The sequence below is a fragment of the Streptomyces sp. NBC_00287 genome, assembly GCF_036173105.1.
GTDB lineage: Bacteria > Actinomycetota > Actinomycetes > Streptomycetales > Streptomycetaceae > Streptomyces.
In genome coordinates, this window is the sequence record NZ_CP108053.1 from 8162340 (window position 1) to 8277682 (window position 115343).

General features: G+C 70.4%; 99 protein-coding genes, 1 tRNA gene and 4 pseudogenes (2 of these 104 cut by a window edge). 65 read left to right on the plus strand and 39 right to left on the minus strand.

Annotated elements, in window-relative coordinates; translation table 11 throughout:
• From OHT76_RS37005 to OHT76_RS37020, 6 genes and pseudogenes are all read left to right on the plus strand, one after another.
• Nucleotides 1-151, plus strand: the 3' portion of a protein-coding gene (locus OHT76_RS37005) for a hypothetical protein (protein ID WP_328875234.1). The gene continues 125 nt to the left of window position 1, outside the view; 151 of the gene's 276 nt are visible here — the last part of the coding sequence; the start codon falls outside the window, past its left edge; its stop codon occupies nt 149-151.
• Between the two features lie 16 nt (nt 152-167).
• Nucleotides 168-1118, plus strand: a complete 951-nt coding sequence (locus tag OHT76_RS37010) for an AEC family transporter (RefSeq protein WP_328875235.1) — start codon at nt 168-170, stop codon at nt 1116-1118.
• A gap of 35 nt (nt 1119-1153) precedes the next feature.
• Nucleotides 1154-1267 (plus strand): annotated as a pseudogene (locus tag OHT76_RS44210) (TauD/TfdA family dioxygenase); the annotation flags it as partial.
• 193 nt (nt 1268-1460) lie between these two features.
• A complete protein-coding gene (locus OHT76_RS44215) occupies nt 1461-1820 on the plus strand; it encodes a TauD/TfdA dioxygenase family protein (RefSeq protein WP_443049881.1) in 360 nt (119 codons plus the stop codon).
• Nucleotides 1702-2049, plus strand: coding sequence for an Ldh family oxidoreductase (locus OHT76_RS44220; protein ID WP_443049945.1), 348 nt, complete (start codon nt 1702-1704; stop codon nt 2047-2049). The genes OHT76_RS44215 and OHT76_RS44220 overlap by 119 nt, the downstream gene beginning before the upstream one ends.
• Before the next feature lie 120 nt (nt 2050-2169).
• Nucleotides 2170-2243: transfer RNA gene (locus tag OHT76_RS37020), tRNA-Pro, on the plus strand.
• Between the two features lie 106 nt (nt 2244-2349).
• Here OHT76_RS37020 and OHT76_RS37025 read toward each other — a convergent pair.
• The 4 genes from OHT76_RS37025 to OHT76_RS37040 all read right to left on the minus strand — a co-directional run bounded on the left by OHT76_RS37025 (nt 2350) and on the right by OHT76_RS37040 (nt 7717).
• Complete coding sequence (locus OHT76_RS37025; protein ID WP_328875236.1) at nt 2350-3312, minus strand: ABC transporter substrate-binding protein; 963 nt, start codon at nt 3310-3312, stop codon at nt 2350-2352.
• Nucleotides 3309-4172 carry a formylglycine-generating enzyme family protein gene (locus tag OHT76_RS37030; protein ID WP_328875237.1) on the minus strand — a complete coding sequence of 288 codons (864 nt, stop codon included), beginning with the start codon at nt 4170-4172 and terminating at the stop codon, nt 3309-3311. The genes OHT76_RS37025 and OHT76_RS37030 overlap by 4 nt, the downstream gene beginning before the upstream one ends.
• Before the next feature lie 80 nt (nt 4173-4252).
• Entirely contained in the window at nt 4253-6613 is a 2361-nt protein-coding gene (locus OHT76_RS37035; RefSeq protein ID WP_328875238.1) for an arylsulfatase, read from the minus strand.
• A 222-nt stretch (nt 6614-6835) separates the two neighbouring features.
• Nucleotides 6836-7717: a LysR family transcriptional regulator gene (locus OHT76_RS37040; RefSeq protein WP_328875239.1), complete on the minus strand. Its 882-nt coding sequence runs from the start codon at nt 7715-7717 to the stop codon at nt 6836-6838.
• A gap of 203 nt (nt 7718-7920) precedes the next feature.
• Here OHT76_RS37040 and OHT76_RS37045 point away from each other — a divergent pair, with 203 nt between their 5' ends.
• The 5 genes from OHT76_RS37045 to OHT76_RS37065 all read left to right on the plus strand — a co-directional run bounded on the left by OHT76_RS37045 (nt 7921) and on the right by OHT76_RS37065 (nt 12566).
• Nucleotides 7921-9006 (plus strand): S-(hydroxymethyl)mycothiol dehydrogenase, encoded by a 1086-nt coding sequence (locus OHT76_RS37045; protein WP_328875240.1) that lies wholly within the window; start codon nt 7921-7923, stop codon nt 9004-9006.
• Nucleotides 9006-9635 (plus strand): MBL fold metallo-hydrolase, encoded by a 630-nt coding sequence (locus tag OHT76_RS37050; RefSeq protein ID WP_328875241.1) that lies wholly within the window; start codon nt 9006-9008, stop codon nt 9633-9635. The genes OHT76_RS37045 and OHT76_RS37050 overlap by 1 nt, the downstream gene beginning before the upstream one ends.
• 179 nt (nt 9636-9814) lie before the next feature.
• Nucleotides 9815-10177 (plus strand): bifunctional 3-phenylpropionate/cinnamic acid dioxygenase ferredoxin subunit, encoded by a 363-nt coding sequence (locus tag OHT76_RS37055; RefSeq protein ID WP_328875242.1) that lies wholly within the window; start codon nt 9815-9817, stop codon nt 10175-10177.
• Complete coding sequence (locus OHT76_RS37060; protein ID WP_328875243.1) at nt 10174-11340, plus strand: NAD(P)/FAD-dependent oxidoreductase; 1167 nt, start codon at nt 10174-10176, stop codon at nt 11338-11340. The genes OHT76_RS37055 and OHT76_RS37060 overlap by 4 nt, the downstream gene beginning before the upstream one ends.
• 95 nt (nt 11341-11435) lie before the next feature.
• Complete coding sequence (locus OHT76_RS37065) at nt 11436-12566, plus strand: aromatic ring-hydroxylating oxygenase subunit alpha (protein ID WP_328875244.1); 1131 nt, start codon at nt 11436-11438, stop codon at nt 12564-12566.
• A 10-nt stretch (nt 12567-12576) separates the two neighbouring features.
• Here OHT76_RS37065 and OHT76_RS37070 read toward each other — a convergent pair whose 3' ends face one another.
• On the minus strand, nt 12577-13323 hold the full coding sequence (locus tag OHT76_RS37070) for an IclR family transcriptional regulator (protein WP_328876716.1): 747 nt from the start codon (nt 13321-13323) through the stop codon (nt 12577-12579).
• Nucleotides 13324-13525: 202 nt separating this feature from the next.
• Between OHT76_RS37070 and betA the strand changes: the two genes are divergently transcribed.
• Together betA and OHT76_RS37080 are read left to right on the plus strand one after the other, a co-directional pair.
• Nucleotides 13526-15202, plus strand: coding sequence for a choline dehydrogenase (betA, locus tag OHT76_RS37075; RefSeq protein ID WP_328875245.1), 1677 nt, complete (start codon nt 13526-13528; stop codon nt 15200-15202).
• 3 nt (nt 15203-15205) lie between these two features.
• On the plus strand, nt 15206-16051 hold the full coding sequence (locus OHT76_RS37080; protein ID WP_328875246.1) for a 5,10-methylenetetrahydrofolate reductase: 846 nt from the start codon (nt 15206-15208) through the stop codon (nt 16049-16051).
• A gap of 64 nt (nt 16052-16115) precedes the next feature.
• On the opposite strand, the gene purU is transcribed toward OHT76_RS37080, so the two are convergent.
• Nucleotides 16116-16988 (minus strand): formyltetrahydrofolate deformylase, encoded by an 873-nt coding sequence (purU, locus tag OHT76_RS37085; protein WP_328875247.1) that lies wholly within the window; start codon nt 16986-16988, stop codon nt 16116-16118.
• 217 nt (nt 16989-17205) lie between these two features.
• Between purU and OHT76_RS37090 the strand changes: the two genes are divergently transcribed.
• The 6 genes from OHT76_RS37090 (at nt 17206) to OHT76_RS37115 (ending at nt 26349) form a co-directional block, all read left to right on the plus strand.
• Nucleotides 17206-18675 carry an aldehyde dehydrogenase family protein gene (locus OHT76_RS37090; RefSeq protein WP_328875248.1) on the plus strand — a complete coding sequence of 490 codons (1470 nt, stop codon included), beginning with the start codon at nt 17206-17208 and terminating at the stop codon, nt 18673-18675.
• A 20-nt stretch (nt 18676-18695) separates the two neighbouring features.
• Nucleotides 18696-19784 (plus strand): quaternary amine ABC transporter ATP-binding protein, encoded by a 1089-nt coding sequence (locus tag OHT76_RS37095; RefSeq protein WP_328875249.1) that lies wholly within the window; start codon nt 18696-18698, stop codon nt 19782-19784.
• Nucleotides 19784-21787 (plus strand): ABC transporter permease, encoded by a 2004-nt coding sequence (locus OHT76_RS37100; protein WP_328875250.1) that lies wholly within the window; start codon nt 19784-19786, stop codon nt 21785-21787. Before OHT76_RS37095 ends, OHT76_RS37100 begins: the two co-directional genes overlap by 1 nt.
• A gap of 13 nt (nt 21788-21800) precedes the next feature.
• The gene (locus OHT76_RS37105) at nt 21801-22787 is read left to right on the plus strand and encodes an ABC transporter substrate-binding protein (protein WP_328875251.1); all 987 of its coding nucleotides are present in this window, start codon (nt 21801-21803) and stop codon (nt 22785-22787) included.
• Nucleotides 22788-23024: 237 nt separating this feature from the next.
• Entirely contained in the window at nt 23025-25463 is a 2439-nt protein-coding gene (locus OHT76_RS37110) for a GcvT family protein (RefSeq protein WP_328875252.1), read from the plus strand.
• Nucleotides 25464-25479: 16 nt separating this feature from the next.
• On the plus strand, nt 25480-26349 hold the full coding sequence (locus OHT76_RS37115) for a bifunctional methylenetetrahydrofolate dehydrogenase/methenyltetrahydrofolate cyclohydrolase (protein ID WP_328875253.1): 870 nt from the start codon (nt 25480-25482) through the stop codon (nt 26347-26349).
• On the opposite strand, the gene OHT76_RS37120 is transcribed toward OHT76_RS37115, so the two are convergent.
• Genes OHT76_RS37120 through OHT76_RS37130 form a run of 3 tightly spaced genes read right to left on the minus strand, consistent with a single transcriptional unit; the run spans nt 26346 to nt 29073 of the window.
• Nucleotides 26346-26915, minus strand: coding sequence for a hypothetical protein (locus OHT76_RS37120; RefSeq protein ID WP_328875254.1), 570 nt, complete (start codon nt 26913-26915; stop codon nt 26346-26348). The genes OHT76_RS37115 and OHT76_RS37120 overlap by 4 nt on opposite strands.
• Nucleotides 26912-28345, minus strand: coding sequence for a sensor histidine kinase (locus OHT76_RS37125; protein ID WP_328876717.1), 1434 nt, complete (start codon nt 28343-28345; stop codon nt 26912-26914). Before OHT76_RS37125 ends, OHT76_RS37120 begins: the two co-directional genes overlap by 4 nt.
• A 35-nt stretch (nt 28346-28380) precedes the next feature.
• Nucleotides 28381-29073: a response regulator transcription factor gene (locus OHT76_RS37130; protein WP_328875255.1), complete on the minus strand. Its 693-nt coding sequence runs from the start codon at nt 29071-29073 to the stop codon at nt 28381-28383.
• A gap of 139 nt (nt 29074-29212) precedes the next feature.
• Here OHT76_RS37130 and OHT76_RS37135 point away from each other — a divergent pair, with 139 nt between their 5' ends.
• Nucleotides 29213-30025: a DUF3152 domain-containing protein gene (locus OHT76_RS37135; RefSeq protein ID WP_328875256.1), complete on the plus strand. Its 813-nt coding sequence runs from the start codon at nt 29213-29215 to the stop codon at nt 30023-30025.
• Here the strand turns inward: OHT76_RS37135 and OHT76_RS37140 are convergent, their stop codons facing one another.
• The 4 genes from OHT76_RS37140 to absR1 form a co-directional block, all read right to left on the minus strand.
• A complete protein-coding gene (locus OHT76_RS37140; RefSeq protein ID WP_328875257.1) occupies nt 30026-30787 on the minus strand; it encodes an NPP1 family protein in 762 nt (253 codons plus the stop codon).
• Nucleotides 30788-30800: 13 nt separating this feature from the next.
• Entirely contained in the window at nt 30801-31916 is a 1116-nt protein-coding gene (locus OHT76_RS37145) for a glycoside hydrolase family 19 protein (protein ID WP_328875258.1), read from the minus strand.
• A gap of 17 nt (nt 31917-31933) precedes the next feature.
• Entirely contained in the window at nt 31934-34117 is a 2184-nt protein-coding gene (locus OHT76_RS37150) for an RICIN domain-containing protein (RefSeq protein WP_328875259.1), read from the minus strand.
• A gap of 203 nt (nt 34118-34320) precedes the next feature.
• Nucleotides 34321-35406 carry a beta-glucuronidase AbsR1 gene (absR1, locus tag OHT76_RS37155; protein WP_328875260.1) on the minus strand — a complete coding sequence of 362 codons (1086 nt, stop codon included), beginning with the start codon at nt 35404-35406 and terminating at the stop codon, nt 34321-34323.
• Between the two features lie 97 nt (nt 35407-35503).
• On the opposite strand from absR1, the gene OHT76_RS37160 reads away from it, so the two are divergent.
• On the plus strand, nt 35504-37273 hold the full coding sequence (locus OHT76_RS37160; protein ID WP_328875261.1) for a LuxR family transcriptional regulator AbsR2: 1770 nt from the start codon (nt 35504-35506) through the stop codon (nt 37271-37273).
• A gap of 25 nt (nt 37274-37298) precedes the next feature.
• Here the strand turns inward: OHT76_RS37160 and OHT76_RS37165 are convergent, their stop codons facing one another.
• The gene (locus OHT76_RS37165) at nt 37299-39905 is read right to left on the minus strand and encodes a CHAT domain-containing protein (RefSeq protein WP_328875262.1); all 2607 of its coding nucleotides are present in this window, start codon (nt 39903-39905) and stop codon (nt 37299-37301) included.
• Between the two features lie 109 nt (nt 39906-40014).
• On the opposite strand from OHT76_RS37165, the gene OHT76_RS37170 reads away from it, so the two are divergent.
• From OHT76_RS37170 to OHT76_RS37180, 3 genes are read left to right on the plus strand one after another with little or no spacing between them, the layout of a single operon-like run.
• Complete coding sequence (locus OHT76_RS37170; protein ID WP_328875263.1) at nt 40015-41454, plus strand: S8/S53 family peptidase; 1440 nt, start codon at nt 40015-40017, stop codon at nt 41452-41454.
• Between the two features lie 59 nt (nt 41455-41513).
• Nucleotides 41514-42089, plus strand: a complete 576-nt coding sequence (locus OHT76_RS37175; protein WP_328875264.1) for an RNA polymerase sigma factor — start codon at nt 41514-41516, stop codon at nt 42087-42089.
• Between the two features lie 11 nt (nt 42090-42100).
• Nucleotides 42101-42568 (plus strand): hypothetical protein, encoded by a 468-nt coding sequence (locus OHT76_RS37180; protein WP_328876718.1) that lies wholly within the window; start codon nt 42101-42103, stop codon nt 42566-42568.
• A 7-nt stretch (nt 42569-42575) separates the two neighbouring features.
• Here OHT76_RS37180 and OHT76_RS37185 read toward each other — a convergent pair.
• The 7 genes and pseudogenes from OHT76_RS37185 to OHT76_RS37215 all read right to left on the minus strand — a co-directional run.
• Nucleotides 42576-42845 (minus strand): annotated as a pseudogene (locus tag OHT76_RS37185) (hypothetical protein); the annotation flags it as partial.
• Entirely contained in the window at nt 42793-42936 is a 144-nt protein-coding gene (locus OHT76_RS37190; protein ID WP_328875265.1) for a hypothetical protein, read from the minus strand. The pseudogene OHT76_RS37185 and the gene OHT76_RS37190, both read right to left, overlap by 53 nt.
• 55 nt (nt 42937-42991) lie before the next feature.
• Nucleotides 42992-43774 carry an N-formylglutamate amidohydrolase gene (locus tag OHT76_RS37195; RefSeq protein WP_328875266.1) on the minus strand — a complete coding sequence of 261 codons (783 nt, stop codon included), beginning with the start codon at nt 43772-43774 and terminating at the stop codon, nt 42992-42994.
• 9 nt (nt 43775-43783) lie between these two features.
• On the minus strand, nt 43784-44344 hold the full coding sequence (locus OHT76_RS37200; protein WP_443049882.1) for a DinB family protein: 561 nt from the start codon (nt 44342-44344) through the stop codon (nt 43784-43786).
• Between the two features lie 66 nt (nt 44345-44410).
• Nucleotides 44411-45052: a DUF6193 family natural product biosynthesis protein gene (locus tag OHT76_RS37205; protein ID WP_328875268.1), complete on the minus strand. Its 642-nt coding sequence runs from the start codon at nt 45050-45052 to the stop codon at nt 44411-44413.
• A 116-nt stretch (nt 45053-45168) separates the two neighbouring features.
• Nucleotides 45169-45519, minus strand: coding sequence for a twin-arginine translocation signal domain-containing protein (locus tag OHT76_RS37210; RefSeq protein ID WP_328875269.1), 351 nt, complete (start codon nt 45517-45519; stop codon nt 45169-45171).
• Between the two features lie 155 nt (nt 45520-45674).
• On the minus strand, nt 45675-47894 hold the full coding sequence (locus OHT76_RS37215; RefSeq protein ID WP_328875270.1) for an NADP-dependent isocitrate dehydrogenase: 2220 nt from the start codon (nt 47892-47894) through the stop codon (nt 45675-45677).
• A 239-nt stretch (nt 47895-48133) separates the two neighbouring features.
• Here OHT76_RS37215 and OHT76_RS37220 point away from each other — a divergent pair, with 239 nt between their 5' ends.
• Nucleotides 48134-49669 (plus strand): M1 family metallopeptidase, encoded by a 1536-nt coding sequence (locus tag OHT76_RS37220; protein WP_328875271.1) that lies wholly within the window; start codon nt 48134-48136, stop codon nt 49667-49669.
• 4 nt (nt 49670-49673) lie between these two features.
• Here the strand turns inward: OHT76_RS37220 and OHT76_RS37225 are convergent, their stop codons facing one another.
• Together OHT76_RS37225 and OHT76_RS37230 are read right to left on the minus strand one after the other, a co-directional pair.
• Nucleotides 49674-50771: a mechanosensitive ion channel family protein gene (locus OHT76_RS37225; RefSeq protein WP_328875272.1), complete on the minus strand. Its 1098-nt coding sequence runs from the start codon at nt 50769-50771 to the stop codon at nt 49674-49676.
• Nucleotides 50772-51025: 254 nt separating this feature from the next.
• Nucleotides 51026-51790: a crotonase/enoyl-CoA hydratase family protein gene (locus OHT76_RS37230; protein ID WP_328875273.1), complete on the minus strand. Its 765-nt coding sequence runs from the start codon at nt 51788-51790 to the stop codon at nt 51026-51028.
• A gap of 43 nt (nt 51791-51833) precedes the next feature.
• Between OHT76_RS37230 and OHT76_RS37235 the strand changes: the two genes are divergently transcribed.
• Nucleotides 51834-52544, plus strand: coding sequence for an SDR family oxidoreductase (locus tag OHT76_RS37235; RefSeq protein ID WP_328875274.1), 711 nt, complete (start codon nt 51834-51836; stop codon nt 52542-52544).
• Nucleotides 52545-52547: 3 nt separating this feature from the next.
• Here OHT76_RS37235 and OHT76_RS37240 read toward each other — a convergent pair whose 3' ends face one another.
• Nucleotides 52548-53522, minus strand: a complete 975-nt coding sequence (locus OHT76_RS37240; RefSeq protein ID WP_328875275.1) for a lysylphosphatidylglycerol synthase transmembrane domain-containing protein — start codon at nt 53520-53522, stop codon at nt 52548-52550.
• A gap of 135 nt (nt 53523-53657) precedes the next feature.
• On the opposite strand from OHT76_RS37240, the gene OHT76_RS37245 reads away from it, so the two are divergent.
• Nucleotides 53658-55544 carry an ABC transporter ATP-binding protein gene (locus OHT76_RS37245; protein WP_328875276.1) on the plus strand — a complete coding sequence of 629 codons (1887 nt, stop codon included), beginning with the start codon at nt 53658-53660 and terminating at the stop codon, nt 55542-55544.
• Nucleotides 55545-55751: 207 nt separating this feature from the next.
• Complete coding sequence (locus tag OHT76_RS37250; RefSeq protein WP_328875277.1) at nt 55752-59636, plus strand: glycoside hydrolase family 2 TIM barrel-domain containing protein; 3885 nt, start codon at nt 55752-55754, stop codon at nt 59634-59636.
• Here OHT76_RS37250 and OHT76_RS37255 read toward each other — a convergent pair whose 3' ends face one another.
• Complete coding sequence (locus OHT76_RS37255) at nt 59637-60974, minus strand: diacylglycerol/lipid kinase family protein (protein ID WP_328875278.1); 1338 nt, start codon at nt 60972-60974, stop codon at nt 59637-59639.
• A gap of 126 nt (nt 60975-61100) precedes the next feature.
• Between OHT76_RS37255 and OHT76_RS37260 the strand changes: the two genes are divergently transcribed.
• Nucleotides 61101-61331 carry a hypothetical protein gene (locus tag OHT76_RS37260; protein WP_328875279.1) on the plus strand — a complete coding sequence of 77 codons (231 nt, stop codon included), beginning with the start codon at nt 61101-61103 and terminating at the stop codon, nt 61329-61331.
• Nucleotides 61332-61334: 3 nt separating this feature from the next.
• Here the strand turns inward: OHT76_RS37260 and OHT76_RS37265 are convergent, their stop codons facing one another.
• Nucleotides 61335-61787: a hypothetical protein gene (locus OHT76_RS37265; protein WP_328876719.1), complete on the minus strand. Its 453-nt coding sequence runs from the start codon at nt 61785-61787 to the stop codon at nt 61335-61337.
• 372 nt (nt 61788-62159) lie between these two features.
• On the opposite strand from OHT76_RS37265, the gene panD reads away from it, so the two are divergent.
• The 3 genes from panD to OHT76_RS37280 are packed head-to-tail and all read left to right on the plus strand — an operon-like array spanning nt 62160 to nt 63614.
• Entirely contained in the window at nt 62160-62579 is a 420-nt protein-coding gene (gene panD, locus OHT76_RS37270) for an aspartate 1-decarboxylase (protein ID WP_269663018.1), read from the plus strand.
• A gap of 25 nt (nt 62580-62604) precedes the next feature.
• Nucleotides 62605-62949 (plus strand): GNAT family N-acetyltransferase, encoded by a 345-nt coding sequence (locus tag OHT76_RS37275; protein WP_328875280.1) that lies wholly within the window; start codon nt 62605-62607, stop codon nt 62947-62949.
• Nucleotides 62949-63614, plus strand: a complete 666-nt coding sequence (locus OHT76_RS37280) for an aspartate/glutamate racemase family protein (RefSeq protein ID WP_328875281.1) — start codon at nt 62949-62951, stop codon at nt 63612-63614. The genes OHT76_RS37275 and OHT76_RS37280 overlap by 1 nt, the downstream gene beginning before the upstream one ends.
• Nucleotides 63615-63868: 254 nt before the next feature.
• Here the strand turns inward: OHT76_RS37280 and gndA are convergent, their stop codons facing one another.
• Nucleotides 63869-65308 carry an NADP-dependent phosphogluconate dehydrogenase gene (gene gndA / locus OHT76_RS37285; RefSeq protein WP_328875282.1) on the minus strand — a complete coding sequence of 480 codons (1440 nt, stop codon included), beginning with the start codon at nt 65306-65308 and terminating at the stop codon, nt 63869-63871.
• 279 nt (nt 65309-65587) lie between these two features.
• On the opposite strand from gndA, the gene OHT76_RS37290 reads away from it, so the two are divergent.
• Nucleotides 65588-66739, plus strand: coding sequence for a transglycosylase family protein (locus OHT76_RS37290; RefSeq protein ID WP_328875283.1), 1152 nt, complete (start codon nt 65588-65590; stop codon nt 66737-66739).
• On the opposite strand, the gene OHT76_RS37295 is transcribed toward OHT76_RS37290, so the two are convergent.
• The gene (locus OHT76_RS37295) at nt 66729-67763 is read right to left on the minus strand and encodes a DMT family transporter (RefSeq protein ID WP_328875284.1); all 1035 of its coding nucleotides are present in this window, start codon (nt 67761-67763) and stop codon (nt 66729-66731) included. The two genes, OHT76_RS37290 and OHT76_RS37295, sit on opposite strands and share 11 nt — an antisense overlap.
• A 198-nt stretch (nt 67764-67961) precedes the next feature.
• Between OHT76_RS37295 and OHT76_RS37300 the strand changes: the two genes are divergently transcribed.
• The 7 genes and pseudogenes from OHT76_RS37300 to OHT76_RS37330 form a co-directional block, all read left to right on the plus strand.
• Nucleotides 67962-68699 carry a (2Fe-2S)-binding protein gene (locus tag OHT76_RS37300; RefSeq protein WP_328875285.1) on the plus strand — a complete coding sequence of 246 codons (738 nt, stop codon included), beginning with the start codon at nt 67962-67964 and terminating at the stop codon, nt 68697-68699.
• 34 nt (nt 68700-68733) lie between these two features.
• Nucleotides 68734-69885: a glycogen synthase gene (gene glgA, locus OHT76_RS37305; protein ID WP_328875286.1), complete on the plus strand. Its 1152-nt coding sequence runs from the start codon at nt 68734-68736 to the stop codon at nt 69883-69885.
• Nucleotides 69886-69936: 51 nt separating this feature from the next.
• On the plus strand, nt 69937-71157 hold the full coding sequence (glgC, locus tag OHT76_RS37310; RefSeq protein WP_328875287.1) for a glucose-1-phosphate adenylyltransferase: 1221 nt from the start codon (nt 69937-69939) through the stop codon (nt 71155-71157).
• 171 nt (nt 71158-71328) lie between these two features.
• Nucleotides 71329-72660, plus strand: a complete 1332-nt coding sequence (locus OHT76_RS37315; RefSeq protein WP_328875288.1) for a wax ester/triacylglycerol synthase family O-acyltransferase — start codon at nt 71329-71331, stop codon at nt 72658-72660.
• 105 nt (nt 72661-72765) lie between these two features.
• Nucleotides 72766-74259, plus strand: a complete 1494-nt coding sequence (locus OHT76_RS37320; protein ID WP_328875289.1) for an SDR family NAD(P)-dependent oxidoreductase — start codon at nt 72766-72768, stop codon at nt 74257-74259.
• Nucleotides 74260-74399: 140 nt separating this feature from the next.
• The gene (locus tag OHT76_RS37325) at nt 74400-74639 is read left to right on the plus strand and encodes a hypothetical protein (protein WP_328875290.1); all 240 of its coding nucleotides are present in this window, start codon (nt 74400-74402) and stop codon (nt 74637-74639) included.
• A 45-nt stretch (nt 74640-74684) separates the two neighbouring features.
• Nucleotides 74685-74897: pseudogene (locus OHT76_RS37330) on the plus strand (RNA-guided endonuclease TnpB family protein); the annotation flags it as partial.
• Between the two features lie 18 nt (nt 74898-74915).
• Here the strand turns inward: OHT76_RS37330 and OHT76_RS37335 are convergent.
• Nucleotides 74916-75725 (minus strand): SDR family oxidoreductase, encoded by an 810-nt coding sequence (locus OHT76_RS37335; RefSeq protein WP_328875291.1) that lies wholly within the window; start codon nt 75723-75725, stop codon nt 74916-74918.
• Nucleotides 75726-75750: 25 nt separating this feature from the next.
• Nucleotides 75751-76200: a hypothetical protein gene (locus OHT76_RS37340; RefSeq protein ID WP_328875292.1), complete on the minus strand. Its 450-nt coding sequence runs from the start codon at nt 76198-76200 to the stop codon at nt 75751-75753.
• Nucleotides 76201-76663: 463 nt separating this feature from the next.
• Between OHT76_RS37340 and OHT76_RS37345 the strand changes: the two genes are divergently transcribed.
• The gene (locus tag OHT76_RS37345) at nt 76664-76837 is read left to right on the plus strand and encodes a hypothetical protein (protein ID WP_315883613.1); all 174 of its coding nucleotides are present in this window, start codon (nt 76664-76666) and stop codon (nt 76835-76837) included.
• A gap of 55 nt (nt 76838-76892) precedes the next feature.
• Nucleotides 76893-77375 carry a GNAT family N-acetyltransferase gene (locus OHT76_RS37350; protein WP_328875293.1) on the plus strand — a complete coding sequence of 161 codons (483 nt, stop codon included), beginning with the start codon at nt 76893-76895 and terminating at the stop codon, nt 77373-77375.
• Between the two features lie 10 nt (nt 77376-77385).
• On the opposite strand, the gene sigJ is transcribed toward OHT76_RS37350, so the two are convergent.
• On the minus strand, nt 77386-78324 hold the full coding sequence (sigJ, locus tag OHT76_RS37355; protein WP_328875294.1) for an RNA polymerase sigma factor SigJ: 939 nt from the start codon (nt 78322-78324) through the stop codon (nt 77386-77388).
• A gap of 147 nt (nt 78325-78471) precedes the next feature.
• Here sigJ and OHT76_RS37360 point away from each other — a divergent pair, with 147 nt between their 5' ends.
• Nucleotides 78472-79527, plus strand: coding sequence for an LUD domain-containing protein (locus OHT76_RS37360; protein ID WP_328875295.1), 1056 nt, complete (start codon nt 78472-78474; stop codon nt 79525-79527).
• An 18-nt stretch (nt 79528-79545) separates the two neighbouring features.
• Here the strand turns inward: OHT76_RS37360 and OHT76_RS37365 are convergent, their stop codons facing one another.
• From OHT76_RS37365 to OHT76_RS37375, 3 genes are all read right to left on the minus strand, one after another.
• The gene (locus OHT76_RS37365) at nt 79546-80892 is read right to left on the minus strand and encodes an amidase (RefSeq protein WP_328875296.1); all 1347 of its coding nucleotides are present in this window, start codon (nt 80890-80892) and stop codon (nt 79546-79548) included.
• 83 nt (nt 80893-80975) lie between these two features.
• Nucleotides 80976-81995, minus strand: a complete 1020-nt coding sequence (locus tag OHT76_RS37370) for an alpha/beta hydrolase family protein (RefSeq protein WP_328875297.1) — start codon at nt 81993-81995, stop codon at nt 80976-80978.
• 75 nt (nt 81996-82070) lie between these two features.
• Nucleotides 82071-83081, minus strand: a complete 1011-nt coding sequence (locus OHT76_RS37375; RefSeq protein ID WP_328876720.1) for a LacI family DNA-binding transcriptional regulator — start codon at nt 83079-83081, stop codon at nt 82071-82073.
• A 243-nt stretch (nt 83082-83324) separates the two neighbouring features.
• Between OHT76_RS37375 and OHT76_RS37380 the strand changes: the two genes are divergently transcribed.
• From OHT76_RS37380 to OHT76_RS37405, 6 genes are read left to right on the plus strand one after another with little or no spacing between them, the layout of a single operon-like run.
• Nucleotides 83325-84617 carry an ABC transporter substrate-binding protein gene (locus tag OHT76_RS37380; RefSeq protein WP_328875298.1) on the plus strand — a complete coding sequence of 431 codons (1293 nt, stop codon included), beginning with the start codon at nt 83325-83327 and terminating at the stop codon, nt 84615-84617.
• Nucleotides 84614-85507: a carbohydrate ABC transporter permease gene (locus tag OHT76_RS37385; RefSeq protein WP_328875299.1), complete on the plus strand. Its 894-nt coding sequence runs from the start codon at nt 84614-84616 to the stop codon at nt 85505-85507. The genes OHT76_RS37380 and OHT76_RS37385 overlap by 4 nt, the downstream gene beginning before the upstream one ends.
• Nucleotides 85504-86400, plus strand: a complete 897-nt coding sequence (locus OHT76_RS37390; RefSeq protein WP_328875300.1) for a carbohydrate ABC transporter permease — start codon at nt 85504-85506, stop codon at nt 86398-86400. The genes OHT76_RS37385 and OHT76_RS37390 overlap by 4 nt, the downstream gene beginning before the upstream one ends.
• Before the next feature lie 51 nt (nt 86401-86451).
• Nucleotides 86452-87711, plus strand: a complete 1260-nt coding sequence (locus OHT76_RS37395; RefSeq protein WP_328875301.1) for a glycoside hydrolase 5 family protein — start codon at nt 86452-86454, stop codon at nt 87709-87711.
• A complete protein-coding gene (locus tag OHT76_RS37400; protein WP_328875302.1) occupies nt 87708-89720 on the plus strand; it encodes an endo-beta-N-acetylglucosaminidase in 2013 nt (670 codons plus the stop codon). The genes OHT76_RS37395 and OHT76_RS37400 overlap by 4 nt, the downstream gene beginning before the upstream one ends.
• Nucleotides 89721-89768: 48 nt before the next feature.
• Nucleotides 89769-92780: an alpha-mannosidase gene (locus OHT76_RS37405; protein WP_328875303.1), complete on the plus strand. Its 3012-nt coding sequence runs from the start codon at nt 89769-89771 to the stop codon at nt 92778-92780.
• Between the two features lie 12 nt (nt 92781-92792).
• Here the strand turns inward: OHT76_RS37405 and OHT76_RS37410 are convergent, their stop codons facing one another.
• Nucleotides 92793-93188: a RidA family protein gene (locus OHT76_RS37410; RefSeq protein WP_328875304.1), complete on the minus strand. Its 396-nt coding sequence runs from the start codon at nt 93186-93188 to the stop codon at nt 92793-92795.
• Nucleotides 93189-93324: 136 nt separating this feature from the next.
• Here OHT76_RS37410 and OHT76_RS37415 point away from each other — a divergent pair, with 136 nt between their 5' ends.
• Nucleotides 93325-94299 carry a helix-turn-helix transcriptional regulator gene (locus OHT76_RS37415; RefSeq protein ID WP_328875305.1) on the plus strand — a complete coding sequence of 325 codons (975 nt, stop codon included), beginning with the start codon at nt 93325-93327 and terminating at the stop codon, nt 94297-94299.
• Between the two features lie 30 nt (nt 94300-94329).
• Here the strand turns inward: OHT76_RS37415 and OHT76_RS37420 are convergent, their stop codons facing one another.
• Nucleotides 94330-95340, minus strand: a complete 1011-nt coding sequence (locus OHT76_RS37420; protein WP_328875306.1) for an NADP-dependent oxidoreductase — start codon at nt 95338-95340, stop codon at nt 94330-94332.
• 110 nt (nt 95341-95450) lie between these two features.
• On the opposite strand from OHT76_RS37420, the gene OHT76_RS37425 reads away from it, so the two are divergent.
• Nucleotides 95451-95993 carry a TetR/AcrR family transcriptional regulator gene (locus tag OHT76_RS37425; RefSeq protein ID WP_328875307.1) on the plus strand — a complete coding sequence of 181 codons (543 nt, stop codon included), beginning with the start codon at nt 95451-95453 and terminating at the stop codon, nt 95991-95993.
• 7 nt (nt 95994-96000) lie between these two features.
• On the opposite strand, the gene OHT76_RS37430 is transcribed toward OHT76_RS37425, so the two are convergent.
• Nucleotides 96001-96705, minus strand: coding sequence for a FadR/GntR family transcriptional regulator (locus OHT76_RS37430; RefSeq protein WP_328875308.1), 705 nt, complete (start codon nt 96703-96705; stop codon nt 96001-96003).
• A 198-nt stretch (nt 96706-96903) separates the two neighbouring features.
• On the opposite strand from OHT76_RS37430, the gene OHT76_RS37435 reads away from it, so the two are divergent.
• The 11 genes from OHT76_RS37435 to OHT76_RS37485 all read left to right on the plus strand — a co-directional run bounded on the left by OHT76_RS37435 (nt 96904) and on the right by OHT76_RS37485 (nt 108398).
• Complete coding sequence (locus tag OHT76_RS37435) at nt 96904-97968, plus strand: sugar ABC transporter substrate-binding protein (RefSeq protein ID WP_328875309.1); 1065 nt, start codon at nt 96904-96906, stop codon at nt 97966-97968.
• Nucleotides 97965-99455 (plus strand): sugar ABC transporter ATP-binding protein, encoded by a 1491-nt coding sequence (locus tag OHT76_RS37440; protein ID WP_328875310.1) that lies wholly within the window; start codon nt 97965-97967, stop codon nt 99453-99455. Before OHT76_RS37435 ends, OHT76_RS37440 begins: the two co-directional genes overlap by 4 nt.
• Nucleotides 99448-100473, plus strand: coding sequence for an ABC transporter permease (locus OHT76_RS37445; protein WP_328875311.1), 1026 nt, complete (start codon nt 99448-99450; stop codon nt 100471-100473). The genes OHT76_RS37440 and OHT76_RS37445 overlap by 8 nt, the downstream gene beginning before the upstream one ends.
• A 31-nt stretch (nt 100474-100504) precedes the next feature.
• Nucleotides 100505-101848 (plus strand): L-fuconate dehydratase, encoded by a 1344-nt coding sequence (locus tag OHT76_RS37450; RefSeq protein ID WP_328875312.1) that lies wholly within the window; start codon nt 100505-100507, stop codon nt 101846-101848.
• Nucleotides 101845-102600: an SDR family NAD(P)-dependent oxidoreductase gene (locus OHT76_RS37455; protein ID WP_328875313.1), complete on the plus strand. Its 756-nt coding sequence runs from the start codon at nt 101845-101847 to the stop codon at nt 102598-102600. Before OHT76_RS37450 ends, OHT76_RS37455 begins: the two co-directional genes overlap by 4 nt.
• A 5-nt stretch (nt 102601-102605) precedes the next feature.
• Nucleotides 102606-103553 (plus strand): aldo/keto reductase, encoded by a 948-nt coding sequence (locus tag OHT76_RS37460; protein WP_328876721.1) that lies wholly within the window; start codon nt 102606-102608, stop codon nt 103551-103553.
• Nucleotides 103550-103864, plus strand: coding sequence for an L-rhamnose mutarotase (locus tag OHT76_RS37465; protein WP_328875314.1), 315 nt, complete (start codon nt 103550-103552; stop codon nt 103862-103864). Before OHT76_RS37460 ends, OHT76_RS37465 begins: the two co-directional genes overlap by 4 nt.
• Nucleotides 103861-104682 carry an amidohydrolase family protein gene (locus OHT76_RS37470; protein WP_328875315.1) on the plus strand — a complete coding sequence of 274 codons (822 nt, stop codon included), beginning with the start codon at nt 103861-103863 and terminating at the stop codon, nt 104680-104682. The genes OHT76_RS37465 and OHT76_RS37470 overlap by 4 nt, the downstream gene beginning before the upstream one ends.
• 194 nt (nt 104683-104876) lie before the next feature.
• Nucleotides 104877-106139, plus strand: coding sequence for a cytochrome P450 (locus OHT76_RS37475; RefSeq protein WP_328875316.1), 1263 nt, complete (start codon nt 104877-104879; stop codon nt 106137-106139).
• Complete coding sequence (locus tag OHT76_RS37480; RefSeq protein WP_328875317.1) at nt 106132-107427, plus strand: NAD(P)/FAD-dependent oxidoreductase; 1296 nt, start codon at nt 106132-106134, stop codon at nt 107425-107427. Before OHT76_RS37475 ends, OHT76_RS37480 begins: the two co-directional genes overlap by 8 nt.
• Nucleotides 107424-108398 (plus strand): terpene synthase family protein, encoded by a 975-nt coding sequence (locus OHT76_RS37485; RefSeq protein WP_328875318.1) that lies wholly within the window; start codon nt 107424-107426, stop codon nt 108396-108398. The genes OHT76_RS37480 and OHT76_RS37485 overlap by 4 nt, the downstream gene beginning before the upstream one ends.
• Here OHT76_RS37485 and OHT76_RS37490 read toward each other — a convergent pair.
• The gene (locus tag OHT76_RS37490) at nt 108368-109810 is read right to left on the minus strand and encodes a lipase maturation factor family protein (RefSeq protein ID WP_328875319.1); all 1443 of its coding nucleotides are present in this window, start codon (nt 109808-109810) and stop codon (nt 108368-108370) included. The genes OHT76_RS37485 and OHT76_RS37490 overlap by 31 nt on opposite strands.
• A 156-nt stretch (nt 109811-109966) precedes the next feature.
• On the opposite strand from OHT76_RS37490, the gene OHT76_RS37495 reads away from it, so the two are divergent.
• The 3 genes from OHT76_RS37495 (at nt 109967) to OHT76_RS37505 (ending at nt 114334) form a co-directional block, all read left to right on the plus strand.
• Complete coding sequence (locus tag OHT76_RS37495) at nt 109967-111208, plus strand: DUF6777 domain-containing protein (RefSeq protein ID WP_328875320.1); 1242 nt, start codon at nt 109967-109969, stop codon at nt 111206-111208.
• Between the two features lie 148 nt (nt 111209-111356).
• Nucleotides 111357-113444, plus strand: coding sequence for a SpoIIE family protein phosphatase (locus OHT76_RS37500; protein ID WP_328875321.1), 2088 nt, complete (start codon nt 111357-111359; stop codon nt 113442-113444).
• 26 nt (nt 113445-113470) lie between these two features.
• Entirely contained in the window at nt 113471-114334 is an 864-nt protein-coding gene (locus tag OHT76_RS37505) for an Fpg/Nei family DNA glycosylase (RefSeq protein WP_328875322.1), read from the plus strand.
• Between the two features lie 13 nt (nt 114335-114347).
• Here the strand turns inward: OHT76_RS37505 and OHT76_RS37510 are convergent.
• Nucleotides 114348-115343: pseudogene (locus OHT76_RS37510) on the minus strand (PP2C family protein-serine/threonine phosphatase) (it continues 187 nt past the right edge of the window).

Here is a 115343-nt window from a genome sequence, read left to right on the forward strand (position 1 = left end):
CGACGCCCTGCTCCTCGACGACCGCGGCAATCTGCCGGTCAGCCGCATCGATGATCATTACTACGACCTCGGCGGCAACGACCTGCTGCGCGGGATCATCACCGGATACCGGCAACTGATCGAGGCAGCAGGCTCCACCAGGGAGCCGTAAGAGCAGAGGCGCGTGCATGGGAGCGGTAGAGGCTCTGGAGAAGCTGGCACCGGTGGTGCTTGCCTTCGGCTGCGGGGTCGTCCTCGCGAGGCGGAAGGTCGTACCGGCCGAGAGCTCGAAGGTCTTCGCGGACTACGCCTTCCTCTTCGCCGTGCCCTGCTTCCTGTTCGGGAACATCTACCGCAGCGATCTCGGGGCGCTGTTCGACTGGCGGGCCATCACCGGCTACGCGACCGCGGCCGGCGCCGCGGCCGTACTCACCGGAGTGGTGGCCCGGGCCAGGGGCGTACGCGATCCCCGCGGGGTGGCGCTGCGCATCATGGCCGCCGTCCAGGTGAACACGGCCTATTTCGCCGTGCCGGTATTCATCATGCTGTTCGGGGACGCGGCACCGATCTTCCCGGTGCTGCTGTTCCAGGTCTGCATCCTGTCCCTGGTCATCATCTCGATCATGGAGTTGGGGCGCACGGACCGCGTCGGCAGCCCGGCGCGGCGGCTCGGATCGGCCGTCACCGCCTCGCTGTTGACCCCTGTGGTCATCGCCTGCAACGCCGGGATCCTGCTCAACCTGATGCCCGTGACGGTGCCGGGGGTGGTGCTCGACAGCTTCGCGTTCGTCGGCGACAGCGCCTCGCCCGTGGCGCTGTTCGCCCTCGGACTGCACCTCGGCGGCAGCGGCCTGAAGGTGCGCGGCACCACCTTGGAGGAGATATGGATCATCGCCTTCAAATGCGTCGCCTTCCCGCTGATCACCTACGTGGTGTGTCACCACCTCTTCGGCGTCGGGGGCGAGTGGCTCGGCTACCTCGTCCTCATAGCGGCCATGCCCGCGCCGCAGAACCTGTTCATCTTCGCCCAGCGCTACGACGTCGGCGTCGACTTGTCCGCCGCCCTCGTCATCAAGAGCTCGGTCGTCGCACTGCTCCTGCTCCCGCTGTGGACGCAGTGGGCGGGGCGGACGGCCTGAGCGCCGTATGGCCATCACCCGTGAAAGGCACCACGGTGGCCGAGATCCGCCAGGCCGTACTGACGCATCGCGTCGTGTTCTTCCGGGGCCAAGACCTCACCCACGCCCAGCACATCGCCTTCGGCCGCCGCTTCGGCGCGCTGACCCGGCGCCCCGGCAAGAAGCACGGTATCCACCCCGAAGGCCACCCGGAGATCCTCACCGTCGACCCCAAGCGCGACATCGAGCGCTGCGGCGCCGACTTCGAGCAGCACTACCGCCGCAAGTGGCTCTCCCCGCTCGCGGGTTGGCCGCGAGATCCTCAAGATCTACTGCGAGGACCCGCAGGTCGCCGTCCACCCGGTGGTACGCGTCCACCCCGAGACCGGCGAGAAGGCGCTCTTCATCAGCCCGGGCTCGACCACCCGCATCACCGGGTTCACCGAGCTGGAGAGTCGCCATCTGCTGGACCTGCTCTTCCAGCACATGACCAGCACGGAGAACACGGTCCGCTTCCGCTGGGAGCCCGGCTCCATCGCCCTTCTGGGACAACCGCACCACCTGCCATCTCGCCCCCACCGACCCGGAACAGGCGGTCATGCCGTTGCCGCTGGGCGGTGCGAAGGGCTCGGGCATGTCGCTCGCCTTCGAGCTGCTCACCAGCGTGCTCGTCGGGGCGCCGAACTTCTCCGCCTTCCACTCGGACGACCCACAGGGCCGTAAGCACCGCCAGAACGCCCTGCTCATCGCCGTGGACCCGGCGGCCTTCGGGGATCCGGGCGCCTTCACGGCGGCGGTGGACGACACCTTGGCCACGCTCAAGGGGCCCGGCGAGCGCAGCGCCGCCGTGGCCGCCGAGCGGGCCGAACAGGGGATCCCGGTCACGCCGAAGGTGTGGCGCGAACTGACGGAGGCGGCCGGCAGGTTCGGCATCACACCGCCGCCCGCCTGAGAAGACGGTCGCCGGCCGACCCGGGGGACGGCCGGCAACTCCTCCGGGCAGACCGGAGCATCCGGCCGCATACGGTAAGGTTTACCTGCATGTTCTCGCGGGCCACCGCGAGAAGGGCACCGGGACGTGGCGCAGCTTGGTAGCGCACTTGACTGGGGGTCAAGGGGTCGCAGGTTCAAATCCTGTCGTCCCGACTTGCGGAACAGCAGGTCAGAAGTGGCAGGTCAGAGGTCGTAGCGGTAGCCCGCTACGACCTCTGACCTTTTTTGCTCAGGGGCCTGGCCAGGCCGGCGCGACTGCCTATCCGAGCCAGGCCTTGACCTTGTCGGGGTTCGCGTCCACCCACTTCTTCGCCGCCGCCTCCGGCGTCATCTTGTCCAGCGCTATGGATTTCGCCACCGTATTCTGGTCATCGTTGGTCCACTTGAAGTTCTTCACCAGGTCGTAGGCCGGGCTGCCCGACTCGGCGAACTTCGCGCTGACGATCTTGTCGAGGTCGAACACGGGATAGTCGCAGGCGACCTTCGCCGGATCGGCGTCACAGCCCTTCGTGTACCTGGGCAGCTCGACGTGGACCAGCGGCACCTCCGAGAAGAACCACTGCGGCTCGTAGAAGTAGCCGATCACCCATTTCTTGTTCTGCTCGGCGTCCCGGAAGGCCTGGATGAGCGCGGTCTCGCTGCCCGCGTACACCACCTTGAAGTCCAGCTTCAGGTTCTTGACCAGGGCCTCGTCGTTGGTCTGGTACGACGGGTCGCCGTCGAGGAGCTGGCCCTTGCCGCCCGACTCGGAGGTCTTGAAGTTGGCCGCGTACTTGTTGAGGTTCTTCCAGTCGGTGATGTCCGGGTACTTCTTCACGATCCACGGCGGGAGGTACCAGCCGATGATGCCCTTGTTGCCGGTCGAGCCGAGATCGACGGCGGTCTTCTGCTGGGTGATGTACTTCTTTTTCAGGTCCTCGTGGCCCCAGTTCTCCAGGATGGCGTCGACCTCGCCCGTCTCGAACCCCTGCCAGCCGATCTCCGCCTTCAGGTCCTTCTTCTCCACCGTGCAGCCGAGTTCGTGTTCGGCGACATACGCGACGACCGCCGCGTCCGCCTCGTAGCCCACCCACGGGTTGACCGCGAGGTTGAACGTGCCGCACTTGCCCGAGCTGTCGGAAGCCGAGGAGCTGTCATCGCCCACCTTCGTCCCGCCGCACGCGGTGAGGGTGAGGCCGAGGACGGCCAGGCCGGCTGTGCCGGTTCTCCATGGTCTTGTCATGGTGTTGTGCTCCTTACGCGTCCGCGCGTTGCGCTGAGGGCTGAGGGCTGAGTGAGGGTGTCGAAGTCCAGGGCGCACCGGAACCCGACATTGCCGGTTGCCGAGTCCGGGAACAGGCCTTGCCTCGCGGCGACCCGGTACCGGCGGCAGTAGGAGGCATGGCACAGGTAGGAGCCACCCTTGGCGACGCGCCGCTGTTCCTGGCGCGTGAGGGAGAACTGGTCCTCGCACCATTCCCAGACGTTGCCGGTGGCGTTGTACAGGCCGAAGCCGCCCGGCTCGTAGGCGTCGACCGGGCAGGTGCCGTACCAGCCGTCGGCCGTCGGGTGCCGGTTCGGGAAGTCGCCCTGCCAGACGTTCATCCGGGGGCGGCCGCCCGGTTCGAGCTCGTCGCCCCAGGGGAACACCTTGCCGTGCAGTCCCCCTCGGGCGGCGCGTTCCCATTCCGCCTCGGTGGGCAGGCGCTTGCCGGCCCATGCGCAGTAGGCGCGGGCGTCGTCCCAGTCGACGTGGACGACGGGATGGTCCGGTCGGTTCTCCCAGGTGGAGTGCGGTCCGTCGGGACGGCGCCAGTTGGCCCGCTCGACCTGGCGCCACCAGGGGGCGCCCACCACGCCCCGGGTCGGCGGGAAGTCGTCCGGGAGCAGGCCGGCGAAGACGAACGACCAGCCGATCCGCTCGGCGGAGGAGCGGTACCCGGTCGCGGCGGCGAAGCGCGCGAACTGTGCGTTGGACACCGTGCAGGCGTCCATCCAGAAGGCATCCACGTGCACGGTCCGCACCGGACCTTCCCCGTCGGCCGGGTAGGCGAGCGCGTCCTGGCTTCCCATGAGGAACTCGCCGGCAGGCACGGCCACCATGCCCTCGGTGGTCGAAGGGCGGACCAAGGTGCTCGGGGTCGGTGGCCGGTCCCCGCGGCCGCCGGACGGCGCACAGCAGCTCACTGGGCCCCCATGACGCGCCGGTGCAGCCCACCCTCGAAGTCCGACGGGTCGCCGGCCGCCGGGTCCAGGTCGATGCGCACGGTGTGCACGGTGCCCGTGAACTCGTTGTCGAGGACGGGATAATCGTCGGTCACTGGCGTACTGAGGTCCACTCCTACGTCGAGCGTCTCGTCGAACGAGAAGTAGTACGGGATGGTCCGCTCGACGCGTCCGGTCGCCCGCCGTTCGCCGTCCACCAGGAGCACGGTGGTCCCGCCCCTGCCGAGTCCGCCGCCGTCGTAGCCGAACTCGAGCCGTACCTCGTGCCGTCCCGGTGTCAGTGGTTCGTCGGCGCGCACGGTGTACAGGCTCATCCCGAAGTAGTTGTAGGCGTAGGCCGGTCTGCCCTCGGTGACGTACAGGCTCCAGCCGCCGAACCGGCCGCCCTGCGCGATGAGTACGCCCTCGGCGGTCGTGTCCGGCACGTCGATGTCCGCGGTGATGCTGTGCGAGCGGTTCTTGACGTTGGGGGTGGTCTCCTCCGTGAACCGCCGCATTCCGCCGCGGTAGGTCACGGACGTGCGGTCGCCGAGGAGGTCGATCCGCCCGGCCACGGCGGGGTTCTCCCGTTCGGTGACCCGGTCGTCCAGCGGGAAGACCTGGTACTTGGCCGCTTCGATCAGGAACAGATCCTGCAACTGGCGCAACTTCTCGGGGTGTTCGCGGGCGAGGTCGTGCGCCTGGCTCCAGTCCTTGTTCAGGTCGTAGAGCTCCCAGACGTCGTCGGAGAACCGACGGCTGCGGTCCGGCACCATCTCCCAGGGGATGCCGTGCCGGGTGACCGCCATCCAGCCCTGGTGGTAGATGCCCCGATTGCCGCACATCTCGAAGTACTGGGTGTGATGGAACTCGGGCGCCCGCGGATCGGCCAGCGTGCGCCACATGCTCGTCCCCTCCAGGGGCTGCTGGGGCACCCCGTCGACGCTGAACGGTGCCGGGACCCCCGCACAGTCCAGAATCGTCGGCAGTACGTCGATCACGTGCGAGAACTGGTGGCGCAGGCCGCCGCCTTCGGGGACTCCTCGGGGCCAGTGCAGGATCATGCCGTCCCGGGTGCCGCCGAAGTGCGAGGCCACCTGCTTGGTCCACTGGTAGGGGGTGTTGAGCGCCAGCGCCCAGCCCGCGGGGGCGATCGGATAGCTGTGGGGCCCGCCGATCTCGTCGAGGTGGTCGATCATCTCGTCGGGGTCGTCCACGATGCCGTGCCCGAGCCGGTGCTCGACGATCGTGCCCTCGATGCCGCCCTCGCCGGAGGCGCCGTTGTCGCCGAGGATGTAGAGGACGAGGGTGTTGTCCAGCTCGCCGAGCTCCTCCAGCGCGTCGAGGAATCTGCCGACCTGCACGTCGGCGTGTTCGGTGAACCCGGCGAACGTCTCCATGAACCGGACCGCCAACCGGCGCTGGTTGTCGGAGAGTTCGTCCCAGTGGGGAACGCCCTCCGCCCAGCTCGCGAGTTCCGCGTCCTGGGGCACGACCCCGAGTTCCTTCTGCCGTTGCAGGGTCAGCTCGCGTTGGCGGTCCCAGCCGTGGTCGAAGTGTCCGCGGTACTTCTCCTGCCACTCCGGGGCGACATGCAGGGGCGCGTGCGCGGCACCGAGGGCGAGGTAGGTGAGGAAGGGGCGGCCCGGGGTCAGTGTGCGCTGGGTGCGGACCCAGTCGATGGCGTGGTCGACGAGGTCCTCGGAGAGGTGGTAGCCGTCCTCGGGCCGGCGGTCCGGCTCGACGGGGGTGGTGCCCTGGTACAGCAGCGGGTACCAGTGGTTCATCTCGGCGCCCATGAACCCGTAGAAGGTGTCGAAGCCCTCCCCGGTCGGCCAGCGGTCGAAGGGCCCGACCGCGCTGATCTCCCGCGGCGGGGTCTGATGCCATTTGCCGAAGGCGGCCGTGCTGTAGCCGTTGCCCTGGAGGATCTGGGCCATGGTGGCCGCGCTGCGCGGCCGGAATCCGTTGTAGCCGGGGGCCGCCGTGGTCATCTCGGTGGTGCCGCCCATGCCGACCGAGTGGTGGTTGCGGCCGGTCAGCAGGGCCTGCCGGGTCGGCGAGCACAGGGCCGTCACATGGAAGCGGGTGTAGCGCAGCCCGTTTCCGGCGAGGCGCTCCGCGGCGGGCATCTCGCAGGGCCCGCCGAACGCGCTGGACGTACCGAAGCCGAGGTCGTCGACCAGCACGATCACCACGTTCGGGGCGCCCGGGGGAGGGGGAACCGGTCCGATCGGGGTGAAGGGGGTCTCCTGGTCGTGGACGTCCATCGCGGTGGTGAGCGGCCGGCGGCTGTCCGGGCGCGGGAGTATGTGCCGTCCGGCATCGAACTCAGTCATGTATTTCTCCGATGCGATGCCCGGCGGGGAAATGTCACACGCTCTTCGCGTGGCCGAATTACCGGCGTAATGAAACGCACTCGGGGGCGGTCCGGGAATCCCGCCGACTTTCGTGCAGCAAAAATGGCAGTCACCGCCGACAGCGGTCAATAAGCCGCCTTGAATCCTCTTGAACCGGTTTTGAATGGGGGCGGTAGAAAACTTCTATACCGGCAGCGGGGTTCAGGCCTCGGCGGGTGCGGCCGCCAGGTCCACGAAGGCCTGGGCGGCGGGGGACAGCGGGCCCGACCGCCAGACCAGCCGGCCGTGGCGCAACAGCCGTGGCCGGTTGGACAGCATCCGGGCCCCGCGCAGCGCGGCGTCCCGGGCCATGGAGCCGGGCAGGAGTGAGGCGCCCACGCCCGAGAGGATCAGCGGCACGATCATCGCGCGGTGCGCGGTCTCCACCACGATCCTCGGGGGGACGCCCAGCGCGGTGCACACGTCGTCCACCGCCGCCCGGGTCTCGGTGCCCGGCGGTGTCACGATCAGGTCCAGCGCGGCCAGTTCGCGCGAGGTGATGGTGGCGCCCGGCGGATGCGGGTGGTCCGGGGGCAGCACGACGTGCATCTCCTGCTCGGGCAGGTCCATCCCGCGCAGGTCCGCCGTGGGCACCGAGGCGTCCACCAGGCCGAGTTCGCACTGACCGGCAGCGACCATGTGCGCCACGGCGGGGCCTTGCTCCGGGTCGACCACGCGTACGGAGACCTTCGGATGCACGCGATGGAAGTGCCCCAGCATGCCGGCGAGCGGATCGACCGACAGGGTCGTCTGGGAGACGATGTCGAGCCGGCCGCCGCTGAGCCCGAGGACTTCACGGACCAGGGAACCGGCCGTGGTCAGATCGCGCAGCACCTGCCGTGCCGGCTGGACCAGTGCCTCGCCCGCCGCGGTGAGTGCGACGCCGTGCGGGAGGCGATGAAAGAGTTTTCCGCCGAATTCGCGCTCCAGGGTGCGGATCGCATGGGAAAGCGAGGGCTGGGCAACATGGAGTGCAATGGCCGCGGCTGTGAATCCGCCGTGCTCGACCACGGCGATGAAGTATTCCAGCTGGCGTCGTTCCATCGGGTCTCCGTAAATTCCAGGCAACGCTATCACCGGTCGGCGGGCCGCCGTGTGGCCCGGGTTTCCTCCGGCTGCTTCCGGCCGACCGCGTCCGGGAGCCTTGACCCCCAGGTGACCCTCCCCGATGCTGTGTTGCGACACGCGAGATGCGTGCCGCAATGAGCAACATCTGACTCAGGTCTCGTACCAGCCGAGGAGTGGCCATGACGCATCAGGTCCGTGCTGTCGTCGCGCGGGGCAAGGGTGCCCCCGTCAGCCTGGAGACGATCATCGTGCCCGACCCCGGTCCGGGGGAGGCGCTGGTGAAGATCGAGGCCTGCGGGGTCTGTCACACCGATCTGCACTATCGCGAGGGTGGTATCAACGACGACTTCCCCTTCCTGTTGGGCCATGAGGCCGCGGGTGTCGTGGAGTCGGTGGGGGAGGGCGTCACCGATGTCGTGCCCGGTGACTTCGTCATCCTGAACTGGCGTGCCGTGTGCGGACAGTGCCGCGCCTGTCTGCGCGGACGCCCGTGGTACTGCTTCAGCACGCACAACGCCAAGCAGAAGATGACCCTGCTCGACGGCACCGAGCTGTCTCCGGCGCTGGGTATCGGCGCCTTCGCGGAGAAGACGCTGGTCGCGGCCGGACAGTGCACCAAGGTCGACCGGGCCGCGTCGGCGGCCGCCGCCGGACTGCTCGGCTGCGGGGTGATGGCGGGCATCGGCGCCGCGATCAACACCGGCAACGTCGGCCGCGGCGACAGCGTGGCGGTCATCGGCTGCGGCGGCGTCGGGGACGCGGCGGTCGTCGGGGCGAACCTGGCGGGCGCGGCGAAGATCATCGCCGTCGACATCGACGACCGGAAACTGGCGACCGCCAAGAAGCTGGGGGCGACCCACACCGTCAACTCCAAGGAAGCGGACGCCGTCGAGGCGATCCGCGAGCTGACCGGCGGCTTCGGCGCCGATGTCGTCATCGAGGCGGTGGGCCGCCCGGAGACGTACCAGCAGGCCTTCTACGCCCGCGATCTCGCCGGCACGGTCGTCCTGGTCGGTGTCCCCACCCCGGAGATGAAGCTCGAACTGCCCCTGCTGGACGTCTTCGGCCGTGGCGGGTCGCTGAAGTCCTCCTGGTACGGCGACTGCCTGCCCTCTCGTGACTTCCCGATGCTCATCGACCTCTATCTCCAGGGCCGCCTCGACCTGGACGCCTTCGTCACCGAGACCATCGCGCTCGACGAGGTGGAGAACGCCTTCGAGCGGATGCACGGCGGCGACGTCCTGCGCTCGGTGGTGGTGCTGTGATGGCCGCCCGCATCGAACGCCTCGTCACCTCTGGGCAGTTCACTCTCGACGGCGGCACGTGGGACGTCGACAACAACGTGTGGATCGTCGGCGACGACCGTGAGGTGATCGTCGTCGACGCCGCCCACGATGCCGACGCCATCGCCGAGGCGGTAGGTGACCGTCGGCTCAAAGCCGTCGTGTGCACCCATGCCCACAACGATCACATCGACGCCGCCCCCGAGCTCGCGGCGCGCACCGGTGCCCCGATCCTGCTCCACGCCGACGACCTGCCGCTGTGGAAGCAGACCCACCCCGACCGGACCCCCGACGGCGAACTCACCGACGGTCAGGTCCTCACCGTGGCGGGCGTCGAACTGACCGTGCTGCACACCCCTGGCCACGCGCCCGGTGCGGTCTGTCTGTATACAGCGGCCCTCACCGCCCTCTTCAGCGGCGACACGCTCTTCTCGGGCGGGCCGGGGGCGACGGGGCGGTCGTACAGCCATTTCCCGACCATCATCGACTCGATCCGGGGCCGGCTGCTCGGCCTGCCCGGCGACACCGTCGTATACACCGGACACGGAGAGACGACCACCGTCTCCGCCGAGGCCCCGCAGCTCCAGGAGTGGATCGACCGGGGTTTCTGACCGTCCGGCAGGCGTTCGGCAGCTTCGCCTGCTGTTTTACATTGCGCACACTGTTGCGTAACAAGCAACTATCGTCGACGGGGTCCCTCGGCTCCTGAACTTCTTGACAAGGGTTCGGGGCGACCTCAGACTGATGTTGCGCTTACCGCAATCCGTTTCGCTATACGCACCGAGGTGTCATGATGATTCCCGCGTGCCGTCTCGCGGATCTTCCGCGAGGTGAGGCCTACCGGCTCGACATGGATCCGCCGGTCTCGGTGTTCCACACCGACGACGGCGAGGTCTTCGCCATCGACGACACCTGCACCCACCAGGACGCCTCGCTCGCCGACGGCTGGCTGGAGGGCTGCGAGGTGGAATGCCCGCTGCATGCCTCGAAGTTCGACCTGAGGACCGGCGCCGTCGACGCCCCGCCCGCCAAGCTCCCGGTCCGGACGCACGAGGTCCTGGTCGAGGACGGCATGATCTACGTCAGGGTGTCCACGGACGCCCCCAACCTGCCGCCCTGCATCGCGTCCCGGCTCGCCGCGGGTCCCGCGTGAAGGCCGTGGCTGTGGTGGGCGCCTCGCTGGCCGGTCTGTCAGCGGCGCGCTCGCTGCGCAAGCAGGGCTACGACGGGCGGCTGGTGGTCATCGGTGACGAGACCCACCGCCCGTACGACCGGCCGCCGCTGTCCAAGGAGTTCCTGGCCGGCACCCTCGGCGAAGCTGACCTCGCGTTGGAGGCGGACGACGAGGACCTGCGGGCGGAGTGGCTGCTCGGCACCCGCGCCGACGGACTCGACCGTACCCGGCGCGCCGTCCGGCTCGCCGACGGACGGGAGGTCCGCGCCGACGGCATCGTCATCGCGACCGGCGCCGCCGCACGCACCCTGCCCGGCAGCGAGGGGCTCGCGGGAGTGCACGCCCTGCGCACCCTGGACGACGCCCGCGCCCTGCGCGACGAACTGGCCCTGGGCGGACGGCTGGTGGTGATCGGCGGCGGTTTCATCGGCGCCGAGGTCGCCTCCACCGCGTACGCCCTCGGCCTCGACGTGACGGTCGTCGAGGTGGCCCCGACACCGCTCGCCGGACCCCTCGGCGAGACCATGGGCGGCATCGTCTCCGCCCTTCACACGGACCACGGTGTACGGCTGTTGTGCGGCGTGGGAGTCAAGGGGCTGAGCGGAGGGACCCGCGTCGACGCCGTCCTGCTGGAGGACGGCCGCAGCATCCCCGCCGACATCGTCGTCGTGGGTGTGGGGGCACGCCCGTGCGTCGAGTGGCTGGAAGATTCCGGCGTCGAACTCGACAACGGCGTCAAGTGCGGCGCCGACGGCCGCACCAGCCTGGCCGGGGTGGTCGCGGTCGGGGACTGTGCCAACTGGTACGACCCCCGCCTGGGCGCTCACCGCCGCGTCGAGCACTGGACCGGAGCGCGGGAACGCCCCGACGCGGCCGTCGCCACGCTGCTGGCGGGGGGTGCGCTGGAACCCGGTGTGCCCAGGCCGCCGTACTTCTGGTCGGACCAGTACGGCGTGAAGATCCAGTTCGCCGGTCACGCGGGTGTCTCCGACAGTGTGACGGTCGAGGAAGGTGCTGTTGGCGACCGTAATGTCCTGGCCGTCTATCGGCGTGCCGGGGAGCCGGTCGCCGTTCTTGGGATGAACCAGCCTCGGCTTTTTGTCCGCTGGCGCAAGCAGTTGGCTGTGCCGGGATCGCGGTGATTCACCCGCGGGCCGGTGGGGGCTTGTCGCGCAGTTCCCCGCGACCCGATACCGAGTTGACCGATCCCTACCACGACGTTCCCGAGGAGTGCACCGTGACCTCGACCAGCCTGCCGGACAGCCTGATCGCCACTCTCCCCGGCTCCTCCTATACGGATCCGGCGATCTTCACCCAGGAGCAGGAGCGCATATTCGAGACCATGTGGTTCTGCGTCGCCCGCGCCGGTGAACTGGCGAAGCCCGGCGCCTTCCGCACGGTCGACGTGGGCCGCGAGAGCATCCTCGTCACCCGCGCGCGGGACAACTCGATCCGCGCCTACTTCAACGTGTGTCGGCACAGGGGTGCCAAGCTCTGCACCGAGGAGACCGGCGAGGTCAAGCGGGCCTTCCAATGCCCGTATCACGCCTGGACGTACGGCCTGGACGGCAAGCTCGTCGCCGCGCCCAACCTCACCAAGATGCCCGACATCGGCCGCACCGAGTACGGCCTGGTGAGCGTGGCCGTCCGTGAGTGGCTCGGCTATGTCTGGGTCTGCCTCGCCGAGAGCCCGCCCGACTTCGACGAGGACGTCATCGGTGACGTCGTCGCCCGCCTCGGCGACGTCGAGTCGATCGAGCACTACGACATCGAGAACCTCTCCGTCGGCAAGCGGATCGTCTACGACGTGCAGGCGAACTGGAAGCTCATCATCGAGAACTTCATGGAGTGCTACCACTGCGCGACCATCCACCCCGAACTGACGGAGGTGCTGCCGGAGTTCGCGGACGGTTACGCCGCCCAGTACTACGTGGGTCACGGCGCCGAGTTCGGCGAGGACGTTCAGGGCTTCACCGTGGACGGCTCCGAGGGTCTGGACCGCATTCCCGGGGTCGCCGACGACCAGGACCGCCGCTACTACGCGATCACCGTCAGGCCCCAGGTCTTCATCAACCTCGTCCCCGACCATGTGATCTTCCATCGGATGTACCCGGTGGCCGTCGACCGCACGATCGTCGAGTGCGACTGGCTCTACCTCCCGCACGTCGTCGAGAGCGGCAAGGACGTCAGCCGGTCCGTGGAACTCTTCGACCGGGTCAACCGCCAGGACTTCGACGCCTGCGAGCGCACGCAGCCCGGAATGAGCTCCCGCATGTACGCCAAGGGCGGTGTGCTGGTGCCCAGCGAGCACCACATCGGCGCCTTCCACGACTGGGTGAACGAACGCCTGGGCACCGGCGGACAGTGACCGGGGCCGGTCAGCCCAGGTGGCCCATCCGGTGGCTGATCTCCTCCGCGCCCTTGAGCAGTACCGGGGAGAGTTCGTGCAGGCGCTCCTCGGTGAAGCGGTACGAGGGTCCGGAGGCGCTGAGCGCCGCGATGACCTGGCCGTCCCGGTCGCGGACCGGCGCGGCCATGGCGTGCAGGCCGATCTCCAGCTCCTCCAGGGCCAAGGCGTAGCCACGCTCGCGGGCCTCCGCGAGGTTCTTCTCGAGCTTCGTCTTCGCGGTGATGGTGCGCGGGGTGACCTTGTTCAGGCCGGCCCCGGCGAGCAGTTCGGCGCGTTCCTTGGCAGGCAGGTGGGCCAGCAGGATCTTGCCGCTGGAGGTGGCGTGCAGCGGGGTCAGCTGGCCGACCCAGTTGTACGCGCTGACGGCTCCCGGGCCGCGCACCTCGTAGAGGTTGACGGCGTAGTGCTCCTGCATCACGGCGATGTTGACGGTCTCGCCGATCTCCTCGGCGAGCTGTTCACAGACCGGACGGCCCTGCTGGGTGATGTCGATGCGTCCCGTGACCGCACCGGCCAGGCGTACGATGCCGAACCCGAGGCGGTACTTTCCGCGCTCGCCCGCCTGCTCCACCAGGCCACGCACCTCCAGGGCGCCGAGCAGGCGGAACGCGGTCGACTTGTGAACATCGATCTCGGCGGCCACCTCGCTGACCCCTGCCTCGCCGCGCTGGGCCAGGATCTCCAGGACGCTGATGGCGCGGTCGACCGACTGCACTCCGCCGGACTGCGAATTTGACGTTTCGGTGTCTTGGCTGTGGTTGCTCACAACGAAACTATACGCGCAGTAAACAACACCATCGCAAGTAACAGGGGCGAAACCCGGGGCTCGTAAGTTGCGTGGCTCGCAACCTGGTGCGTATAGCGATACTGGTACTAGCATGCCTCGCGTATCTACGGCGCGAGCGAGACGAGGCATCATGGCTCCCCTGCAATACGACTTCGTCATCGTCGGCGGCGGATCGGCCGGCAGCGCACTGGCGAACAGGCTCTCCGCGGACCCGGCGAACCGGGTACTGGTTCTGGAGGCCGGCCGCTCCGACTACCCGTGGGACGTCTTCATCCAGATGCCCGCGGCGCTGACCTATCCGATCGGCAGCCGCTTCTACGACTGGAAGTACGAGTCCGAGCCCGAGCCCCACATGGGCGGCCGGCGTGTGTACCACGCGCGCGGCAAGGTGCTGGGCGGCTCCAGCAGCATCAACGGCATGATCTTCCAGCGCGGCAACCCCATGGACTACGAGCGCTGGGCGGCCGACCCCGGGATGGAGACCTGGGACTACGCGCACTGTCTGCCGTACTTCCGGCGGATGGAGAACTGTCTGGCGGCCGATCCGGACGACGAGTTCCGAGGCCATGACGGGCCCCTCGTCCTGGAACGCGGCCCGGCGACCAATCCGTTGTTCGGCGCCTTCCTCAAGGCCACCGAAGAAGCGGGCTACGCCCCCACGGACGACGTCAACGGCTACCGGCAGGAAGGCTTCGCCAAGTTCGACCGCAACGTCCACCGCGGACGCCGGCTGTCGGCCTCCAAGGCGTACCTCAAGCCGGTCAAGAAGCGCCCCAACCTCACGATCAAGACGCGTGCTCTGGTCACCCGCGTCCTCTTCGAGGGCAAGAAGGCCGTCGGTGTCGAGTATCAGCGCGGCAGGGGTGCCCTCCAGCAGGTCCGTGCCAGGGAAGTCATTCTGTGCGGCGGCGCGATCAACTCCCCGCAGCTGCTCCAGCTCTCCGGCGTCGGCAACGCGGAGGAACTGAGCGCCCTCGGCATCGACGTCGTCCACGACCTCCCGGGCGTCGGCGAGAACATGCAGGACCACCTGGAGGTGTACGTCCAGTACGCCTGCAAGCAGCCGGTTTCCATGCAGCCGTACATGGCGAAGTGGCGTGCCCCCTTCATCGGGCTCCAGTGGCTCTTCCGCAAGGGCCCGGCCGCCACGAACCACTTCGAGGCCGGCGGCTTCGCGCGCAGCAACGAGGATGTCGACTACCCCAACCTGATGTTCCACTTCCTGCCCATCGCGGTCCGCTACGACGGCTCCTCGCCGGCCGGCGGCCACGGCTACCAGGTGCACGTGGGTCCCATGTACTCCGACGCGATCGGCTCGGTGAAAATCAAGAGCAAGGACCCGCGCGAGCACCCGGCGCTGCGCTTCAACTACCTCTCCACCGAACAGGACCGGCGTGAGTGGGTCGAGGCGATCCGCGTCGCCCGCAAGCTGCTCAGTCAGCCCGCGATGGCCCCGTACAACGACGGGGAGGTCTCGCCCGGGCCGAAGGTGGACTCGGACGAGGAGATCCTCGACTGGGTCGCCAAGGAGGGCGAGACCGCCCTGCACCCGTCCTGCACCTGCAAGATGGGCCCCTCCGCCGACGAGATGGCTGTCGTCGACCCGGAGAGCATGCGCGTGCACGGCGTCGAGGGCCTGCGTGTCGTCGACGCGTCGGTGATGCCGTACGTCACCAACGGCAACATCTACGCCCCGGTGATGATGATCGCCGAGAAGGCCGCCGACCTGATCCTCGGCAAGGAGCCGCTGCCTGCCTCCAAGGCCGCCTACTACCGCCTCCGCGACGCCGAGAAGCGGGCCGAGTAGACCTTGGGCGGCTCGGGGCTCCGGACGCTGCTGGACAGCGTCCGCTACGAGGTGCTGCCCGCCAAGGCGACCGAGGAGAAGGTCCTCGCCCATGTGCCGCGCGACGTCGTCGTCACCGTGACGGCGTCGCCGGTCAAGGGCCTGGAACCGACCCTCGGCCTCACCGTGCGGCTCGCGGCACACGGTTACCGCGTCGTCCCGCATGTGCCCGCGCGGCTGCTGCGGGACGACGCGCACCTGAAGGACGTCGTCGACCGGCTCGGCGAGGCGGGCGTGGACGACGTGTTCGTACCGGCGGGCGACGCCGACCCGCCGGCCGGGCCCTACGACGGGGCGCTGCCGGTGCTACGGCGGCTCAGCGAGCTGGGTAGCCCCTTCGCCCACGTCGGCGTCACCGGCTACCCGGAGAGCCACCCCCTCATCGACGACGACCTCACCATCCAGGCGATGTGGGACAAGCGCGAGCACGCCACGTACATCGTGAGCAACCTCTGCTTCGACCCGCGCGTGCTGGGGGAGTGGCTCGCCCGGATACGGCGGCGGGACGTCACCCTGCCCGTCCACCTGGGCGTGGCGGGGCCCGTGCAGCGGGCGAAGCTGCTGGCGATGGCGACGAAGATCGGCGTGGGGGAGTCGACGCGCTTCCTGACGAAGCACGCGTCGTGGTTCTTGCGGTTCGCGGCGCCGGGTGGTTACTCGCCCGACCGGCTGCTGGCGCGCACCCAGGAGGCCCTCACTGCGCCTTCGGCGGGGGTGGCGGGACTGCACCTGTTCACGTTCAACCAGATCGCCGAGACCGAGCGATGGCGCAGAGCTGTACTGGAGCGGCTTGACCCCCCTTCGGCCTGAACGGCCTCGTCCTCAAACGCCGGAAGGGCTGAGTTGCCCGTCCGGCGTCCGTATACAGAAGTGCTCAGCGGAAGACCACCGTGCGGTGGCCGTCGACCATCACGCGACCCTCGCTGTGCCACTTCACCGCGTGCGCGAGCACCTGTGCCTCGACGTCCCGTCCGACCGTGACCAGTTCGCCCGGGTCGAGTGAGTGGTCCACCCTGACCACGTCCTGCTCGATGATCTGCCCCTCGTCGAGATCGGAGGTGACGTAGTGCGCCGTCGCGCCGACGAGCTTCACCCCGCGGTCGTAGGCCTGCTCGTAAGGGCGCGCGCCCTTGAAGCTGGGGAGGAAGGAGTGGTGGATGTTGATGGCCCGGCCTTCGAACTGCTTGCACAGGTCGTCGGAGAGGATCTGCATGTAGCGGGCCAGCACGACCAGGTCGATGTCCAGCTCGCCCACCAGCTCCAGCAGCCGCGCCTCGGCCTCGCCCTTGGTGTCCTTGGTGACCGGGATGTGGTGGAAGGGGATGCCGTAGGTCTCCGCGAGCCCCTCGAAGTCGCGGTGGTTGGAGACGATCGCCGGGATCTCGATGTTGAGGGAGCCCGTGCGCCGGCGGAAGAGCAGGTCGTTGAGGCAGTGGCCGAACTTGGACACCATGATGAGCGTCCGGGTCGGCGTCGAGGCGTCCCACAGGGTCCAGGAGAACCGGTAGGCCTCCGCCACTGGACCGAATCGGTAACGCAGAGTTTCCAGATCGGCGTTTGGGTCGGAAACGTCGAAGTGGACCCTCATGAAGAAGCGGCCCTGGAGTCGATCATCGAATTGCCGGCTTTCGAGGATGTTGCCGGAGTTCCGGACGAGGAAGCCGCTCACCGCGTGGACGAGTCCCACGCTGTCGGGACAGGAGAGGGTGAGGACGTACTCACGGCCAGGCTGAGGACGAGGGGACATGACGGCCTCCGTCGGTGCGTATTGCACAACAAGGTGAGCGATACGCAACATGGTCGGCTCGTCGCCGCTTGCGGTCAAGGGCGACCAGGCAAGTGCCCACAAGGTGAAATCGTCATCCGCGAACCTCTTGACGTATGTCTGCACATTCGCCAGGGTGTTCCACCACAAGCAATTGAATGCATGATGCGCAACGCATTTCAGCTGAAGGGCTTGGCGCGTGGCACACCTGTATGTGGACGGTTCATGGCGGGATCCGGTGGCCGGAGGCCTCCGCGAGATCCGCTGCCCCGCTGACGGCACGCTCTCGGCGACCGTTGCGGAAGGGACGCGTCCGGACGCCGAGGCGGCGATCGCCGCGGCCCGCCGCGCCTTCGACGAGGGGCCCTGGCCGCGCACCCCCGAGCGCGAGCGTGGCGCGCTGCTGCTGCGGACCGCCGACATCATGGAGCGCGACGGCAAGGAGTTCGCCCGCGCCGAGTCGCTGGACACCGGCAAGCGGCTGGTGGAGAGCGAGTACGACATCGCCGACGTCGTCTCCTGCTTCCGTTACTACGGGGGGCTCGGCGGCACCGACGCCGGCCGGGTGATCGACACCGGACGCGACGACGCCGTCAGCCGCGTCGTCTACGAGCCGGTCGGTGTGTGCGGGCTGATCACCCCTTGGAACTACCCGCTGCTCCAGGCGAGTTGGAAGGTCGCCCCGGCCCTCCTCGCCGGCAACACGATCGTCCTCAAGCCCAGCGAGCTCACCCCCTCCACCTCGATCCTGCTGATGAGGGCACTGGAGGAGGCCGGGCTCCCGGCAGGCGCCGCCAACCTCGTCCTGGGCACCGGGCCCGAGGTGGGCGCACCGCTCTCCGAGGACCCCGCCGTCGACCTGGTCTCCTTCACCGGCGGCTTGGAGACCGGCAAACGGATCATGGCCACGGCCGCGGCGAGCGTGAAGAAGGTGGCGCTGGAGCTCGGCGGCAAGAATCCCAACGTGGTCTTCGCCGACGCCGACTTCGAGACGGCCGTGGACTTCGCGCTCACGGCCGTCTTCCTGCACTCGGGGCAGGTCTGCTCGGCCGGCGCCCGGCTGATCGTCGAGGACTCGCTGCACGACCGCTTCGTCGACGAGGTCGTCCGCCGGGCCCGGCAGATCCGCCTCGGCGGTCCCTTCGACGCCGAGGCCGAGACCGGGGCGCTGATCTCCGCCCAGCACCTGGCGAAGGTCGAGGCGTACGTCGCCGCGGGGATCGCCGAGGGCGCCGTCCTGCGCTGCGGCGGCGCACGGCCCGACGATCCGGCCCTGGCGAGCGGCCACTACTACCCGCCCACCGTCCTCGACGAGTGCCGGCAGGACATGCGCGTGGTGCACGAGGAGTCCTTCGGACCCGTGCTCACCGTGGAGCGCTTCACCGACGAGGACGACGCCGTACGCATCGCCAACGACACCGAGTACGGACTGGCCGGAGCCGTCTGGACCCAGGACGCGGGCAAGGCCCAGCGGGTCGCCCGGCGGCTGCGCCACGGCACGGTGTGGATCAACGACTACCACCCCTATGTGCCGCAAGCGGAATGGGGTGGCTTCGGACACTCGGGCGTGGGCCGGGAGTTGGGACCGACCGGCCTGAACGAGTACCGAGAGCCCAAGCACATCTGGCAGAACATCCAACCCCGGCCGCAGCTCTGGTTCCGCGGCTGAACGCCGAAGAGAGGTCGATCGTGACCCCCACACAGACCGAGGTGCCGCAGCGGCGCGGTACGCCCCAGGAGTCGGACGGGACTCCCGTCATATCCGTGCGCAATCTGTGGAAGGTGTTCGGGCCGAAGGCAGACCGGGTACCGGCCTCCGAGGAGCTGCGCGGGCTCACCCGACGCGAGCTCATGGACCGCGCCGGATGCACCGCCGCCGTACGCGACGTCAGCTTCGAGGTCGCGCCCGGCGAGGTCTTCGTCGTCATGGGCCTGTCCGGCTCCGGCAAGTCCACACTGGTGCGATGTCTGACCCGGCTGATCGAACCCACCACCGGTGAGATCGTCTTCGAGGGCGAGGACATCCGTGACGCGGACGCGAGGCGACTGCGCGAACTGCGCCGCCGTAAATTCTCCATGGTCTTCCAGCACTTCGGGCTGCTGCCCCACCGCCGCGTCGTCGACAACGTGGGCTTCGGTCTTGAGATCCGCGGCATGAGCAGGGCCGAACGCACCAAGCGGGCCCTGGAGGTCGTCGAGCTGGTCGGCCTCTCCGGCTACGAGAACTCCTACCCCGACCAGCTGTCCGGCGGCATGCAGCAACGCGTCGGCCTGGCACGGGCGTTGGCGGGCGACCCCGACGTCCTCTTCTTCGACGAGCCGTTCTCCGCACTCGACCCGATGATCCGCCGTGACATGCAGAACGAGGTCATCCGGCTGCACCACGAGGTCGGCAAGACGATGGTGTTCATCACCCACGACCTCTCCGAGGCGCTCAAGCTGGGCGACCGCATCCTGATCATGCGCGACGGCAAGATGGTCCAGTGCGGCACCGGCGACGAACTCGTCGGCGCCCCCGCCGACGACTACGTACGCGACTTCGTCAAGGACGTCCCGCGCGGCGACGTCCTCACCCTGCGCTGGATCATGCGCCCGGTGGAGGACGGCGACGCCCTGGACGGTCCCGAGCTGGGCCCGGACGTCGTGGTGAAGGAGGCCACCCGGGCCGTACTGGCGGCGGACAAGCCGGTCAAGGTCGTCGAGGACGGCAAACTGCTCGGCATCGTCGGTGACGAGGAGATCCTCGCGGTGGTCGCCGGGCAGGAAGGCGGCGCGTGATGACCGTCGCCGTGGAGAAACCGGAAAAGACACAACAGACGGAGAAGCCCGCGCCACCCGTCACCCGGGTCCGCCAGGTCAGCCGGCGCACGATGGTGGTCGCGATCCTGGTCGCCTGGCTGGTGCTGTTCGCCCTGCTGCGCGGCAAGCAGACCCTGGCGCTCGCCGCGGCCGACCTGACCGACCTGCACCGGTGGTTCAACGACCTCAACGACTCGATCGGCGCGAACCGCAACTCCAACCCGCTCTTCCTCTACTTCTTCAACGAGATCCGGCTGGTCATCGACAACCTGGTGACCTTCGTCCAGGAGCTGATCTCCCAGCCCTCCGGCACCCGCCCCGTCCCGCAGATCGGCTGGCTCGGCGTCGTCGGCATCACCGGCTATGTCTCCTGGGCCGTGGGCAACTGGAGAGTGGCGCTGCTGGCGGTGGCCGGCTTCACCTTCCTCGGGCTTCAGGGCCTGTGGCAGGAGAGCATGGACACCCTGGCGCTCACCCTTTCCGCCGTCTTCGTCGCGCTGCTGTTCGCGATCCCGCTGGGCGTGTGGGCGGGGCTCTCCGACCGGTTCAACCGGATCGTGACGCCCTTCCTGGACTTCATGCAGACGATGCCGACCTTCGTCTACCTGGCCCCGATGACCCTGTTCTTCCTCATCGGCCCCGCCTCCGCCACCATCGCCACCGTCATCTACGCGGCCCCGCCGGCCATCCGCATCACCGCGCACGCCATCCGCTCGGTGCCGGAGACCACCGTCGAGGCGGCCGACTCGCTGGGCGCCACCCAGCGGCAGGCGCTGCTCAAGGTGCTGCTGCCGATGTCCAAACGGACCGTGGTGATGGGCGTCAACCAGTCGATCATGGCCGCCCTGGCCATGGTGACCATCACCGCCCTGATCGACGCGCCCGGCCTCGGCAAGACCGTCCTCCAGGCACTCCAGTCGCTCGACGTCGGTACGGCCTTCAACGCCGGCCTCGCCATCGTCGTCATGGCGATCGTCCTGGACCGGGTCACCACCGCGGCGAGCACCCGCGAGGAGGCCGCCCGGAAGTCGTCCGGCCGGTTCCTCGCCTGGCGGCGGCCACTGCTGGGAGCGGGCGCCGCGGTCACGGCCGTACTCGTCTACATGTCGCACACCTACCTGTGGGCGGCCGAGTTCCCCGGCGAGGGCACGGCCGGAAGCAAGATCGCGAGCGCGGCGGACACCGCGACCACCTGGGCGCAGGACAACCTGTCCGGCCTCACCAACGCCTTCCGTGATGCGATCACCAACGGCCTGCTCAACCCGTTCCAGTCGCTGCTCACCGACTCCCCGTGGTGGCTCGTCGGCGCCGCCCTGATCGGACTCGGCGTGGTGCTCGGCGGCCCGCGCGCCGCGATCACCACCGTCGTGTGCGTGGGACTGCTCGTCGGCACCGGGGTGTGGTCGGACGCCATGACGACGCTCGCGTCCACCGCCGTCGCGACCGTCCTCGTGATGCTGCTCGGCATCGTCTTCGGGGTGTGGATGGGGCGCAGCCCGCTGGTGGACCGGCTGATGCGGCCCACCCTGGACGCGGCGCAGGTCATGCCGCCGTTCGTCTATCTCGTGCCGTTCCTGGCGCTGTTCGGCGCGACCCGCTTCACGGCGATCGTCGCCGCGATCGTGTACGCGGCTCCCGTAGCCATGAAGATCATCGCGGACGGGGTTCGGAACGTGCCCGCCACCACCGTGGAGGCGGCCACCTCAGCCGGGTGCAACACCTGGCAGATCATCACCAAGGTCCAGCTGCCGATGGCACGCGGCGCCCTGACTCTCGCGACCAACCAGGGCCTCATCTATGTGCTGTCGATGGTTGTGGTGGGCGGCCTGGTGGGGGCAGGCGCTCTCGGCTACGACGTCGTGGCCGGCTTCTCGCAGGGACAGCTGTACGGGAAGGGGCTTGCCGCGGGGCTGGCCATCGTCCTTCTCGGAGTCATGTTCGACCGGATCACTCAGGCAGCGGCGCGACGCACCAGCGCATAAGGAGCAACTGACCATGGCAAGGCAAGCAAGACAATGGAGAGTCGGCGCGGCCGGCATAGCGGGCGCAGCTGTTATCGGACTGACCCTCTCCGCCTGCGGCGGTGCGAAGGTCGGTGACAACTCCTCGGACGCCGGCGGCTCGGACAGCTCCGGCAAGTGCGGCACCTTCAACCTCGCGGTCAACCCGTGGGTGGGCTACGAGGCCAACGCGGCCGTCCTCGCCTACGTCGCGGAGAACGACCTCGGCTGCAAGGTCACCAAGAAGGACCTGAAGGAAGAGATCGCCTGGCAGGGCTTCGGGACGGGCGAGGTCGACGCCGTCGTCGAGAACTGGGGCCACGACGACCTGAAGAAGAAGTACATCACCGACCAGAAGACCGCCGTCGACGCCGGCCCGACCGGCAACGAAGGCCTCATCGGCTGGTATGTGCCGCCGTGGCTGGCCAAGGCGCACCCGGACATCCTCGACTGGAACAACCTCAACAAGTACGCGGCCGAGTTCAAGACGTCCGAGTCCGGCGGCAAGGGGCAACTCCTCGACGGCGACCCGTCGTTCGTCACCAACGACGAGGCCCTGGTGAAGAACCTGAAGCTGGACTACAAGGTCGTGTACGCGGGCAGTGAGACCGCCCTCATCCAGGCCTTCCGCAAGGCGGAGAAGAACAAGGAATGGGTGATCGGCTACTTCTACGAGCCGCAGTGGTTCATGTCCGAGGTGCCGCTGGAGAAGATCAAGCTGCCGGAGTACAAGGAGGGCTGCGACGCCGACCCCGAGAAGGTCGACTGCGACTACCCCGTGTACAAGCTGGACAAGATCGTCGCTGCGAAGTTCGCCGAGTCGGGCAGCCCGGCCTATGACCTGGTGAAGAACTTCACCTGGACGAACGACGACCAGAACGTCGTGGCGAAGTACATCGCGGTGGACAAGATGACCCCCGAGGCCGCGGCCGAGAAGTGGGTCGAGGCCAACCGCGACAAGGTGGACGCCTGGCTGAAGTAGCCCGGGGTCGACAGCCGGTCGGACATGCCCGGCGGGCGGTGCGCACAGGGGTGCACCGCCCGCCGGGCATTGCCATGTCCAGGGCTGGGTTCAGGCCGTGTTTCGGGCTGTTTTCCGGTCTCAAGGACCCCTTGACACCCCCTCCCCGGGGCAGGCACATTGAGTTGCGCAACCTGAACCATGTTGCGCACAAAGCAACTTAACCGGCTGGACTGGTTTTCAATCGGAGGTGCGGCGATGGCGGGACCCCGAGTGGTGATCATCGGAGCGGGCGTCGTGGGAGCGGCCCTCGCGGACGAGATCTCCGCACGAGGCTGGACCGAAGTGACCGTGGTCGACCAGGGCCCGCTGCCCGCCACCGGCGGCTCCAGCTCGCATGCCCCGGGCCTGGTCTTCCAGACGAACTCCTCCAAGACCATGACGGAACTGGCCCGCTACACCGTCGAGAAGTTCTGCTCCCTCGACGTCGACGGCAAGCCCTGCTTCCTCCAGGTCGGCGGCCTCGAAGTGGCCACCACCCCCGAGCGCCTCACCGAACTGCACCGCCGCCACGGCTGGATCACCGCCTGGGGCATCGAGGCCCGCCTCCTGACCCCCGACGAGTGCGTCGAACAGCACCCGCTGGTCAACCGCGACAGGGTCCTCGGCGGCCTCCTGGTCCCGACCGACGGCCTCGCCAAGGCCGTCCTCGCCGTCGAGGCACAGATCCGCCGGGCCACCGAGCGAGGCGTCAGCTTCCTGGCCCGCCACGAAGTCCTCGACGTCCAGCAGGCCGACGGCAAGATCACCGGCGTCCTCACCGACCAGGGCGAGATCCCCGCCGACATCGTCGTGTGCTGTGCCGGCATCTGGGGCCCGAAGATCGCCCGCATGGTGGGCATGAACCTCCCACTCACCCCGCTCGCCCATCAGCTCGCCTGGACCGGCCCGGTACCGGCCCTCGCCGGCCAGACCGAGGAGGCCGTCCGCCCGATCCTGCGCCACCAGGACGCCGACCTCTACTACCGCGACCGCTACGACGGCATCGGCATCGGCTACTACGGCCACCGCCCCATGCCGATCACCGCCGACGAGATCCTCTCCGTGGACGAGGCCGCCGACATGCCGTCGGTCCTGAAGTTCACCGAGGACGACTTCGCGGACGCCTGGACCGAGACCCAGTCCCTGCTCCCCGCGACGAAGGAGGCGAAGGTCGAGGAAGGCATCAACGGCCTGTTCTCCTTCACCACCGACAACTTCCCGCTGCTCGGCGAGTCCCCGGACGTCAAGGGCTTCTGGGTCGCCGAGGCCGTCTGGGTCACCCACTCCGCGGGCGTCGGCCGGGCCATGGCCGAATGGCTGGTCGACGGCCACTGCTCGTCCTTCGACCTGCACGAGTGCGACGTCAACCGCTTCGAGCCGCACCAGCTCACCCCGGAGTACGTCCTGGCCCGCGACTGCCAGAACTTCGTCGAGGTCTACGACATCCTCCACCCCCTCCAGCCGTCCGGGAAGCCGCGCCCGATCCGCACCAGCCCCTTCCACACCCGCCAGGAGGAGCACGGCGCGTTCTTCCTGGAGGCCAATGGCTGGGAGCGCCCGCAGTGGTACCAGGCCAACGCGAGCCTGGTGGAAGGCCGTTCCATACCCACCCCGAACGACTGGGCCGCGCAGTTCTGGTCGCCCATCGTCGGCGCGGAGGCCCAGGCCACCCGCGAGACCGTCGCCATGTACGACATGACGGCCCTCAAGCGCCTCGAAGTCAGCGGCCCCGGTGCCGCGGCCTTCCTGGAGCGCCTGTGCACCGGCAAGATCGACAAGTCGGTCGGCTCGGTGACATACACCCTGCTCCTGGACCACGACGGCGGCATCCGCAGCGACATCACCGTCGCCCGCCTCGCCCGTGACCTCTTCCAGGTCGGCGCCAACGGCAACCTCGACCTCGACTGGTTCACCCGCCACCTCCCCGCCGACGGCACGGTCCAGGCCCGTGACATCACGCCGGGCACCTGTTGCATCGGCCTGTGGGGCCCGCTGGCCCGCAAGGTCCTCCAGCCCCTCACCGACGAGGACTTCACGAACGACGGCCTGAAGTACTTCCGCGCCAAGCGCGCCCACATCGGCAGCGTGCCGGTGACGGCGATGCGGCTGTCGTACGTCGGCGAACTCGGCTGGGAGATCTACACCACCGCCGACCTCGGACAGAAGCTCTGGGACACCCTCTGGGCCGCCGCCCAGCCTCTCGGCGGCGTCATCGCCGGCCGCGGCGCCTTCAACAGCCTCCGCCTGGAGAAGGGCTACCGTTCCTTCGGCACCGACATGACCTACGAGCACGACCCCTACGAGGCCGGCGTCGGCTTCGCCGTCAAGCTCGACAAGGACGACTTCATCGGGAAGGCGGCCCTTGAGCGCCGTAAGGCCGATGTACGACGCAAGCTGACCTGCCTCACCATCGACGACCCGCAGGCGGTCGTCATGGGCAAGGAGCCGGTCTACGACGGCGACCGCTCCGTCGGCTACGTCACCAGCGCCGCCTACGGCTACACCATCGGCAAGGGCATCGCCTACGCCTGGCTGCCCACGGAACTCACCGCCCCCGGCACCACCGTGCACATCGGCTACTTCGACCGGCGGGTCGAGGCGGTCGTCGCGGAGGAGCCGCTGTTCGACCCGACCATGTCCCGTCTTCGTGGCTAGCAGAGGGGTATCGCCGGTGACCGCACGACTCCTCGACGGCAAGGCGACCGCTGCCCGGATCCGCGGTGAACTCGCCGAACGCGTGGCCAAGTTGACCGCCGACGGCGGCCGTGCGCCCGGACTCGGCACTGTCCTGGTCGGCGACGACCCGGGCAGCCGCGCCTACGTCGCCGGCAAGCACCGCGACTGCGCGCAGGTGGGCATCGCGTCCATCCGCCGGGACCTGCCCGCCGACGCTTCCCAGCGGCAGGTCGAGGACGTCATCGACGAACTCAACGCCGACCCGGCCTGTACCGGCTACATCGTCCAACTCCCGCTCCCGGGACACCTGGACGCCAACGCCGTACTGGAACGCATGGACCCGGCCAAGGACGCCGACGGTCTGCACCCCGTCAACCTCGGCCGGCTCGTCCTCGGCGTCGAGGCCCCCCTGCCCTGCACCCCGCGCGGCATCGTCGAACTGCTGCGCCGGTACGACGTCCCCATCGCCGGAGCCCGGGTGTGCGTGATCGGACGGGGCATCACGGTGGGACGGCCGATGGGGCTTCTGTTGACCCGCCGTAGCGAGAACGCCACCGTCACCCTCTGCCACACCGGAACCAAGGGCCTGGCCTGGCATGTGCGCGAGGCGGACATCGTCATCGCGGCCGCCGGCTCGCCGGGACTGATCACCAAGGACATGCTGCGCCCCGGCGCGGCCGTCCTGGACGTCGGCATCACCCGCACCGACCACGGACTCGTCGGCGACGTGCACCCGGAGGCCGCCACGGTCGCCGGATGGCTCGCGCCGATGCCTGGGGGCGTGGGCCCCATGACCCGAGCCATGCTGCTCGCCAATGTCGTCGAGGCCGCCGAGAGGAACGCGAACATCGCCATGGCGCGCTAGACCTCGGGGCACTGCACGGCGGTTCCCTCGACGCGCCGGCCGTCCGGGCCCGTGACACTCACCAGGACCGGTTCGGTCCCGGGGTCGGCGACGCGCTGCGCGGCGGCTGCCGTGCAGATGATCTGGGCCGCCGCGATGTCGCTCAACTTGCCTGCCGACTGGTCGAGTTCGACGGAGATTCCGTCGTCCCGCGTCGTCACCCGGAACAGGTCGGCCCGGCGTCTGTCCTGTGGCACGGCGCTGGCGCCGTCCGTGGCCGGGGCGGCCGGGGCCCGCGTGGGCAGGCCCGGGAGCAGTGGCAGCTGGGTGGTGATCAGCTTGCCCCGCTCCGTGTCGGTCGGGCCCAGGAGCAGGATCTCAAGGGCCTTCTCTACGTCGACCGGCGCGGAGGTCTGGCGGGGGACGGAGATCAGAGTGCTGTCGGCCACCACGAAGTAGACCCGGATCGTCGGCACGACCCCACTGGCGGGACCGCCCGCCTCCACCACGCCGGTCGTGGGGATGCCGCAGGAGGTGAGCGCACACAGGGCGGCGAGGCACAGCGCCGATCGTCGTGGGGGAGTCATGAGCCGCTCTCCGGGGTCAACTCGTCGCCGGGCAGGGGGAGTCGTACGGTGAAAACGGCGCCCCCTTCGGGCCGGTTCGCCGCGTGGACGGTGCCGCCGTGCATCCGGACGTTCTCGGCGGTGATCGCGAGGCCCAGGCCGCTGCCCTCGGTGCGGGTGCGGGCGGCGTCGGACTTGTAGAACCGTTCGAAGACATGGGGCAGCACGGTGTCGGGGATGCCGGACCCGCTGTCCAGCACCTCGATCACCGCGAGCCGCTCCCCGCCCTCGTAGAGCCGCAGTCGGACAGGACGCGCGCCGTGCCGCAGGGCGTTGCCGACGAGGTTGGCGACGACGACGTCCAGACGGCGCGGGTCGACTCGGCCGCGCAGGGCGCCGGGCGGTGGCAGCTCGCAGTCGACGAGCTCGGTCCAGGCGCGCGCGGAGAGGGTGCGCCGGAGCGACTCGGCGAGGTCGATCTCGTCCAGGTGCAGCGTCGCGGCGCCCGCGTCGAAACGGGAGATCTCCATCAGGTCGTCCACGAGACGGGCCAGTTTCACGGTCTCCTCGCTGATCAGCCGGACCGCGGTGGCGGTGTCCGGGTCCAGCCCGGCGGCGTCCTCGTCGAGGACGTCGGTCACCGCCGACATGGCGGCCAGCGGGGTGCGCAGTTCGTGCGACACATCCGCGGCGAACCGGCGGGCCCGCGCCTCCATGCCGCGCAGTTCGGCCACCGACTCCTCCAGCGCGGCGGCCGTCTCGTTGAACGTGTGCGACAGAGCGGCGAGTTCGTCGGACCCGTTGACGGCGAGCCGGGTGTCGAGCCGGCCCTCGGCGATGCTCCGGGTGGCGCGGCGCAGCGCCCGCACCGGCCGCAGCACCCCGCGCGCGGCGAGCAGGGCCAGCAGCACGGCGAGCGCCAGGGCGGGCACGGTGGCCCGCTCGACCGCGGAGACCAGGGCGTCGACGTAGGCCCGTTCCGTGGTCTGCGGCACCGTCAGAAAGACCCTGACCCCGGAGGGGTAGGCGCCCCCGTCGATCGAGGTGAACAGGACCGACATACCGACGACCAGCGAGGTGTGGTCGCCGCTGTCCACCCGCTGGAAGACGGTCGCCATGCTGGAGTGCACGGCCTCGCGCAGGGTGGGGGTCAGTTCCTCGAAGGGGTCGCCCGTGGCGGAGGTCGCGCTCAGGTCGTCGTAGGTGGCCAGGACCCGCCATGTCCCGGAGGGGTCGGCGCGGGCCACGTCCGTCGCGAACCGCCGCAGTTCGTCCTCGCCCGGCGGGAAGGCGAGTTCCTCGGCGAGCCGGCCGACCTGGGTGCGCAGGAGCTGGATCACGGTGTCCTGGCTCTGCTGGAGCACGCCGATGCGCGCCTCGCGGAACGTCAGGGCGCCGGTGGTGGCGGCGGTGATTGCGGTGACCAGCGCGAAGGCCACCACCAACCGCATCCGCAGGCCGCGCAGTTGCGGGAACCGGGGTCGCCTCACCGCGCCGCGAACCGGTAGCCGAAGCCGCGCACGGTCTGGATGTAGCGCGGCTCGCGCGGCGGCTCGCCCATCTTGGCGCGCAGCCGCTTCACACAGGCGTCCACCAGCCGGGCGTCCCCGTGATAACTGTGCTCCCAGACCGCCTCCAGCAACTGCTGCCGGCTGAACACCTGGCCGGGGGAGGCGGACAGGGTGAGCAGCAGCCGCAGTTCGGACGGGGCGAGCGCGATCGGCACGCCTCCCCGGGCGACCGAGAGACCGGCCCGGTCGACGGCCAGATCCCCGTATGTGTCGATCTTCGGTATGCCGGCCTCGGCGGGTGCTCCGGCCGCCCGGCGCAGCACGGCACGGATCCGCGCCTGAAGTACCCGGGCCTGCACCGGCTTGACCACGTAGTCGTCGGCTCCCGCCTCAAGGCCTACGACGATGTCCTCGTCGTCCCCCCGCGCGGTCGCCATGATGATCGGCAGGGTCTGGTCCAGGGCGCGTATCTCACGGCACACGTCCAGGCCGGGCATTCCGGGCAGCATCAGGTCCAGCACCACGACATCCGGCCGGAACGACCGCACCCGCCCGAGCCCGTCCTCCCCGGTCTCCGCGGCGGCGACCTCATGGCCCTGGCGGCGCAGGGCGAGTGCGACTCCCTCCCGCACGGCGCGGTCGTCTTCGATCAGCAGTACGCGTGGCATGCGCTCAGTATCCGTAAGAGGCCCGACCGCCTGGGATTTTGTTACGGGACGATCATATAAACCCGCACAGGATCGCGCGTTATCGTTTCGTTATCGCTTGAGCCAGGTTCGATCACACTGCGATCACAACCTGACGGCCATGACCACGCGCAGAGCACACGCGTCCCCGAGCAAGCGGAAGGGACCGCTGTGGGGAGGCCTGGCCGCACTGGCCGTCCTGGGGGCGGCCGGGTTCGCGGCGGTGGACCGGATCGAGCGGCCCACCGCAGCCGGCGCCGCTCCCACCGAGCGCGCCGAGGCCGGCGCAGCCTCCGCCCGGCCGACGGACACCCCCCGTCCCAGCCCCAGCCCCACGCCCAGCCCCTCCGCCGAGCCCGACATCCCGTCCACGGGACCGGGTACGTTCACCGCCGCGACCGGATCGAGCGCCAAGGCAGGTTCAGCAACACCCCTGCGCTACCGGGTCGAAGTCGAGGACGGCCTCGACCTCTCTGCCGCGGAAGTCGCCCGACAGGTCGAGCGCATCCTGGCCGACCCACGCGGATGGACCGCGGACGGCCACTCCGCATTCCAGCGGGTGCCGAACGGCCCGACCGACTTCGTCGTGAAGGTCGCGACACCCGGCACCGTGGACGAGATCTGCGGACAGTACGGCCTGGACACCGGCGGCGAGGTCAACTGCAATGTGGGCCGGAGCGTGATGGTGAACCTCAAGCGTTGGCTGCTGGCAACCCCCGTCTACGCCAAGGACGTCACCGCCTACCGCGCCCTGATCATCAACCACGAGGTGGGCCACTTCCTCGGCCATGGGCACGTCGGCTGCCCGGGCGCAGGAGAACCGGCCCCCGTGATGATGCAGCAGATCAAGGGCATGCACGGGTGCACGCCCAATGTCTGGCCGTACGACGAGAAGGGCCGGTACCTGACAGGACCGGCCCTTCCCTCTGGTTGATCAGGCGTACGGGTCGAACGGGATCCCGGACGGCTTGGAGTAGGCGAGGGCGTACTGGAAGTCGCCGTCGTCGATCTTGATGCTGGCCGAGCCGAAGTCCGCGCTCAGGAGCTTGTCGCGGTATCCGGCCGGGTAGCCGTTCCAGCCGACGAGCCGCGGGAAGAACCAGTTGCCCGTGGCGTTCTCGGCCGGCTCGTCATTGCTGTTGGCGAAGCGGAAGCAGTGACTCGATACGCCGTCCTTGTGGTAGACGATCTTCGGGTGGGTGCCGTCGAAGCGGATCGCCGAACGGGCCGCCACCTGATACGTGTTGTGCTGGGACACCGACACGTACTGGACCTCGTTGTTGTTGACCCACACCACCACGTGCTCCCAGTCGTGGGTGTGCCCGAGGGCGGCCGGGCCCAGGGTGATCTGGTCCTTCTCGAAGTAGCTGGCGTACATCACGGCACACCAGCCGTTGTTGCACTTGGCCCGCGAGTAGGTGTTGGCACTCGCCAGCTGGGCGTAGTCGTGGCACTGGCCGTTGACGTCGCCGCCCAGCTGCAGGCCGGGGTTGAGCGTGCCGTCGGCGCCGATGGCGGCGGTCGTGTAGCAGCCGTCGCCGTCGTAGTCGTAGGCGGGGGAGAAGGTCTGCTCCAGACCGTCGGCGTTCTGGGGCAGCGGGGTCAGGACACTGGCGTGGGCACTCGCCGGTACCGCCACGACGAGCGTCAGCGCGCCGAGGGTGCCGAGGAGCAGCTTGCTCAAGGATCTGCGCATCACGTCACCCGGTTCAGCAGTAGAGGTTGCCGCCCGGCGAGACGCCGAGGATCGAGGTGAACCGGTTGTACGCGTCGACTCGGCTCTGGACCTGCGCCGGGTTCCTGCCGTCGCACTCCAGGGAGCCGTTGATGGAGCGGATGGTCTGGCCGAAGCCGGCCTGGTTGACCATGGCGTTGTGCGGGGTCATGGTGCCGGGGCCGGTCTGGGTGTTCCAGTACCACAGGCCGGTCTTCCAGGCGACGGAGGCGTCGTTCTGCACCAGCCAGGGGTTGTTGAGCAGGTCGATGCCGAGCGCGTCCCCGGCCGCCTTGTAGTTGAAGTTCCAGGACAGCTGGATGGGGCCACGCCCGTAGTAGGCGGCTTGGCCGGCCGGGCAGCCGTACCACTGGCTCCAGTCGCAGTAGTTGGGGTAGTTCGCGGTGTTCTGCTCGACGATGTGGACCAGACCGCCGGTCTCGTGGTTGACGTTGGCGAGGAAGGCGGCGGCCTCCTGCTTCTTCACGGTGTCGCTGCCGGTGTTGGCGAATCCGGGGTACGCGCTGAGCGCCGCGGTGAGCCCGCTGTAGGTGTAGAAGGAATTCCGGTTCGGGAACATCTGGTTGAACTGGGCCTCGGTGACCACGAACCCGGACGGGTTGGTGCCGCCTCCGCTCGCGGGCGCGGTCCACTTCTGGTTCGCGCCGCCGGAACAGGTCCAGATCTGCAGCCGGGTGCCGTTGGCGCTGCTGTTGTCACGGACGTCCAGGCACTTGTTCGCGGCCGGGTTCACGATGTCCCGCGCCGAGGTGACCACCCATTGCTGGTTGGCACCGCCGGAGCAGTCCCACAGCTGGACCGCGGCGCCGTCCGCGGTGCTGCGGTCGACGACGTCCAGACACTTGCCGAGCGCGCGCAGGGTCCCGTCACCGGAGTTGGACCAGATCTGGGCGCCGGAACCATTGCAGTCGTAGAGCTGTACGGCGGTGCCGTTGGCGCTGCTCGCGCCGGCCACGTCGACGCACTTGCCGGCGAGGCCGGTGATCGCCCCGGAGGCGGCCTGTGCGGGAGTCGCGGTGAACAGTGCGGCGAGGAGGGCGGCGAGCACGGCGAGAACCGTGCTCCGTCCTATGACGCGGGGGGTGGACATGAGGAACGAGGCTCCTTCTACGGGTAGTTGCTGAGGTTGGCCACGTTGGTGGTGGAGTTGGACGGTCCGCCGCGGTCGTTGATGACATGCCGGATGGTGCCGGTGCCGCCGAGGGAGACCGTCACCATGCTGGTGAAGCGGACGCCCGCGTTGTTCGGAGCCTCGAAGGCGCGCTCGGCGGTGACGCTAGGGTTGACGTTGAAGTAGCAGTAGCTGCCGAGGCCGTAGGCCTGGTGGGTCGTGACCGAGTCGGCGACCTTGTAGGCGGCGTAGCCCTGGGTGGAGCCGTTCATCCAGGCGGCCTGGTTGGGCGGGTCGTACGGCATCTCGTTCTGGTAGAAGTACGTCCGGCCGCCGTTGCCGTTCCAGATGGTCTGGTACTTCTGGTAGTGCTCGACGAACAGGCCGTACATGGTGACGTTGTCACCGTTGACGATCAGGCCGGTGTCCCCGGTGTTGCTGGTCCACCCGATGCCGGAGCCGTGATCGCCGCGCCAGATCCAGGTGTGGTCGCCGATGACGTGGTCGCTGTTGACGACGAGGCTGGTGGTCGCCTTGCCGACGGCGGCGCCGCCGACGCGGAAGTACACGTCGTGCAGGGACGTCGGGTTGGCGGCGTGCGAGGCGGACGCGTTCGCCGGGCCGACCTCCATCAGGGTGGGCGAGTTGGTGGTGCCCGCGTCGAAGAGGATGCCCGCGACCTTCACTCCGTCGACGTCGGCGACCTTCATGGCGGTGATGCCGTTGTCCGGGATGAACGTGGCGAGGCCGAGCCCGAGGACAACGGTGTCGGCGCGGTTGACCTGCAGCGTCTGGTTGAGGTGGTACACGCCCGGGGTGACCAGGAGGTTCTTGCCTGCCGCCAGCGCCGCGTTGATGTCCGCCGCGGTCGCGCCCGGCTTGACGACGTAGAAGGAGTCCAGGGACAGCGAGCTTCCGGACGGGGAGCCGTTCGCCCAGCTGGTCGCCGTGGAGTTGGAGCGAAGCGACGGCACGAACACCTTGTAGGCGCCGTCGCCGTCGACGTACAGGAACGGCTTTTCGCGGGTGACCGGACTCTGCGCGACCGTCGTGTACGGCGGGTTGGGGAAGCTGGTGCCCGGGACGCCCTGGCTGCCGACGAAGACCATGTTCCAGTTGGAGCCGGTCCAGCTGCCGAGCTGGGAGTTGCGGGTCAGCCACTGCTGCTGGGTACCGGAGTTGACCTGTCCGTCGATCTTGCTGTCGGCGAGGAGGCCGCCGCTGGACCAGCCGCCGTCGTCCAGGGCGAGGTTGCCGCGCAGATGCATCCGGCGGTACGGCGCCGCCTGGGAGACCGCCCAACGGTCCCTGCCGTTCGTCGGGTTGACCGAGAGGTTCTCGGCGCCGCGCCAGAAGTTCTGGGTGGCGTTCTGCGGCGGGAACCAGTCGGCCTCGGCGTGCACCGCGCCGTTGATGGTGACCGCGTCGGGGGACAGGCCGAGGCCCGCGACCTGGGTGTAGAAGCCGACGTTGACGTCCGCGCTGTAGGCGCCCGGCTTGAACAGCACGGCGTGGCGCTGGGAGCCGAACTGATTGGTCTCCTGCTGCTGGAAGATCGTGTTCAGCCGGGACTGGATCGTCGAGGACGACATCGAGGGGTCGAAGACGGCGACGTTCGGACCGAGGTCCGGATTGGCCGTCGACTGGGTCACCGGCACCACCTGGAACCGCTGGGCCGCGCTGCCGTTGCAGGTGTACTGCACGAACTGGACGCTGTCGGCGGTCGATGCGCCCGGGTCGTCCAGGCACTTGCCGCTGTGCCGATTGACGAAGTGATAGGCGCCGCCGCCCTCGTCGACCGGCAGCCACTGCTGGTTGGCGCCGCCGCCGTAGGTCCACAGATGGACGGGCGCGTTGTCGGCCGTGGACACGTCCGCGACGTCCACGACCTGGTTGGTGCTGTTGGCGTTGTTGATCCGGACGTAGCCGTCACTGGTCGCGGTGAGGCTCCACCGCTGGGCGGTGCTGCCGTTGCAGGAGTACTGCTGGACGACGGTGCCGTTGGCGGTACCGGCCGCACGGGCGTCAAGGCATCTGCCGCTCGCGGCGTTCATGACGGTGGCGAATCCGGTGGGCAGCGCCTCGGCCGCGGCGTTCGCGGGCGTGGGGAGGGCGCTGAGCAGACCGGCGGACAGGGAGAGGACAGCGAGGGAGACGGCCGGGGGGTGGGATCTTGGCATGCCCACGGAACCTAAAGGTATGGACCACTTGCGTCAAGAGGTGAAGTAAGGTTTGATGAAAGTGAGTTGCCGCATCGGTCGATAACCTCGCAGAACGCAAACGCGGCCGGGATCGTCCCCCTCCCCCGAAGGTGACGATCCCGGCCACTCCCCCGGCGCCGGACTGGTGGTCCGTCCGCCCGCGTGCGGCTGTACCCGTGCCGTTACCAGCACATCACCGCGGTTTCCCCCGATCCCCAGGTGGAGTACAGGCGCACACGGACGAAGTAGCGGCGGCCCTTGACGAGATGGGCCTTGATCGTGGCGTTGCCAGGCGTGCCCCCGTCGTCCTGGCCGGTGAGGTAGCGGGGTTCGCCGTCCCGTTCCTCGAAGACGACCACGACGGTGTCGCTGTCGCCGAAGGTGGCCACCGTGTACTCACGGGTCTCCGGCGGCTCGACGGCGAAGTCGGCCTGCTCACCCGGGCCGAGACCGATCGGTGCCGAGTGGAACGGCACCAGCGCGGGCGGCCGCGGCGGACCGGCCGGCGGGTACCAGCGCAGGACGTACTCCTTGTCGGCGGGGGAGAGCGCGCCGGGCGGGTTCAGACCCGCGCGGAACTGCTCGGGCTCCAGGATGAGCCCCGCCTCGAAGGGGTACTCCATGATCGACTGCGGGTCCCAGACGGTGCCGTTGACCTCGTCCGGGTCCAGCTTGCGCAGGATGTTGAAGAACGTCGTCTCCCGGCTCCAGAAGTTCGGCGGGCCCGCGAGGTCCGCGAACACGGCCTCGTCGTCCCAGTGGATGCCGGCGAACGGGCTCTGATGCTCGTGCAGCATGCCGAGCGCGTGCCCGATCTCGTGCAGGGCCGTCCCGCGCTCCGAAGGCACGGTCAGGTCCCAGCCGAAGTTCATGGTGCGTTCGTTCAGACCGACCTGGAGCGCGTCCTTGCCCACGGTCGACCACGAACCGTCACCCAGCTGGAACCCGATCCGCAACTCGGCCTCCGAGCGGTCCGAGACCTCGGCGAACAACACCCCGATGCCAAGGCCCTGCCACTCCTGGAAGCACTCGCGCACCACGTCCTGCTGCTCCTTCGAGCCGACCCACGACACCCGCCGGGACCCCCCGGTCCCCGGTACGGGAATCACGGACGCGTCGCTGTCGCCGTCGAAGAAGTAGTAGTGCAGGACCGTGTGGTTGGCCCACATCCGGCGGCCGCCGATGAGCGCGCGCTGCCGCTCGGCGGTCAGCCCCGGTGCCAGAAGGGGGGCCGACTGCTGCGCGAGGGAGCAGTAGCGAGCGGTCATGCGGCAAGGTTGCCGTGGCGGCCCGCCCCGCGCCTGAGTCGGGGGCTACTCAAGTCCCCGTGTATCAAGTGTGAGTAACCGCGCTCATGTAGATGTGATGACATTCGAACGGGATGCGAAGACCCTTGAACTGCCCTGGCCGTTCAGCGGACGGGACAGCGAAGTCGAGTTGATCCGCCGGTCCCTGTCCGCCGGCCGGCACGGCATCGTGGTGACCGGACCCGCGGGCTGCGGCAAGACCCGGCTCGTCACCGAGGCCACCCGTGGCACCGACTGCGCCAAGGTGGCCGGCACGCCCGAGGCCCGCACCATCCCCTTCGCCGCCTTCGCGCACCTGCTGCCCGAAGAGGTCACCCTGCACCGGGCCGTGCAACTTCTCTCCTCCGTACGGCTGTTGCTCGTCGACGACGCACACCTCCTCGACGACGCCTCCGCCGCACTCGTCCATCAGCTGGCCGTACAGGGCCGCACCCGGCTCCTGGTCGTCGCCACCGACGGCGTCCCCGCGCCCGGCGCGATCTCCCGCCTGTGGACCGGCGAACTGCTGCCCCGCCTCACCCTGGACCCGCTGCCCCAGGAGGCGACGGCACACCTGCTCGGCGGCGGCCTCGATCCGCTCACCGTGAACCGGCTGCACCGCCTGTGCCAAGGTGATCTACGGCTGCTGCGCGACCTGTTGGGCGCGGTGCGCGAGCGCGGACTGCTCACCCGGGTCCCGGACGCGGACACCTGGGCCTGGCGGGGCCCGCTGCCGCTGACGGCGACCGTACGCGAGCGCACCGCGCACGTCCTGGACCGCGCCCACCCCGAGGAGGGCGAGACCCTTGAACGCCTGGCCTTCGGCGAACCCCTCGCCCCGCACATGGACCTCTTCGACCTGTGGGCCCTCGAACGCCTGGAAGCCGACGGCCTGATCCGCATCGACGACCAGGGCGCCGTCCGCCTCGCCCACCCCCTGCACGGCCCGGTGCTGCGGGCCGCGGCCGGCCGGCTCCGGGCGAGGCGCCTGGCCCGCACCCCGGACCAGTGCGCGGCGGCCCTCGACGCCGAGGCGGCCGTACTGGCACGCAGTGTCCGACTGGCCGACGTACGGGCGGTGTCGGCGCCCGTGGGGGAGTGGCTGGTGGACGAAGGGGCGCGGGTCCCGGCCGGGTACGCGGCCGTACGCGCCCGGTTCGCACGGATCGGCGGGCGGTTGCGGGAGGCGGAGGCGTGGGCCAGGGAGGGCCTGCGGGATGCGCCGGAGGACCGGTTCTGCCGCGATGAACTCGCCCTGGCGGCGGCGCAGTCGGGCGAGGTGACGGCCGTGGCCGACGACGTCAGGAACGGCTGGCCCGCCGTCGCGCGCGGTGACATCGACGCCGCCCTGGCAAGTGTGGAGCCGTACGACGCCGTACGCCTCGGCGCTCCCGAACGCGCCGCCGGACGGCTCGACGGCGTCTTCGCCCAGCACGCCGACGCGCTCGCCCGCGGCGACGGCCCCGCGCTGGACCGGGCCGCCGAGGCGCTCCAGGAGCGCGGGCTGCTGCTGTACGCGGCCGAGGCGCACGCCCAGGCCGTACGGGCCCACCGCGACCCCCGGGCCGCCCGGACCTCCCGCACCCGTGCCGTCGCCCTCGCCCGCCGCTGCCAGGGCGCCCGCACCCCCGCCCTGTCCGGCCTGGTCCTCGGCGAACTCACCGCCCGCCAACGCCAGATCGTCACCCTGGCCGCCGCAGGCCTCAGCAACCGCCAGATCGCCGAACGCCTCACCCTGTCCGTCCGCACGGTCGGCAACCACCTCTACAGCGCGTACGCCCGCCTCGGCGCGAGCGACCGGGGCGCCCTGCCATGGCTGGTGGAACTGCCGGACGCGCAACCGGCGTGAGATCCGAGGGAGTCAGGCCGCGCCCTCAAGCCGCCCCGAACGCCGAGAACGCCCACCCCGTAGCCTGATGCACCGCATCCCCCGGCAACGCCCCGCGCGCGTCACGCAGTGCCTCTGCCAAGGACAGCCCCGCGGTCAGCCCCTTGTGCAGCGCGACCATCAGCGGCACCACCGCGGCGTCGTTGACGGGGGCGGTGCACGCCACCACCCCCGCCGTGCCCAGCGGGAGCAACGCCGTGACCAGACCGAGGAGTTCGTCGGCGCCCACCGAGGCGAAGCGGGCCGTGTCGCAGCAGGAGAGGATGATGCGGTACGGGCTGCGGTCGAGGCGTTCGAAGTCGTGCACGATCAGCGGGCCGTCGGCCATCCGCAGTGCGGAGAACAGCGGGCTGTCCGCCCGGAAGGTGCCATGCGCTGCGATGTGCGCCAGCGCCGCCCCGTCCAGCTCCTCCAACACGCGCGGCACGCTCGCGTCGTCGTCCTCCAGCAGCGTCGGCGTGCCGTACCGTCCGGCCAGTTCGGGCACCTCCGCGCCACCGGTGGCAAGACCGGGGCCGCGCACCAGCACCTGGCGGCCCCCCGGCGGCGGCTCGGTCTCCCGGGCGCGCAGCCAACTGCTCGCCGACGGCGACACGCTGACCACCCGCTCCCGCAGCGACGGCAGCAGCGCCCACGGCACCCGGTGCAGCCGACCGGGCGGTACGACCACGACAGGGCCGGTGCCCAGATGCTCCGCCGCCGGGCCCAGCAGCAGCTCCTCAAGCCGTCGGCCCGACGCCTCCAGCACCGGCAGCCGCCCCTCGGCACCCGGGTGGGCCAGCCGTCGCAACCCGGCCTGCACATGCTCGGCCTCGGTCTCCGCGTCGGCGAGCAGCCCGCCCTCGTACCGCCGTACCCGCCCCTGCCCGCACAGCAGCACCTGCACCCGCCCGTCGACCACGACCAGTTCCAGGAGCCGGGTGTCGTCGCCGAGCCGTGCCAGCAGCCGCGCCGGATCGAAGCGGTCGCCGTCGCCGGGCTCCTCCCCGCGCATGTGCAGGGTGCGTGAGCGGATCTCCCGTTCCAGACGGCGCTGTTCACGCTCGAGAGCGAGCACGGGCCGCCCCTCCATGCGGGCTTCCTCCGCGCGGGCCGCGATCTCCCGGAAGGCCGTGAGTCCACTCTGCAGCGCGGGATCGGCGGGCGGCCGGGTCGGCGGGGCGCTCAGCACGGTGGCCCGCCAGCGCTCGCTCCACACCAGCAGCCGCCGCGGCCCCCCGGAGTCCAGGCTCACCCGCTGGGCCAGCGCGGCGAGTTCGGCGCCCTGAGCGGTGGCCCGGGCCCTGAGCTCGGAGGCGCCCAGCGTCGTACGGTGGTCGTCGAGCACGTCCAGGCCGCGTCGGCACGCCTCCAGGACCCCGCGCCCGGAACCGGCCGCCCGCGCCCGCAGCGCCTGCGCCGCCCAGCCGGTCATCCGCGCCAGCGGCGGCCCCGCGTGCCTGCTGCGGGCGGCGGTCCCCAAGTGCCGTTCGGCATCAGCCCGCCAGCCCAGCGCGAGCGCGATCCGGCCCGCGAGCAGGGATGCCTCGGGCGCGGCCGGAGCGCCGAAGGAGGCCAGCCGGTCGGCGACGGCGGCGGCGTCCGCGACCAGCCGTCCCGAGGCGCGCCCGGTGAGGAGCCGCGCCTCGATCAGCACCAGCCGGGCATGCGTCTCCCACCAGGTGCGCCGCTGCCCGGCGAACAGCCGTACCGCGAGCGCCGCGCGCGCGATGGCGGTGTGCGGATCGCCCGCGAGCCGGGCCGCCCGGGCCGCGACCAGCAGCAGCTCCGCCTTGCGCGTGGACTGCCCGCCGATCTCGTCGAGCACCCCGATCGCCGCGTCCGCCTCGGCGAGCGCCTCCGGGGCGAGTCCGGCGGCCATCAGCACCTCGCAGCGCCGGATGTCGAGCATGAACGTTGGCGTGCCGAGCTTGGCGTACCGCTCCTCGGCCTCGTCCAGCAGCCGCAGCGCGGCCGGGATGTCGCCCGACCGGAACGCGGCAAGGCCCCGGCTCTCCACGGCGTCCGCCTTGTCGTGCTCCTGGCCTGTGGTGTCCCACAGCGCCTCGGCCGCCGTGAAGTCCGCGTCCGCCCGCTCCACCGCGCCGAGCGCCAGATGCACGGTCGCCCGCAGGGTCAGCGCCCGCGCCGTCCAGATCACATCGTCCGCCTGCCGCAGCACCGGAATCGCCCGCCGTACGTCCTCCAGCGCCTCCCGGTGATGCCCCAGCACCCACCAGACGTACGCCCGCCGGTACAGCACCCGCGCGCGGGTGTGCCCCGTGCCGCGGGCGACGCCCCGCTCGAACGCGGCGAGACCCTGCCGGGTGCGGCCCGCGTGCACCAGCGCCACGCCGAGCGTGCCCAGCACGTCCGCCTCCCGGTCCGCCGAGTCCGCGCGCGCCGCGAGATCGCGGGCCCGCCGCAGATGGGCCAGCGCGAGCCGCAGATCGCCGAAGTCCCGCTGCCAGATGCCGATCACCTGATGGGCGACGGAGGCGTGCAGCGGTGAGGGATCGGCGCCGAGCACCTCTTCCGCCCCGGCCAGAGCCTCACCAGGAGCCGCGAACACCTTCGGCAGCAATTCGAGAACCGAGTCGCTTCCCGCTGTCACTCCACGGATGGTAGTGCTCCCTCTTGCCGCCCACACAGGTTTGGCGCTGTATCAATCGACGGCTCCGCGGCTCTGTCTGAAGACCGTCGTACCAGCGGGAGGACTCGCCATGGCACCACAGCGATTCAACGAACAGTTCGACCAGATCCAGCGCTCCATGCCCGACGTCCCTCTGGCGATGGGCCCCGACGACTCCGCCGAGTTCATGTACGAGAAGGGCGTCGTGCTGGCCAGGGACGGTGAGGAGGCCCGCGTCGTCGAGGACGCCGTGCGCGAGCACTTCACGACGTTCACCGGCCTGACCGCCGACCATGTGCGCCGGGCGAGCCCGGAGACCAACCGCTCCGGCATCACCCGGATCCAGGTCGGCGACCCCGGACACGGCGACCGGCGCGGTGACCGGGCCGTCGCCGGTGCGCTCAGGGCCCTGCGCTCGGCGGAGGGCCGGGCCGGACGGCGCCTGGTCAGCCGTAACCATGTGGTGTCCATCGCCGTCAACGCCTGCCCGGGCGACGAGCCCGTACCGGCCCCGCTCACCCAGCCGCCCAACCCCTCGGCGGCCGAAGGGCTTTACGACGCGGACACGGCCGTCGGCGTCCTCGTCATCGACACCGGACTGATGAAGGACTACCGCTCCTACCCGCTGCTCGCGCACACCGACGGCGACGCGCAGATCAAGGAGTGCGACGACGACGGCATACTCCAGCAGTACGTCGGACACGGCACGTTCATCGCCGGACTCGTCGCGGCCGTGTCGCCCAACACCGAGATCACCGTCCGCAACACCCTCAACGACGCGGGCGCGATCCTGGAGTCGGAGTTCGGCGACAAGCTCTTCGAGGCTGTCGACCGCGGCGGTTGGCCGGACATCCTCAGCCTGTCCGCCGGCACCTCCAACGGCCGTAACGACGGACTGCTCGGCCTCGACGCCTTCATGACGGAACTGCGCGCCCAGCGCACCCTGTTGGTCGCCGCCGCAGGCAACAACGCCAGCGCCACACCCTTCTGGCCCGCGGCCTACGCCGACCTCCCCGACTACGCCGACTCCGTGCTGTCGATCGGCGCGCTGCGCGGCGACGGCGAGCACGGCGCCTGCTTCAGCAACCACGGCGCCTGGGTGAAGGCCTACGCCCCCGGAGAGCGCCTCACCAGCTCGTTCACCGGGTTCGACGTGCCCGTTCCGTATGTGTACCAGCACTCCACCTACGACTCCTGCCGGTACGGCTTCGCCTACATGTGCACCTGCCAGTCGCCGCGGCACACCGGCCTGTTGAGCGAGGAGCGGGCCGCGACCACCACCGGCAAGCCGGACCAGGTGATGTTCGAGGGGTTCGCGCACTGGAGCGGCACCTCGTTCGCCACCCCCGTGGTCGCCGGCATGGTCGCCGCGCACATGGCCGCGCACAAGGAGACCGACCCCCGCGTCGCCCGGACCCAACTGCTCGCCGGGAACACCGAGTACGCGGAGGTGCGCGGGGCGCATGTGCCGGCGCTGCGCCCGCCCACCTGGCGCCCGGTCCCCGTCGTGCCGCTCACTCCTCCGGCATGAGGTTCGGAACCGCCCCCTCCGCGGCGTACGATGACTTGCCGTACACGAGGGGTGGGGCCGTGGATCGTGCAGATGTCGGCGCGCTCGTCCAGTCCGCCGTCGACGGTGAAGCGGCGGCCTGGAAGGCGCTCGTGGAAGGGCTGAGCCCGCTGGTGTGGTCGGTGGTGCGTTCCCACCGGCTCTCGGACGCCGACGCGCACGAGGTGTACCAGACCGTCTGGTTCCGCTTCGCCCAGCATCTGGGCCGTATCCGCGAACCGGACAAGGCCGGGTCATGGCTCGCCAGCACCGCCCGGCACGAGAGCCTGAAGGTCCTGAAGAACCTGCGGCGGCTCACGCCGACCGACGATCCGCAACTGCTGGACCGGGTCAGCGAGGACCGTACGCCCGAGGAGTCGCTCCTGGACTCCGAGGAGGCGGCCGCCCAGAGCGAGCGCGTCCGGTGGTTGTGGCAGGAGTTCGAGGAACTCGGGGACCGCTGCCGTCAGTTGCTGCGCGTGCTGATGTCCACACCGCCGCCCAGCTACCAGGAGGTGTCCGCCGCACTGGGCATCGCCGTGGGGAGCATCGGGCCACTGCGCCAGCGCTGTCTGCGCCGCCTGAGGGCACGACTCGACGCACGGGGAGCGCTGTGAACGACGACGACATGAACCATGAGCTCGACGCATTCGACGAGGACGGCTTCGACGGCGCGCTGCTGGAGGAGGAACTCCGGCGGGCCGCCGCCATCCTGGACCCGGTCCCGGCGGAACTGAGCCGGATCGCCGTCGACGCCTACGCCCTGCATGACCTCGACGCCCGTATCGCCGAGCTGACCTTCGACTCGGTGGTCGACGCCATCCCCGTAAGGGGAGCCACGGACGTGCCGCGGATGCTGACCTTCCGCGCGGGCGAGGTCACCGTCGACGTCGAGGTAACAGGTCAGGGCCTGATGGGGCAGGTGCTGCCGCCCCAGCCGGCCCGGATCGAGGTGCTCAGCGGCCCCCAGTCGGCGGCGCCCCTCACGGCGGACGCCATGGGCCGCTTCGCCAGCGACTCCCCACCCACCGGCCCGTTCGCGCTACGGCTGCGGACCGGCGGGGAGGTGGTCGTCACGGAGTGGCTACGCGCCTAGGGTCTGGTCACCAGGCGCAGGGCAGGGACTGCGGGCCGCGGATCATGGTCCTACGGCGCCACACCACCTGGTCGGGTGGCACCGCGAGCCGCAGTCCCGGCAGCCGCTCCAGCAGCTCGGGGCGGGTGAGCAGCAGATACAGCATCTGCCCGCAGTTGTGGGTGACGGCCTCGCCGCCGATCTGCAACGGTCCGGCGAGTCCGACGGCCTCGGTCTCGCTGATGTCACCGCGCTGCACGGCGGCCCCGAGCAGCGAGTACACATCGTCGCCGGTGCTGTGCGAAGTCGGTGCCGTCGAGGTCCAGCGCGGGCCAGTCCCGGACCGGGGGCGGGGCCTGGCCGGTGAGCGTGGTGGTCTCCTCAGTCATGCCACCACCCTCACCCCCCCGCCCCGCTGTCGCCCGGGAGTGCTCCAGCCGGTGGTCACCCGGGCAGAGCGTCGACCAGCCGCGCGAGCGCCGAGGCGAGCCGGTTGAGCCCCGGCCCGGCGGGCCCGCCCGGCTCGGTCATGTACGTGTCCCGCCGGATCTCCACCATCAGCGCACTGACCCGCGGATCGCTCCCGTAGAACTCCAGCGGCACGTACGTCCCGCTGAACGGGCTGTCGAGCCCGACGTCCCCGCACTCCTCGAAGGCCTCGCGGGCCGCGGCGAGCAGCCCCGGAGGCGTGTGAAAGGAGTCGGTACCGAGGCAGACGGGCGGCCGCGGCCCCTCGCCGTGCAGCTCATAGGGCAGGGCCCGGCTCGGATAGGAGTGCACATCCACGATCACGGCCCGCCCGGTGGCCGCGAGCCGCCCCGCGACGGCGTCGGTCATGGCCTGTGCGTAGGGCCGGAAGTACCGCGCGAGCAGCGGCTCGGGATCGCCGTCCGCCTCCCGCAGCACGTCCTTGTGCGTCGTCCGCGTGTATACGGCGCCCATGCCGACGGCGAGCATCTCCTCCCGCTCGTCGGGGAACCGCTCGGGGTCGACGACGAGCCGGGACAGCCGGTTGGCGAACACCCAGGGTGTGCGAGCACAAGCCGCCGCTGCCGCACCGGCGATCCGCTCGGTGTGCGAGTCGGTGATGTGATCGAGCTCCCGGGTGAGGGCCGCGTCCTCCAGCACGATGCCGGTGCGTACGTCGGCGGGTATCTCCCGTGCGGAGTGCGGGACATGAAGGATCACGGGGGAGTGGTCGGCACCGGGGGTGACAGTGAAGTTCATCGGTCGGTTCTACTGCCCCACCCGGCCGTCGACGCACTCGCGCAACAGGTCGGCGTGTCCGCAGTGCCGGGCGTACTCCTCGATGCGGTGGACCCACAGCTCACGGATGGAGTTCTCGTCCTTGCCCACCCGGGTACCCGGATCCGGATACCCGGCCAGCACGGCGTCCGTCGCCGCCTGTTCCCGGTGGAGGTCGGCGAACGCGCTGTCGACCAGTGCCTGTTCCGCGGCGACGTCGTCGAAGTCGGCGTCACGGACCCCGTACAGCTTCGGTTCCGGCTCGCCCGGCACGATCCAGTTCCGCCAGTCCCGCTCGACCTCGGCGAGATGGCGGACCAGACCGAGCAGCGACATGGTCGACGGCGGCACCGAGCGGCGCGCCAGCTGCTCCGGATCCAGCCCCTGGCACTTCATCTCCAGGGTCAGCCGGAAGTCCCGCAGGACGCTCCGGTACGTCTCCAACTCGCCGTCCGGACCAGGGCCCTCGTTCTCGCGGGGGTCCTTGTCGGGGTCCGCCCACATATCGGGGTACACGCTGGCCTGGGTCCACCGCTCGGGTACGTCAGTCACCCTGCTCACGATGATGATCAAAGGCGCGGCGCGCAAGCGATTATCGGCGCGCCGCCCAGCGGTGGGTCAGGCGCCTTCGAGGGATCGGAAGCCCGCCGCCGCGACCTCGAGTGCCTCGGTCAGTGAGGCGACTTCACGCAGGACTCCGGTCGGCAGCACGCTCACTCGGTAGTGGTCCTCGTCCTCCGACAGTGGGGTGATCTTCGCAAGGCCGGACTCCAGGTCGTGTTCGAACGGATTTCCGCTGAGCATCAGGCTGTGGTGGCTGATGTCCGGGTAGAACCTCCGCAGTTCAGGGTGGTCGTGGGCGGCCCGGAGGAGCGGGCGATCGGCCGAGTGCCAGTCGCTGGACAGCAGTTCGCGCCACTTCGCGGGGACGGGGTCCCCGTCCTCGAAGCCCTGCGCGAGTTCGCTCCAGCTCATGAACGGGAACCGATCGTGCAACTCCCGCAGTCGGCAGCCCTGGCGCCACAGACCCACCACTCCCATCACGGTGACGAGATCGTCCGTCCAGCCTTCCGACAGGGCGAACGTGCGCCGGAGCTGAATCCGCACATGGAAGTTGTCCACCGCGCGCGGGAACACGAGCACAGTCCCGCGCTCGGCAGGCGTCTCGGCCCCGGCGTCCGGTCCGGACACCGCCCGCAGCTCGCCCAAGTCGATGCCGTGCTCCCGCGCGATGCCCTCCAAACGCCGGACAAACTCCACAGACGCCCCATCGCCCGTCACCATGCACACCCCCACGATCACTGTCACTCGAACGGCCACGACAGGCCGGTGCGTGCGCCGGTCCGGTGTCCGGCGCACGCCGCCTTCTGGCTACGTCAGTTCAGCGGAGCCGGCAGGGGAGTGCCGTAGAAGGTGACCGGCGGCCAACCCCGGGACACGGCCAGCTCGTTGAGGAACTGGGCGATCTCCAGCGGGGCGATGGAGTACGACTCCGGTGCCTCGGACGTCGAGACGCGGAACTCGATGCGCACTTCCGCGGGGTTGTCGTTGATCTCCATGGAAGAACTTCCCTTGAAGAACGTGCCGGGCTCGAACTCGGTCGCCGTGGCCTCCGCGCCGGCCTCCGCCGCCTGGGCCGGCTGTGCTGACGCCGCGCTGCCGAGCACCGCCCCCGCCGCGGTCGTACCGGAATAGCCGAGCAGGGATCGTCTGGACAGGCTGGACATGGTTCCCCTCCCTGAGTGGCCGTACGGGTGTCTCCCGTGGCCGCGGGAGTGATCGTAAGCATGATCGACGGCCGCGCAGGGCTGAACGAGATCGTCCGGAAAAGCCGGAGGGCCGGCACCAGGTCGGTGCCGGCCCTCCGGATGAGCTCAAGGCATCAGCTCAGGGACGCCAGCGTCTCGTTCCAGGTGGCCGACGGGCGCATGACCGCCGCCGCCTTCGCCGGGTCCGGCTGGTAGTAGCCGCCGATCTCGGCCGGGGAACCCTGCACCGCGTTCAGCTCCTCGACGATCTTCTGCTCGTTCGTCGAGAGCGTCTCGGCGAGCGGGGCGAAGGCCTTCGCCAGCTCCGCGTCGTCGGTCTGCTTGGCCAGCTCCTGCGCCCAGTACAGGGACAGGTAGAAGTGGCTGCCGCGGTTGTCGATACCGCCGACGCGACGGGTCGGGGACTTGTCCTCGTTGAGGAAGGTCGCCGTGGCGCGGTCGAGGGTGTCGGCGAGGACCTGGGCCCGGGCGTTGCCCGTGGTCTTCGCCAGCTGCTCGAAGGAGGGGACCAGGGCGAAGAACTCGCCGAGCGAGTCCCAGCGCAGGTAGTTCTCCTTGACGAGCTGCTGGACGTGCTTCGGTGCGGAGCCGCCGGCGCCCGTCTCGAACAGACCGCCGCCCGCCATCAGCGGGACGACCGACAGCATCTTGGCGCTGGTGCCCAGCTCCAGGATGGGGAAGAGGTCGGTGAGGTAGTCGCGCAGGACGTTGCCCGTCACCGAGATCGTGTTCTCGCCGCGGCGGATGCGCTCCACCGACAGCTTGGTGGCCTCGACCGGAGCCAGGATGCGGATGTCCAGGCCCTCGGTGTCGTGCTCCGGCAGGTACGCCTTGACCTTGGCGATCAGGTTGGCGTCGTGCGCGCGGGTCTCGTCCAGCCAGAAGACGGCCGGGTCGCCGGTGGCACGGGCCCGGGTGACGGCCAGCTTCACCCAGTCCTTGATCGGCGCGTCCTTGGTCTGGCAGGCGCGGAAGATGTCGCCCGCGGAGACCGTCTGCTCGATGACCACGTCACCGTTCTGGTCGACCAGGCGGACCGTACCCGTCACCGGGATCTCGAAGGTCTTGTCGTGGGAGCCGTACTCCTCGGCCTTCTGCGCCATGAGGCCGACGTTCGGGACCGAGCCCATGGTCGACGGGTCGTAGGCGCCGTTGGCGCGGCAGTCGTCGATCGCGACCTGGTAGACGCCGGCGTAGGACGAGTCCGGCAGCACCGCGAGGGTGTCGGCCTCCTGGCCGTCCGGGCCCCACATGTGGCCGGAGGTGCGGATCATGGCCGGCATGGAGGCGTCGACGATGACGTCGGACGGCACATGCAGGTTGGTGATGCCCTTGTCGGAGTCGACCATCGCGAGGGCCGGGCCCTCGGCCAGCTCGGCGTCGAAGGAGGCCTTGATCTCGGCGCCCTCGGGCAGGCCCGCCAGACCCTTGTAGATACCGCCCAGACCGTCGTTCGGGGTCAGACCGGCGGCGGCGAGCTGCTCGCCGTACCGAGCGAACGTCTTCGGGAAGAAGGCGCGTACGACATGGCCGAAGATGATCGGGTCGGAGACCTTCATCATCGTGGCCTTGAGGTGCACGGAGAACAGCACGCCCTCGGCCTTGGCCCTGGCGACCTGCGCGGTCAGGAACTCGCGCAGCGCGGCGACGCGCATCACGGAGGCGTCGACGACCTCACCCGCGAGGACCGGCACCGACTCACGCAGCACGGTGGTGGAACCGTCGTCGCCCTTGAGTTCGATCCGCAGCGAACCGGCCTCGGAGATCACGGCCGACTTCTCGGTGGAGCGGAAGTCGTCCACGCCCATCGTCGCCACGTTCGTCTTGGACTCGGAGGTCCAGGCGCCCATGCGGTGCGGGTGGGTCTTGGCGTAGTTCTTGACCGAGGCGGGGGCGCGGCGGTCGGAGTTGCCCTCACGCAGGACGGGGTTCACGGCGGAACCCTTGATCTTGTCGTAGCGGGCCTGGATCTCCCGCTCCTCGTCGCTCTTCGGGTCGTCCGGGTAGTTCGGCAGCGCGTAGCCCTGGCCCTGGAGCTCGGCGATGGCCGCCTTCAGCTGCGGGATCGACGCCGAGATGTTCGGCAGCTTGATGATGTTGGCCTCGGGCGTCTTCGCGAGCTCACCGAGCTCGGCGAGGGCGTCCGGGATGCGCTGGTCCTCGGTCAGGTACTCCGGGAACACCGCGATGATGCGGCCGGCCAGCGAGATGTCCCGCGTCTGCACGGCGACACCCGCCTGCGAGGCGTATGCCTGGACCACCGGCAGGAAGGAATACGTCGCCAGGGCCGGGGCCTCGTCAGTGTGCGTATAGATGATGGTCGAGTCAGTCACCGGGTGCTCCGCTCCACGTCTGCAACATTGCTCGACATCAAGATATCTCGTGATCGCCCCCGACTCGACAGGGGTCCGCACACGGGCGGGCCGGGGGTCCGCACAGCGGCGGGACGGGTGGGACAGAAGTTTCGGGCGGAAGTGCAACCTCCACGCCCGCTCCGGCGGTCATGCAGGTGGATCACTCATCCCAGGCGATGGCCGGACCTGACCAGCCGGCCGCCGAGCGAAAGCAGACCATGAGATATCGCACCAGAGTGACAGCCCCGGCCGCCCTGATAGGCACCGCGGCGGCCCTGACCGTGGCACCTTCGGCCCACGCCGCTCCGGGGAAGAGCGGCACACCGGGCCCCGAGACCCTCGGCGACCCCGTCTACCCCGCCCTCGGGAACGACGGCTACCGCGTCTCGGCGTACCACCTCGATTTCTCCTACGACGCGACGACGCAGCTCGTCGACGCCACCGCGACCCTGCGGATCCGCACCACCCAGGCGCTGACGCGGTTCTCTCTGGACGCCCTCGGCCTGGACATCCGCGCCGTCCGCGTCGGCGGCCGCGCCGCGACCTTCGAGCAGGCCGGCGAGAAGCTGCGCATCACACCGGCCGTCACCCTGCCGAACAAGGCCGGCGTCACCGTCTGCGTGGAGTACTCCGCCGACCCGCGCCGGGCCCTGGCACACACCGGCTGGGTGCCCACCCCGGACGGTTTCGCGGTGGCCTGCCAGCCGGACTCCGCGCACACCGTCTTCCCCTGCAACGACCACCCGGTTGACAAGGCCGACTTCACCTTCCGGCTCACCGTCCCCACCGGGCTGCGCGGCGTCGCGAGCGGGCAGCTCGTGCGCACCGAGACCCTCGCCGGCGGCCGGACCGCGTACACCTACCGCTCCCGCTCGCCGATCGCCACGGAGGTCGTGCAGATCACCGTCGGCGACTACGTCATCAAGGACCGGCAGGGCCCGCACGGGCTGCCGCTCCGGGATGTCGTGCCGACCGCGCGGGCCGCCGCGCTGGAGCCCGCGCTCGCGCTCACCCCGGCCCTCGTCGAATGGGTCGAGCGGCGGCTCGGCGCCTACCCCTTCGAGACGTACGGCCTGCTGCCGTGCAACTCCGATCTCGCGGAGCCCTTCGGCTTCACCGGCCTGGAGACCCAGACGCTCACCATTTACCGGCCGAAGTACCTCCTCCAGGAGGAGTCGAAGATCGGCTCGCACATGATGCACGAGCTGGTCCACTCCTACTTCGGCAACAGCGTCAGCCCCGCCACCTGGGCCGACCTCTGGCTGAACGAGGGCCACGCCGACTTCTACGGGCTGCTCTACCGCTACGAGCGCGGCTGGCCCGACTCGATCGGCCTGACCTCCATGGAAGCGCGGATGAAGGACACCTACGCCAAGGGCGACCAGTGGCGCAGCACGTCCGGTCCGGTGGCCGCGCCGAACGCCGTCAACCTCTTCGACTCCCAGCGCTACCTGGGCGGCGTCCTCGTCCTGTACGCCCTGCGGCAGGCCGTCGGCGAGGACGCCTTCACGGCGCTCGAGCGCGCCTTCCTGGAGCGGTACCGCGACTCGTCGGCGACGACGGAGGACTACATCGCCGTCGCCTCCGAGGTGTCGGGGCAGGACCTGTCGGGCTTCCTGCGGGACTGGCTCTACGGCACGAAGACCCCGCGGATGCCCGGTCACCCGGACTGGACGGTGAACCCGGTGATGTCGTCGCCGAAGGCCGGACCGCGCAGGCGGGACGGCCACCACGACAACTCGGCGACCCTCTAGGACGTCAGTCGAGCCGGGCGGAGGGGAGTTCGCCCGGCTCGTTCTCCGGGCCGCGCTGCTGCGGAATCGCCACCGAGCCCTGCTGGAGCGCCACCGTCCGCGCGGGCGCCGGGATGCGGATGCCCTCCCGGCGGTAGCGCTTGTGCAGGCGCTTGATGAACTCGTGCTTGATCCGGTACTGGTCGCTGAACTCGCCGACGCCCAGGATGACGGTGAAGCCGATCCGGGAGTCGCCGAAGGTGTGGAAGCGGATGATCGGCTCGTGGTCCGGGAGGGCGCCCTCGACCTCCGTCATCACCTCGGCGATGACCTCGTTGGTCACCCGCTCGACCTGCTCCAGGTCGCTGTCGTAGGCGACCCCGGCCTGGAGCAGGATCGTCAACTCCTGCTCCGGGCGCATGAAGTTGGTCATGTTCGTCTTCGCGAGCTCCCCGTTGGGGATCACGACCAGGTTGTTGGACAGGTTACGGACCGTCGTCTGGCGCCAGTTGATGTCCTCGACGTAGCCCTCCTCACCACTGCTCAGCCGGATGTAGTCACCGGGCTGGACGGTCTTGGAGGCGAGGATGTGGATGCCCGCGAAGAGGTTGGCGAGCGTGTCCTGCAGGGCGAGCGCGACCGCGAGGCCGCCGACGCCCAGGGCGGTGAGCAGGGGCGCTATGGAGATGCCCAGGGTCTGGAGCACCACCAGGAAGCCGATGGCCAGGACCAGGATCCGGGTGATGTTGACGAAGATCGTGGCCGATCCGGCGACACCGGGCCGGGACTGGGTGACCGTCCGCATCACCCCGGCGATCCCGCGGGCCACCGCCAGCGTCACCACGAAGATGAGCAGCACGGTCAGGATCTGATTGACGTTGTGCTGAACCGTCTTCGTCAGCGGCAGCGCCGCCCCCGCGGAGGCCGCACCACCGAGGAACGCCGCCCACGGCACCACGGTCCGCAGCGTGTCCACGATGAGATCGTCGCCGCTCCAGCGCGTCCGGTCGGCATGCTTGCCCAGCCAGCGCAGCAGCATCCGGAGCAGAAACGCCGCCAACAGGCCGGCGGCCACGGCGATTCCGGCGATGACCAGGTCGTCCATGGTGAGATCCCGCTTCACCGGTCACCTCCGGGGTGGGTAGCGGCGGCGAAATACTCCGCCGACGACCGGATGTGAAGTTTCGTCACGTTGTCACCTGCTCGAATTCCGGGCTGCACAGTCGCACGCCGAACGGGCGCGACGGCTCATCCTGCCGTATCCCGCACAGCAGTTCGTACCAGGTGCGGGGTCTTCGGCCGCCGGCGCCGGAGGTGGGTGCTGAATCTGGCGGAGCGCGGACAGGGAACGGCCGTGCGCCCGCGTGCGCCCTGGTCCTACAGGTCCCCGAAGGCCCCGTGCCGCCCCGCCCCCGCAGCGAACCGCGCCGCCCCCTCCAGGCTCTCCGCCAACACCCCGACTCCGTGCCGGAGTTCCGACCGCAACGCGGCCGTCTCGTCCAGGCCCTCCTGGTCAAGCACCGACGCCCGGTCCGCGCGCAAGCAGGACTGCGGGAAGCGGGCGATCTCGGCGGCCAGCGCCTCGGCCTCCGCGCGGGACGTGCCCGTGGGGACCACCCGATTGACCAACCCCATCCCGTACGCCTCCGGCGCCGCCACCGGCCGTCCCGTCAGGATCATGTCCAGCGCGCGGCTCGTGCCGATCAGCCGGGGCAGCCGTACCGTTCCGCCGTCGATCAGCGGGACGCCCCAGCGGCGGCAGAACACGCCGAAGACGGCGTCCTCCTCGGCGACCCGCAGATCGCACCAGAGGGCCAGCTCCAGGCCTCCGGCCACGGCGTGCCCGGCGACCGCCGCGATCACCGGCTTGGACAGCCGCATCCGGGTCGGGCCCATCGGGCCGTCGCCGTCCTCCGTGACCTGGTTGCTCCGTTCGGTGCCGAGCGCCTTGAGGTCCGCGCCCGCGCAGAACGTCCCGCCCTCACCCCACAGCACCGCCACCCGCGCCTCCTCGTCCGCCTCGAACTGGCGGAAGGCGTCGGCCAGTTCGTGGGCGGTCGGTCCGTCGACGGCGTTGCGGGCCTCGGGGCGGGACAGGACGACCGTGGTGACGGGGCCTTGGCGTTCGACGCGGACGGGCATGGTGGAATCCCCTTCGGTTAGGCGACGACCAGGGGAGTGTTCCATGGCGGTACGGGGTACGGGCGAGCCCGTCGCGGTGGTGACCGGTGGCAACCGCGGCATCGGGCTCGAAGTCGTCCGGCAGCTCGCGGAGCGCGGATACCGGGTCGTCCTCGGGGCGCGGGACGAGGCCAAGGGGCGGGCCGCGGCCGCGCGGGTCGATCCCGGCGGGGAGCGGGTGAGCGCCGTACGGCTCGATGTCTCCGACGACGCGAGCGTCACCGCCATGGCCGCCTGGGTGACCGAGCGCCTCGGCCGTACCGATGTCGTCGTCAACAACGCCGCGATCCTCTACGACACCTGGGCACGGGCCCGCTCCGCCGACCTCGACGAGGTGCAGCGGGCCCTGGACACCAACCTTTTCGGCGCCTGGCGGGTCACCCAGGCCCTGCTCCCGCTGCTGGAGCGCAGCCCGCATCCCCGCGTGGTCAACGTCAGCAGCGAGGAGGGCTCGCTCGCCGGGATGCGCGGCGGCACCCCCGCGTACAGCGTCTCCAAGGCCGCGCTGAACGCCCTCACGCGGCTGCTTGCCGGTGAACTCGGGCCTCAGCGGGTGCTGGTGAACGCCGTCTGCCCAGGTTGGACCGACACCGATATGGGCCGCGGCGGGCGTCCGGTGCCCGAGGGGGCCGCCGGAGTCGTATGGGCGGCCACGCTGCCGGACGACGGACCGACCGGCGGATTCTTCCGCGACGGCAGGCCGGTCCCTTGGTGAGCCTCAGATCACCTTCCAGCGCACCAGCGCCCCCAGCGTCAACGCGCCGGGCAGGATCGGCAGCCACACCGTGATGATCCGGTACGCCAGCACCACCGCCGTCGCCACGGCCGCCGACCCGCCCGCCGCCACCAGCGCCACGATCAGCGCCGCCTCGACCGAGCCGAGACCGCCCGGGGTGGGGATCAGCGCGACCGCGACCGTCGCGGCGAGGTAGGCGACCGCCATGTGCAGGGGCGGCACGTCGAGGCCGAGCGCCTCGCCCACCGCGACCAGTCCGGCCGCCTGGAGGGCGGGGAACGCGAACGCGCCGCCCCACAGCGCCAGCGCCCGGGACGCGCGCGTGTGCACCGAGCGGGCCTCGCCGAGCGCGGTGCGCAGGAAGGAGAGCACGGTCGTGCGCACCCGGCGGATCAGCGCCAGGACGCCGGCTGTCACGAACAGGACCGCCGCCACTCCCAGCAGCAGCGGGCCCACCGCCCCCTCCGGCAGCAGGCTGCTGAGCCGTAGCGCGTCGGGGAACGCCAGGAGCAGCGCCGCCAGCAGGGCCACCCGGCCTATGGACTCGGCGAGGAGATAGAGCGCGATGGCCGCCGAGGAGCGGGCGAGCGGCAGCCCGCACACCGTCATGAACCGCAGATTGACCGCGCTGGCGCCCAGCCCCGTCGGCAGCAGATGGTTGGCGGCGCCCGCCGCGAACTGCGTGGCGAGCAGCCGGGCCGAGGGCAGCCGTTCGACCACGGCACCCTGCCGGGAGCAGGCCGCGGCCACCCACGTCAGACAGGTGGCGCCGGCCGCCGCCAGCAGCCAGGGCCACTCGGCGGTGCCCAGATGCGCGAAGCCCTCGGCGAGCACGGCGCGGTGCTGCACCGCCACCACCGCGACCAGCACGAGCGGAAGCAGACACAGGATCTGCCGGACGGGGACGCGTCGGGGGCGTCGTCCCTTGGGCGGGGCGGGGAGTTGAACGGCTGTCACACTCGGAGAGGTTTTCCGCGCCGCGCCAACTGCGGGTTGCGGAATCAGGGCTTCCGGCTTACGTCCGGTCATCGGGACCCTCGGTCCGGCCGGTGTGTTGACCTCAATAAAGCTTGAGGTTCTACGTTCTCTCCCATGAGCATGGAGACCACAGCGTGGACACAGCTGCACACCGTCATGAACGCCGAGGAGGAGCGCCGCCCGTTCGCCCGCGACACGCTGCGCCGCATCGGCGCCTTCGCCCGCCCCCACCGCAGACGCATCGCGCAGTTCGTCGTGCTCGGAGTGATCACCGCGCTGCTCGCCGTGGCGACGCCCGTGCTGGCCGGCGGCGTCGTCAACGCGATCGTGTCGGGCGGCGACGAGGGCAAGGTCGTACGGCTCGCCCTGCTGATCGCCCTCATCGCGGTCGTGGAGGCCGCGCTCGGCATCCTCGCCCGGCGGCTTTCGGCGACGCTCGGGGAGGGACTCATCCTCGATCTGCGGACGGCCGTGTTCGATCATGTGCAGCGCATGCCGGTCGCGTTCTTCACACGTACCCGTACGGGAGCGCTCGTCTCCCGTCTCAACAACGACGTCATCGGCGCCCAGCGGGCCTTCAGCAACACCCTCTCCGGGGTGGTGAGCAACTTCGTCACCCTGCTGCTCACCCTCGTCGTCATGCTCACCTTGTCCTGGCAGATCACCCTGCTCGCGCTGGTGCTGCTCCCGGTTTTCGTGATCCCGGCCCGCCGCATGGGCCGCCGGATGGCCCGGATGCAGCGGGAGGCGGCCACCCTCAACGCGGCGATGGGCACCCGGATGACCGAGCGCTTCTCCGCCCCCGGCGCCACCCTCGTCAAGCTCTTCGGCCGCCCCGAGCAGGAGTCCGAGGAGTTCGCGGCCCGCGCCCGCCGCGTCGCCGACATCGGGATCCGCACCGCCACCGCCCAGTCGGCGTTCATCACCGCCCTGACCCTGGTCTCCGCCCTCGCGCTCGCCCTGGTCTACGGCCTCGGCGGCTTCTTCGCCCTGCGCGGCAGCCTCGAACCCGGCGCCGTCGTCGCGCTCGCCCTGCTCCTGACCCGGCTGTACGCCCCGCTGACCGCCCTCGCCGGAGCGCGCGTCGAGGTGATGAGCGCCCTCGTCAGCTTCGAGCGCGTCTTCGAGGTGCTCGACCTCGAACCCCTCATCCAGGACAGGCCCGACGCCAAGGACATCCCCGAGGGCCCGGTCTCCGTGGAGTTCACCGACGTCCGCTTCGGCTACCCGTCCGCCGACAAGGTCTCCCTCGCCTCCCTGGAGGAGGTCGCCTCGCTCGACACCCGCGGCGGCTCCGAGGTCCTGCGCGGCCTCTCCTTCCGCGCCGAGCCCGGACAGACGGTCGCGCTGGTCGGCTCCTCCGGCGCCGGCAAGTCGACGATCGCGAGCCTGCTGCCCCGGTTGTACGACGTCGACGGCGGCGCCGTACGTCTCGGCGGCGTCGACGTCCGCGAGGTGAGCGCCCGTTCCCTGCGCGCGACCCTCGGCATGGTCACCCAGGACGGCCATCTGTTCCACGACACGGTCCGCGCCAACCTGCTGCTGGCCCGCCCCGCCGCGAGCGACGAGGAGCTGTGGGACGCCCTGCGCCGCGCCCGCCTCGACCACCTCGTCCGCGCCCTGCCCGACGGCCTGGACACGGTGGTCGGTGAGCGCGGCTACCGGCTCTCGGGCGGTGAGCGTCAGCGGATGACCATCGCCCGGCTGCTGCTGGCCCGGCAGCGCGTCGTCATCCTCGACGAGGCCACCGCCCACCTTGACAACACCTCCGAGGCCGCCGTCCAGGAGGCCCTCGCCGAGGCGCTGGAGGGCAGGACCGCACTCGTCATCGCGCACCGCCTGTCGACGGTACGGGCGGCCGACCAGATCCTGGTGGTCGAGGACGGCCGGATCGTGGAACGCGGCACCCACGACGAACTGCTGGCGGCGGACGGCCGGTACGCCGAGCTGTACCGGACGCAGTTCGAGGAGCGGCCCGGCGAGGTCGAGGCGGCGGCGTAGACACGCGGGCCGGCACCGGAGCTGAGGTCTGCATTCAGCCACGTTCGGCCAACTCGCCACTCGGGAACACACAAAGACCGACAGCATCGTTGCTTCACTCGGGATCGCATCCTAGGGTTCGTTCGGTTTACCAACAGCATCGAACAGGATCTGACGCTCCCTCACGCATTGCAGAGCCGCACTGTCGTCCCGAGGAAGGCCACGGTCATGCCGCACTCTCCCGAGTCTCCCGGCCACCCGATCCGCCCCCTGCCGGTGAGTCGCCGCCGTCTGCTGGAGGGGGGAGCCGCCGTCCTCGGCGCGCTCGCCCTGTCCGGTCCGCCCGCCCCGGCGCGGGCTGCCGACGGAACCGGGGCGGCCGCCGGCTCCCCGGAGTGGAACGGCAACATCAGCCTCTTCCAGGTGGGCGCCGAGCCACCCCACACCACGCTCATGCCGTACGCGGACGTCAAACAGGCCCTCGCCGCAGACCGCACCAAGTCGCCGTACCGGCTGAGCCTCGACGGCACCTGGAAGTTCGCCTACGCCGAGCGCCCCGACGACCGGGACACCGACTTCCACCGCACCGACGTCGACGACAGTGACTGGGACACCATCCCCGTCCCCTCCGTGTGGCAGACGCACGGCTACGACCGCCCGATCTACCTCAACATCACCTACCCCTACTGGGGCCCCAACGGCCTGGGCGAGGAACCGCAACCGCCCGCCGCGCCGACCCGCTACAACCCGGTCGGCCAGTACAGAAGAACCTTCACCGTCCCCCGCGACTGGGCAGGACGGCGCACGTTCCTGCACTTCGAGGGCGTGAAGTCCGCCCACTACGTGTGGATCAACGGCGAACTCGTCGGCTACCGCGAGGACTCCTACACCCCGGCCGAGTACGACATCACCGACCACCTCCGCCCCGGCACCAACCGGATCGCGGTGGAGGTCTACCGCTACTCCGACGGCGACTGGCTGGAGGACCAGGACATGATCCGGCTGAGCGGCATCTTCCGCTCGGTCTACCTCTACTCCACCCCGGCCGTGCACCTGCGCGACTTCAAGCTGGACACCCCGCTGAGCGGCGACTACAAGTCCGCCCAGCTGTCGGTGACGGCGAGCGTGCGCGCCTACGACAGCGGCGCCTCCGGTTCGTACACGGTGGAGACCCAGCTGTACGACGCCGGCGGCCACGCCGTCTGGTCCCGCCCCCTTCAGCAGACCCTGGACGTCGGACCGGCCGGCGAGGACACGACCGTGAACGCGGCCAAGTCCGTGCCTGCGCCGAAGCTGTGGTCGGCCGAGTACCCGTACCTCTACACCGCCGTGCTGCGGCTGCGCGACCCGGCGGGCAAGGTGATCGAGACGCTGTCCCACCGGGTCGGGCTGCGCGAGTTCGCGCTGAAGGACGGCCTGATGCGCATCAACGGGCAACCGGTGTCTCTCCGCGGCACCAACCGCCACGAGATGCACCCCGACCGCGGCACCGCGCTCACCCGCGCCGACATGGTCCAGGACATCGAGATCATCAAGCGGCTGAACATGAACACGGTCCGCACCTCGCACTACCCGAACAACACCGTGTGGTACGAACTCGCCGACGAGTACGGCCTCTACCTCGTCGACGAGACCAACCTCGAAACCCATGGCATCCGCGGCCAGTACCCCGGCAACCACGCCGACTGGACCGAGGCCTGCGTGGCCCGCGCGCAGAACATGGTCCACCGCGACAAGAACCACGCCTCCGTCGTCATCTGGTCCCTCGGCAACGAAGCGGGCACCGGCAGCACCTTCAACGCCATGTACGACTGGATCAAGTCGTACGACACCACCCGCGTCGTCCAGTACGAGGGCGACGACCGGCCCGGCATCAGCGACATCCGCTCCGAGATGTACGACACCCCCGCCCGCGTCGAGTCCCGTGCGAAGGACACGGCCGACACCCGGCCGTACGTCATGATCGAGTACTCCCACGCGATGGGGAACTCCAACGGCAACTTCAAGAAGTACTGGGACCTCGTCCGCCGCTACGAGGTCCTGCAGGGCGGCTGGATCTGGGACTTCGTCGACCAGTCCCTCAGCTGGCCGACCCCGACCCGCAAGCTGCTGACCGAGACCGGCCCCGTCGGCCTGCGCGGCGAGATCCTCGCCCCCTCCGGCACCTTCGACCGCGCCAAAGGCATCTCCGGCGGCACCGTCTTCGCCCGCGACCCGCGCCTGGATCTCACCGGCTCGCTCACCCTGGAGGCCTGGGTCACCCCGCATGTGACCGGCTACCACCAGCCGATCATCGCCAAGGGCGACACCCAGTACGCCCTGAAGCAGTCCAGCAAGAACCTGGAGTTCTTCATCCACGGCGGCGGCCAGTGGATCACCGCCACCTGGCCCCTGCCGGCCGACGGATGGACCGGCACCGAGCATCACATCGCGGGCGTCTTCGACGCGGACACGGGCACGCTCACCCTCTACGTCGACGGCGAGGCCAAGGCGACCCGCACCACCACCCGCAGACCCGGCAGCAACACCGCGCCGCTCGCCCTCGCCACCGACGTCGACAACTCGACCCGCGAGTTCAGCGGCACCATCCGCCGCGCCCGCGTCCACGCCCGCGCCCTGAGCGCCGCCGAACTCGCCTCCGACCGACGCGGACCCGGCGACGAGGACGTGTGCTTCTGGTTCGACGCGGCCACCGTCGGCTTCACCGAGAAACGGCCGAAGGAGAAGACGTTCTTCGCCTACGGCGGCGACTGGGGCGACAACCCCAACGACGGGAACTTCGTCGCGGACGGCATCGTCACCGCCGACCGCGGACACACCGGCAAGGCCGCCGAGATCAAGCACGTCTACCAGGCGATCAACGCGACCCTCGGCGAGGGCGGCGCGATCACCCTCACCAATGAGTACCTGTTCACCAACCTCCGGGAGTTCGACGGCAGTTGGACCCTGCTGGCGGACGGCAAGGCCGTCCGGCGGGGCAAGCTCAGCCGGGCCCAGCTCGATGTCCCACCGCTGTCGAGCAAGGACATCACCGTGTCCGTGGAGCCGCCCGAGGCGGCCGAGTGCTTCCTCCAACTCTCCTTCACCACCAAGGAGTCCACGAAGTGGGCCAAGGCGGGCTTCGAGGTGGCCCGGCAGCAACTCGCCCTGGACTCCGGCAGCCCGGCCGTGACCCCGGTGCGGCTGGACAGCGTCCCCGCTCTGGCGCACGTCGACGGCGAGGGCTCCGTCACCGTCACGGGCGAGGACTTCTCCGTCACCGTCGACAAGTTGAGCGGCATCATCACGTCGTACGAGGCCGCGGGCGCCCGGCTCATCAGCTCCGGGCCCGCGCCGAACTTCTGGCGCGCGCCGACCGACAACGACAAGGGCAACGGCCAGCACACCCGCAACCAGACCTGGCGGGACGCCGGCACCCACCGCAAGGTGACCGACGTCAGCGTCCGCCCCCTGGGCGACCGGGCCGTCGAGATCAAGGTCAGCGGCACCCTGCCGACGACCACGGAGTCGACGTACACCACCACCTACACCGTCTTCGGCAACGGCGAGATCAAGGTCGACAACACCCTTCATCCGGGCGCGAGTTCACTGCCGTACATCCCGGAGGTCGGCACGCTCCTCTTCCTCCCCGGCCGTCTGGACCGGCTGCACTACTACGGCCGCGGCCCCGAGGAGAACCACTGGGACCGCAACAACGGCACCGACGTCGGCCTGTACTCCGGCACCGTCGCCGAGCAGTGGACCCCGTACATCCGCCCTCAGGAGAACGGGAACAAGACCGACGTCCGCTGGGCCGCCCTCACCGACGGCGGCGGCGTCGGGCTGCTGGTCAGCGGCGAGCCCCTGCTGGAGATCAACGCCTCCCGCTTCACCCCGGAGGACCTGTCGGCCGGTGTGCGCCACGACTACCAGCTCACCCCGCGCGAGGAGGTCGTCCTGCGGGTGAACCACCGCCAGATGGGCGTGGGCGGCGACAACAGCTGGGGCGCGCACACGCACGACGAGTACAAGCTGCTCGCGAACCGCGACTACGCCTACACCTACCGGCTGCGCCCCCTGACCGACGTCGCCGAGGCGACCCGGGCCTCGCGGCGGCCCACCGCGACGGACTGATCAGACGCGGCGGCCGGGCGCGGCCGTACGACCGACCGCCGCGGCCAGTTTGCGCAACCGGCGCCAGTCCAGGCCGGGTTCGCGCCGGGCGAGCCCCGGCCGTTTGCGGGGCACGCGGACGGACAGGGCGCCGGGTGCGATACGGCAGTGCACCGGGGCGGGCAGGACGAGGGCCTCGCCGTCGAGGCCGATCTCGACCTCCGGACGGTCGGACTCGACGACGACCTCGGGCGCAGTGTGGACGGTCAGCGCGGCCGGGGCCGGGTCGAGGAGCAGCGTGGCGGCCTCGGCCGCGCTCTCCACCCGTATCCCGAGGACGCCGAGCACGCCGGTGTCGAGCCGGTCGCGCCGGCCGAATCCGAAGGGATCGCCGGTCCGGTACGGGTTGTTGCTCACGAGTACGGCTTGCGGGGCATCGAGGGTGACCTCTCCCGCGCGGGCGGTGAGCCGCGCTCCCTGCCGCCCGGTGAGCAGATCGGGCAGCAGCTCCAGGCTGGTGCCGAGCTTGTCGTCGCGGTACGAGGGGCTCTGCACGATCGCCGCGTACGCCCCGAAGGAGGCGTTGTTGACGAAGGGGCGGTCACCGGCGAAACCGAGGTCGACCCGGAGTTCGACGCCGTCGGTCAGCGCGTCGAGGCAGGCGGCGGGGTCGTCGCGGTCCAGACCCAGGTCCAGCGCGAAGTGGTTGCGGGTACCGGCGCTGATGACCAGGAAGGGGATGCCGTGCTCGGCGGCGACGGCCGCGACCAGCGCCTGGGTACCGTCCCCGCCCGCGGCCCCGAGCAGATCGGCACCGTCGGCGACGGCGGCCCGGGCCAGCGCGGTGACATCCTGCGGCCGCTCGGGATCGAGTACGACGACCCGGGCGCCGAGCTGTTCGGCCCGCTCTTGGAGGCCGTACCGGACGACCTTCCCGCCGCCGGAGCGCGGGTTCATGATCAGGAACGGTTGCTTCGGCGGCGGACACCGGCGCTCCTTGACCCGGTGGCGTCCGGTGCCGCGCAGGGCGTACCGGCCGCACCAGACGGCAAGGCCCCACAGGGCCAGTGACAGCGGGAGGGCCCAGAAGAGGGTGGTGGCGAACAGTGCGATGAGACACGCGGGTACGACGAGGGCGACCAGCGCCGCCGCCCACCTGAGCGGCCCTCGCAGACTTACCGTCCACCACACGGCGGCCGCGGTGACGGCCAGTCCGACAGCACCGCACACCAGCAGCAGCATCCCACCGAGACCGCCGTACCCGAGCGGCACGAGCACGGCGAGCCCGGCAGCCGCCAGCGCCGCCCTCGCGGCCCACCGCTGTGTGCGATAGCTGCGTCCGCTCACGTCGTCGATCACGCGGTCATCGTAGGTCCCTATGGTGGGATAACCACACGGCCCCGAACGAGGGAAGCCGACTCCTCCTTTACGGGCCATGCGCCGGAACCGGCGTGTCACCGCCGTGCGCGGGCGCGTTGCACCGGCATGGATTGCACAGCCACGACCGGCCCGCTCCTTGTGGGGTGCGAGGACCGACCGGCGTCCTACGGCGCACTCGCCGCCCTGATGCGCCGACAGGACCCGCCCATCTATGCCGCGATGGTCACCGAGTGGCTCGCCCGCGGCCGGACGGTGCCCGGCACGCATGACGCACAGTGGACCGCCCTCGCCTCCGGTGCGCCCGCGGCGGCCGGAGGCTCTTCGGCGGACGCGTAGGGGTCAGTCCCTGCCGCGTTGAAGCGACCGGGTGGCCGGTGCCCCGCACATCGGGCACCGCCGCTTCGAGTCGGCCTGTGCGGCGAGTCGGCCGAGGGCGAACTGGAGGGCCAACTCCACGGCGGCGGGGACGAACAGGGCGCCGGTGCCGTCCGGTGGAACGAGCCAGCGCAGCCGCCCGCCGAGCCGGTGCGGCGCGGGCACCGCGATCCACGAACCCTGGCCCGCGTAGCGGATGCCCGAGCCGATCCAGCGGCCCTGCGGGTCCGGCGGCAGGAAGAAGGCCACGCGACGGGCGGCGGCGTCCGCCAGCGCGGGACCGGGAGGCTGGGGGATGCACAGCAACACGTCCAGGGCGAGCACGCCCAGTTCCTCCGGCACGCTCAGCACGTCCCAGAACCGTCCGCAGGCCAGCACCGCGATCCCGTCCACGTCGTGCCACTGCCGTTTGCACATCCGCGGGTCGGTCGCGGCGGCGGCGAGCCATTCCACAGCCTGCTTCGTGCCAGTGCGCAAGGTGTCCTCCGGGGTCCATCGGCCCGCGCGAGCGGACCGCACTCTTCCCTCACTGCCAGGGCGGCCGACCAGGCGCTTTTCATGCTGGTAGATATTTCTATCGGGCGGAAGGGGTGGCGAACCATGGCGAATTCCTCGACACCGGCCGGCCGTACGCCACGGAGGCGTTCCGTGTGGCAGGGGTCATAAAGGGCGCGCGAAGGTGGTTGCGTACGCTGGTACGGGTCGGGCCACCGGCTCGGCCGCATAGTTGGGAAACAGCCCTTGACCTGCGAGAACGCGGGCAGGGAGCCTAGTCTCAGGAGTACCTCGATGCTGCGCACCATGTTCAAGTCCAAGATCCATCGCGCCACCGTCACCCAGGCCGACCTGCATTACGTGGGATCGGTGACCATCGACGCGGACCTGCTCGACGCCGCCGATCTGCTGCCCGGCGAGCTGGTGCACATCGTCGACATCACCAACGGCGCCCGGCTGGAGACGTACGTCATCGAGGGCGAACGCGGCTCCGGTGTGATCGGGATCAACGGTGCCGCCGCCCATCTCGTGCACCCCGGAGACCTGGTGATCATCATCAGCTACGCTCAGGTCACCGATGCCGAGGCGCGGGCGCTGAAGCCTCGGGTGGTGCATGTGGACCGTGACAACCGGATCGTGGCCCTCGGCGCCGACCCGTCCGAGCCGGTGCCGGGCTCGGACCAGGAGCGCAGCCCGCAGGCCGTACCGGCCTGACCGACCCAGGACCAGGAGCGTGTCCATGAGTGACATCGAGATCCGCGACGACCGGGCGGCGGGCCGCCTGGAGGCGTTCGCCGGTGATGAAGTGGTCGGCCACATCGAGTACTTCGTCCTCGAAGCCCCCGGGCACGCCCTGGTCCCCGTCCACACCATCGTCGAGCCCGCCCACGAGGGAAAGGGCATCGCCGGCTCCCTCGCCCGCGAGCTGTACGGCATCGCCGAGCGCGAGGGCACGGTCGTCGCCCCCCTGTGCCCGTACGTCGTCAAGTGGGCGGAACGCCACCCCGACGAGGCCCCCGCCGCCGACCCCGAGCTGCTGCGCGCGGCGAAGGACTGGCTCGTGGCGCACCCCGGCCGCTTCTGATGTCCCTCGCCCTCCTGCACACCTCACCGGTCCACGTCCCCGTCTTCGACGCCCTGCGCGACGAGACCCTTCCGGGTCTGGAGCTGCGTCACTTCGTAGACGAGCGGCTCCTGGAACGGGCCCGTGGCGAGGGACCCGACGCGGTCGCGCCCGACGTAGCGGCGGCTCTTCACCGCGCCGTCGCCGAGGGCGCGCGTGCCGTGCTGTGCACCTGCTCGACCATCGGAGGCGTGGCCGAGGCGGCAGCCGCCGACATCGGGGTGCCGGTCCTCCGCGTCGACCGCCCGATGGCGGCCACCGCGGTCGCAACCGGCCCCCGGATCGTCGTCCTCGCCGCCCTGGAGAGCACACTCGGCCCGACGGCGGCCCTGATCGAGGAGGAGGCCGAGCGTGCCGGACGCCGGGTCACGGTGGAGACCCGCTTCGTCGAGGGAGCCTGGCCGCGCTTCGAGGCAGGCGACACGGAGGCGTACGTACGGCTGATCGCGGCCGCCGCCGACGCAGTGACCTCCGCCGACGCGATCGTCCTGGCCCAGGCCTCGATGGCCCCGGCCCAGCACCTGACGACGACCACCGTTCCGGTCCTTTCCAGCCCGCGTCTCGGCCTGGCGGCCGGGGCCCAGGCGGGTGACTGCACGGGCGAGCCGGGGTACGCGGGGGAGTAGTCCAGAGAGCCGCTCTTCATTTCAGGCTGGAGGACACGATGACCAACCCGTACCCGGACCCGGTCCACCCGGACCCGACCCCCGGGCCCGCACCGACCCCGCCCCCAGAACCACACCCGTCCCCGGGCCCGGTCCCCACACCCCCGCCCCCACCGCCGGGCCCGCAACCGGTCCCGGATCCCAACCCGTCCCCGATCCCGCCGGGTCCCGAGCCGGTACCGAACCCGGAACCGGGCCCACCGCTCAGCTAGCCCTCAGGCGGAAACCTCAGACCGATCCCCGCCCCACAACGTGTGGAACGACCCCTCCCGGTCCACCCTCCGATACGTATGCGCACCGAAGAAGTCCCGCTGCCCCTGCGTCAGCGCCGCAGGCAACCGCTCGGCGCGCAGTGCGTCGTAGTACGCGAGGGCCGCGGAGAAGCCGGGCGTCGGTACGCCCTGCCGCGTCGCCGCCACGATGACCTCGCGCCAGTCGTCCTGCGCCTCCGCGATCTCGCGGGCGAACGTCTCGTCGGAGAGCAGGCTCGGCAGATCCGCGCGCGCGTCGTACGCCGCCCGGATCCGGTCGAGGAACGCCGCCCGGATGATGCACCCGCCGCGCCAGATCGCGGAGACGGCACCGAGGTCGATGTCCCAGTCGTACTCCGCGCGCGCCGCGTCGATCTCGTGGAACCCCTGCGTGTACGACACGATCTTCGACGCGTACAGCGCCTGCTCCACGCGGTCGGCGAACGCGGCCGCCTCGGAGTCGCTCAGCGGAGTGGCCTTCGGACCCGCAAGACCGCGCGAGGCCTCGCGGAGCGCCGCGTGCCCGGACAGGGAGCGCGCGAAGACCGCCTCGGCGATGCCGGACACCGGCACGCCCAGGTCCAGCGCGATCTGCACGGTCCACCGCCCCGTGCCCTTCTGCTCCGCCTGGTCCACCACGACGTCCACGAACGGCTTCCCGCTCGCCGCGTCCACATGCGCCAGCACCTCGGCCGTGATCTCGATCAGGTAGGAGTCGAGACGCCCGGTGTTCCAGGTCCGGAAGATCTCCGCGATCTGCGCGGGGGAGTAGCCCGCGACATCGCGCAGCAGCTGGTACGCCTCGCCGATCAGCTGCATGTCGGCGTACTCGATGCCGTTGTGCACCATCTTCACGAAGTGCCCGGCGCCGTCCGGACCGACATGCGTCACACAGGGCGCCCCGTCCGCCGCCTTCGCCGAGATCTTCTCCAGCATCGGGCCGAGCGAGTCGTACGACTCCTTCGGGCCACCCGGCATGATGCTCGGTCCGAGCAGTGCGCCCTCCTCGCCGCCGGAGACGCCCATGCCGACGAAGTGGATGCCCTGCTCGCGCAGTTCGCGCTCACGGCGCCGGGTGTCGGCGAAGTGCGCGTTGCCGCCGTCGATGATCATGTCGCCGGGCTCCAGGAGCGGGGCGAACTCCTGGATCACCGCGTCGGTGGGCTCGCCCGCCTTCACCATGACGACCAGGCGACGGGGCCGCTCCAGCGCCGCCACGAAGTCCTTGGCGGTCTCGGCCGCGATGAACTCGCCCTCGTCACCGAACTCCGCCACGAGCGCGTGCGTACGCGCCGACGTCCGGTTGTGCACCGCGACCGTGTAGCCGTTGCGGGCGAAGTTGCGGGCGAGATTGCGGCCCATGACCGCGAGACCCGTGACGCCGATCTGGGCTGAATTGCTCATTCCGTTGGCTCCTAAGGAATCCGGTATCGGTGGTGCCGGTCGTGGCCGCCAGTATTGCCGCAGTGACCATCTTGACGTGCCGGTACTCCGGCCGCACTTCCGGGTGGCTCGATGTTTCGCAGGCTGATACGCACGGGAGGGCCGAGCCGCCTCAGCCGTTTCTCAACCGGAGTTCCTGCCTTGCCTCTTGAGCCACATCGCGGCCGATTGCTGTCTTGTCATGGCCTGTTACGGGCGCTTACTTTTGGCCCTCCTGACGCATGTCGAGGGGGCACCGATATGGCCGTACGCGGCCGGCACCGCCGGTATCAGCCGAACAGGATCAACCGCGCCTCGCTCACCGTGACGGCGGGCAGCGCCGGAATGGCGATCCCGCTCATCGGTACCGGAACCGCGCAGGCGGCGGACGTGGAGACCTGGGACAAGGTCGCCGCGTGCGAGTCGACCAACGACTGGAACATCAACACCGGCAACGGCTACTACGGCGGCCTCCAGTTCGCCCAGTCCACCTGGGAGCAGTACGGCGGCACCCGGTACGCCCCGCGGGCCGACCTGGCCACCAAGGACGAGCAGATAGCCGTAGCGGAGAAGGTGCTCGACGGGCAGGGCCCCGGCGCCTGGCCGGTGTGCTCGGTGCGGGCCGGGCTCACCCGGGGCGGCGACGCCCCCGAGATCAAGACCTCCGTGCCGGACGTCCGGCCGCAGACCACACCGCAGTCCCGGGCCGGCAAGGCCGAGATGTACACGGTGGTGCGCGGTGACACCCTGTCCACGATCGCCGACGAACAGGACGTCCGGGGCGGCTGGCAGCGGCTGTACGACGCCAACCGGACAACCGTCGGGGCGGATCCGGACCTGATCCTGCCCGGGCAACGGCTCGCCCTCGGGGGCAAGTCCGTCACGAAGACGACCCCGGCGGCCGCCAAGTCCGCGCCGAAGCAGAGCACTTCCGAGAAGACCGCTTCCGAGAAGACGACTTCCAAGAAGTCCGATTCCAAGACGTCCGATTCCGCGAAGAGCTCTAAGAAGTCCATGGTCTCCCCGGTGAGTGCGCCCACCGGAACGCCGTACCACAAGGCGGGCGCCTCCTGGTCGAAGGGCTACCACACCGGCGTCGACTTCCCCGTCGCCACCGGCACGTCCGTGCGGTCCGTGGCCGAGGGCACGGTGGTGAGCGCGGGCTGGGAGGGCTCCTTCGGTTACGAGGTCGTCGTCCGGCACTCCGACGGCCGCTACACCCAGTACGCCCATCTGTCGGCGATCTCCGCGAAGAGCGGCCAGCAGGTCAGCGCGGGCCAGCGCATCGGCCGCTCCGGTTCCACGGGCAACAGCACGGGCCCGCATCTGCACTTCGAGGTGCGGACGGGGCCCGGCTTCGGGTCCGACATCGACCCGGTGGCCTACCTGAGGGCGGGCGGAGTCAGGATTTGATGCGCAGCCGGTGCCGGTCCAGGACCGGCATCGGGACGTACGGGCCGCCGTAGAACGGGCCGTACAGGTGCGGTGAGGCGGTGCTCGGCGTCGCCTCCTGCTGCGCGGGGAGCACGATGACCAGCTCCTCAGCGGGCGCGGGAGCGGGCGCCGGCGTCGCGGGGACTTCCGCTACGGGCTGTGCGGGTGCCGGAGTGCGTTGGATGCGCTCCGTCGTCAGCAGGATCAGGCCGCCCGCCGCGACCACACCACAGCTCAGCGCCAGCGCGGTGCCGGCGGTGCCGTAGCGGAAGGTTTCGCCGAACATCGTGATGCCGACCGCGGCCGCGATCACCGGGTTCACGACCGTCAGCACCGCCAGCGGGGCGGCGAGTCCGGCGCCGCGGTAGGCGGCCTGCGACAGCAGCAGACCGGCCGTGGCGAAGACACCGATGGTGGCCAGGGTCGGCAGGTCGCCCGCAGTCACCCCGCCGCTCCAGTCGACCGCGACGATCTTCGTGAACACCGAGGACATACCGAAGGCGATACCGGACGCGGTCGCGAGCACCACGCTGCGCACCACCGGGTGCCGGTGGGCCGCCCGGCCCGCGATCATCAGGGTCACCACGGCGCCCGCGGTGACCAGGGCCACGCCGGTGCGCTGTGCGGTGTCGAGCGACTGCGATTCGGAGGCGCCGACCAAGGAGAGCAGTCCGGCCAGACCGACGGTCGCCATGATCGCGCCGCGCCAGGCGGTCGACCCGGCCTTGCGGCCGACGAACAGGGCCGCCATCGGAAGTGCGAAGACGATGGTGAGCGCTCCCAGCGGCTGGACCAGGCTCAGCGGTCCGAAGGCGAGGGCCGCCACGTGCAGCAGTCCGCCGAGGCCGTTCAGCGCCACCGCGGCCCACCAGACCGGGCGGCGCAGAGGCGCGTACTGCTGTCCGGGCGTGGACACCGCGACGCGCTCCTGCACGATCGCTCCGCCCGCGTAGGCGACGGCGGAGACCAGCGACAGGAGCACGGAGAACGCGAGGGCACTCATGCGCGGCTCCTCTGCGTGAGGCGGGGGCTCTTCGTCCCGCACGGCCAACGGTCGGCTTCCATAGCCAACACGATGCCCTTAAAAGTTCTTCCCGTCGTCGTACCTGAGCAGGCAATGCCTCCTACTGCCGATGGAGTACAAAACGCCCTCCGTCCTCCCCAGGGTGGGTGGCACCGCGTATGGCCCCTACGCCCGGCCTTGGTACTACTGCTCCTCGTGGACCTCGACCCCGAACTCACTGCGCTCCGCCGGCTCGGCGGCTTCTTCGTACTACGGACCTCAGGAGCGCCCGGCGCGCCCCTGCCGACCCTGGCCGAGACCTACGACCGAACATCATCGGATGTTTACGAAAATTCTATGACTTTCCGCGTCCAGAAGGTGGCGGAATCCCTGCACGCGCCCGAGTTGCGGATCGCGGCGTCGGTGGCCCAGCAGGGGCTCGCGGCCCGGCTGTGGTCGGTGGCGCTCGGCTGCGCGGTCCTGTACGGCCGCCTCCCCGACCTCGACCCCCGCCTGCTGCGCTGGGACCCCGACGCCGGCGCACCCGACGACCTGTGGCTGACGGAAGTGCGCCCCTCGGCCGCGGACGCGGCGGACGCCGTACTGCACGCGCACCTGGAACCGCTGACCGCGCTGGTGCACACGCGCTACCGGGTCGCCGAGGGCCTGCTGTGGGGCAACGCCGCTTCCGCGCTGGCAGGCGCCGCCCGGCAGCTGGAGCGGTGGGCGCGGGAGCACGGCCGTACCGAGGACGCCGTACGCACGCGTGCCCTGGCGGCCGGACTCCTCGCGCACCCCCGCCTCGCGGGCACCCTCGACGCGACCTTGCGGCGGCGCAGTTGCTGTCTCTACTACCGGGTGCCCGGCGGCGGTGTGTGCGGGGACTGCTGCTTCACGCGGGCCCCGCGCTCTTCCCCGCGCGCCGCATCTGGGTGACCATGGGGGCACCGGCCGAGACAGGGGGTTGCGGGTGCGAGTGGGACTGCTGACCCGGGAGTACCCGCCGGACGTGTACGGCGGCGCCGGCGTCCATGTGGAGTTCCTCGCCCGGGAGTTGAGGTCCCTGGTCGACCTGGAGGTGCACTGCTGGGGCGAGGGCCGCGCCGAAGGCGTCCTGCGCCACCGCTCCTGGTCCGCCCTCGACACCGCCAACGACGCGCTGCGCACCTTCTCCGTGGACCTCGTCATGGCCGCCGCCCTGGAAGGCAGCGAACTCGTCCACTCCCACACCTGGTACGCCAATCTCGGCGGCCACCTCGGCAAGCTGCTGTACGGCATCCCGCATGTGATGACCGCGCACTCCCTGGAGCCGCTGCGCCCCTGGAAGGCCGAGCAACTCGGCGGCGGATACGCGCTGTCGAGCTGGGCCGAGCGCACCGCGATCGAGACCGCGGACGCGGTGATCGCCGTGTCGGGCGCGATGCGCGAGGACATCCTCGCCTGCTACCCCACGCTGGACCCCGCGCGGGTACGCGTCGTGCACAACGGCATCGACACCAGCCTGTACCGCCCCGACCACGGCACCGACGTCCTCGACCGGATCGGCATCGACCGCGGCCGTCCGTATGTCCTGTTCGTCGGCCGGATCACCCGCCAGAAGGGCGTGCCCCATCTGCTGCGCGCGGTACGGGACATCGACCCGGCCGCACAGGTCGTGCTCTGCGCGGGCGCCCCCGACACGCCGGAGATCGACCAGGAGTTCCGCGAGCTCTTCGAGGAGCTGAGCCGGGTGCGCGCGGGCGTGCACTGGATCCCGCAGATGCTGCCGCGCCCCGAGGTGATCCAACTCCTCACGCATGCCGCCGTGTTCGTCTGCCCCTCGGTGTACGAACCCCTCGGCATCGTCAATCTGGAGGCGATGGCGTGCGGCACTCCCGTCGTGGCGTCCCAGGTCGGCGGTATTCCGGAGGTCGTCGACGACGGCAAGACGGGGCTGCTGGTGCCCCTGGACGACGCCTTCGAGGCGTCTCTCACGCGGGCCCTGGATTCCGTGCTCGGTGATCCGGAGGGCGCCCGGGCGATGGGCGAGGCCGGACGGGAGCGCGCGGTGGGGGAGTTCGGCTGGGACGCGGTGGCGCGGCGCACGGTCCGCCTCTACGAGGAGATCCTCGAACAGGCGTAGGGGACCGTGCACGGGGGCAGGCATGGATCAACCACGGTGAGGGGAGCGGCCATGCGTCGTGGCGGACCTTCGGTGCTCGGAATCGTGCTGGCGGGCGGAGAAGGCAAACGCCTGATGCCCCTGACCGCGGACCGCGCGAAGCCAGCGGTCACCTTCGGCGGCACCTACCGCCTCGTCGACTTCGTCCTGTCCAACCTCGTCAACGGCGACATCCTGCGCGTCTGCGTGCTCACGCAGTACAAGTCGCACTCGCTGGACCGGCACATCACCACCACCTGGCGGATGTCCAGCCTGCTCGGCAACTACGTCACCCCGGTCCCCGCCCAGCAGCGCCTGGGCCCGCGCTGGTACCTGGGCAGCGCGGACGCCATCCTTCAGTCGCTGAACCTGATCTACGACGAACGTCCCGAGTATGTCGCCGTGTTCGGCGCCGACCATGTGTACCGCATGGACCCGCGGCAGATGCTCGCCCAGCACATCGAGTCCGGCGCGGGCGTGACCGTGGCCGGGATACGCGTCCCGCGCGGCGAGTCCCCGTCGTTCGGCGTGATCACCCCCGGCTCCGACGGCCAGACGGTGGAGCGCTTCCTGGAGAAGCCCGCCGACCCGCCGGGCCTCCCCGACGACCCCGAGTGCGTGTTCGCCTCGATGGGCAACTACATCTTCACCACCAAGGCCCTCATCGAGGCCCTCCAGCGGGACGCCGAGGACGACAGATCCGTGCACGACATGGGCGGTTCGATCCTGCCCCAGCTCACCGACCGGGGCGAGGCACAGCTGTACGACTTCAGCGCCAACCATGTGCCCGGCGAGACGACCCGGGACCAGGGGTACTGGCGGGACGTCGGCACGCTCGACGCGTACTACGACGCGCACATGGACCTGATCGCCGAGCGGCCCGCCTTCAACCTCTACAACCGGCAGTGGCCCATCTACACCCACTCGGGCCAGCTCTCCCCGGCCCGCTTCAACGCCGGCGGCATCGCGGGGGAGTCGATCATCAGCGCCGGGTGTCTGATCCGGGGCCAGGTCACCCGGTCCGTGCTGTCGCCGGGTGTGGTGGTGGACCCGGGGGCGGTGGTGCAGGGGTCGGTGCTGCACGACAACGTCCACATAGGGCGCGGCGCGGTCGTGCGCGGGGCGGTGCTCGACAAGAACGTGGAAGTGCCGCCGGGCGCGACGATCGGCGTCAATCCGGAGCGGGACGCGGACCTGTACACGGTCTCCAAGGGCGGGGTCATCGCGCTGGGGAAGGGTCAGCGGGTGTCCTGACCTCCCGCTCGCCGTGATTCCTGTTGCTTCTGTGACGACTGAGGCGTCGGGATACGGCCAAGGGGCTGGACTTAATCTGCTGTTAACTGTGCGTAGCTTGATCGTACTTGACCGTAATCGCCCCAGGGCGATTGACTGCTTGCCCACCCGTCGTCGACGCGAGGCAAGCCCTTGACTTCAGATCTGCTCGCCCCTCTCGACCTGGCGTTCTGGAACATCGAGTCCGAGCGGCACCCGATGCACCTCGGTGCCCTCGGCGTCTTCTCCGCGCACTCGCCCACGGCCGGGGCCCACGCCGCCGACCTGCTCGCGGCCCGCGCCGCGGCGGTCCCGGGGTTGCGGATGCGTATCCGGGACGTATGGCAGCCGCTCGCCTTCGGCGCCGCCACCAGGGAGCCCGCCCGCGACTTCGATCCGCTGGACCATGTGCGGCTGCACGCCCCGACCGACGACTTCCAGACGGTCGCCGGACGCCTCATGGAACGCCCGCTGGAGCGCGGCCGGCCGCCGTGGGAGGCCCATGTGCTGCCCGGCGAGGACGGGGTGTCCTTCGCCGTGCTGTTCAAGTTCCACCACGCCCTGGCCGACGGGCTGCGCGCGCTGACGCTCGCCGCGGCCGTCCTCGACCCCATGGACCTGCCCGAGCCCCGGCCCCGCCCGGCCGAGCCCCCGCGCGGCCTGCTCCCGGATGTGCGCAAGCTGCCCGGCCTGGTGAGGGGCGCCCTCTCCGACGTGGGCCGGGCCCTCGACATCGGCACCTCCCTCGCCGTATCGACCCTGGGCACGACGCTCGCCGCGCGCAGCACCGCCGCGCTCACCTCCGAGCCCAGCGGCACCCGCCGTACCGCCGGAGTCGTCATCGACCTCGACGATGTGCACCGGGTGCGCAAGGCCGTCGGCGGCACCGTCAACGACGTGCTGATCGCGGTCGTCGCCGGCGCCCTGCGCCGCTGGCTCGACGAACGCGGGGACGGCAGCGAGGGCGTCGCGCCCCGCGCCCTGATCCCGGTCTCCAAACGCCGCCCGCGCACCGCGCACCCCCAGGGCAACCGGCTCTCCGGATACCTCATGCGTCTGCCCGTGGACGACCCCGACCCGCTGCGCCGCCTCGACACGGTCCGCGCCGCCATGGACCGCAACAAGGACGCGGGCCCCAACCGCGGCGCCGGTGCCGTCGCCCTGCTCGCCGACCACGTCCCGGCGCTCGGCCACCGCCTCGGCGGCCCCCTGGTCAGCCAGGCCGCCCGGCTGTGGTTCGACATCCTGGTCACCAGCGTCCCGCTGCCCAGCATCGGCCTGAAACTCGGCGGCAACCCGGTCAATGCCGTCTTCCCCTTCGCCCCGCTCGCCCGCGGCCAGTCCCTCGCGGTGGCGGTCTCGACGTACCGCGGACGCGTCCACTACGGGCTGGTGGCCGACGCGGCGGCCGTACCGGATCTCGATCTGCTGGCCGCGGCGCTGTCGGCGGAGGTGGAGACGCTGATCACGGCCTGCGACCCTTGACCGTCCCGCTTTTTGGTAGTGACGCCCGGTGCTCCGTAGAATTCCCCGTTCGAAAGCGGACGCGGTCGGAGCGCCGCACGGGTGAGCAGGGAAGCGGCAGCGGCGATGACGGTGACAGAGGACGGGTCGACGACCACGGAAGAGGTCGTGTACGGCCCCGGCATCGACCCCGAGCGGCTGGCCGTCTGCCTCAGCGTGCTGGACGAGCTCGACAAGCTGGAGGTCGACCACCCCGACGCCATCGCCGTGCGCCGGGCCACCGCGGGCGTCTACCGCACGGTCAAGCAGCGCCGCCGTCAGGAGCGCCGGGCCGCCAAGACAGCCCACGACAAGGCGGTCACCGAGGCCACCGCGACCGGCTCCGCACAGCGCATCGACGACGAGACCGAGGGCCTCCTGCCGTCGTCGGTCACCGAGGCGGGGCGGATCGCGGGGATACTCCAGCGTCCGCGCTCCTGCTACACCTGCAAGACGCGGTACGTGGAAGTCGACTACTTCTACCACCAGCTCTGTCCCGAGTGCGCCGCGCTGAACCGCGCCAAGCGGGACGTCCGCGCCGACCTGACCGGCAAGCGCGCACTGCTCACCGGCGGCCGCGCCAAGATCGGCATGTACATCGCGCTGCGGCTGCTGCGCGACGGCGCCCACACCACCATCACCACCCGGTTCCCGAAGGACGCCATCCGCCGCTTCAAGGCCATGGACGACTCCGCGGACTGGATCCACCGCCTGGAGGTCGTCGGCATCGACCTGCGCGACCCGGCCCAGGCCGTCGCCCTCGCGGACCAGCTGGCCGAGCAGGGCCCGCTCGACATCCTGATCAACAACGCGACCCAGACGGTACGGCGCCTGCCGTCGGCCTACGCCGCCCTGGTGGACGGCGAGTCGGCCCCGCTGCCGGCCGGTGAGCTCCCCGCCCACCATGTCATCGGCGCCTTCAACTCCGGCGCTGTCGACGGTCTGACCGCGCTGCCCGTCGGGGTCTCCGGTCTCGACGCGCAGAAGGTGGCGGACCTCGCCCTGGTCGCGGGCCACGCCAGCGTGGAGCGGCACCGCGACGGCACCGCCATCGACGCGGGCGGCCTGGTCCCCGATGTCGTCGACACCAACACCTGGGTGCAGACCATCGAGCAGATCTCCCCGGTGGAACTCCTCGAGACCCAGCTGTGCAACTACACGGCGCCGTTCATCCTGATCAGCAAGCTCCGCCCGGTGATGGCGGACGCGGCGCGCAAGGCGTCCTCGGGCCGCGCGTACGTCGTCAACGTCTCCGCCATGGAGGGCGTGTTCGGCCGCGGCTACAAGGGCGCGGGGCACCCGAACACCAACGCAGCCAAGGCCGCGATGAACATGGTGACCCGGACCAGCGCCCAGGAGATGTTCCAGACCGACGGCATCCTGATGACCTCGGTCGACACCGGCTGGATCACCGACGAACGCCCCCACTACGACAAACTCCGCCTCGCCGACGAGGGCTTCCACGCCCCCCTCGACCTGATCGACGGCGCGGCCCGCGTCTACGACCCGATCGTGCGCGGCGAGGTGGGCGAGGACCTGTACGGCGTCTTCCTGAAGGACTACGAGCCCGGCAAGTGGTAGGCCGGGTCGTGTCCGCCGGCTGCTGATTCCGGAGAAACGCGACCGCCTGATCCGCGGAAGGCATCCGCGTCGCGATTCGACACTGCATCCTTGGGAATCGTTCAAATACCCACAGGACGCCGGGAAACAGCATGCCGCGTATGACCGATCTGCTCGCGTTCATCGAGACCGCGGTGTCGGGCTCGGACGATCTGGAACCCACGCTCGCTGCCGTGTGCGGCAGCGAGCGGCTTCGCGAACACCTGCTGGCCTCGGCGAAGGAACGCGCCTCGCTGTCCGACACGTTGTCCGCAGTGATCGGCTCAGCCCGCGGGGCGTTTCTGCTTCTCGATGTACTGCATGACGACGGTGAAGGTTGTGGACGACGTGGCCGGTTCTGACATCGGGATTCGAATTCCAGCGCGGTGACGTAAATGCAGTAGGGCACCGTCGACGAGCCCGGCAAGAACGTCAAGGTCCCCGCCCCGAACACCTCCCGACGCTGCTCCGCGTGCGGCTTCCAGTGCAACGCCGACTGGAACGCAGCCCGCAACATCTTGCACCTGTACCGGATCGGCCACGTCATCGTGGAGGTCCCGGCCGCCGGAAGCCGCGGTCGCAGGGCGGGTAAAACCGTCAAGCCTGTCGCCGCAAGGTAGACAGGAATCCCCTTGGGGTTACGGCAGGTCAGTGGGGGTTCGGGTGCGGAGCGCCTCCTGTACGGCGCTCCCCGGTGCCGGCTGGGCCGCCCGTACCCGTGTCCCCCCGTCCACCACCAGATCGGCGCCGGTCACCCACTGGGCCGCGTCCGAGGCCAGCCAGGTGACCGCTCGGGCGATGTCCTCGGGCTCGCCGATGCGGCCAAGTGGCATGGCGGCGGTGATCTGTTGCTCGGCGGGCTCCCAGACGAAGCGGGCCATGTCGGTGCGGATCAGGCCGGGGGAGACCGAGTTGACGCGGACCTTCGGGGCCAGTTCGCCCGCCAGTTGGCGGGTGAGGTGGAGGAGAGCGGACTTGCTGGTGCCGTAGGCGCCTATGCGGGGGCCCACGTGTTCCGCGCCCTCCGTGCAGGTGTTGACGACCGTGCCGCCGTGGTCGCGCATCCAGGCTCGCCAGGCGTGCTGGATCAGACGCAGCGGCGCCTCGACGTTCACCGTGAACGCATGGCGCCAGGCGAGCGGGTCGATCTCCATCAGCGGGCCGTAGGGCTGGTTGGTCGCCGCGTTGTTGACCACGATGTCGAGGCGCCCGAGTTCGCGTACGCAGAAGTCGGCCAGTGACTTGAGATGCGCGGGATCGGCCACGTCCCCCGGCAGTCCCGCGCCGCCCAGCTCCGCCGCCGTGCGCCGTACCTCCTCCGCGTCCCTCGCGGTCACGCACACCCGTACTCCGGCCTCGGTGAGCGCACGGGCGACGGCGAGTCCGATACCGCGGGTGGCGCCGGTGACCACGGCGGCCCTGCCCTGGAGTCCGTACGGCGACGTCATCGCCGTACCGTCTCATGACGGTCCGTCAGTCGACAGCCCCGAGGCGGGAGTTACGGGCCGCGAGCAGTTCCAGTACGGTGCGCCAGTCCTCCAGGACCCCGGCGTCGAAACCGGCGGTGCGGCTCTCCTCGGCCGCCTGTCGCAGCCGTAGCAGATCGTCGTCAGAGGGGTCGCAGTCGTGGCCCTCGGCGCGGACGAGGCGGGCCACTCGCTCACCGAGCAGGGAGCGTACGGCGTGGGCCGCGCAGTCGGGTTGGGCGGCTGGGTCACCGGGCCTGAGCAGGGGGCCGATCGCCTGGACCAGCCCTGCCACCTGGAGCTCCTTGTCGGCGGGGCGGCGCCGGCGCAGCAGCGCGGCGGTGCGCAGCGCGTGCTGGTGCAGATCGGTTCCGGCGCCGGTGCGGCCGGGGGCGGGCCGTGCGCCCCGGCAGGCGTACAGCAGATCCATCAGCTCTTCGACACTGCGCAGCTCCATGCGCCAGTCCTCCCGCGGGACAAGCCGTTGCCTCCGTCAGCAGATCATGGGTGGCTTGCGATTCGGCCAACGGGACTTGAACTGCGTGACGTGGTCGATGGTGTACGGGACGGAGGCCACGGCGGCTCGATCCGTACGGTGTGGTCGCCCCATCCGTCCGCCCAGGGCACTCGTTCCCCCTGGTCCCATGCAGGGGTGAGAGGACGAGGGGAGAAAACAGGACGTCTTCAGACAGTAACCCCGAGTTTTCAGCCCCATCGAGCGGGCACCCGCTCATTTGGTTACTCTATAGCGGACGGACAGCAGCACGGGGTCCCACCCACACCCACGTGCTCCGTACGAGAACCGGCGCCACCGCGTCCGAAATGCCTTTCGACTCACACCCGAGCGGGCCTCAGACGCCGGGCGCAGCGGCCCCGGCGCAGTTGGTCCCGAGGGTGACCCGACACATAAGGAGTGCGCGGTGACACCGGAGAAGACGAAACGCGAACCACGTCCCAAGGAACGTCCGGAACGCGCGGGCCGTCGGCCCGGAGAGCTCGGCAGCCTGGACGTGTGGGCCCGATCCGCCCCGATCCGGCTCGCGGGTTACGAGGACGACCTCGCCGAGCCCCACATCCTGCCCAGCGTGGACTGAAGCGCCGAGAGGCCTTCGCGATGGACGATCGCATGGGCGTGCGAGACTGGCGCCCATGCTGATCAGAGAAGCCGCGGCCGAGGACTGGCCGCGGATCTGGCCTTTCTGGCACCGCATCGTCTCCGCCGGCGAGACCTACGCCTGGGACCCGGACACCTCCGAGGAGGCGGCCCGGGTCCTGTGGATGAACCCGGCGAAGCGCGTGTACGTCGTCGAGGACGAGACCGGCACCGTGGTCGCCTCCGCGTACATCACCCCCAACTACGGCGGCCCCGCGGCCCGTATCGCCAACGCGGGCTTCATGGTCGACCCCGCCCACGCGGGCCGCGGCATCGGCCGCCTCCTCGCCGAACACGTCCTGACCACCGCCAAGGCCCTCGGCTACCACGGCATGGTCTTCAACGCCGTCGTCGAAACCAACCCGGCCGTCCAGCTGTGGACTTCCCTCGGCTTCACGATCCTGGGCACGGTGCCGGATGCCTTCGACCATCCACGGCATGGCCTGGTGGGGCTGCACATCATGTACAAGGCGCTGTGAACGCCGCTCCTCAACTGACCCGCCAGGGACGGAGCTTCTCGGGGTTTCGCACCGCCCAGATATGCCTGATCCGGTCGCCCGCGATCTCGAACGCGAACACGGTCGAGAGCTTGCCGTCCTGCCGCGTCACCAAGCCGGGCAGTCCGTTGACCGTGCACTCCAGGAACGTGGTGCGGTCGCCCGACACCCGGGCGATCTCGGCGTAGGCGCGTGCGATCCGCTCACTGCCCACGATCGGGTGCAGGTGGGTGACAGCAAGACCGCCGCCGTCGGCGGTCGCGACGGCGTCCGGGTCGAGCAGGCCGATCAGGGCGCCGATGTCCTTGGCCTCCCACGCCGTTCTGAACTCCTTGACGATGCCGGCCTGCCCGGCACTCGGGCCCGCCGGGCTCTGCGCGGTGCGGACGCGCCGACGGGCGGACGAGGCCAGTTGACGGCACGCCGCCGGAGTGCGGCCGACGATCTCGGCGACCTCGCCGAAGGGATAGCGGAAGACGTCGTGCAGGACGAACGCGACGCGCTCGGCCGGGGTCATCGCATCGAGCACGACCAGGAAGGCCATCGTCACCGACTCGTCGAGGGTGACCCGGTCGGCCGGGTCGGTCCCGCCCGCGTCGGGGCGCCCGGTGATCCACTCCGTGGGCTCGGGCAGCGGTTCCGGGATCCACTCGCCCACGTACGTCTCCCGCCGGGCACGCGCCGAACCGAGCAGGTTCAGGCAGATGCGGCTCGCGACCGTCATCAGCCAGGCGCCGGGCGACTCGATGGCCTGCTGCTCCCGAGCGGACATGGCATACCAGCGGGCGTAGGTCTCCTGCACGACGTCCTCGGCGTCGGCAAGGGACCCGAGGAGTCGATAGCCGAGATTGATCAGCCGACGCCGCTCACTCATGATCGCGCCGAGGCTCGGATCGCTCTGATCGTTGCCTGGCTCGGCTCCGGTGCTCATGGTCTGACCGTCTCCCTCGCTCGCTGTGCCTCTACCCCTTACGACAAGACAGCGCACCGGAATGTGAGACCGAGGCCCCGCCTCACATTCCGAAGCGCCGCGTTGTCGTACCGGTGAGAGCGACCACACGACGGAGAGGGGACTTTGATGAACGACTTCCAGGCCATCGCGGACCGCGTCGAGATCGAGGCACTGCGCGGCGAGTTCACCGACGCCGCGATGATGCGCGACCGACCCCGCCTGGCGTCGCTGTTCACACCGGACGGTGCCCTGCGCATGCCCAACATCCCCGTCGAGCAGATCGGCCGCGAGGAGATCCTCGCCGGGGGCGAGCGGCTGCAGCGCCAGTGGGACTTCTTCGTGCAGAACACCCACCCCGGCACGATCCAGCTCGACGGCGACACCGCGACCGGCCGCGCCTACATCCAAGAACTCGCGCGCGCCCTCGACGGACGCCAGGGTCTCAACTACGCCGTGTACCACGACCGTTACCAGCGCACCGAGGAAGGCTGGAGGTTCGCTGAGCGGGTGTACGAGGTCAGGTACCTCGACACCTCCTCGCTGGCGGGCTCGGCGCCCCACTCGGCGCAGGGCTCATCCTTCACCGACCCGGCAACGGCCGACCAACTGGAGCGGGTGGCCGCCGCGCTGCGCGCGGGCGGTTTCGACGCCGAGATTCTTGACGACGCCGCAGAAGCGCGCGCCCGTATCAAGGATCTGATCCCCGAGGGCGCCTCCGTGCTCACCGGAGCCAGCGAGACCCTCCGACTGTCCGGCATCGACGAGGACATCAATGCCGGCGGCCAGTACGACGCCATCAGGCCGCGCGTCCTGGCCATCGACCGTGCCACCGGCGCCGACGAGATCCGCAGGCTGCTCGCCGGCCCCGACTTCGTCGTCAACAGCGTCGCCGCGGTCACCGAGACCGGCTCGCTCGTCCTCGCCTCCGGCAGCGGCACCCAACTCCCCGCCAACGCGGGCGGCGCCGCCCACGCGGTGTGGATCGTCGGCGCGCAGAAGGTGGTGCCCGACCTGAGCACAGCCCTGCGCCGCATCGAGGAGCACGCCCTCCCGCTGGAGAACGCCCGCGCCCAGGCGGTGTACGGGATGCCCAGCGCCGTCAACCGCCTGCTCATCCTCAACGCGGAACCCCGTCCGGGGCGCGGCACCGTGCTGCTGCTCCGAGAGGCCATCGGATACTGACCGTTCGACTACCACGCCCTAGTCGACCGAAGGAGCCGTCCGCTGCCAAGGCCGCTGCTGCTCCAACTGGGCCGCCAGGTCCAGCAGATCTGTCTCCGCGCCCGGGCGGCCCACCAGTTGTACGGCGCAGGGGGCGCCGGAGGGCAGGGTGCCGGTGGGGATGGTCAGCGCCGGCCAGGCGGTGAGGTTCCAGGGTGGGGTGAAGGGGGAGTAGGCGGTGTTGGCCATGATGTTGCGCAGCCAGCCCCGTTCGTGCCAGTCGGCGGCCTTGGGGGAGCGGCGGGCCAGGGCGGGGGTGAGCAGGATGTCGTACTCGTCGAAGAAGGGGGCGAGGGTGCGGCGCAGCTCCTCGCGGGCCTTGCCCTTCTGGGCCTGACCCACGAAGCGCCTGCCTATCGCCGCGTGGACCCTCGTGCGGCGGGTCAGCAGACGCGGGTCCAGGCCCCGGGCGTCGACCGAGGTGCCCGCCGTCCAGTGGGCGAGTGAGGTGAGGCTGAGGGAGAGGGGGTACGGCGGATCTGCGCGGCGTACCTGATGGCCCGCCTTCATCAGGAGCCCCGCCGCCTCGCGCGCCGCCGCTCGGAACGGGGCGCTCACCGCGATCCCCGCGAGCGGGCTGCGCAGCGACACTGCGATGCGCCGCGCTCCCCGCGTCGACGCGGGCGGGAGTTCCGCGTCGGCCAGCACCGCCAGCATCAGGCGCGCGTCCTCGACCGTCGTGGCCAGCGGGCCGTTCTCCGACATGCCGAACCAGTCGCCGTCGCCGATGCCCGCCGGGACCACCCCGCGGCCGGGTTTGATGGTGACCAGTCCGCAGTTGGCCGCCGGGATGCGCAGGGAGCCCATGCCGTCGTTGCCGAGGGCGATCGGGACCAGGCCCGCGGCGACCGCGGCCGCGCTGCCGCCCGAGGAACCGCCCGCCGAGCGCGAAAGGTCCCACGGGTTGCGGGCGATGCCGTGCACGCCGTCCGTGGTGCCGAAGACGCACAGCTCCGGAACGTTCGTCAGGCCTACGACGACCGCGCCTGCCGCCCGCAACCGGGCCACCGTGACATGGTCGTCGGCCGCCGGGGCCTCCGAGGTCGCGGCAGAGCCCATGCGCAGCGACTCTCCGCACACCGCCAGGTTGTCCTTGACGGCCACCGGCACGCCCGCGAGCGGCAGTTCGGCCAGGTCACCGCGTGCTGCCACGGCGTCGGCCTCGGCGAGCGCCGCCTTTGCCCGCACCGTACGGAAGGCGCCGATCCGGTCGTCCAGACGCTCGATCCGGTCGAGGTGCTCGGCGACCACCTCCCGGGGCGTGGCCCGCTTCTCCCGTACGGCGGCGGCGATCTCGGCGGCGCTCCGGCCGACCCAGGTGGTCACAGAAGGCTCCATGAGGTGGGATTACTCGCTGGTACGTGGGACAGAACTCTGCCTGCCGAGGGTCCCCGCGTCGAGAGCGCGGCTCAACGCAGATGCTTCTCGAAGAATGCTGTTGTCGCCTCCATCGCGTCCGGCCACTGGGGTCCGAACGTATGCCCCTCGCCCCGGTACTGGCGCAGTTCCACGTCCTTCCCGGCCGCCTCGAACGCCGCGACCGTCCGCTTCGACCAGGCGAGCGGGCAGGTGTCGTCCGCGGTGCCGTGATGGATCAGCAGCGGCTCGGTCGCCCGGTCCACGAAGGTCAGCGGTGAGACGTTCCGCCAGAACTGCGGGTCCTGTTCCGGCGTACCGTGTGCGGTGTCGATCTCGGCGGCGATCGGGTCGCCCTCACCCCGCTGGAACCGGTCGATGTTGTCCTGCGGCCTGCCGCTGACCGGCGCGAAGACCACGGCCGCGTCGACCAGCCCGGGCGCCACCACCAGTGTGTTGTATACGACCCCGCCGCCCATCGAGCGCCCGAGCAGCCCGATCCGGTCACCGTCGATCTCCGGCCGGCCGGAACCGCGCAGCGCGAGGACCGCGCCGATGACGTCGGAGGTGTAGCCGAGGCGCAGATTCACGTCGTTGTCGGGGTCGTCGTCGGACCGGGCGTGGTTGCGGTAGTCGGTGTGCAGGACGACATAGCCCTCGCGGGCGAGCAGGTCCTGTTCGCGGGCCAGACCCCGGCCTGTGGTGTAGACGGCCGGGTCGATGTAGCCGTGCGCGAGCACCAGCGCCGGGAACGGGCCCTTGCCCGAGGGGATGTTCATCAGCCCCGAGATGGTCAGACCGTCGCTCTCGTACGTCACCGCGTACGAGGTGTAGGCGGCGGTGCGGGCCAGGACGGTACCCAGGCGGAGGTCGGAGCCGCGGTGGTCGCGCTGGATCAGCGCCTGGATCGACACGGGGTCCACAGGGGAGGGCGAGGGGGAGGCGGTTGTCGTACGAGGGCTCGGGCTTGCCGATGGCGTCTCGCGCGCACCCTCGTCCCCGCCGCCGGTGCAGCCCACCGCCAACAGCAGCGACAGCCCGGCGGCGGCACAGGCCAGTCCCCGCAGCCGCATGCGGCCATTGTCCCCCGGCGGGGCGTGGACGGGGAGCGGGTTCCTCAGGCCGCGTGGACGGGGGAGCCGGTTTCCTCAGGTCCCCCGGGCCACCCCCGTGCTGTCCCGCTCGATCAACCGCGGCACTGGCACCCGTACGGTCCGGGCCGGCCCCCCGTCCAGCAGTGCCGTCAGCTCCCGCGCCGCCGTACGGCCGAACTCCACACTGTCCCGGGACAGGGCCGAAAGCCACGGCTTGACCATGCGGCACAGCGCCGAGTCCTCCCAGGCGACCACCGATACCTCCGTAGGCACCGAGAAGCCCAGCTCGGTCGCGGCGGCGACGCCGGCGACGGCCATCACGTCGTTGTCGTAGATCAGCGCGGTCGGGGGAGCGGCGGCCTGGAGGACGCGTCTGGTCACCGCCGCGCCCGCCGCGTCCGAGTAGTCCGTGGTCACCGACTGCACCTGCGTCAGCCCGCGCCGCCCGGCCTCGGCGGCCAGGGTGCGGATACGGCGCTCGGTGTGGGCGAGGCCCGCGAGACCCGCGATGTGCACGATCCGCCGGTGCCCGAGGGCGTGCAGCCCGTCCACCACCGACGCCATCGCGCCCGCGTCGTCCGCCCACACCGTCGAAAGGCCCGGATGCCGTTCCTCGGGTGCGCCGCCGATCACCACGGCGGGCAGGCCGAGTTCGTCGAGGAGGTCGGGGCGCGGGTCGTCGGTGCGGGGGTCGACCACCAGGACCCCGTCCACCCGGTGCTCGGCCCACCAGCGCCGGTACACCGCGCACTCGTCGGCGATGTCCTCCACCACCTGGAACAGCAGCCCGAGATGACGCTCAGCCAGCACCTCCTGGATGCCGGAGACGAGCTGGAGGAAGAACGAGTCCACGCCCAGCGTGTCCGCGGGCCGCGCCAGTACGAAGCCGACCGTCGCCGCGCCCTCCCCGGACAGGGCGCGAGCCGCCGTGCTCGGCCGCCAGCCCAGCTCCTCGGCCACCTGGCGGACCCGCTCCCGGGTGTCCTCCGAGACCCCGGCGCGCCCGTTCAGCGCGAAGGACACGGCGCTCTGCGAGACCCCGGCATGCCGCGCGATGTCCTTCATCGTGGGCCGCCGGGCCGGTGACCGCTTGCCGTGCACGGTTTTCCCCATTCCTCCGACGCATTCCGGCCACCAGTGTGCACTAATGCGGTTCAGCTGCGTCAACCTAATGCGTATTAGTCACTAATGAAATTAGCTCCGCGAGATGCATTGACGGGCCCTCGGAGCGGCGTGCAAGGTCTGCGTCGGCGACCGAATCCCCCTGCGGTCGCCCACCAACCCCGCCGCCAAGGAGGCCGGTTCACGGTGCCCATTTCCCGTAGAAACCTCGCTGCCGCTCTCGCCGTCTGTGTCGTCCTGCCGCTCAGTGCCTGCGGCTCCGGAGACGACGGAGGCGGCTCGTCCGACGCCTCCGGCAAGATCGAGGGCGACATCACTTTCCAGACCTGGAACCTGAGAGCCAACTTCAAGGACTACTTCGAAGGCCTGATCACCGACTTCGAGAAGAAGTACCCCGGCACGAAGGTCAAATGGGTCGACCAGCCCGCCGAGGGCTACGCCGACAAGATCAGCGCGGACGCGGCCGGCGGCACCCTCCCCGACGTCGTCAACGTCTCGCCGGACCTGGTCGCGCCGCTCGCCAAGGCGGGCCTCGCGCTCGACCTGGACAAGGATGCCGCGCAGTACAAGAAGGAGTACCTGGAGGGCGCCTGGGCCAGCCATCAGATACCGGGCATGACCGGTACGTACGCCTTCCCCTGGTACCTCAACACCGGCCCGCTGTTCTACAACAAGTCCCTGTTCCAAGAGGCCGGGATCGACCCCGAGCAGCCGCCGACGACGTACGACGAACTCTTCGACGACGCCCTGACGATCGCCGAGAAGACCGACGGCAAGGTCGCCACGCTCGCCAATGTCCCCACCGTCGAGGACTTCGGCCGTTACGGCGTCCCGCTCATGAACCAGGAGGGCACCGCCTTCGCCTTCAACGACACGAAGGGCGTCGAACTCCTCACCAAATACAAGGAGTTGTACGACGCGAAGGCGCTCGACCCGCAGGCGCTGACCGCCACCCCCGAGTCGTCCGGAAAGAAGTTCCTCACCGAGGCCGTCGCCATGAACCCGGGCAGCGCGCTCGACCTCGGCAACTTCAAGAAGCAGGCGCCGAACCTGTACAAGAACATCGGCATCACCGACCAGATCACCAGCACCGGACACGTGAACATGTACGTGATGGGCGTGATGGTCAACTCCCAGAGCAAGCAGACGCCCGCCGCTGTCGCCTTCGCGCACTACGTCACCGACGCCGAACATCAGATGTCGTTCGCCAAGAAGGTCGCGATCTTCCCCAGCACCGCCGGCTCGCTCGACGACCCGTACTTCACCAAGGAGGACGGAACGGATGAGACACGGGTGCGGGTGGCCGCCGCCAAGTCGCTGAAGAGCGCGGTCAATTACACGCCGGTGCTGTTCAGCGAGCAGATGAAGACCGAGCTGCGCAACGAGGTCGCCAAGGCGCTCCAGGGCAAGGAGAGCCCCAAGGAAGCGCTTGACAACGCTGTCGAGGCCTGCAACCGGCTTCTCCAGCAGCAGGGATGACGATGTCCACGGTGTCTCGGGTGCGGCGCCAACTCCCGCTGAGCCCCTGGCTGTTCGCCGCCCCGGGGCTGTTGGTCATCGGCGCCTTCATCCTCTACCCGTTCGTCTCCACGCTGATCAACGCCTTCACCGACCGACGCACCCTGATCGAAGGCAAGTTCGTCGGGCTCGACAACTTCCGTGAGCTGCTGCACGACGACATGTTCTGGATCGGCCTGCGCAACAGCACGCTGTACGTCGTCGGGGTCGTGCCTGCGCTGGTTCTGCTGCCCCTGCTGCTGGCACTGCTCGTGCAGAAGAACATCCCCGGCATCGCCTTCTTCCGCTCCGCCTTCTACACCCCGGTCGTCGCCTCGATCGTCGTGGTGGGGCTGATCTGGGTGTGGCTGCTCGACGAACGCGGCCTGGTGAACTCGCTGTTGGAGACCATCGGCGTCGGCCGGGTCGGCTTCCTCAGCGACCAGTGGCTGTTGCTGCTGAGCGCCATGGCCGTCACGGTCTGGAAGGGCCTCGGCTACTACATGATCATTTACCTGGCGGCCCTCGCCAACGTCCCCCGCGAACTGCACGAGGCCGCCGCGGTCGACGGCGCGGGTGCCGTACGGCGCTTCCTCACGGTCACCGTGCCCGCGGTCCGGTCGACCATGGTGCTGGTCGGGGCGCTGTCGTCGGTTGCTGCCTTCAAGGTGTTCTCCGAGGTCTACCTGATGGCGGGGCCGAGTGGCGGTCCTGCCGGTGAGGACACGACGCTCGTGATGCTCGTCCAGCGCACGGGTACGGGTCTCACGGGCCGCGTCGGTTATGCCTCCGCGATCTCCGTCGTCGTCTTCGTCGTCACCGTCGCGCTGATGCTGCTCGTCCTGCGTGCAGACCGGAGGGACGAGTCATGAGCGTGCTGGAGAAGGTGCGCCCGGCGCGCGTGGTGAGCGAACCCCGCGTCACCGACGAGCACGGCCGCCGCGTACGCGTCTGGGAACTCGCCCTGCGCTATGCCCTGTTGCTCGCCGTCCTCGCCCTCACCGTCGGCCCGTTCCTCTGGCAGCTCTCCACCTCGCTCAAGGGCCCGACCGAGGACATCTACACTTCCCCGCCGCGGTTCCTGCCGAGCGACCCGACGTTCCACAACTACGAGCGCGTCTCCGAGACCATCCCGGTCTGGGACTACGCCCTCAACTCGCTGAAGGTCGCCACCGCCAACGTCGTCACCAACTGCGTCGGTTCGGCGCTCGCCGGCTACGCGCTCGCCCGCCTGCGCTACCGGGGCCGCCGTGCCGCCACGCTCGCGTTCATCCTCGCGATGCTCGTGCCGGTGGAGGGCATCATCATCGCCCAGTTCACGACCATGCGGGAGCTGGGCCTCAACAACACCCTGGTCGGCGTCGTCCTGCCCGGCTGCATCGGCGCCATGAACGTCCTGCTGATGCGCAACGCCTTCCTCAACCTGCCGTACGAGATCGAGGAGGCCGCCTTCGTCGACGGCGCCAACGTGTGGCAGCGGTTCGTGCGGATCGCGCTGCCGTCCGTGAAGGGCACCCTCGCCGTCGTCGCGATCTTCGCCTTCATGGGCGCCTGGGACGACTTCCTGTGGCCGCTCATCGTGCTGAGCGATCCGTCGAAGTTCACGCTGACCATCGGCCTCAACTATCTGCACGGCACCTTCGCCAACGACGAACGGCTCGTCGCCGCGGGCACGGTCATCGCCGTCGCCCCACTGATCGCGCTCTTCGCCTGTCTCCAGCGGTACTTCTTCCGCGGGGTCGGCGAGGGAGCGGTGAAGGGCTGAAACCCCGGTGAAGGGCTGAAACCCCCCTCTCGTGTTCGACAAGGACCCCGTATGCCTGCTGCCGTGCGCTTCGGCGTCAACTACACCCCGAGCGAGGGATGGTTCCACCACTGGCTCGACTTCGACCTGGACTCCGTACGCGCCGACCTCGACTCGATCGCCGCGCTGGGCCTGGACCACGTCCGGGTGTTCCCGCTGTGGCCGTACTTCCAGCCCAACCGCACCTTGATCCGGGGGCGAGCGGTCGAGCAGCTCGTCCAGCTCGCCGACGCCGCCGCCGAGCGCGGGCTCGACGTCAACGTGGACGGTCTGCAAGGCCACTTGAGCAGCTTCGACTTCCTGCCCGCCTGGACCCGCACCTGGCATCGCCGCAACCTCTTCACCGACCCGGATGTCGTGGACGGCCAGGCGACCTACCTGCGCACGCTCGCCGCGGCCCTCGCCGACCGACCCAACTTCATCGGCATGACCCTCGGCAACGAGGTCAACCAGTTCTCCGCCGGACCGCACCCCGACCCCGACCGTGCGACCAGCGCCCAGATCGACGCCTGGCTGGAGCGCATGCTCGCCGCCTGCGAGGAGGGCGCCCCCGGCCGGCTGCATCTGCATGCCGAGTACGACGCCACCTGGTACCAGGACGACCAGCCCTTCACCCCGGCCCAGGCCGCCCGCCGCGGTGCCGTCACCGCGGTGCACTCCTGGGTGTTCAACGGCACCGCCCAGCGCCACGGCCGCACCTCCGTGCCCACCGAGCACCACGCCGCGTATCTGATCGAGCTGAGCAAGGCCTGGGCGGACGATCCACGGCGGCCGGTCTGGCTCCAGGAAGTCGGCGCACCCGCACCCCTGATCCCGGCCGAGCACGCCGCCGCCTTCACCGAGGCGACCGTCGCGAGCGCGCTGGACTGTCCCGACCTGTGGGGCGTCACCTGGTGGTGCTCGCACGATGTGTCCCGGGGACTCGCCGACTTCCCCGAACTCGAGTACGGGCTCGGGCTGTTGACCAGTGAGCGCGCGCCGAAGGACACGGCTCGGGTGCTGGCACGGGCGGCGGCGGCCGGGAGCCCGGCCGCGCCTTCCCCTCGTACCACCGCGCTTGTCGTCCCGGCCGACCCCGGCGCCCGCTCTCTCTGCGCCCCGGGCGGACCCGTCTTCGACGCCTACTTCCGGCTGGTCGCCGAGGGCGTCCGGCCCACCACCGTCCTCGATGTGCGCGCCGACGACAAGGACCATCTCGCCGCGCGTGGCATCACCGAGGTTGTCACTCCCGACCAGGTACTCCCCATCCCCCAAGGAGGCACCCGCTCGTGAAACCCACCAGACGCACGGTCCTGATCGCAGGCGCTGCGGCCGCTCTGACGCCCACGCTTCCGGCGGCCGCCGCTCCGAAGGCGGCGGCCACCCCGCCGTACGCCTCGTACTGGTACCCGGACTCCCTGCCCTCCGGCAGCCCCGGCACCGGCATCACCTGGCGGAGCCTCAAGGCGTGGCGGGCGGCCGACGACGTCGATCTCGCCTTCAACGCGGCGTCCGTCCCGCTGGCCACCCGGTTCACCCCGGCGCCGGTGAACCCGACCGCCCGCTCGGGCCAGGCCCGTATCCAGTCCCTCGTCTCCTTCGGGCCCACATCGAGCAACTCCGCGCAGGGCTCGGCGACCGCCGACTACTACGCCCTCACCCACTGGGCCTACATCGACGAGCTGGTGTTCTGGGGCGGCTCGTCGGGGGAGGGGCTGATCCTCGCCCCCAACGCGCCGATCGTGGACGCCGCCCACCGGCACGGCGTGCCCGTGCTGGGCAACATCTTCCTGCCGCCCGTGGCGTACGGCGGGCAGTTGCAGTGGACCCGGGACCTCGTGCAGAAGGACTCGGCCGGGCGGTATCCGCTCGCCGCCCAACTCGTCGCGGTGGCACGGGCGTACGGCTTCGACGGCTGGTTCGTGAACCCCGAGACGGGCGGCGGCAATGCGGCTCTCGCCACCGACATGCTGGGCTTCCTGCGGGAGTTGAAGTCGCGGGCGGCGGCGGTCGGACAGCGGGTGACCTGGTACGACTCGATGACCGTGAACGGCGGTGTGAGCTGGCAGGGGGCGCTGAACGCGCAGAACCAGCCGTTCTTCGAGTCCGCCGACGACATGTTCGTCGACTTCCGGTGGACGGCGAGCGGCCTGGCGTCCTCGGGGCAGCGGGCCGACCGGATCGGGCGCAGCCGGTACGAGCTGTGGGCGGGCGTCGATGTGGAGGCGAGCGGCTGGAACAAGTCCGTGAACTGGGACGCGATCGTGCCGAGGGACCGGGCGCATGTCGTGTCGGTCGGGTTCTACCGGCCCGAGTGGACCCGCAATCACCTGCCGGCGGGGCGGACGCCGGGGGAGTTCCATGCCGCCGACGACCGGTTCTGGAGCGGTCGTTCGCTGGATCCCTCGCGGCCGGACGGTACCGACGCCTGGCGGGCCCCGGCTGTCTCGGTGGTCGACCGGTCGACGGTGACGTCGGTGCCGTTCGCCAGTGTGTTCAACACGGGGCACGGGCTGCGGTGGTACGAGCGCGGGGCGGTGACGTCCCAGGCGCCGTGGAACCATCTCGGGTTGCAGGATCGGCTGCCGTCGCGGCGCTGGCTTGTGCACACCGCCGGCGCGCGGCCCGCTGTGAACTTCGATTTCGCGGACGCGTGGTGTGGCGGCAGCAGTGTGCTCGTCGAGGGTGAACTGACCGCGCCGGCGGTGCTGGATGTGTACGCGACCCGGCTGCCGGTGGGTGTTGACACGGTTGTCGAGCTCACGCACCGGACGGACGCCGGCGCTGTGAACGTCGAGTTGGCCGTTGCCACCGCCGACCCAGATCCCGGCGCACCCGGGTCGACAGCGCCGTACACCTATTTCCCTGTGAACTCGGTCAACACCTGGCAGACGTCGACCGTACGGCTCACAGGGCTGACCGGCACGATACGGGCGATCGGCGTTCGGCTCACCCCGCGCGACAGCGGCAGTGGCCCGGTGCGCTGGCGGCTCGGCGGTCTCGCTGTCCGGTCTGCCGCGCCCGCTACCCCCGCCGCACCCTCCGGCCTCCGGATCACCGGCGCGAGCGGCGGCGATCTGCGCTTCGTCTGGAACCCCGCGCCCGGAGACGTACGCCACTACACCCTGCACCGCCTCCTCCCCGACGGCACCCGGCGCTTCCTCGGCGGTACCTGCCAGCGGGCCTACTTCGTCGAAGGGCTCCGGCCCGAGCAGGGCGAGGCGGCGGCGCGGTTCGAAGTGCGCGCCGTAGGGGAGCTGTACACCAGGTCAGCCCCTACGACGGTCACCCACTCCTGGTGACCGCCCCCACTTGGTAACCCCACCCGGACGACCTACGGAGCACCCCGTATGCATGACGACCGCAGCCTGGTCGAAGCCCGCCTCAGGCGCGTTCTCGACGAGCGCATCCGCCCCGCCGTGTACCCCGAGTCCGTACCGCTCGACGTGGCGGTGTGGCATGCGCCCGGTGAGCCCGTCCCGGTCGGCGAGGGGCTTGCGGCCGAGCCCGAGCCGATCGAGGTGGGCGCCCGTTGGGGTGCTCCGTGGGGCACCAGCTGGTTCCGGGTCACCGGGACCGTGCCCGAGGCGTGGGCCGGGCGGACCGTGGAGGCGCTGCTCGACCTCGGGTTCGACGAGAACATGCCCGGCTTCCAGTGCGAGGGCCTGGTCTACCGGCCCGACGGCACCCCGGTGAAGGGCCTCAACCCGCGCAACCAGTGGGTGCGCATCGGTGCGCCCGTCGAGGGCGGCGAGGAGGTGCGGCTGCACATCGAGGCCGCGTCCAACCCCGTCATCCTCGACTACCACCCCTTCCTGCCCACCCAGTTGGGCGACAAGGAGACCGCGGGCCGCGCACCGCAGTACACGCTCACCCGCATGGATCTCGCCGTCCTCGACGAGACGGTGTGGGAGCTGGTGATCGACCTGGAGGTGCTCGGCGAGCTGATGGCTGAGCTGCCCGTGGACTCCGCGCGTCGCTGGGAGATCCTGCGGGCGGTCGAGAAGGCGCTGGACGCGATCGACCTCCAGGACGTGAACGGTACGGCGGCACAGGCGCGGGCGCGTCTGGAGACGGTCCTGTCCGAGCCGGCCGTACCCTCCGCCCACCGCATCAGCGCCGTCGGGCACGCGCACATCGACTCGGCGTGGCTGTGGCCGTTGCGTGAGACGGTCCGCAAGGTGGCCCGGACCACCGCCAATATGACCGCGCTGCTGGAGGACGAGCCGGAGTTCGTGTTCGCCATGTCCCAGGCTCAGCAGTGGGCGTGGGTGAAGGAGCACCGGCCCGAGGTGTGGGCGCGGGTGAAGAAGGCGGTGGCGGACGGGCGGTTCGTGCCGGCCGGCGGGATGTGGGTGGAGTCGGACACCAATATGCCGGGCTCGGAGGCGATGGCCCGGCAGTTCGTGCACGGCAAGCGGTTCTTCCTCGACGAGTTCGGCATCGAGAACGACGAGGCCTGGCTGCCCGACACCTTCGGCTTCGCGGCCGGGCTCCCGCAGATCATCAAGGCCGCGGGTGCCAAGTGGCTGCTCACGCAGAAGATCTCCTGGTCCCGGACGAACAAGTTCCCGCATCACACCTTCAGTTGGGAGGGCATCGACGGCACCCGGATCTTCACGCACTTCCCGCCCGTCGACACCTACAACTGCTCCATGAAGGGCAGCGAAATCGCCCACGCCGCCCGCAACTTCAAGGACAAGGGCGTCGCCCGGCACTCCCTCGCGCCCACCGGCTGGGGCGACGGAGGCGGTGGCACCACCCGGGAGATGGTCGCCAAGGCGGCCCGGCTGCGCGACCTCGAAGGCTCGGCGACCGTCGTATGGGAGACCCCGGCGGAGTTCTTCGCGAAAGCCGAGGCCGAGTACCCGAACCCGCCCGTCTGGGTCGGCGAGCTCTACCTCGAACTCCACCGCGCCACCCTCACCAGCCAGGCCAAGACCAAGCAGGGCAACCGCCGCAGCGAACACCTCCTGCGCGAGGCCGAACTGTGGGCGGCGACGGCGGCCGTGCGTACCGGATTCCCTTATCCGTACGAGGAGTTGGACCGCATCTGGAAGACGGTGCTGCTCCACCAGTTCCACGACATCCTGCCCGGTTCGTCCATCGCGTGGGTGCACCGGGAGGCCCGGGCGACCTATGAGCGGCTCGCCACGGAGCTGAACGGGATCATCGACGCGGCCCAGCGTGCCCTGGCGGGCGACGGCTCGACTCCGCTGGTCTTCAACTCCGCCCCGCACACCCGCGACGGCATTCCGGCGGGCGGCGCGCGGGCCCCCGTCGACGAGGGCCGGACCACCCTGACGCGGCGCCGGGACGGCGGGCACGTCCTCGACAACGGCCTGCTGCGGATCGAGATCGACGCCCAGGGCCTGGTCGTCTCCGCCTACGACATCGAGGCCGACCGCGAGACGATCGCGCCCGGACGGGCCGCCAACCTCCTCCAACTCCACCCCGACTTCCCGAACATGTGGGACGCCTGGGACGTGGACGAGTTCTACCGGAACACCGTCACCGATCTCACCGACGTGGACGAGATCGCTCCCGTGGGGGACGCCGTGCGGATCGTACGGACCTTCGGTGACTCACGCGTCACCCAACTGCTGTCCCTCGCGCCGGGGGAGCGACGGCTGCTCGTGGACACGGAGGTGGACTGGCACGAGACGGAGAAGTTCCTGAAACTCGCCTTCCCGCTCGATGTGCACGCCGAACGGTATGCGTCCGAGACCCAGTTCGGGCACTTCCACCGGCCCACGCACACCAACACCTCCTGGGAGGCGGCCAAGTTCGAGGCCTGCAACCACCGGTTCGTGCACCTGGAGGAGCCGGGCTGGGGTGTGGCGATCGTCAACGACTCGACGTACGGCCACGATGTGACCCGCACCGTCCGCACCGGCGGCGACCGCGGTACGACCACCACGGTGCGCGTCTCCCTGTTGCGCGCCCCGCGCTTCCCCGACCCCGAGACCGATCAGGGCGTCCACCGCTTCCGCCACGCCCTGGTGCCGGGCGCGGACATCGGGGACGCGGTCCGTGAGGGCTGGCGGATCAACTTGCCCGAGCGGCGGCTGACCGGCGCCGGGGAGGTCGCCCCGCTGGTGAGCGTCGACCGGGACGCGGTCGTCGTCACCGCGGTCAAACTCGCCGACGACGGCAGCGGGGACGTCATCGTCCGCTTCCACGAAGCCCACGGAGGCCGCGCCCGGGCGACCCTCACCGCCGGCTTCGAGGTAGCGGACGTCATGACCACGGACCTGCTGGAGCGCCCGCTTCAGGACGGCGCCGTGGAGCGCGACGGCAACAGTGTCGCCGTACGACTGCGTCCGTTCGAGCTGGTGACGTTGCGGCTCAGCAGGGTGTGACGGGAGTTCATCTCACGCGACAGCGGTCCCCTCCAGCTCGACCATCAGGTCGGGGACCGCCAGTCGTGTCACCCCGAGCATGGTGGTGGTCGGCGCCACCCCGGCGGCGCCCAACCGCCCTGCCAGCACGCCGTAGTGCTGGAAAAGGAGATCGACGTCCGTGGTGTAGACGTTGAGCCGAACCAGGTTCGCGAGGGACATGCCGGCCTCGCCGAGCACGGCCTCCAGGTTGTCGACGGTCAGCGCCAACTGCGCCGCCATGTCACCGGCATGCTCGGGCTTGCCGTCACCGCTCATCGCGGCCTGCCCCGAGATGTACAGGGTCCGGGTGTGACCGGAGACGATCTCACCCTGGCTGTAGCCCAACTCCACCGACCACGTCCACGGGTTGACCGTCGATCGCTCCATCGCCACAACAACTCCATTCGATTCATCGGCAGTACGTGCGTCCAAAGGCCCGGTAGCCACCGGCTTCGACGTCACGTGGGTAAGCCTCCCTGCAAATCACGACATCCTTGGTCACGTATTCCGCTAGCGTTCCTGTATGCGTGCCGACCGGTTGATCTCGTTGGTGCTGCTGCTGCGTCAGCGCGGTCGGCTGACCGCGACCACGCTCGCCCGCGAGCTGGAGGTCTCCACCCGCACCGTGCTGCGCGACATCGAGGCGCTGTCCGCGGCCGGCATCCCGGTCTACGCCGAACGCGGCCGGCGCGGCGGGTTCGCGTTGTTGCCCGATTTCCAGACCGACCTCAGCGGACTGAACCACGACGAGGCCCTTGCCCTGCTGACCGCCGGATCGGGGCGCGGCGAGCAGGTGTTCGGCCTCGGCTCGGCGCTCGCTTCGGCCATGCGGAAGGTGGTCGACGCGCTGCCTGAAGGCCATCGGGCCACCGCGAGCGACGCGGCCCAGCGATTTCTCGTCGACCCGGAGACCGACCTGCTCTCCCGTCGACTGGTCACCGAGGAGGTACCCGACACCACGATGATCGTGGTCCGGCGCGCGGTACTCGCCGGACACAAGCTGCGCATCCACTACGCGGCCACGGACCAGCCGCCACAGTGGCGCACCGTGGATCCGATCGGCCTGGTCACCGTGCGCGACCGGGCCTACTTGCTGGCCACGAGAGGCGGCGCGGACCGCACCTACCGGCTGTCGCGGGTGTTGGCCGCCGAGGAACTCCCCGAACCGGCGCAGCGACCGAACCAGGTCGATCTGGACCGGATCTGGCGGGAACGCTGCGCGCGGTTTCTGTCCGACGGCGACCAAGTCACCGTGCGGGTACGGGTGAACCCCGCGCGGCGGGAGGAACTGGTAGACAGCGCGCTGGCCGTCCGCGCCGAGGAACCCGACGCGAACGGCTGGCCGCGGCTGGAGGTGACCTTCCAGGATGCACGACATGCCGAATGGGCGGTGTGGCAGCTCACCACGGACGTCGAAGCCCTGGCCCCGCAGTGGTTGCGCACCGCCCTGCGCGACCGGGCCGCCGCGATTGTCTCCCGCTACGGAGACTCATCCTGAGCCGTACTAGGAGACTCATCCTGAGCCGTACTAAGCGACGGTGAGCACGATCTTGCCCTGGATATGCCCGCGGGCGGCGCGTTCGTGCGCGGCCCGGGCGTCCGCGAGCGCAAAGGTGCTGTCGATCGCGACGCGAACCGTCCCCGTGTCGAGCAGGCGGCCCAGTTCGGCGAGTTGAGCGCCGTTCGAGCGGACCTGGGCGATCGAGACCGTGACGCCCAGCTTCGCGGTCTCTCCTTCGTCGAAGTCCCCCGGAAACACCGGGAAGAGGGCGCCGCCGCTCCTGAGCGTGCGCAGGAAACGGCTGCTGTCGGGGCCGCCGACGGTGTCGAGAACGAGGTCGACGTCGTGCACGAGTTCCTCGGGACGACTCTTGGTGTAGTCGATGAACCGGTCTGCGCCGAGCTTGCTCAGAAACGATTCATGCGCGCCCGATGCCACAGCGACGACCTGGGAGCCCTTCCACTTCGCCAGCTGGAGCGCGAAGTGCCCCACGCCGCCCGCGGCGCCGTTGATGAGCACCGTCGTGCCGGTGTCGAGTGCCGTCGGGCGGTGCCGTGTCTCCTGGAAGGGCGAGGGGTGATCGTGTCCGACCTCGATCAGGAACTGCCATGCGGTGAGCCCGGCCATGGGTGCCCCGGCGGCGTGCACGTGGTCGATGCCGGCCGGCTTGCGGGCGAGGTCCGACGCGGGCGCCGCCACGTACTCGGCGTATGCGCTGCCGTCGAAGCTGGGAAAACGCAGCAGACCGAAGACTTCATCACCTACGGCGAAGGCGTCCACGTCCGCCGCGACGGCCTCGACGACGCCCGACACGTCCGTCCCCGGAATCACCGGCAGGCCGACCGTCGATTCCGTCTCCCCGGGCATCCTGGTCAGCCCGCCGCGCAGATACCAGTCCGGAGGATTGACGCCGGCCGCGTGCACGCGCACGAGCACCTCACCCGGCCCCGGCTCGGGAATCGGCACCTCGTCGTAGCGCAGCACTTCAGGGCCGCCGTGCTCATGGAGCCGGACTGCCCTCATCGTCTGTGTCGGCATCGTTCTCTCCTGCCCGAGCTGCGGGATAGGCTTATTCGGATCAGCGGTCCACATAAACGGACCACTGATCCGAATATATGGACCACTGATCCGGATAGCAAGAGGGGCAGATGCGGGCCGACGCCAGGAAGAACCGTGATCACCTGCTCGCCGTAGCGGGCGCCGCCATCACCGAGCAGGGCGTCGACGTGTCACTGCGCGACATCGCGCGCAGGGCCGACGTCGGACTCGCCACGCTGCTGCGGCACTTCCCGACGCGCGAGGCGCTGCTCGAAGCGCTGCTCCGCACGAGCTTCGACGAACTGACGGCAAAGGCGGGCGAGTTCGAGACGTCGAGCTCACCCGAGGACGCTCTCGTTTCATGGCTGCGCGACTGTGTCGCGTGGACAACCGAGTACCGGGGCGTGACCGTGCTGATGGCTGCCGCCATCGACGACACCGAATCCGCACTCCACGCTTCGTGCGTCACCCTGCGCGCAGCCGGTGCGCGACTCCTCACCCGTGCCCAGGCCGCGGGCGTGGCGCGGCCCGACATGGACGGCACCGATCTGTTCGCGCTGATAGCGGCGCTCGCTTGGCTCGGCGATCAACCCTCGCTCGCGCCACGCGCCGATCACCTCTTCGAGCTTGTCGCGAGCGCGATTCTTAAGTAGCCCGCCGCTAGCCCCCCAGCTGCGCCCGCAGCCACTGCTCGACCTCGCCCACATGGGCGGCCGCCGCCGCGCGCGCCGCCTCCGGATCGCGGGCCACCAACGCCCGGTGAATCGCGGCGTGTTCGCGGCGCGTCCGTTCGAACGCGCCCTCCTCCTGATAGCCCCGCCACACCCGGGCCCGGAAGGTGCGTGAGGACAGGCCCTCCAGGATCGCGGCCATCGTGTCGTTGCCCGCGGCCGCGGCGATCTCACGGTGGAAGGCGAGGTCGTGGGCGAGGATCTCCTCGGGGTCGTCGGTGGCGTTCATCGCCTTCAAGTGCTTCTCGACCTCGGCCAGTTGCTCGGGCGTGATCCGTGCCGCCGCCAGCGCGGTCGCCGTCGACTCCAGGATGCGGCGCACCTCCAGCAGCTCCACCAGGCGCGGGCCCCGGGACAGATCGGCGACCACGCCGAAGGTCTCCAGGAGGTCGCCGGCCTCCAACTGCGTGACGTAGATGCCGGAGCCGTGCCGGGCCTCCAGTACGCCCATCACGGTGAGCGCGCGGATCGCCTCGCGCATCGAGCTGCGGGAGATGCCTATGTCGGCCGCGAGGTCACGCTCGGTCGGCAGCCGCTGGCCCGGCTCGAGACGCCCCTCGGCGATCAGCGCCTTGATCCGCTCGATGGCGCGCTGTGTCACGGTGCCCTTCTGCGGGGCTGTCTCCTCGTCCACGCCATTCCTCCACTCACCGGGTGAGCCGCACGGGGTGAGCCGAAGTGTATCCAGCGAAGTGGTCCGACCACCACGGATGTGGTCGGACCACTGGAGCCTGAAATCCAGGAAATCTGCTGCCGGAGGGTGTTCCTCCGTGCAAGTGGTCTGATAAGTATGCCGACATCTGCTCGTACACCCTCAACGAGGAGCCGCCAGATGCACGGCAGGACAGTGGGGAAGCGGAACAGGTTTTGGATTATCGGCGTGGCCGCGAGCACCTCGCTCGTGCTGGCCGCCTGTGGCAGCACGAAGGACTCGGCCCCCTCCGCCGGCGGGGGAGGTGACGGCTCCGGCAAGGTCGGCGTGATCCTTCCGCTGCTCACCTCGCCGTTCTGGCAGTCGTACAACGACTACGTGCCGAAGATGGCGAAGTCCGAGGACGTCGACGCGATGAAGACGGTCAACTCCAACAGCGATCCCTCGCAGCAGATCACCGACATCAACAACGTCCTCAACCAGGGCGTCAAGGGCCTGGTCGTGGCCCCGCTGGACAGCGCCGCCATCGAGGCGGGCCTCGACCAGGCCGAGCGCAAGGGCGTCCCGGTCGTCGCGGTCGACGTGGCCCCGGACAAGGGCAAGGTCGCCATGGTGGTCCGGGCGAACAACGTGTCGTACGGCGAGAAGGCCTGCCAGTACCTCGGCGAGCAGATACCGTCCGGCAAGGTCGTGCAGATCATGGGCGACCTGGCCTCCGTCAACGGCCGCGACCGCTCCGAGGCGTTCCGCACCTGTGTGAAGGAGAACTTCCCGAAGCTGAAGGTGCTGGAGATCCCCGCCAAGTGGGAGTCCGACACAGCCGCTTCGAAGCTCGACACCCTGCTGAACGCCAACCCCGACATCAAGGGCATCTACATGCAGGCCGGCGGCGTGTACCTCGCGCCCACCCTGCAGACCCTCAAGTCCAAGGGCATGCTGAAGAAGGCCGGCCAGGCGGGCCACATCACCATCGTCTCCAACGACGGCATCCCGCAGGAGTACGACGCCATCCGCAGGGGCGAGATCGACGCCACCGTCTCCCAACCCGCCGACCTCTACGCCAAGTACGGCATGTACTACGTCAAGGCGGCGATGCAGGGGAAGACGTTCGAGCCCGGCCCCACGGACCACGACTCCACCATCGTCAAACTGCCCAGCGGCAATCTCGAGGATCAGCTGCCCGCGCCTCTGGTCACCAAGGAGAACGTGGACGACCCCAAGCTGTGGGGCAACACGGTCGGATGAGTACGCCACTCGTAGAGGCCCGTGGCGTCGTCAAGCGCTACGGCCCCACCACTGCCCTTGCCGACGGCCGTCTCACCGTCCTCCCCGGCGAGTCCCACGCCCTCGTCGGCCGCAACGGCGCCGGCAAGTCGACCCTGGTCCACATCCTCACCGGACTCCAGGCGGCCGACGAGGGCGAGGTCCGCTTCGACGGCGAGCCCGCCCCCGCACTGGCCGACCGTGACGCCTGGCGCCGCAAGGTGGCCTGCGTCTACCAGAAGCCCACCGTGGTCCCCGAGTTGACGGTCGCCGAGAACCTCTTCATCAACCGTCAGCCGACACAGCGCGGTTTCATCAGCTGGCGCAGACTGCGCGCCGAGGCCGCCGCACTCCTCGACACCTGGGACGTGCACGTCGACCCCGAGGCCCGCACCCGCGACCTCAAGGTCGAGGACCGTCAAATGGTGGAGATCGCGCGGGCGTTGAGCTTCGGCGCTCGCTTCATCATCCTCGACGAGCCCACCGCCCAGCTCGACAACCGTGAGATCGAGCGGCTCTTCACCCGCATGCGCGCACTCCAACAGTCCGGTGTCACCTTCCTGTTCATCTCACACCACCTCCAGGAGGTGTACGAGGTGTGCCAGACCGTCACCGTGCTCAGGGACGCCCGCTGGATCGTCACGGCTCCCGTCGCCGACATGTCCCGCGCGGCCCTGGTCGAGGCCATGGCCGGAGAGACCATCGCCGAACAGGCCGTACAGATCAGGGAGGTCGACGACACCGCCCCCGTCCTCCTCGACGCCAGCGGCCTCACCTCCGACGCCTACCAGGACGTCGACCTCACCGTCAGCCGCGGCGAGGTCGTCGGGCTCGCCGGGATCAGCGGCAGCGGCAAGATCGAGCTGGCCGAGTCCTTCACGGGACTGCACATCCCGACGGGCGGGACGGCCCAACTGGACGGCAGACAGCTCCCGTTCGGTGATGTGCAGGCCGCGCTGAAGGCCGGTGTCGGCTTCGTCCCGCGCGACCGGCATGCCCAGGGCCTTGTCTTCGGCATGACCATCGGCGACAACGCCACCCTGAGCGTCCTCGACCGGCTCGGCCGTTACGGCTTCGTCGGCGCCGAGCGCAAACGCGGCTTCGCCACCGAGCTGATCGACCGCCTCGACATCCACACCGAGGGCCCCGACCAGCCCGTCTCCGACCTGTCCGGCGGCAATGCGCAGAAGGTCGTCATGGCCCGCGCCCTCGCCTCCGAGCCCCGTCTGCTGGTCCTCATCAACCCCACGGCGGGCGTCGACGTGAAGTCCAAGGAGTCCCTGCTCGCCCGCGTCGACACCGCCCGCGACGACGGCACCGCCGTACTCGTCGTCTCCGACGAACTCGACGACCTGCGCCGCTGCGACCGGGTCCTTGTTCTCTTCCACGGCCGCGTGGTCGCCGAGCATCCGGCGGGCTGGCAGGACCGTGAGCTGATCGCTTCCATCGAAGGAGTGGCCCATGGCTGATACCAAGGCTCCGCCGGTGAAGCCGGTGAGCGTCCCCGACGCGCGCGCCGCGCGAGCGGTGCTGCTGCGCCGCGCCCGCGAACTCGCCCTTCTGCCCGCCCTGTTGGTCGTTGTGGTGATCGGCGCGTTCATCAACGACTCGTTCCTCACCGAGAACAACATCATCTCCATCCTCGGCTCCTCGGCCGCGCTGGCGATGGTGGTCCTCGCCGAGGCGCTGGTGCTCATCACCGGCAAGTTCGACCTGTCCCTGGAGTCGGTGGTCGGCATCGCCCCCGCGATCGGCGCCCTGCTCGTCCTCCCGGCGGCGAAGGCGGGCTTCGGCACCGAACTGCCCACCGGACTGGCCATGGTGGCCATCCTGCTGGTCGGCGCCGCGATCGGCCTGTTCAACGGGTTGCTCGTGGTGAAGCTGAAGCTCAACGCCTTCATCGTCACGCTCGCCATGCTGATCATCCTGCGCGGTGTCCTGGTCGGCGCGACCAAGGGCAAGACGCTCTTCGACATGCCGGACGCGTTCTTCTCCATGGCCACCACCACCTTCCTGCGCATCCCGGTCTCGGCCTGGGTGGCCGGCCTCTCCTTCGCCGTCGTCGGCGCCGTCCTCCGCTACCACCGCGTGGGCCGCTCCCTCTACGCCATCGGCGGCAACCCCGACGCGGCCCGTGCGGCCGGCATCCGCGTGGACCGCGTGATGCTCGGCGTATTCGTCACCGCGGGCCTGCTCGCGGCGGTCGGCGGCCTCATGAAGACCGGCTATGTCGGCGCCATCAACGCCAACCAGGGCCAGAACATGATCTTCACCGTGTTCGCCGCCGCGGTGATCGGCGGCATCAGCCTCGACGGCGGCAAGGGCACCATGTTCGGCGCCCTGACCGGCGTACTGCTGCTCGGCACCGTCGACAACATGCTCACCCTGGCCCAGGTGCAGCCGTACTGGATCCAGGCGATCTACGGCGGAATCATCCTGCTCGCCCTGATGATCGCCCGGCTGACCACCGGCCGCGCCCAGGACTGACCGGCCCCTGCCACCGACCGAAAGGCATTCCGTGTCCCCGACCCCGGCCCGCATCACGGCGGTAGACACCTACGACATCCGCTTCCCCACCTCGCGCGAGCTCGACGGCTCCGACGCGATGAACCCGGACCCCGACTACTCGGCGGCCTACGTCGTGCTGCGCACCGACGCGGCCGACGGGCACGAGGGGCACGGCTTCAGCTTCACCATCGGGCGGGGCAACGAGGTCCAGGTCGCCGCGGTCGACGCACTGCGCGGGCATGTCGTGGGACGGCCCCTCGACGAACTGTGCGCCGATCCGGGGACGTTGAACCGCGACCTGATCGGCGACAGCCAACTGCGCTGGCTGGGACCCGAGAAGGGCGTGATGCACATGGCGATCGGGGCGGTCGTCAATGCCGTATGGGATCTGGCCGCCAAGCGCGCGAACAAGCCGTTGTGGCAGCTCCTCGCCGACGCCGACCCCGAATGGCTCGTCCACCAGATCGACTTCCGATACCTCACCGACGCGCTCACCCCCGAGGAGGCGCTGAAGATCCTGCGCCGGGGCCGGGAAGGCGCCGAGGAACGCAAGAGCCATCTGCTACGACGCGGCTACCCCGCCTACACCACCTCCGCCGGCTGGCTCGGCTACGACGACGAGAAGCTCACCCGGCTCGCCGCCCAGGCCGTCGCCGACGGCTTCCGCCAGATCAAGCTGAAGGTCGGCGCCGACCTGGACGACGACATACGGCGCTGTCGCGTTGCCCGCTCGGTCGTCGGCCCGGACATCCGCCTCGCGATCGACGCCAACCAGCGCTGGGACGTCGACGAGGCGATCCGCTGGACCCGGGCCCTCGCCGAATTCGACCCGTACTGGATCGAGGAACCCACCAGCCCCGACGACATCCTCGGCCACGCGACCATCCGCGAGGCGGTCGCCCCGGTGAAGGTCGCCACCGGCGAACACGTCCAGAACCGGGTCGTGTTCAAGCAACTCCTCCAGGCCGGAGCCCTCGACATCGTCCAGATCGACGCGGCCCGCGTCGGCGGCGTCAACGAGAACCTCGCCATCCTGCTGCTGGCGGCCAAGTTCGGGGTACCGGTCTGTCCGCATGCGGGCGGGGTCGGACTGTGCGAACTCGTCCAGCACCTCTCGATGTTCGACTACATGGCGGTCACCGGAACCACCGAGAACCGGGTCATCGAATACGTCGACCATCTGCACGACCACTTCCTCGACCCCGTGGTCATCCGCGAGGGTCACTACACGGCACCCACCGCGCCGGGCTTCTCGGCCGCCATGCGGCCCGAGTCGATCGCGCGGTACACGTTCCCGGACGGCGCCTTCTGGGCGGCGGACCTCCAGACGCAGAAGAAGGGGCAGGCGGCATGACCGACTTCGAGGGTCTCAAGGCGCTGGTGACGGGAGGCGCCTCCGGCATCGGCCGAGCCACCGCCGAACTCCTCGCGGCGCGCGGCGCCCAGGTCGCCGTCCTCGACCTCGACCCCTCCTCGGTGGAGAAGCCCCTGCTCGCCCACCGCGCCGACGTCGCCGACGACACATCCGTCCGCGAGGCGGTCGCCGCCGCCGTCGCCGACCTCGGCGGACTCGACGTACTGATCAACAACGCGGGCATCGGCGCCCAGGGCACCGTCGAGGACAACGACGACGCCGAGTGGCACCGCGTCCTGGACGTCAACGTCGTCGGCATGGTCCGCACGACCCGCGCCGCCCTCCCGCACCTGCGCGCATCGCGGCACGCGGCGATCGTCAACACCTGCTCGATCGCCGCCACCGCGGGCCTGCCGCAGCGCGCGCTGTACAGCGCCACCAAGGGCGCGGTGTACTCGCTCACCCTCGCCATGGCCGCCGACCACGTCCGTGAGGGCATCCGCGTCAACTGCGTCAACCCCGGTACGGCGGACACCCCATGGATAGGCCGCCTGCTCTCCAAGGCGCCCGACCCGGCCGCCGAACGCGCCGCCCTGGAGGCCCGCCAGCCCACCGGCCGCCTGGTCTCGGCCGCCGAAGTCGCGGGTGCCATCGCCTACTTGGCGAGCCCGCTCTCCGGAGCCACCACCGGAACGGCCCTCGCGGTCGACGGCGGTATGCAGGGCCTGCGCCTGCGGCCGGTGACCGAGTGAACCCGCTGGACTTCGGCGAGCCTGCGCCGCAGGCCGGTGCCCCGCTCGGCTTCGGCGCCGCAGCCCTCGGCAACCTCTACACCGAGGTGACCGAGGGGCAGGCGTACGAGGCGATCGCCGCCGCCTGGGAACACGGCATCCGCTACTTCGACACGGCCCCGCACTACGGCCTCGGCCTCTCCGAGCGCCGCCTGGGCGCGGCCCTGCGGGAGCGGCCCCGCGAGGAGTACACGGTCTCGACGAAGGTGGGCCGCCGACTGGTTCCGTCGGAGGAGGGCGGCGGCGACCTGGCCCACGGCTTCGCCGTCCCCGCCACCCACCGCCGCGTCTGGGACTTCACCGCCGACGGCATACGACGCACCCTCGACGCCAGCCTGGAACGCCTCGGCCTCGACCGCGTGGACCTCGTCTACCTCCACGACCCCGACGACCACGCCGAAGAGGCCTTCCGCGAGGGCTATCCGGCGCTGGAGAAGCTCCGCTCCGAGGGCGTGGTCGGCGCGATAGGCGCGGGGATGAACCAGGCGGAGATGCTGACTCGCTTCGTCCGCGACACCGACGTCGACGTGGTGCTCTGTGCCGGCCGCTACACCCTGCTCGACCAGAGCGCGCTCAGCGAACTGCTGCCCGCCGCCGAGGAGCGGGGCGTCTCGGTGGTGATCGGTGGGCCCTTCAACTCCGGGCTGCTGGCGGATCCGAGGCCGGGAGCGACGTACAACTACGCTCAGGCGCCGGAGGAGTTGGTGGCAAGGGCCTTGCGCCTGAAGGAGATCGCCGAGCGTCACGGCATCACCCTGCGCGCCGCCGCCCTGGCCTTCTGCGCCGCGCATCCGGCGGTCACCAGCGTGCTCGTGGGTGCCCGTTCAGCGGCCGAAGTCCACGACTGCGCAGAGCAGTTCGCCACTCCGATTCCGCCCGCCTTCTGGCAGGAGCTGAGGGAGCAGCCGTCATGAGGGTCGCCCTGCACACCAAGGTCCGCCCGGACCGTATCGCCGACTACGAGGCCGCCCACCACGAGGTCCCGGCCGAACTCACCGACGCCATCCGTGCGGCGGGTGCCCGTTCCTGGACGATCTGGCGCAGCGGCACCGACCTCTTCCACCTCCTGGACTGCGAGGACTACGCCCGTCTCCTCGCCGAGCTGGAGAAACTCCCGGTCAACGTGGCCTGGCAGGCACGCATGGCCGAGCTGCTGGACGTGGTGCACGACTACTCCGGCGAGGGCGCGGACGCCGGCCTGCCCGTCGTATGGGAGCTGCCATGACAGTGGACGCACACGTCCATGTCTGGGACCTGTCCGTACGGGACCAGGACTGGATCGACGGGGACAGCCCGATCCGACGCGACTTCACGGTCGCCGACCTCGCACCCGAGGCGCACGCCGCCGGAGTCGACCGCGTGGTCCTCGTCCAGACCATCACCGTGCGGGAGGAGACCCCGGAGTTCCTCGCCCTCGCCGCCGAACACGATCTCATCGCCGGAGTGGTGGGCTGGACCGATCTGACCGCCCCGGACATCGCCGAGGAACTCGCCCGTCTGCGGGAACTCCCCGGCGGGCGGTACCTGAAGGGCATCCGGCATCAGGTGCAGGGGGAGCCGGACCCGGAGTGGCTGCTGCGGGCGGACGTACGCCGAGGTCTGGCCGCTGTGGCGGCGGCAGGGCTGACGTACGACCTCGTGGTCCTGCCCCACCAGCTCCCGGCCTGCACCAAGGCGGCCGCCTCCCTACCCGAACTCACCTTTGTCCTCGACCACTTGGGCAAGCCGCCCGTCGCCTCGGGCGCCCTCGAACCCTGGGCGAGCGACATCCGAGCCCTCGCGGCACTCCCCAACACCGTCTGCAAACTCTCCGGCCTGCTCACCGAGGCCGACCCCGCCACCTGGACCGTCGACGACCTGCGCCCCTACGCCGACACAGTGCTCGACGCCTTCGGCCCGGACCGCCTGATGTACGGCTCGGACTGGCCGGTGTGCACACAGGTCGCGCCGTACGGCGAAGTGCTCGAAACAACACGCCAGTTGGCCGGCGCGGAGCGGGAAGCGGTCTTCTCGCGGACCGCGTCCCGCGTCTACGGCGTGTGAACTCCTCCGTCCCTTCCGTGTCGCACGGCACGAAGGGCGCGGCGCGCCGCTCCGCGACGCGTGCACCGGATCACTCCGCACGCCCTCGCGCCGGGGCTGGCTCGGGCTCGGTGGTGGGGCTTCAGTGAAGTATGTCCTTCACCACAGGCACAGCACCCGGAGCGATTCCCGGCCTGGGACACATCTGGCCCCTGATGCGCAGCCCCATCGACTTCCTGACCTCCCTGCCCGAATACGGCGATCTCGTCGAGATCCGGCTCGGGGTCACCCCGGGGTACGTACCCTGCCACCCGGAGCTGCTCCGGCAGACGCTGATCGACGACCGCACCTTCGACAAGGGCGGCAAGTACTACGACCGGGCCCGCGCGATGGCGGGCAACGGCGTGGCCACCTGTGCCCACAAGGACCACCGCCGCCAGCGGCGCATGCTGCAACCCGCCTTCCATCACCAGCAGTTGGAGCGCTACGGGGCCGTGGTGGAGGAGGAGATCGCCGCCCTCACCGAGCCCTGGGGCGACGAACAGGTCATCGACGCCTACAGCGCGCTCTACGGCCTCTCGCTGCGCACGGTGACCCGGACGCTGTTCGCGGCGAAAGTGGACGAGGAGGTCGTGGAGGGCATCCGGCACTCCTTCGACATCGCGTTCAGCGGCTTCTTCCGGCAGATGTTCCTGCCCCGCGCGGTCCTCGACCTGCCCCTTCCCGCCAACCGACGCCACCGGCGGGCCCTGCGGCACCTCAGCGACACCGTGCACCGGGTCGTCGAGGACTCGCGGTCCACCGAGGGGGACGAAGGGAACGTACTGGCGGCCCTGATGGCCTCCGACCCCGACGACCAGGAGATCCACGACCAGGTCGTCACGGTGCTCGCCGCCGGCAGCGAGACCGTTGCCTCCACCCTGACCTGGGCCCTCTATCTGCTCTCCGGGCACCCGGAGGCCGCGCGGGCCCTGCAGCACGAGGTCGACACCGTGCTGGCGGGCCGTCCGGCCCGCTGGCAGGACATCCCCCGCCTGCCCGCCCTCCACCGCGTCGTCAACGAGACCATCCGGCTCTATCCACCCGGCTGGCTGTTCACCCGCGTGACGACACGCGATGTGGAACTCGCTGGCACCCTGCTGGAGAAGGGCAGCACCGTCGTGATCACCCCGGTGCCGGTGCACCGCAACACGGGCATCTTCGAGGACGCCGCCACCTTCGCACCCGACCGCTGGCTCCCCGAGCGCACCGCCGACCTGCCGCGCGGAGCCTTCGCGGGCTTCGGCACGGGACCGCGCAAGTGCGTGGGCGACGACTACGGCGTGGGCGAATGCGTCCTGGCGCTCGCGGCGATCGTCGGCGGATGGGACGTACGGTGCGAGCCGGGCGCGGATACCCGCCCGGTCCCCCTGGCCGCGTTCTACCGGCCCCGACGGCTCGCCCTGCGCCTGATACGGCGGGCGGGACACCATGGCTGACGCGAGCCGCGCGCTGGTCGTCGGCGGGGGATACGCCGGACTGGTCACCGCCCGTGTCCTCGCCGACCGGTTCGACGAGGTGACCATCGTCGAACGGGACGGCATCACGGACCGCTCCGGCCCCGCCCACCGCAGGGGCACCCCGCAGAGCCACCACCCCCACGGCATGCTCGCCCGAGGCGCGCGCACCCTCGAAGAGCTCTTCCCCGGGCTCCGCAACGAGTTGGCCAAGGAAGGCGCGCCCCTGACCGACTTCGGGTGCCTGCCAATGCTGTACCCCGCGGGATGGTCGCCCAGCGTCCCGACCGGCCTTGCGACCCAGACGTACAGCCGTCCCCTGCTGGAGGCCGCGTTACGGCGCCGGGTGCTGGCGCTGGGGACGGTGACCGTGCTCGACGGGACGCGGGTGGAGGGGCTGGTCCGCGAGGGCCGTGTCACCGGAGTGCGGACGGACGTGCATGGCGTGCGCACCGCCGACCTCGTGGTCATCGCCACCGGCCGGCACGGTCGCGCGCTCACCTGGCTGATGGAGATCGGTGTGCCCAGGCCGGCCGTCCTCGCCGTCGACGGGAGGCTCTCGTATGCCTCCCGCCCGTACCGGCGGGACCCCGTCGACCGGCCGGATCTGCGGACGTCCATCCAGGCCACTCTCGCGCCCACCGCGCGGCGCGGCGGCGTGGTCGTCGCTATCGAGGACGACCGGTGGCTGGTCTGCCTCTTCGGGGCCGACGGCGAAACGGCTCCCACGGACCCGGAGGGCTTCGCCGACTACGCGGCCTCCCTGGCGAACCCGTACATCCGCACCGCGGTCCGGGACTGCGAACCACTGGGCCCGGTCCATCGCTACGGCGGACTCGGGGGAGAGTGGTACCGCTACGACCGGGTGCGCCCCTGGCCGGGCGGTGTCGTCGTCCTCGGCGACGCGCTGTGCGGGCTCAACCCCCTGTACGGGCACGGGATGACCGTCGCGGCCGTCCAGGCGCGGCTGCTGGGCCGGACACTGGACCGCCACGCCCCGGACCGGGCCTGCGCGCTCTTCCAGCGCCGAGTCGCCCGTACCCTCCTGCTGCCCTGGTATCTGTCCACCAGCCTCGACCAGGGCTGGCGCACCGACCGCGTCCCGGTCACCGCCGCCCTCGCCCGCCGCTGCCTGGACCGCGTCCTCGGCCGGATCCCCTCGGACCCCGAGCTGTACCGGAGGTTCCTGCACGTCCAGCACATGGTGGCCTCGCCGCTCACCCTCCTCGCCCCGGCGGCACGCCGTCGGCCCAGGGGTGCCCGCCCATGACCGGCCGCATCGACGGTCTCGACCTGCTGGACACCCTTCCCGAACCGGGCCACATCCTCTACGCGTTCCCGTCCCGCCCCGCCGCGGACCGGCGCCTGCTCGACGACCTGGCGGTCGACTGGGCGGCCGGGAAGGACCTCTTGAACGCTCCCGGAGCGCGCGAACGGCTGCGCCACGCCTGCGTGGGCGACCTGCTGGCCCGCGCCTATCCAGGACTCCGACCGGACCGGGCGGCACCGCTGGCGGCCTGGCTCGCCTGGCTGTTCGTCATCGACGACCATCACGACGTCGACGATCATCACGGTGTCCACGACCATCACGACCGGGCGCGCCAGGACCGCGAGGAACTCAGCCGCCTGGCCCGGGCGCTGGCCCACATCTGGCGGCGCGTCGCGCCCGCGCAGAGCCCGGCCTGGCGGACCCGCTTCCTCACCCATGTCAGGGAGTTCCTCTCGGCGTTCCGCGACGAGGGGGCCAACCGGCGCACCGGCCATGTGCCTGCCCTGCGCGACTACGTTCCCCTGCGCCGGGCCTCGGGCGGCATCACCCCTTGCCTGGACCTCCTGGAGTACTCCACAGGCCTGGAGGTCCCGCCCGCCCTGCACGACACCGAGCCTCTACGGGTGATGTTCGACCGGGCCGCCGACGTCGTCGTCTGGGTCAATGACGCGATCTCCCTGAAGAAGGAGCTGGCCATCGGGGAGACCAACAACGGCGTCCTCGTCGTCCAGCGGGAACACGCGATGAGCCTCCAGGACGCGGTACGGCACGTCTACGCCCGTGTCACCCGGGACGTCCAGGAGTTCCTGGCGGCTGAGCGGGAACTGCACAACGGCCGCGCGCGGATCTCCGACAGCGAGCGGACGGCACTGCTGTCCCTGATCACCGGGATGAAGGCCTGGATGCGCGGAAACCTGGACTGGTCCGCACGCGCCGGGCGCTACGGCCCGGACGGGATCTCGCGGCCCTGAGCCGTCGGCGCCAGCCGGGTCGGCGGCATGTACTCCCGCACGTATGTCCGCTCCCAGCACGCGCCCGTCTCCCGCAGCTCGCGCCAAGTCGTGTAGCGGTAGCGGAAGAGACGGGCGCGGATGTAGCGGGGCGGCGCGTCGGACGGAAAGGGGGAGCGGCGCAGGAGCTTCAGCGTGGCCGGGTCGTTCTCCAGGAGACGTTCCACCATGGCGCCGAACCAGGAACCGGCGTAGGCGGGGGACAGGGCGGCGAACCACATCAGCCAGTCCAGCCTGAGGTGGTACGGCGCGAACTGCCGGGGCCAGTGCCGGGGATCGCCGGGCTTGCCCTTGAACTCGTACTCCCGCCAGTCGGAGTCCTCACGCGGTACGTCCTCGTCCGTACCCTCGACCACCACCTCGTAGCGGACCCGGCTGACGCTGCCGAACGCGCCGTAGGTGTTGACCAGATGGAGCGGGTCGAAGGAGCGGTTCATCACCTGGCGGCGGGAGATCATATTGCGGACCGGGCGGTAGCTGAGGGCGAGGAGCAGCGCGGAGACCGCGAGGACGACGGCCAGGTACCAGGCGGGCGCGTCCGGTACCGAGGACGGTGCCGTGTCGGGGAGCCGCAGCGCCGAGACCGCCAGCACGATGGTGATCCAGTTCAGCCAGGAGAAGTTGCCCGACAGCACCAGCCACAGCTGGGTGAGGATCATCAGGGACGCGGCGGCCGTGGCGATGGGCTGCGGGGTGAACAGCAGGAACGGCACGACGAGTTGGGTGAAGTGGTTGGCGGCCACCTCGGCGCGGTGCAGCGGCCGGGGGAGATGGTGGAAGAACCAGCTCAGCGGGCCGGGCATCGGCTGGGTCTCGTGGTGGTGGTACAGGCAGGTGAGCTTCCGCCAGCACTCGTCGCCCCGCATCTTGATCAGGCCCGCCCCGAACTCGACGCGGAACAGGATCCAGCGCAGCAGGAACAGCACGACGATCGGCGGGGCCACCTCGTCGTTGCCGAGGAGGACGGCGAGGAAGCCCACCTCCAGCAGCAGGGACTCCCAGCCGAAGGAGTACCAGGTCTGGCCGACGTTGACGATCGACAGATACAGCGCCCACGGCACCAGCCACAGCAGCATGCCCGCCCACAGCGGGAGCAGTCCGTCGACGCCCGCGAGCAGTGCCGCCGACACCGCGCAGCCCGACCAGGCGCACACCGCGAAGAAGCGGTCCGAGTAGCGGAAGTGGAACAGGCTCGGCGCCGCCTTGAACGGCACCTGCGCCACATAGCGGGGGACGGGCAGCATGCCCCGCTCGCCGATCAGCGCACGGAACTGGAGCGCCGCCGTCAGGAACGCGACGAGGTACACCCCGGCCAGGGCCCGCTGGAAGACCAGCCGGCTCAGCCAGTATTCGGGTGCGGTGAACCACTCCACGGCCTGCGCTCCTTCGTCCATTGTCCTGCCGGAAGCCGTTTGTGCCGCTGACAGCCTCCATCGTCCGGTCACTCTCTGTATGTCTCCGGTTGCGTAACCCAAGTGGGTGAAGCAGACAATAGTGACGAACTGCCCGAGAAGAGGCGGGAGAACGTGGTGCGAACACCCAGAGGGATCCTGGTCACGGCCTGCGCGGCGCTCCTTGTCGCCGGCTGCGGATCGGGAGGCGACAAGGACGCCGCGGCGAGCGGGGAACTGTTCCTCCAGCCGGTCGCGGCCCAGGGACCCGATCCCTTCACGGCCTCCACGGCCACCTCAACGGCTACCCCGCCGCCGGTCACCCGAACACCGCAGCCCGACGGTGTGCGCTCCTACGCCGGGTCCACGCCCGGCCTGTACGGCGGCACCGAAGGCGTCGGCAGCTGCGATGTGAACCGGCAGATCGACCACCTGACCGCCGACCAGGGCAGGGCGCACGCCTTCGCCGGGGCCGTCGGCATCTCCCGGTCCGGGGTCCCGGACTATCTGCGCGGCCTCGCCCCGGTCGTGCTGCGCGCCGACACCCACGTCACCAACCACGGGTACCGCGACGGGCGGGCGACCACCTACCAGTCCGTCCTCCAGGCGGGCACCGCCGTCCTCGTCGACAACCGGGGCGTGCCGCGGGTGCGCTGCGCCTGCGGCAACCCGATCGAGCCGCCCGCGGCGACGCACGGCAGCCCCGCCACCAGCGGCCGCGCGTGGTCCGGCTACCGTCCGACGCAGGTCATCGTGGTGACCCCGGCACCCCAGGTGATCACCAACATCACGATCATCAACATCGTCAACAACACCTGGATCGAACGGCGGATCGGCCACGACGTCCAGCACGACCGGCCCGTGCCCCGTCCCGAACCGCTGAAGCCGACGCAGAGGCCCAGCACTCCGACGCCCAGCACTCCGAGCCAGGACGGCCACGGCCTGACCCCGAGCGACGAGAGCACCGAGCCGTCCGACGAGCGCACGGGCTCCACCACGCCCGAGGGCACACCGACCGACTGTGTGACCCCCACCGTCACCGTCACGCCCGGCGCCACCGAGGACGTACCACTCGAGCCGCCCGCATCGGCGGACTGTCCCACCGCCACCGTCACGGCCACCCCGCCGATGACCGAGCCGGAGAGCCCGCTCGTGCCCACGGAGGAGGACACCGGAACCGAGCCGACCGTGCCCAACTTCGGCGGCACCGTCCCCGACGAGCCCGGGACCTCCCTCGACTCCACGGACGAGATCGGCCCCGAGGCCGTGCCGGACACCCCCGACGTGCCCGACGGCGGCGGACTGATCCCGGATGATCCCGAGGACCGTTCCGTCTCCGGCAGCATCTTCGGCAGCCCGACGGATGTCTTCGACAGCTGACGGCGCGCTGCCGGGAGCCGGCGGCGCGCTGCCCGGAGCTGAAGGGGCGCTGCCCGGAGCTGAAGGGGCGTTGTCAGGAGCTGAAGGCACGCTCCTCGATCAACCCTCCCCAGTCGAAGAATCGGACAAATCCTGGCAAGGTGGGCCCATGGTTGATCGGGGAGCGAGCGCCCTGTCACTCCCGGACGACTGGCCCGCCCACCCGGATCCGATCCTGGCGCTCAACCGCATGGGCAGCTTCGACTGGGACCTGGACACCGGCCTGTTCCACATGGACGCCCAGGCCCACGAGGTCTTCGACCTGCGCCCCGACGAATACGACGGCCACCCCGAGAGCCTCGCCGTCCGTGTCCCACGGGCCGAGGGATACCGTCTGGACGCCATGGTCGCCCAGGCGATGAAGGACGGCAGTGAGAACTACGGCGCCTACTTCCGCATCCGCCGCCGCGACGGCAACCTGCGCTGGACCCACACCCAGGGCTACATCCGGCGCGACGAGACGGGCCGTCCGCGCCGCATCATCGGCATCGTCCGGGACGCCACCGAGGAGCTGAGCGAGAGCGCGGCGCGCCGTGACCAGGCCCAGTTGGACGAGGCACGCCGCCGGCAGACGAACGTCGTCGAGCTCACCACCGCCGCGCTGGCACACGCCCGCACGGTCCAGGACGTCATCGACGTACTGAAGGACACCCACGGCCTCACCCATCTGGGCGCCACCAGCCTGGTCATGGGACTGGTCGAAGCCGGCCGGATCCGGTTGATCGCCGAGGGCCCGGCGGGCAGCTTCGTCCCCGGCACCAGGGTCACCCGGATCGACGAGCCGTATCCGATGAGCGAGGTCGTACGGACCCTCACCCCGCGGTTCATCGAGTCACCGGAGGAGTTCGCCGACGGCTATCCCATCCTGTGGCCGCACATCACCGACCTGGACATCACCTCGGCCGCCTATCTGCCGCTGATCGCCCAGGCCCGGCCGATCGGCGCCATGGGCCTGCTCTACAGCGACCGGCGCGGCTTCTCCTCCGAGGAGCGCAATGTCCTGGTCGCCCTCGGCAGCAGCATCGCGCAGAGCCTGCAACGGGCCATGTTCTACGAGCAGGAGAAGGACCTGGCCACCGGCCTCCAGCAGGCCATGCTGCCGCGCACCATCCCCAGCGTCCCCGGCGCCGACGTCGCCGTCCGCTACCGGGCCGGCACCGCCGCGGGCACCCTCGGCCGGGACATCGGCGGCGACTGGTACGACCTGATCCCGCTGCCCGGCGGCCGCGTCGGCGCGGTCATCGGCGACGTCCAGGGCCATGACACCCACGCCGCCGCCGTCATGGGCCAACTCCGTATCGTGCTGCGCGCCTACGCCGCCGAGGGACACACCCCCGCGACGGTGATGGCCCGCGCCTCCGTCTTCCTCCACGAACTGGACACCGACCGGTTCGCGACCTGTCTGTACGCCGAGGCCGACCTGTCCACCGGAGTGGTCCAGGCGGTGCGCGCCGGGCACATCGACCCGCTCGTACGGCAGCCCGACGGCACCTGTCGGCGGGTGGCCGTGGAGGGCGGGCTGCCGCTCGGTCTGTCGGCCGAGTTCGGGCGCCTGGAGTATCCGGTGCGCACCCTCGAACTCGACCCGGGGCACACCCTGCTGCTGTGCACCGACGGCCTGGTGGAGCAGCCCGGCTTCGACCTCGACGAAGGCATGCAGACGCTCACGGCCCTGGTTGCCGACGGCCCGGACGACGTCCGTAAACTCGCCGACCGGCTGATCGACGTGGCCGAGGAGCGCGGCGGTGACGACGACGTGGCGCTGCTTCTGCTGCGCCGCCGGGGCCTGGACGCCCCGCAGGCCGGGGGACGGCTCCAGCAGCATGTGGCGCCGGGCGACCCCGAGGCCCTCACCCAGGCCCGGCACATGATCCGCGCCGCCGTGCGCGCCTGGGGCTCCGGCGAGCGGGCCGACGAGATCGAACTGGTCGCCGACGAGCTGATCACCAACGCCCTGATGCACACCGAGGGCTCCGCGATCGTCACCCTGCGGGTCCTCACCGGCGCCGACCGGCGGCTGCGCGTGGAGGTGGAGGACTCCTCCAGCGCCCTGCCCCGGCGCCGCGAGGCGGGCGACGACGGGGTCTCCGGACGAGGGCTGCTGCTGGTCGAGCTGCTCACCGACGTGTGGGGGGTGGAGGCGCGCGGCGGGGGCAAGGCGGTGTGGTGCGAGTTCATGGTCCCGGGGCGGAACTGAGCCGCCCCCGGTGGCACTCTGGACCTATGCCGGAACTCCCCGAGGTCGAAGCGCTCAAGGACTTCCTCACCGAGCACCTGGTCGGCCACGAGATCGTCCGGGTGCTGCCCGTGGCGATCAGCGTCCTGAAGACGTACGACCCACCCCTGGCCGCCCTCGAGGGCCACGAGGTCACCGCGGTGCACCGGCACGGCAAGTTCCTGGACCTCGGCACAGCGGACGGCCCCCATCTGATCACCCACCTCGCCCGCGCCGGCTGGCTGCACTGGAAGGACCGCCTCCCCGACGGCCCGCCCAAACCGGGCAAGGGCCCGCTGGCCCTGAGGGTGGCCCTGGAGACCGGCGAGGGCTTCGACCTGACCGAGGCGGGCACCCAGAAACGCCTGGCGGTCTACGTCGTCCAGGACCCGCAGGAAGTCCCCGGCATCGCCCGCCTCGGCCCCGACCCACTCGCCGACGACTTCGACGAACCCCGCCTGGCAGCCCTCCTGAAGGACGAGCGCCGCCAGATCAAGGGCGCCCTGCGGGACCAGTCCCTGATCGCCGGTGTCGGCAACGCCTACAGCGACGAAATCCTGCACGCGGCGAAGATGTCCCCGTTCAAGCTGGCGGCAAAGCTGACGCCGGAGGAGACGAGCACCCTGTACGAGGCGCTGCGCACGACCCTGACGGAGGCGGTGGACCGCTCCCGGGGCCTGGCGGCGGGCCGGCTGAAGGCGGAGAAGAAGAGCGGCCTGCGCGTCCACGGCCGTACCGGCGAACCCTGCCCGGTCTGCGGAGACACCATCCGCGAGGTCTCCTTCAGCGACTCCTCCCTCCAGTACTGCCCGACCTGCCAGACCGGCGGCAAGCCGCTGGCGGACCGGAGACTGTCCCGGCTGCTCAAGTAGCCGGTGGGGAGCGTCAGTTGGCCCGGGGCCACCACTCGAACATGAGGATCGTCGCGTCGTCCCGCAGCCGGTTGCTCGGCGTGTCGATGATCGAGTGGATGAGCCGGCGCAGGGTCTCCGGCGCCAACTCGCCGGCCGCCGTGGCCCGGATGACGTAGTCGGCGAACCGCGTCAGGCCGAACTCGCCGCCGTCCGCGGCCCGCGCCTCCGTGACCCCGTCGGTGTACATGAGCACCCTGTCGCCGGGTTCGAGGGCGATCTCGTGGGTCTGGCGCGGCTTCACGGCGAACCGGCCCGGCAGGCCCATGGGGGGATCGGCCTCGTGCTCCATGGCGTCCACGAGCAGTCGGCGGCCACGGATCAGCAGCGGTACGGGATGCCCGCAATTGCTCCAGCGCAGCATGCCGCTCTCCAGGTCGAGCTGGGCGAGGATGCCGGTGCAGAACTGGTCCGGGAGCCACTGCGCCAGCGCGTCGTCCACGCACGACACCAGCTCCGGCAGATCCGCCCCGGTGCGCCGCGCGTTGCGGAAGGCAGCGAGCGAGACGGCGGTCGTCAGTCCGGAGGCGAGGTTGTGCCCCATGGCGTCCAGTACCGCGGTGTGCAGGGTGGTCTCGGTGAGGGAGTGGTCGAAGGCGTCGCCGCCGATCTCGTAGGCGGGTTCCAGCACTCCGGTGGACACGACGTGCGCGGTGCCGATCGTTGCGCGGCGGCAGGAAGGCGCGGAGCATCTCGGCGGGCAGTTGCATCGGCTCGGAGCGGGTGCGCCGTACGAAGGAGTCCTTGTACGCCCGCTTGGACGTGATCAACATGGCCAGGAGGGTGGCGAGGGTCCGGCCGCGGCGCAGGGTCCGCGCGGTCAGGGACGGTGCGTGCACCGCGAGGACGCCGAGCCGCTCCGCGCCGTCCACCAGGGGGAACCAGCCCGTCAGACCGCCGCTCTCGGACTCCTCCACGCGCAGGGACTGGGTGCGGTACGTCCATCCCGCGAGCGAGCCGTCGATCTGGA

What these genes read in the sequence shown, in the direction of transcription:
- OHT76_RS37360 (WP_328875295.1), top strand. Translation starts at nt 78,472, where the DNA reads ATGAACGACTTCCAGGCCATCGCGGACCGCGTCGAGATCGAGGCACTG.
- OHT76_RS37130 (WP_328875255.1), bottom strand. Translation starts at nt 29,073, where the DNA reads ATGCCACGCGTACTGCTGATCGAAGACGACCGCGCCGTGCGGGAGGGA.
- OHT76_RS37340 (WP_328875292.1), bottom strand. Translation starts at nt 76,200, where the DNA reads ATGGAGCTGCGCAGTGTCGAAGAGCTGATGGATCTGCTGTACGCCTGC.
- OHT76_RS37440 (WP_328875310.1), top strand. Translation starts at nt 97,965, where the DNA reads ATGAGTACGCCACTCGTAGAGGCCCGTGGCGTCGTCAAGCGCTACGGC.
- OHT76_RS37135 (WP_328875256.1), top strand. Translation starts at nt 29,213, where the DNA reads ATGACCACGCGCAGAGCACACGCGTCCCCGAGCAAGCGGAAGGGACCG.
- OHT76_RS37480 (WP_328875317.1), top strand. Translation starts at nt 106,132, where the DNA reads ATGGCTGACGCGAGCCGCGCGCTGGTCGTCGGCGGGGGATACGCCGGA.
- OHT76_RS37220 (WP_328875271.1), top strand. Translation starts at nt 48,134, where the DNA reads ATGAGATATCGCACCAGAGTGACAGCCCCGGCCGCCCTGATAGGCACC.
- OHT76_RS37140 (WP_328875257.1), bottom strand. Translation starts at nt 30,787, where the DNA reads ATGCGCAGATCCTTGAGCAAGCTGCTCCTCGGCACCCTCGGCGCGCTG.
- OHT76_RS37050 (WP_328875241.1), top strand. Translation starts at nt 9,006, where the DNA reads ATGGCCGCCCGCATCGAACGCCTCGTCACCTCTGGGCAGTTCACTCTC.
- OHT76_RS37025 (WP_328875236.1), bottom strand. Translation starts at nt 3,312, where the DNA reads ATGACAAGACCATGGAGAACCGGCACAGCCGGCCTGGCCGTCCTCGGC.
- gndA (WP_328875282.1), bottom strand. Translation starts at nt 65,308, where the DNA reads ATGAGCAATTCAGCCCAGATCGGCGTCACGGGTCTCGCGGTCATGGGC.
- OHT76_RS37470 (WP_328875315.1), top strand. Translation starts at nt 103,861, where the DNA reads ATGACAGTGGACGCACACGTCCATGTCTGGGACCTGTCCGTACGGGAC.
- OHT76_RS37500 (WP_328875321.1), top strand. Translation starts at nt 111,357, where the DNA reads ATGGTTGATCGGGGAGCGAGCGCCCTGTCACTCCCGGACGACTGGCCC.
- OHT76_RS37190 (WP_328875265.1), bottom strand. Translation starts at nt 42,936, where the DNA reads ATGACTGAGGAGACCACCACGCTCACCGGCCAGGCCCCGCCCCCGGTC.
- OHT76_RS37030 (WP_328875237.1), bottom strand. Translation starts at nt 4,172, where the DNA reads ATGGTGGCCGTGCCTGCCGGCGAGTTCCTCATGGGAAGCCAGGACGCG.
- OHT76_RS37035 (WP_328875238.1), bottom strand. Translation starts at nt 6,613, where the DNA reads ATGACTGAGTTCGATGCCGGACGGCACATACTCCCGCGCCCGGACAGC.
- OHT76_RS37100 (WP_328875250.1), top strand. Translation starts at nt 19,784, where the DNA reads ATGACCGTCGCCGTGGAGAAACCGGAAAAGACACAACAGACGGAGAAG.
- purU (WP_328875247.1), bottom strand. Translation starts at nt 16,988, where the DNA reads ATGTCCCCTCGTCCTCAGCCTGGCCGTGAGTACGTCCTCACCCTCTCC.
- OHT76_RS37245 (WP_328875276.1), top strand. Translation starts at nt 53,658, where the DNA reads ATGAGCATGGAGACCACAGCGTGGACACAGCTGCACACCGTCATGAAC.
- OHT76_RS37055 (WP_328875242.1), top strand. Translation starts at nt 9,815, where the DNA reads ATGATGATTCCCGCGTGCCGTCTCGCGGATCTTCCGCGAGGTGAGGCC.
- OHT76_RS37395 (WP_328875301.1), top strand. Translation starts at nt 86,452, where the DNA reads ATGCCTGCTGCCGTGCGCTTCGGCGTCAACTACACCCCGAGCGAGGGA.
- OHT76_RS37150 (WP_328875259.1), bottom strand. Translation starts at nt 34,117, where the DNA reads ATGCCAAGATCCCACCCCCCGGCCGTCTCCCTCGCTGTCCTCTCCCTG.
- betA (WP_328875245.1), top strand. Translation starts at nt 13,526, where the DNA reads ATGGCTCCCCTGCAATACGACTTCGTCATCGTCGGCGGCGGATCGGCC.
- glgC (WP_328875287.1), top strand. Translation starts at nt 69,937, where the DNA reads ATGCGTCGTGGCGGACCTTCGGTGCTCGGAATCGTGCTGGCGGGCGGA.
- OHT76_RS37445 (WP_328875311.1), top strand. Translation starts at nt 99,448, where the DNA reads ATGGCTGATACCAAGGCTCCGCCGGTGAAGCCGGTGAGCGTCCCCGAC.
- OHT76_RS37465 (WP_328875314.1), top strand. Translation starts at nt 103,550, where the DNA reads ATGAGGGTCGCCCTGCACACCAAGGTCCGCCCGGACCGTATCGCCGAC.
- OHT76_RS37105 (WP_328875251.1), top strand. Translation starts at nt 21,801, where the DNA reads ATGGCAAGGCAAGCAAGACAATGGAGAGTCGGCGCGGCCGGCATAGCG.
- OHT76_RS37235 (WP_328875274.1), top strand. Translation starts at nt 51,834, where the DNA reads ATGGCGGTACGGGGTACGGGCGAGCCCGTCGCGGTGGTGACCGGTGGC.
- OHT76_RS37120 (WP_328875254.1), bottom strand. Translation starts at nt 26,915, where the DNA reads ATGACTCCCCCACGACGATCGGCGCTGTGCCTCGCCGCCCTGTGTGCG.
- OHT76_RS37435 (WP_328875309.1), top strand. Translation starts at nt 96,904, where the DNA reads ATGCACGGCAGGACAGTGGGGAAGCGGAACAGGTTTTGGATTATCGGC.
- OHT76_RS37475 (WP_328875316.1), top strand. Translation starts at nt 104,877, where the DNA reads ATGCGCAGCCCCATCGACTTCCTGACCTCCCTGCCCGAATACGGCGAT.
- OHT76_RS37325 (WP_328875290.1), top strand. Translation starts at nt 74,400, where the DNA reads ATGACCGATCTGCTCGCGTTCATCGAGACCGCGGTGTCGGGCTCGGAC.
- OHT76_RS37260 (WP_328875279.1), top strand. Translation starts at nt 61,101, where the DNA reads ATGGATTGCACAGCCACGACCGGCCCGCTCCTTGTGGGGTGCGAGGAC.
- OHT76_RS37320 (WP_328875289.1), top strand. Translation starts at nt 72,766, where the DNA reads ATGACGGTGACAGAGGACGGGTCGACGACCACGGAAGAGGTCGTGTAC.
- OHT76_RS37420 (WP_328875306.1), bottom strand. Translation starts at nt 95,340, where the DNA reads ATGCCGACACAGACGATGAGGGCAGTCCGGCTCCATGAGCACGGCGGC.
- OHT76_RS37295 (WP_328875284.1), bottom strand. Translation starts at nt 67,763, where the DNA reads ATGAGTGCCCTCGCGTTCTCCGTGCTCCTGTCGCTGGTCTCCGCCGTC.
- OHT76_RS37230 (WP_328875273.1), bottom strand. Translation starts at nt 51,790, where the DNA reads ATGCCCGTCCGCGTCGAACGCCAAGGCCCCGTCACCACGGTCGTCCTG.
- OHT76_RS37335 (WP_328875291.1), bottom strand. Translation starts at nt 75,725, where the DNA reads ATGACGTCGCCGTACGGACTCCAGGGCAGGGCCGCCGTGGTCACCGGC.
- OHT76_RS37410 (WP_328875304.1), bottom strand. Translation starts at nt 93,188, where the DNA reads ATGGAGCGATCGACGGTCAACCCGTGGACGTGGTCGGTGGAGTTGGGC.
- OHT76_RS37415 (WP_328875305.1), top strand. Translation starts at nt 93,325, where the DNA reads ATGCGTGCCGACCGGTTGATCTCGTTGGTGCTGCTGCTGCGTCAGCGC.
- OHT76_RS37145 (WP_328875258.1), bottom strand. Translation starts at nt 31,916, where the DNA reads ATGTCCACCCCCCGCGTCATAGGACGGAGCACGGTTCTCGCCGTGCTC.
- OHT76_RS37180 (WP_328876718.1), top strand. Translation starts at nt 42,101, where the DNA reads ATGAACCATGAGCTCGACGCATTCGACGAGGACGGCTTCGACGGCGCG.
- panD (WP_269663018.1), top strand. Translation starts at nt 62,160, where the DNA reads ATGCTGCGCACCATGTTCAAGTCCAAGATCCATCGCGCCACCGTCACC.
- OHT76_RS37195 (WP_328875266.1), bottom strand. Translation starts at nt 43,774, where the DNA reads ATGAACTTCACTGTCACCCCCGGTGCCGACCACTCCCCCGTGATCCTT.
- OHT76_RS37390 (WP_328875300.1), top strand. Translation starts at nt 85,504, where the DNA reads ATGAGCGTGCTGGAGAAGGTGCGCCCGGCGCGCGTGGTGAGCGAACCC.
- OHT76_RS37370 (WP_328875297.1), bottom strand. Translation starts at nt 81,995, where the DNA reads ATGCGGCTGCGGGGACTGGCCTGTGCCGCCGCCGGGCTGTCGCTGCTG.
- OHT76_RS37010 (WP_328875235.1), top strand. Translation starts at nt 168, where the DNA reads ATGGGAGCGGTAGAGGCTCTGGAGAAGCTGGCACCGGTGGTGCTTGCC.
- OHT76_RS37210 (WP_328875269.1), bottom strand. Translation starts at nt 45,519, where the DNA reads ATGTCCAGCCTGTCCAGACGATCCCTGCTCGGCTATTCCGGTACGACC.
- OHT76_RS37170 (WP_328875263.1), top strand. Translation starts at nt 40,015, where the DNA reads ATGGCACCACAGCGATTCAACGAACAGTTCGACCAGATCCAGCGCTCC.
- OHT76_RS37485 (WP_328875318.1), top strand. Translation starts at nt 107,424, where the DNA reads ATGACCGGCCGCATCGACGGTCTCGACCTGCTGGACACCCTTCCCGAA.
- OHT76_RS37405 (WP_328875303.1), top strand. Translation starts at nt 89,769, where the DNA reads ATGCATGACGACCGCAGCCTGGTCGAAGCCCGCCTCAGGCGCGTTCTC.
- OHT76_RS37265 (WP_328876719.1), bottom strand. Translation starts at nt 61,787, where the DNA reads ATGTGCAAACGGCAGTGGCACGACGTGGACGGGATCGCGGTGCTGGCC.
- sigJ (WP_328875294.1), bottom strand. Translation starts at nt 78,324, where the DNA reads ATGAGCACCGGAGCCGAGCCAGGCAACGATCAGAGCGATCCGAGCCTC.
- OHT76_RS37350 (WP_328875293.1), top strand. Translation starts at nt 76,893, where the DNA reads ATGCTGATCAGAGAAGCCGCGGCCGAGGACTGGCCGCGGATCTGGCCT.
- OHT76_RS37250 (WP_328875277.1), top strand. Translation starts at nt 55,752, where the DNA reads ATGCCGCACTCTCCCGAGTCTCCCGGCCACCCGATCCGCCCCCTGCCG.
- OHT76_RS37160 (WP_328875261.1), top strand. Translation starts at nt 35,504, where the DNA reads ATGACATTCGAACGGGATGCGAAGACCCTTGAACTGCCCTGGCCGTTC.
- OHT76_RS37275 (WP_328875280.1), top strand. Translation starts at nt 62,605, where the DNA reads ATGAGTGACATCGAGATCCGCGACGACCGGGCGGCGGGCCGCCTGGAG.
- OHT76_RS37385 (WP_328875299.1), top strand. Translation starts at nt 84,614, where the DNA reads ATGACGATGTCCACGGTGTCTCGGGTGCGGCGCCAACTCCCGCTGAGC.
- OHT76_RS37040 (WP_328875239.1), bottom strand. Translation starts at nt 7,717, where the DNA reads ATGGAACGACGCCAGCTGGAATACTTCATCGCCGTGGTCGAGCACGGC.
- OHT76_RS37375 (WP_328876720.1), bottom strand. Translation starts at nt 83,081, where the DNA reads ATGAAGGACATCGCGCGGCATGCCGGGGTCTCGCAGAGCGCCGTGTCC.
- OHT76_RS37455 (WP_328875313.1), top strand. Translation starts at nt 101,845, where the DNA reads ATGACCGACTTCGAGGGTCTCAAGGCGCTGGTGACGGGAGGCGCCTCC.
- absR1 (WP_328875260.1), bottom strand. Translation starts at nt 35,406, where the DNA reads ATGACCGCTCGCTACTGCTCCCTCGCGCAGCAGTCGGCCCCCCTTCTG.
- OHT76_RS37290 (WP_328875283.1), top strand. Translation starts at nt 65,588, where the DNA reads ATGGCCGTACGCGGCCGGCACCGCCGGTATCAGCCGAACAGGATCAAC.
- OHT76_RS37280 (WP_328875281.1), top strand. Translation starts at nt 62,949, where the DNA reads ATGTCCCTCGCCCTCCTGCACACCTCACCGGTCCACGTCCCCGTCTTC.
- OHT76_RS37045 (WP_328875240.1), top strand. Translation starts at nt 7,921, where the DNA reads ATGACGCATCAGGTCCGTGCTGTCGTCGCGCGGGGCAAGGGTGCCCCC.
- OHT76_RS37505 (WP_328875322.1), top strand. Translation starts at nt 113,471, where the DNA reads ATGCCGGAACTCCCCGAGGTCGAAGCGCTCAAGGACTTCCTCACCGAG.
- OHT76_RS37425 (WP_328875307.1), top strand. Translation starts at nt 95,451, where the DNA reads ATGCGGGCCGACGCCAGGAAGAACCGTGATCACCTGCTCGCCGTAGCG.
- OHT76_RS37110 (WP_328875252.1), top strand. Translation starts at nt 23,025, where the DNA reads ATGGCGGGACCCCGAGTGGTGATCATCGGAGCGGGCGTCGTGGGAGCG.
- OHT76_RS37125 (WP_328876717.1), bottom strand. Translation starts at nt 28,345, where the DNA reads ATGCGGTTGGTGGTGGCCTTCGCGCTGGTCACCGCAATCACCGCCGCC.